The organism is Pedobacter sp., assembly GCF_037719805.1.
Classification (GTDB): Bacteria; Bacteroidota; Bacteroidia; order Sphingobacteriales; family Sphingobacteriaceae; genus Pedobacter.
The window spans coordinates 1-115,343 of record NZ_JBBJLZ010000001.1; the positions used below are offsets into that span (position 1 = coordinate 1).

The following is a 115,343-nucleotide window of genomic DNA, read 5'->3' on the forward strand; positions in this document are numbered from 1 at the left end:
CCGCCTGAGTGCGCAGTGAACTGCTTAAGTGCGCGGTGGGCAGTCTAAGTGCGCATCGAGCAGCTTGACTGCGCACTGAGGAAAGGTTGAATGAAAAAGTTGCCTTATTTTGAAATCATGGCTGTAGGTTCGTTTCAGCAATTAAAATCATGCTGACCTAAATATGTTAACATTTACCCCTTACTTCTTTCACTTATATCCAGCGCCAGGCATACATACTGGTTTATTACGGGTTTATCGGGCTATGTCCTACCTACCTGTAGGCTTCGTGCAAGCTATGTGTATACTACCGCGTGGCCCCTAGCGGATACATACGATTCACCTAAAAAGGAGGTGCATAAAACCCCCTATTATAAACCCCATATCAACCAGAATAAAAAATTTAAACAACATTTGCGATGGCAAAAATTAAACAAGGGCTGTTCGGCCCACTAACAGGAAAGCTAGGCTCCGTAGTTGGCTCCAGCTGGATGGGAATCCCCTATCTAAAAAAGGCTCAGAAATATGTTAAAAATCCCAAGCGCAGCCCGGCTCAAAAGGCAAACAACCAAAAGTTCGCCTATGTAAATGAATGGCTAGTTCCATTTCACGCCTACATAGTCATCGGGTTTGACACCCTGGCAATAGGTAAAACTGCTTTAGCTGCAGCACTATCCAGCGTCTATAACACCGTCTTTAGCGGGACAATGCCAGAACTTGCAATTGACTATTCTCAAATGCAGATTAGCAAAGGCAGTTTAAGAGGCTTAAGCAATGTAACACTAAGTTACGTGGAGCCCCACCTGATCGACATCCGTTGGGACGACAATTCCGGCCCATATACGCACTTCGACGACCAGGTAATGGCCGTGTTTTATAATGAGGAATTAAAAGTGACAGATGGTTTTATTGGAAATGTCAATAGAACGGATCGTGCATATCAATTTGCTTTGGATCCCCAATTAATCGGGAAACCACTTCATGCATATATCGCCACTACCTCCTTCAATCGGAAAAAAGCATCGGATACCATTTACTTAGGCTTATTACCACCACTATGAGAACGCACAGCACGATTACCTTAAGGACACTGGTATTACATGATATGAACCAGGAAAAGCACACCATGACTGTTGCTGAAATCAACAACTGGGTAAATATTATGCCAGATATTACCGCAGAGCAGTTAGAACACATTTCGTTTTTTGTCAATAGCATCTTTGGTAAAGAGATTGTGAAACGACAGTTCAAACAAATGCAATCGGAAAATACCATCTTGTTAGATGCAATCGACAAGTACCAAAACTTAGGTCCGGAACTGCTCAGGCTTAAGACTGTTGCGATCGTCTCAATAATGACGGTGTTGGACGAGTTAATGAATTGGAAAGCCTATTCAGATAAGGACATGAGACTGCCCGCTATCAGCGTTAGGAAACGTTTGCTTACAGTAGAGAATGAAGTAACCAGCTTGAATGCCCAGTTTATAAAACTGAAAGTCGCACCGGAACTTCAGAAGGCAATCCTGGAGTTTCCGAGAAGTTTGATCCGGCTAAAAACCTGGAGTAATGATTCTTCAGAGTATTTGAAAATCTACATGTCAGGAATCGCTACTACACTGGAACAATGCAGAGACAGGACGGACGATTGGCTAAGGGAATGGCTGATAAACATTAATCACAATTCAGAATCCTTTACAAACTACCTTAAAGCAAATATGCTTAAGAGACTATACGAAGTAGAAGATATTGATGAAAAACTATTATTCTTAAATCAACATCTTGGCTGGCTACGAAACCGGTCGGTCACAAAGAAGCTTCCTTTGTTTGATAAGAATAAGGCTACTATCTACGATGTCATGCACAGTTTTCTTACCTCAGAAATATCTTTTGTCCAAAGTATGATCCTCAAGGCGAGGCCTCCATATGTAAATTATAAAAATCAGGCAAAGAGCGGGTCTGCACCAGACCATTATAAGGTAGCGTTTAATCTAAGTGTGGAATCGCTCGCCTACCTAATAAAATTGATGGTCAACACCGGAGTGATTGAAGATGGAATACGTGAACAGCTGTTCAGATACATTTCTGGAAATTTTCAAACTCCAGGCACCGTAAACTCTGGTATCTCTGCCGAAAGCTTCAAAACAAAATATAAAAATGTAACCCAAACTACCGCCATAGCTGTTAAGGCTTCCCTAATGGCAATGATTAAATTAATTGATAAAGAATTTTAAATAAACGAACATGAAAACTCAAAGAGAAAAATTTAATATTGCTGTATTACACGTCTTAAGTTTTGCTTCCTTTCAATTAATGCAATCAGCTTTCGCATTGTCCGCCGAAACTGAGCCCTGGGTAACAAAAGGCCTTAAGGCGCCTGACTATCTTTTTGACACCGAAGAAACAGGCATTATATGTTTTGATTTACAAATGGAATATCTCGCCTATGTGGAGGATAAAAATGTCATCCGTTTAATTAGAAATATGGAGAGAGTACTTCACTGCAAACAAAGCTTTGAAAATATAAATGGGATTGATTTTTCAGAATCCATAACTGACGATGAGATCTACAACATGGCGCTCGAAGTTTATGTGGAAGATGATGACAGACTAACAAGTTATGAGGAGCGGGTTAACGAGAATTGCGATTTTCATTTTTGTCTATACTTTAACATTTGGAAGTGTGCAGAAATACTTCTCACTCAGTCGATCGAAATAAGTGAACAACAGGAAGAAAATTTTTTCTCTGAAATGTACGATTTCGTTGACGGAGATAAGAAGTCGGACAACAGTAATGTGCAACTGCTTTTCGATCTGATGGTTGACCTGGAAAAATATTAAAAACATACCCGGGTCTTAAGGATCCGGGCTTTACCTTATAATTTTACCTGTTACTGCGAAAGATTTTATAAAATCAAGCAATGGATGATGGTCATCCTAATAAACCAGCCTTTTAATTTCCAGTTGAAAAAAGAATTGCAGATCTGGAAACTCTTGTACATTGAAAGACTCGTACCCCATCCTCCGGCAATTGAAGTTCCTAATTTCAAGTGGCCCCTCTTTGATCGTGGTCACTTGATTACGTCTCGGATCATTTTTTAATACTGCTGTAATTTCAGTTACATCTTATTTTGATCCTTCCCTGACTCGAAGGAAACGGCCCCCCATTTGTTCATGAAAGATGCCCTCAACGTAAGCCAAAAACCCTGTTACCCCGTGATTTGCATTTATAATCGTGATTTAGCCAGAATGAGGTTCATTTCTTTGATTGTATGTACCGGTAAAATGGTTGAAGTAAATAAGACATATAGCATGGCTAAAAGATAGGAAGATATCATAAGGTTACACGATAACAAGTTCAGCACGCTGTACACGAATGTTACAATAACGAAATTAACCAAAAAGCACAGCACACCATCATTAAATCATCTTATGCCACTTATGAATACTCAGAAAGAAAAAATTAATGCCAGTGTCCTTCACCCTAGCTGCCGAAACAGAACCATGGGTTACGAAAGGCCTCAAGGCGCCGGGGTATATGTTTAAGACAGACGAACTAGAATTGGATGTGTTGACCTGGAAGTGGAGTTATTAAGCTATGTAGAAGATAAAAATGTAATGCCATTACAGAAACTTATGGAATGTGTGCAGCGGGTAGAAGAGGATTGCGAAGTCAAATATATTCTTTATCTAAATATATGGCGCTGTACCGAGCTGCTGATCACCCAGGTTTCTTCTATTACCGACGAACAAGAACTAATTTTCAACGACCAGTATTTCGGTTATGTTGAGGGAAGGATGAAATCCGACGACACGAACTTACAGCTGCTTTTTGACTTAATGGCCGATCTTGACCGGCTGTAATCAGGAAAGGGATGATTTACAAATACTCTTTAATTAATGATGCCCATAAAAAATACCCTTTACCTGACAAGTGTAAATCATCAAAATTAAGTTCTTTTTTTAAACCTCCGTTTTCAGCGAAAGCAGGATACAAGTTAATGAACGTGACTTTAGAATTATCATCTAAAGACTTATACATATTATTTAAGCGGACAACAGCAGTTGCACCGGTAGAATCAGAATGTAAGATCTTGTTATTTGTTGGAAATACACTTTGTAAATAAATAGCAGTTGAGGGAGAGGTCCTTCTAATTCTCTGGATGATCTTGATCATATTAGCAAATGTTTCATCGACACTCAGGCCCGATAAAATATCATTTACACCAATCATTAGAAATACTTTGGAAGGTTTAAGGATGGTGACTGAATCGATTCTACTAAGTACGCCAGCTGAATTATCACCCCAAACCCCTCTATTCCTGACCGCACAATTGTTTAAGTATTCATTTAATTCAAATGCTTCGGTATGGCTATCACCTAAAAAGTAGATAAGTCCCTCTTGCTTTGGTGCACCACTAAACACAGTTGTCCTGAAAGGTAATTTCAAAACGCCACCTTCAAACCAGTTGTTGTAGATTTTATAAGCAAATACCGATAGTAGAACAATATTTAATGAAATAGACAGGATAATTAAGATGCGTTTCATCTAACAAATGTACCTAATTACTTCGTGCTGGCCATGGTGTGGTCGTATCTGACTCAAATAAATTATCTAATGTTTTTACCTGTTACAGCAAAAGACTTTATAAAATCAAGCATTGGATGATGATCATCGTGATAAATCAAAGGTTGGATATCCAGTTGGAAAAAGAATTGTAGATCTGGAAACTCTTGTACATTAAAAGACTCGTAACCCATCCTCCAGCAATTGAAGTTCCTAATTTCAAGTGGCCCCTCTTTGATTGTGGTCACTTGATGATGTCTCGGGTCTTTTTTAATACTGTCATAAATTTCAGTCACATCTTTTTTTGATCCTTCCAGAACTTGCAGGAAGCGGCCCTCTGTATGATCATCAAAGATCCCCTCAACATAGACCAAGAAACCTGTTACCCCTTGATCCGCATTTCTAAATCGTGATTTAGCCAGAATCAGGTTCATTTCCTTTATGTGTATTGTACCGGTAGAGTGGCTGAAATAAATGAGATCATAAAACATGGTTGAAAGATAGTAAAAAATCATAAAGTCGAACGATAACGTATTTAGGCGGTGTACAAAAATATTACAAACACGAAACCTAACAAAAAACTAAGCATATGTCGCCTTAAGCCATTTCACACCACTTTACCTAAAAAACCGATTGAACAAGTAACGATCCAAAATCTTTATATGTTAAAACACCAAAAAATTAAGGCACCTTTACGTATTCTAATCCCTGACATGAATCCTTCAGAAGTCAATCTTACAAACTGTGATATCGAGCCAATTCGCACTCCTGGTCACATACAATCGCATGGTTTTATGCTGGTTGTTGATGAATTTGCTGTCATTCAGTCTTATAGTGAAAACATTTCAGAATTTATCCCAGGCCTGTCAACAGATCTTAAAGGTAAAAGTCTGAATCATATAGAACAGCTGTTGAGTTCGATCTACCAGCCAGACTTCATTTCGCAGTTAATCACGCCTAAGAAAACCAAGAAAGATTTTGAACGGATCAACCCGGTACCGATTACTATTGCCGGTGTAGCGTATTACCTGATCATCTCCATAAGTAACGACTATTACTTACTTGAATTTGAGCCTGCGTTATCGAACTTTGATCTGGATGTCCAAAGCATGATGGGCCGATCGATTGCAGAAATTCTTACCTATGCAGGGATAGAAGAGTTGCTTGATAACTCTGCTTCACAGGTTAGACAAATCATAGGTTTCGATCGGGTAATGATCTATAGATTCGCTAATGATGGCCATGGTGTAGTCGTTGCCGAAGCGCGGAACGAGAATCTCGAGTCATGGCTGGGCTTGCATTATCCTGCTTCCGACATTCCAAAACAGGCCCGGGAGTTATATAAAGCAAATCTAACTAGGCTGATTACTGATGTGGAATCTGTGCCAGTTAAAATAATCCAGCCTGAAGTCGGACAAGCCAATCTGGACCTTAGTTTTGCTCAATTACGGGCTGTATCGCCGATTCACATTCAATATTTAAAAAATATGGGCGTGGCATCGAGTTTTAGCATTTCCTTGAAATACAAAGATGAGCTCTGGGGCCTGATCGCTTGTCACAATTATACACCACGGTTTATCGATTACAAATCCCGTGAATACGCTAAATTAATCGGTCAGATCCTATCCTCCGCATTGGAGTTCCGCCAGAACGAGGAAACCATGCAGATGAAAGACACTTTTAAGATTAATCTGGAAAGGACCATTAAGCAGCTGTTAGAAAACGAAAATATCGAAACAGCATTAACATCCGGACCAACAACACTTCTGGATATTATCGAATCTACCGGTGCAGTATTAGTGCACGACAAAAAAATATACAAACTCGGTAAAACACCGAACGATAAACAACTGCTCGATCTTGTTCTTTGGACTACACGAAACGTAGAAGAAGTGATCTTTAAATCAGATCATTTTTCAGCGATTTATGCAGACGCACTTCCTTATAAAGACACTGCGAGCGGGATAATGATCGCAGTATTATCAAAAGAATTAGGTGACTATCTGATGTGGTTTCGGGAGGAACAGATTCAAACAGTAAATTGGGCGGGAGATCCAAATAAGCCGGTAATCGTTAATGCTAATGGTCTTTTTGATCTATCTCCAAGGAATTCATTTGAAGTTTGGTCGGAAACTGTTTCTGGTATAGCGAAGGACTGGAGCGTGGAAGAGGTTGAAGCAGTCATCAAACTAAAAGAGGAGATCAATTACAATTTAAATCATAAAGCAGGCGCTGTCCGGTTAATGAATGAAAGATTGAAACTAGCCTATGAGGAACTAGAGTCTTTTAGCTATACCATTTCGCATGACTTAAAAAATCCGCTGGCTTCCATTAAAGTGTATGCACAACTACTGATTAGAGACCAAACTATTTTGGAACGTGGTCAGCAAATGTTACAAAGGATTGCAGATCGCGCAGATCAAATGCACCTTATGATCAATGCAGTTTTAGACTATTCACGGATCGGACGAACTTCAATGAAGCTTCTCCCAATTGCAACAGACAAACTCATTGCAGACGTAATATCAGATTTGGAAACAGTTTATGAGCATAAAAACTTGCAAATTACCGTTGGTGATACGCCAGAGTTGGTCGGCGATCCGACAATGATGTTCCAGGTTTTTTCAAACCTCATCAGTAATGCAGTAAAGTATTCTCAGCAATCTGATCCTGCTCTCGTTCATATTGAAGGTAAAATAATTGGTCAAACCACCTGTTACACCATTAGTGATAACGGCCTTGGAATAAAAGAAGATAGCTTACCCAAAATATTTGAATTGTTCAATCGCATGGAAAATGTGCAACATATAGAAGGGTCCGGAGTAGGTTTAGCTATTGTAAAAAGAATAGTCGAAAAACATCAGGGTACCATAAGCGCTGAAAGTACTTTGGGTAAAGGGTCGGTATTTCAACTCGTCCTGAACAATTAAGCTAACTCCTATCAGCTCAAAATATAACATCATTAAAAAGCCCCTTAACTGCTCAGTTAAAGGGCTTTTAAGCTTAGTGCTGTGTTGAATTAAAACTCGTTAGTTGTGAGTACCGTTACTGAACCTGGACCTGCAACTTGCGCATTGTCTTCCGCAGTTACGAAGAACCTGGTTGGCTCACCAGTGATTACCGAGGTAAATGTAGCTGTTCTTGTACTTGTAAAATAGCCTTCACTACTTACTAAGCTTCCAAGGTTTCTAACACCATCCTTGGTTTGAATCCATACCACATAGATTTTCTTAGGAGGTGTTAATCGTTGAGGATCTACCAGATTCTTAACGCTAAGCGTCATCGCACGATTTTTATTGTCGTCCGTACTCAATTTTACCGATCCAGTTGCTGAAGGAATAACAGGTGAAATGTTGAAACGCAGAGTCTTCGCACAAGAGGAAAACACTACTGTAATTAATAGGATTGTTAGCAACCTATAAAGATTACCGTTTAGTTTTGAAATTTTCATATTTAGATTTAGATAGGCAATGTCTCAAACAAGAACAGTGCCGTATGGAGACCAGTTTTGAGGACTTTGTTACCCAGTTAAAAGAACACGTGTTTTACTTCAGAAAACAGGTAGTTGACAAGCTAAGCGGAAATTTACTGTTTTAAATTAGCGGCTAGTAGTCCGGCATACCGTTCCAGTAAATCAATGTATCGGCTTTGCCAATAGGCTTCGTCTTTCTCTACCGGCACCTCAATATTTGGCTCGAAAATGATTTCCTTGGCTATTGTTGGTTTTGGGGTGTTAGAGGTCAAGTCATAAACGATTACGCTGGAAACTCTTTCCATTATACTTTCATCTATAACTTCCTGCTTAAACCAATTGTAAAGCGTACGACGTGTTACGCCCAATGCACCTGCAAGTTCGCTAATATTAATGCCTTTTCTTCGAATTACTCTTTCAAGTAATTGTCCCATATGGATATTTTCCATTCGCCGTATATACGCATCACTTTACGCTATGGTTGTGACTGCCTTAATAATTAATTATTTAGGCTTGTATATCATTGATTGTGCCATTATCGTTGGCATATAGTATCGACTTTATTCTGTCGATGTAAATTTGCAAAGCTCAGCCCGTTTATTAAAGCGTGAAACCAATTTTGAATTGCATGTTATTGGCTTTAATCTTTTCTTTCCCAAAGGTACTACCAGCTCTTGGATCATACGCATCATAGTTGCTGTTCACTTTTCCTGAAAGGTAATCCAAGGACAGTCCTATTGCTTTTCGTCTCACAGTAATTCCAAAGCCTGTTGCCAGACCAAAGGCAATTCTATTTTTTATATTATCAGGATCATAATCCTCTTCAATGGCAGATTGCGCATAGTTTTGAAAGTAGAAGTATCTGCCCATCGGACTTAGCTCGCTTTCTGAATATTCAAAATCGAAAAAGCGAAGGGTTGGGACGACTTGTAGCCGCACATCGATCACCAGCTTTTCAATAAGATTAAAAGAGACATTAGGACCGAGCTTGGACGAAGTTAGGTCTAATGCTTAGGATTGCATAGCTTACATCATCGTAACTTACTTTGTAGGACATCACCTGATCAGGCGGAAGTCTGTTGAAAAATCTGTTACTTTTCTTTCAAAGCCAATGAAGTAAGCAAAATCTTCCGGATGTATCATATCCGGAAGATTGTCGACTCTAAAGTATGATTTATCATGACCCAGGATATCACACATTTAATCGCTTATATACTCGATGTTGGCAGCTACCCAGGTTTTTGCTATTTCTACACTCGCATTCTGCATGGGCGCTGTTTCGTCATTTTTTATGCTCTCATTTTAATTCTGTCAATGGCAGGCCTGAAGGTCAACGCCTTTATGCTTGTGCTCCAAATCGTTTTTATAAATGGCCAGCGGTGTGTCTTTCTGTTGATCACAATGCGGAAAGGCATAATAATCATTCTGTGTACCCAGGTCACCCAAAATTGGAGTTCACCATCATGGGTACGTTTTGTAAACATTTCATTCCGTAAACCATGATTATATTTCCAAAGGTGCTCATGCGTATCCTTAAAAACACTGCTCAAATGGTTAATTGGGGTCTCATGAACAGCGATGCTGTCTTCGACTACCATTCCAGCCATGCCGCTTTTTATAATGCGTTTTGAATATTCCACATCATCATTCCAAATAAAGAACTCCTTAATTGGCAAGCCTACCCTTTCAACTGCTTTTGCAGACAGCAACATGGATACGAAAGTGCCAAACTGAATAACCGGAAGTTCATCATTGGTTTTTACAGACAGGCCTGCAAGCTTATTTGCATCTTTCAACACATACGTGCGGTTCATTTCATGAATGCTGTCATCGACCCAAAGAACTTTACTCGATAGAAAGCCTATGGCCGAATGATCAATTTTTGGATCAAGAAGAGGCGCAAGCAGTCGTTCCAACGTGTCATTCTTAGGTATGGTATCATCATCCATCACCCAGATCCAGTCTGCACCATGATTATAGGCCTCTGCGATCCCGCGGGAGAATCCTCCGGCACCGCCCTCATTTCGCTGATGATAAGCGGTGAGTTCTTGTTCAGCAAGCCATTGTTCAGTTCCGTCTGTAGAACCGTTATTAATGACTATAATCTGATCCGGGCCACGCGTCTGGCTTTTAACCGCCTGAAGGCTCTTTTTTAAGAGCGTGAGTCGATTGTAGGTTACAATTATTGCAATTATTTTCATAGTATGTAGTTGTTGTATTAGCTCTTATGACCGGTAGGTATCTCGACGTAAAAAGTACTGCCACATCGTTCTTTACTTTTAAACCATACTTTTCCGTTATGTTCTTCAACCAGTCGCTTGACGATCCACATGCCAAGTCCAACCGACTTTTGTCCGTCGACCCCGGTTCTTCCGGCTTCTGTGTATTTATCGAATATAAATGGATGAAGCTTTTTGGGAATGCCAATGCCGTCATCCTTCACCGTTAACAAAAACGTGTTTTCCAGCAGTTCCAGATGAATGCAAATGTGACCCTGATCGTCAGTAAATTTCACCGCGTTTGAAACCAGGTTGCTCACAATTTGCAGATATTTCATATTGTCTATATCCGCATAGATCTTTTCCTGAGAATGGCTGAAAGTAATGTGTTTTTGAAGGTTATCCTGTGCCTCGATATACATGGCTATGGCTTGACGCAATTCCCATACGATATCTAATCTTTCCTTTTTAATTTCGGCTTCTTCGGAAACTACTGAGTCCCCATTCAATAATGTTTGAATGAGGTAGATGTTCTTCTGAGCAATCTCTTCAATCATTGAAGTAAGCTTAATGATCTGCGGATTATCAGGCAGCCTTCTTGCTATTATGGAAGCTAGCATCTTAATCGTGCCTACTGGTTCCCTCAGGTCATGAGACAAGATTTCAAGACTGGCACTTTTCCAGGCACGAACTTTTTCTATTGTCATCAGGCTTGCTCTTCTGTCGGTATCATCTTCTCCGTTACCTGAAAGGTAATGCACTGTGTCATCTGATAAGATCGGATAGATATTTAAGATAATCCAACGCTGTTGACCATCTTTACGAATGACTCTAAAGCTGACTGTAGATGGCTCCTTATCTTCGACAATATATTGTATCTTATTTCGCAGGTAGCTATGGTCTTCTTTATGAATGATTTTAAAAAGCAAACGTGGATTCTGTAAGACCTGCTCAGTATGCAGATCAGTAATGCTTTCAAAAGCCGGATTCAAGTGCTCCAGCTTTCTTTCATCCACATTATAGATAAAGTAAACCTCGTCTGAGAGATTTGTAGTCAGCGCAAGAATGTTAGCAATATTATCGTTCATTGAATCGGCTTTTGTTTGCCTCAGCCAAATAGATATATACAATTTACCAGCCTAAGCGCCGTGACTTTCCCAGCGTTCTATATCTGAGCGCAATTATTCAACCATTAGATATTTTAGGACGAGACAAATCGAAATAATTTTATTTATAAGTTAAGTAACGTTAAGTATTGGGGACATCTGAGAAATTTTTACTGCACACAATTGCTCATTTCGCGGTTATGGCCCTCATTATCTGCTATTTATGTGCACAAAAAGGTAACAACCGCCATTATTCAAAATCTTTAAAGGCAATAGTCACGTTTTTTGTACAAAGGCATCGATGGTGATGTAGCGAAATAACGTTTTTTATGAAAAGGGTACACAGTGCTGGAAGCAATGGTCTTAACTATAATTTGTATGAAGGAGAACTAGAGGACATTTCTCTTGATTCAAAGACAACAATTAATACCATTAATCAGTATTCTTATTGTATTGCAAAAAAAGATTTGGAATTTCAAGAGTCACTAAGGGACTCTGATGTGCTCTTACCCGACGGCGAAGGTGTAGTGTTTGCTGAACGCTTTTTGACCGGTAAAAAACTTCAAAAAATCTCGGGCACAGACGTTCATTTGCACCTTCTGAAGCGGCTAAATGATCGCAGCGGAAGATGCTTCTATCTAGGGTCCTCTACAAAAACTTTACAAAAAATTCAAGCGAAGATTAGTATAGAATATCCGCAGATAGAGGTGGGCTACTTTTCTCCTCCATTCAAGGTGGTATTCAGCGAGGAGGATAATAATGAGATGATCGAAGCCATAAACTCTTTCGCGCCAGACGCCTTATTTATTGGCTTAACGGCTCCAAAACAAGAAAAACTGTCGTACCAACTTAAATCAAGACTGAACGTAAAAATCATCTGCGCTATCGGTGCCGTGTTTGATTTCTATTCAGAAACGATTAAGCGTCCGAATAAAATTCTTATAAACTTAAAGTTGGAGTGGCTTGGTCGGCTAGTAACAAATCCAAGGAAAATGTGGAAACGCTACTTATACTATGGCCCCATTTACATCTATTTTATATTAAAGATAAAGTTCCATGGAGGTTCTTATAACCGCTTTCTCGATCGTTCTCAGCTTTACACAAGGAGAACACAAACTCCTTGAAATCAATGGATTAAGAAATCAAAATTGTAACAACCGTCAGTCTTAATTACCAGAAAATAAATTATCTGGTTAGTATTGACAAATAGTCATCAAATAAAACAAAAATTCAGTTAAAAGAAAAATATGGAAAAGTCAGTCATTATAGGAGTCTTCTGCTATAATAGGGTAAGTAAGCTGAAACGTTGTATTGAGGCATTAAAGAAAAATCCAGAGTGCTCTACTTTAGACATCATATTCTTTAGTGATGGTCATAAACATGAAGCGGATAAAGAAAACATTCAGGAGGTTCGCAATTACATAGATAATTTAACAGGATTTAAGTCTGTAATTAAACACTACAGAGAGAAAAATCTAAGTACAGGACCCAACTTCAGAACGGGATTAACCTTTCTAAGTGAAAATTATGAGCGCTTCATTATTGTAGAAGATGACTTAATCGTAAGTCCAAATTATATTAAATACTTGACTGATGCGCTAGAATTTTACAAATCAGACAAAACAGTATTCTGTGTTACCGCTTATGTATTCCCATTAAAGACGGAAAACTATCCTTATGACACCATCGTCTATAAGCGTTTTTGTTCTTATGGCTGGGCGGGCTGGGCTGATCGCTTTGGAGATGTTATATGGGATGAAGAGGAACTCCGACAATTGATGGAAACATCACCTGGATTTACTAAGCGTCTTAATGCTGAGGGACATGATCTTGGGCGTATGCTAGTAAAGCAGATCAAGGGCAAAATTTCTACCTGGGACATTCAGATGCAGACTCATGTATCTGAAAACCGTCTAAAAGTCATATATCCTACTCTTTCTAAAGTAAGCAATATCGGTTTTGACGAGGAATCAACCAATACATCTGGAATCAACTATTTGATCACACCAGTAGATAAGGGAATAAAAAGAGTATTCAACTTTTGCAAATCTGATTATGTCGTCCCGGCGCTTCAGGCTCAAATTAAGCAGCCTTACAGCTACAAGACATTGGTCATTCGGAAGCTACGAAATGAACTCATAAAACTCACTAACAGCGTTAAAAAAGTCGCCTCATGAAAGTTTTATTTATACATACCTATTATCAGCTCCCTGGTGGCGAGGATACTGTGTTACATAATGAGATGGAGCTTCTAAAAAGTTTGGGGCATACCGTTGAATTGTTAGCTTTTGACAATAAAAATAACAGTATTCTAAAGCTCCTCTTAATGCTTTTTAATCCGTTTTCATATTTTAAAACCAAAGCTAAGCTAAAAGAATTTGTTCCGGATGTTGTTCATATTCACAACCTTCATTTTGCAGCGTCTGCATCCGTAATTTATGCTGTTCGCAATGCAAAAATACCGATGGTAATGACCATCCACAATTATCGTTTGCTTTGTCCTTCGGCCAGTTTGTTTCATGACGGACACTTGTTTCTTGACTCTTTAGATAAAGGGTTTCCATGGTCTGCTGTTAAGAAAGGAGTTTATCAAAACTCAAAAGTTATTACTTTCTGGCTGGCGTTATCGACCTATATTCATACTAAAATTAAAACCTATGATCTGGTAGATAAATTCATTTTCCTCAATGCGCACAGCAGACAATTGTTTCTTGTATCCGCTTTTGGAATAAAGGAGGAAAAATGTATGATCAAACCTAATTACTTGATGGACGGTGGCTTTTCAACAAATCCTAAAGACCATACATACTTTTTATTTATTGGGCGATTAACCGAGGAAAAAGGAATCCTTACACTGCTTAAAGCATTCGAGAATAGTAATTTGTGGCTAAAAATAGCAGGTATTGGCCCATTACAGCACCTGGTAGAGGACTATGCCCAAAACAACTCTAATATTGAGTATTTAGGACAACAGACACGGGAAGAAATTGGGAATCTTCTTAATGAGGCAGAGGCATTAATTTTTCCTTCTATATGGTACGAGACGTTCGGAATGACTATTGTTGAAGCTTTTGCCAAAGCAGTACCCGTAATCACATCATACTTAGGAAATATGAAGGTAATTGTTTCCAACCAAGTAAACGGACTGCTTTTTGAACCCGGAAATGCGGTCGACTTGAGAAATAAAGTTCAGGATTTTACAGCTACGCCACCAAAAATTAAAAAGAGATTTCGTCAGAATGCACGAGCGAGTTATGAAAATAATTATACGTCTAACCTAAACTCAGTGAGACTTATGGACATATACAGTAGTTGTAAACCTAAACAACCAATGTTTACCAAGCCCATTACAACATATGAGCCCTCTACCCAAATACCCATCGAGCAATTGAATTAGTAAGACTGTCTAAGACGATCTTAACTTTTAAGTCTACGCCACAGTACTGGAAATAGTGTTTTTAGCCAAATCTTTGTGAAGACAACTGGTACATGTTTGGGGAAATGGGTCTTGATAAAACCCATGTATTCTTTATATGCCAAGCCCTTTGGACTTTTCAAGTGCTTGATCCGTTGCTTTAAGCCCGGTGGTTTCTGTCTTGCTGCAACGAGGTTATCGTCTGTACAATCTCCAAGTATCCCAGGCACTACAATCACTTTCATTCCTGCGCTTCCTGCCCGGAGGGTATAGTCAAAATCAGCGATGCTATGCGTAAAGTCTGACGATAAGATCCCAATCCGTTTCACCGTTTCCCTGGGCACCATCATAATGTTTGCATTAGCAAGATCGCATTCCAGGTACTCTGTTTCGCTGGATACGCTGAAATGAGTCACGCTGTTTCTGTTGTACAGCTTATGGCCCCCATAGGAAACTTTCTTTGTTTCGAGATCGATTGTGCTTCCTATCGTAATATCTGCAGCTCCCTCAGGATGAGTTTGATAGTATTTCAAAAGGCTAACTATGCAGTCATCCCGCAACACCGTGTCGTCATTTAAAAGCAGATAGTAGTCAGGATCGCTTTCCAGCGCCATACTCCAGGAATTCCGCATCCCTCCTGCCCAAAATAAACTGCCACTTCCTTTGAAAAGCTTAACATCTGGATACTGAGCCATCACTGCCTCGCGAGTCCCATCGCTCGAATTATCATCGGTCAGGAACACCTCTAGTCGTAGGCCTTCCGGAAGTACTTGTGCAGACAAGCGCTCCAAACAAGTCAGGGTTTTCTCTTTTCTATTGAAAGTAGCTAACAATACTGCGATTTCCATTCTCCTGATTATTTAAACATCTTTTTAACTCTCTTGCTCGCCGCCCTGTAGTAACTCCCGATGTAGTACTCGGCCAGTCGTAATTTGCTAATGTGCGGGATCCCCAGCGTAGTACCTATCATATCCTGGTACTCAAAGTCAGGTATACCAAGTCCCAGCTGCTTCTGTTTCACAATCAGGCTTTGGTAGAGGTCGGCCAGGCCCCAGGTTTTCTCCGAAGGCAGGTGCCATATGGCAACATTGGCATCCGTCGGCTCCACATTGCGGTAAAACACTGGATTGGTCCAGAATCTTTTGAGCAAGTCTTTACGACTGCTTGCCTTGAAATTATTCTGGTAGTAGATATAACTTAGGGTTTGCGCTTCTTCATTGAATTTTGGCAGACCGGCGTTGTGCCTACGCATCAATTCCGGCCATAGCAATTTAAAATCCCTGTAAATGATATTAATGTTCTTTACACTGGCCAGGAAGAATTCTCCCAGATGGTATCCCGGGATTTCCGGAACAATCTTACCAGATAGGTCCTGATAAAGCTCCTTCATATCCAGGCGACTCAGCCCATGGATCACCAAATCAGTTTTACAATCGTCTTCAAAGGAAATGAAGCCGTTGGGCTTAGCCAATTGAAACAACTCGTCCACTGAACGGCTGAAAATGCAATCCGAGTCCAGGATCAAGTACTGGTCGTCGCGGTTGAAATTGTTCTTAGTAATGTATTCCAGGATAGAAAATTCATAAAACTGATTCTGGAACAAATTAAAATATCCCTTTGGAGTCTTATAGTTGAAGTCCGTATATACAACCTCAACATCCAGCTCTTTCAAAGCGGCAGCAACGTCCAGGCCTTCCCATGTTGGAATTTGCCGGGTATTACTAAATAAGATGTGCTTTTGCGTTTTATTAAATCGTTTGCTGGTCGCGAAAAATAAGATAATGCATCTCCAATAGATCTCCTGGTGTTTTTTTCCGGAAGATTTCTCACCTGTTTGCGGATAAATACTTTCCTCGCCAACAGCATCAACACAAATCCAGGTACATATATAGTTTGTCATATTCTTACAGTTAATTCTCTGCTTTCTTCTTCTTCAATTTCTTCATAATCTGCATCTTCAATCTCCTCTATGATGTCTTCTTCCCGTTCTAAGTAATAAAGGCTGATACCTACCATACCCCAATAAATCAGCGGCAGAACGTAACTTAAAGAAAATAGAAGTCCAGACAGAGAAAATGCAATTAGGATAATGGCTTTAGGATTGAGGTTTCTTGAAAATGCTTTATAGCCTAGATAGAGTACATAAAAGTATTTTAGGATCAGGCCGAAGAAGCCATGATAAAACAACATCTCCATAAAGCCTTCGTGAAAATGCTGACCAGATTTTTCCGGCCACCAGTCTACCAAAGGATTTTTCATCTCAAAACCATCGAAGGTCCAGCCAAAGAATGGTCTCTCCATTGCCATTGGGAAATATACCCGACGTTGGTCGGCCCTGAATTTTCCAGTACCGTCTTCTTTGGCAGGATCCAGAATCTCACTAAAACGGTCTCCGAAGAACTCTAAAGCACCTGGGAAAACCTGTGAAACAATAAAGAGCAATAAAGCAGTGGCGATGATGGCGACTAAAAATGTTCTCAACGCCCGGGAGCCCGGGATTAAGTTGTTTCTGAAGCTCACGAGAAAATATACGCCTAAAGCGAATAATGCGCTTGCCCAAACCGATCTGTGCTGGTGCATGATAATCACAGTAAGACAAAATATAAAAGGTATCAATGCGCTTCGCTTACCTTTACTAATGAATTCATTTAAAAACCACAATAGAGGTACGATCATCATAAAGATGGAACGGGCGTGGATGATACGGCTATCACCAGAAAATGGCCCATAATCATCCATTTGAACAAGCTCCAGACTAAAGGAAAATCCCCGGCCGTAAATGAGCATAAATACGATGTAAAGGCTAATATAGAAATAGGCGATGAGTTCCAGTATATCAAAATCATACGTGCGACAAATCCACTTTACAAAGACGATATAGGCGACAGGGAAGAGGATTGTAAACAAGGTGAGCTGCTGAAATATGGAGCCGTAATTGATCATGGATTCAAAGACCATTCGAACCATAAATACGCCCATCAAGCCGAGATAAATTTGCTCGCTGCGCTTGAGCTTTTGAAAGTTGTAAATAATAACCGCGAAAAGTGCGATGCTGAGCAGCTTTTCGTACATCAATATAATGTTGGAAACAGGCAGTACAAGCCAGGAGAAAATGTTCTCCATCAGGAAAAAGGTAAAGAACAGCAAGAGCAATTCTTTGACCTCAAATTCGTAACTACCGAGCCTGATCGTATAATTCATTAGAACAATTGTTTAACTCTACGAATCACTTTTGGAACCAGATGCGTCATTTGCAGTGCATTCAGCAATTGGTGCATCATTACGGTTTTAATGTGATTCCGGCTGTTTTGGAACTTAATCGGGCGTTCCCCCTGCAGGTACATGCTTTGAAAGATTTCTTCTTTATCTGGTATGATGGATCGGTACAAGTCTGCTTTTTTGTTTACAAGATCGGTGTTGATATATCCCAGATGCTTTAACCTAAAGTCTGTATTCTTCTTCAGTCCTTTGATTCCTTTAACATTCGGCGAATCAATGATCAGGTTTTGGAAGTAACCTGAGGGATTTTCGCGCCACATGAGGCGGTCATGACCGGAGGTATAATTTAAACGGTAATAAGACCCGGCGAAATGTTCCCTATCCATGAAGTGAAAGCGTCTGAAGGCAAACTTGTTATAGATCTTCGAACTCATCAACCTATCGAAATCTTTCCGCTGTATTTCCGGCTCAAAGATTTCATCAATATCTACCCACAAACACCAGTCTGGATTGCGCAAACGCGTGCGGTTGTACAACATATTCTTGTCGCGACCTTCATTGTACCCTTCGGTACGCATGATGTCCACTACTTTAGGATGAGCCTTAAGAATCTCATATGTTCCATCGGTAGAGCCATTATCCAGCACAACGATTTCGTCTGCTAATTTTTCAAAGCATTCTAACCATTCTTTTGCGAAAAACATTCCATCCTTAACGCGTAACATGACTACAAACTTTGCCATAACTTAAAATTTAACTAAACTTTTTATTTGATTTCTAATCTCCTGATCCAGCAAATACACTAGTGTCAGGAACAATATGGTAAAACTGAGGCCGTTCAGGCCGATGCTGATGATCGGCATTCGTGAAGGCAGGACCATTGCAAATAAGTGACTTAACAACCAACCACCTGCAACCGCCAGAGGGATAATTGCGACCCATTTTTTTAACACTGCATTTATAAACGTCTGGTTCATATATCCCAACTGGTATAAGCGATACCCAAAAAATACAAAGTCTATACATAGACTGGCGGCCAGCATGACCACCAATACGCCGACAACACCGTAGGATTTGCTGGCAAAATAATAGAGCACACCGGCTATGATGCCTTTAAAGATGTTGATAAAGCTATTCATCTTGATATCGCCGAGGGCATATCCCATATTTGCCATGAAGTATCCGATCAGGCCGAAAAAGAAATTACCAAGAAGCAGGTACATGATCTGGTTTCCGGCAAACTTGTCAGCACCTGTCCAGGCAGCAATCAAATTGTGAAAATTGAACAGGAAACCGAGGCTAACGAAAATCGCCATGTAGTAATAATATTTGAACTGCGTATTTATGATGTTCTTGATCTCTGTCTTGTCTTCTTTTCCATTTTCATGAGAGATTAGGGGCATCAGCGCCACGGAGTGCCGACCGATTAAATCCTTAGCCATCGCAATAGGCCGCTTATTTACCTCAAAGATGGTAATTAGAGATGGATGAACGAATCTGGCTAAAAAGATCATGTCCATACTTGCAGAGAAGCCTCCAATGATCCTGGAAACGGAAGTAAAAGAAAAGATCTTAACAAATCCTTTCAGGTGGCTTTTGCTAAACCGGATTTCGAGGCTCTCCTTTGTCAGCATGTTTTGCAGTGCTACGTAATTATATAGGTTGATGAACAAGGCCCGGGCCAAGTTAGAAAACGCAATAGCCATCACACCAAAGTTCATATATAGCAAGACGACAACGGTAAACAGAAACATCAGGTTGCCTCCCACAGCACTGACTGCTACCGGAGCTGAGTTTTGCAGACCCTGGTTGATACCGGAGAGACTAAATGAAACCAGCTGCATCCCGGTAGCAATCACTGTAATCAGTAAAGCGCTTTGCAAGCCTTGATACTGTGAAACATCTTTGTTGACGATCGTACCTACGAGAAAGTAAAATATAACTCCGGCAAGTACTGATATGATAAGAATGAACATAGACATGATCAACCCTGAGCCGATGGTTAAACCGATCTCCGGCCCGTTATTTTGACCACGCAACTGCGCGATCTTTTGCTGCAGTACATCCCCTACTCCCGGATCCGCAAGGGTCATCCATGCCAGGATGCCACCTGTAGCCCACCATAATCCTAAGGTAGCTGCGTCAATCTTATGAATGTAGAGCGGAAAAGTAATAACTGCGTTAATAATATTGGTTATAACGTAACCGTATTGAAAAATAAAGTTCCACTTTAAAGTTTTGTTGTTCATTGATAAGGTTGGCTATTCAATTAACTTTTGATCATACGAACCTCCATAAACCATTCCTGTGCCATACCCATATCCGTAATTATTTTTCCCGTAGCCTCTTGTTGCCACAGCGTTGAATACTACTGCCGGATTTGGCAGGTTATTCAGTTTTATGTTTTCATCTATGCGCTCTACAAATACCTTCGGCGTGTAAGCATGACGGACTACAAAGAGTGTTGCATCACAAAACGGAGCCAGAATGTAGGCATCAGATACTGGTCCTACTGGTGGCACATCAATGATGATGACATCAAAATGGCCATCCAAATAATTTAACAGCTCTTCTGCTTTTCCGTTCAGGATTAATTCAGCTGGATCTGCCGGCAGATTACCAGTTAATAACAGTGATAAGTTCTCGTTAACCCCCGATGGTACAATTATTTCTGAAGCATCAGCTTTATCTTCCAGGTATTCGGAGATACCAATACTCTGTTTTAGGTTGAACTTACGGTGGAGCGTTGGATGGTTTAAGTCAAAATCCAACAGCGCGACTTTCTTACCTGTCATCGCTAAACTTACTGCCAGGTTTGAGGAAACAAAACTTTTGCCCTCTCCTGCGATCGCAGAAGTGACCATGATACGCTTGTTCTTTTTATTGACACCCAGATATTGAAGTGTCGTACGCAGACTACGGAACTGCTCTGCAATGAGGGTCCGTTGTTTGCTACCGATCACGATCTGACTCCCTGTAGTATTGGTACTGATCTCGGCGATCACCGGCAACTGCGTCAGGTCCTGGATCTCACTTTGGAACATGATGTTTCGTCTCATTCCTTCTTTGAAAGTGACGAAGCCTAAGCCTAATATCCCTGCGCCAAAAAGCGATGCCAGGTAGATCATTTTACGCTTCGGACTCACCGGAAACTCAGAGGAAGAAGCAGGACTTACAATTTTGCTATCAGATCCATTTGTGATGTATGATAAAGCGGTCTCTTCTTTCTTTTGCAAGAGGAAAGTATAGATTCCGTTTTTGATTTGCTGTTGTCTGTTAATGTCTACCAAATTACGCTCGGTTTCGGGCATGGACGACAGCGCTGAAGAGTAAGTGTTGGTTGTGCTTGACAAATTGTTGCGACTTGCGGATAAGCTGGCCCGTTGATTTCTTAGGTTTTGAAGAATCTGCGGCTTTATTTTCTCAATTTGATCTCTGTAAGATACCATGGCAGGGTTATTCTCTCCTGTAGTTTTACGAAGACTTTCTGAGCTCAGCTGTAATTCATAGATGTCTTTTACCATTTGAGACAATCCCGGATCATTGATCCCTGCTGTAGAAGGTACAATCCCGCCCGTAAGGTCACGTGATTTCACATAGTTCTCGACCTGGTTCAACACAGAAAGCTGCATATTGATCTCGCCTACTTTCTGATCATTCACACTTACATTTTCTAAATAAAGCTTGCCTTGTGTACCTACATCTATGGCTCCTTTGCTGGAACGGTATTTTTGTAAGCGGCTTTCGATTTCCAGTAGTTCTTGTTCTGTGGATTGCAAACGCTGGTTAATGAATTGCTGCGTATTGGCGGCGAGTCGATTCCTTTGATCGATCGCTTCCGAACTATATACATCCATCAGCGTATTCAATACATCTTCTCCGCGCTGTGGGTTTTCATCCATGATCGCCACATCAAGAATCGTCGATAACTTATTTGCTTCAGAAACTTTTATATTCTGAGCAATAGAATTTACAATCTTATCTGGTGAAATTAGCACGAAAGAATATTTGACATCTGGCTGAATTCTGGCTGCACCAGGACTGAAACGAAGCATCCCATAAGGAGTTTTAGTCCACTGGTTATACGGGTACTTAACATTATCAATGCTGATTGATGAGGCGTCTCCCGTGAATTTTATTTGGTCGGTAGACTTCAGGTTCATGGAATTTTGAACAGCGATCTTTACAGGCGCATCGTTATACAACAACTTTTTGGAAAGAAATCCTTCTTCGAACACCTGTGCATAAAGACCTAGATTGTTCACTACTTTGGTGATGATCGGTTTCGAAACCAAAACTTCCCGTTCATTGTCTACCGTCTGCTTCGTGCTCAATGTGGCGGCCATCGGCTCATCCGTCTTCATCTCATCTGACCCTTTGTGCTCATTTATTAAAATGCGGGCATTAGATTGATATAACGGTGCGGTGACTTGCAAGTAAAGCCATGCGCCAACGATTGAAACTACGAAGAGTGATAAGAAGAGCGGCCAGTATGGTAGCAGTCGGAACACAAGAAGTCCATTTGAGCCAGCCGGGGCTTTTGGAACTGCAGCTTTATTGATTATTTTCATAACTTACTTTGCTATTCGATCGATTATAATTGCTCCGAAAGACAGTGCACTCAATACAATTGGTATAATGGTAGAACTTCTGGTAGAGCTTGCGACTTTCGCTTTGTTTGCTTCGACATAAACAATGTCATTCGATTTTAAGTAGTAATACTCAGAGGAGAAGATTTCGCTGGAGTTCAGATTAAGTCTTTTGATCTTTTTTACTCCATCTTCTTCTCTTATGACCATTACATTATCTTTTCTTCCATAGATGGTGATATCGCCCGCTAATCCAAGTGCTTCTAAAAGCGAGATCTTTTCATTAGGAACGTTTACCACTGATGGCTTGGAGACTTCTCCAAGGACAGAGACCTTAAAGTTCAATTGTCTGACGATCACAATAGGATCTACTAATAATTTTCGATCCAAAAGCTCCTTAGTCAGTTTTACACGTAACTCGTTAGTGGTTAATCCAGTAATTTTCATGCTGCCCAATACGGGGAACTGAATGTTGCCTTCATCGTTAACCAGGTAGCCGGGGGACTGAAGATTAGCCCCCGTTACGCTGCTGGTACTTACAAAAGAATTGTTGGGTTTGTTAAAAACCTCTGTGCTTGCATTATTTAAACTGGTTACTGCTATGCTTAAGATATCATTTGGTTGGATAATATTTTTTGTGGAGAGGTTGTTTGCTTTGAGAACCGCATCTTTCTGGTCTATAAAATAAACCGATTTCCGGGAAGAGGTGCAGGATACGAACGCAAGCGTAGGTACGGCTATCATTACATAGATAAGAAATTTCTTCATATTAATATTTTGTTAGTTAATATTTAATCGTAAAACAGTTATTTATTCTTAATAGCTATACGAACATTTGCCAAAAATAGTTTTAATAGATGTATAAAAATCGTGCTATTGTTAAGTTGTGCAGTGGTGTGCAATTGCGTTAAAAAATGTTATTACACTAATTATCAAGTATTTGAGAATTAGAATTAGATCATGTCGTATCAATAATCGTGATAAATAAGCAACGAATCGTTACCAATCCTATAAATAGCGCCTGGATAAAACTAATAGTATAAGTTATGTCTTTATACGAAAATATGCCTCACACTTTTTCACACCTCTGCACATTTCAGTATACATATGTTTGAAAATGAAGAACAATCAGATTCTAGCTCAGAACTTTGGGATAATGCAAGTGTTGACTGATACATATTCTTTAACCAATTAAACATCAAGAAATGAAAAAGACATTTTTCACTATTCTGGCAGCATTAACCGTGTTTTTCACCGTAAAAGCCAGTAAAGATCATGAAAGCAGCACAAAAAACATTGTAGTTGCACGAGCCGATTTGGCAAAAAAACTGGAGTACGACTTCAACAAGCCTGCGGTTCGGGATAGCTATTACAAGAAGCTGGATCAACTTGCGGAAGCTGTAATTGCAGACGACTATGCTGTTTCTTTAAAAGGACATGCGGACGGCATAGGCGCTTACAAGTATAACTGGGTTTTGTCTGATAAGCGTGCAGTAAGCGTGAAAGACTATCTGATCACTAAAGGTGTGAAGAGCGAACGGATTGTAACCACCCCATTTGGAAGTACAGTACCAATTGCAACAAACAAGACAGCAGCTGGTCGTCAAAAAAATAGAAGAGTTGAAATTGAACTAAAAAAGATGGGTAACTAATGAAGAAAGCATACATTATCGTTGCTCACAAAAATCCAAAGCAGCTTCACCGGCTAATTACACGGCTATCCGACGGTAATTCCGAGTTTTTCGTGCATATAGGATTGAATACCAGCATTTCAGCTTTTTTTGAAATTCTGGATATTGGAGCACATGTCCGTTTTTTACCAAGGTTCAATTCAGCTTGGGGCGGTTATGGAACGATTGAACCCTACTTAAGCGGAATGCGGGCAGTAAGGGATTCTTCAACGGAATTCGACCGCATCATGTTGTTGAGCGGTCAGGATTATCCAATTAAAAGCAATAAGGAAATTGATGAATTTTTTAAGAACTCGCCTTACAGCGTTTTTCTGGATTATCACCCAATTCCAAACTATAAAAAATGGCCAGGACGAGACCGTGGTGGACTTTACAGAGTCGACAAATACTATCTTGGAATGGAATGGCACCAGAGACTGAGATCAAGATCATTGAATCTGGTCTCTGGCTATGTGCCTTTTATGCGAAGAAAAATACCTAATAATATGCAACCTTATACCGGGCAAACCTGGTTCAATCTGGATATGTACAGTTTGAATTATATCCTGGATTACCATGATGCTCATCCTGAATATTTCAAATTCCACAAGCATACGTATGTGGCAGATGAATTGTTTATTCAGATGATCGTTGGAAACAGTAAGGATGAACGCTTATTGAACAGCATTGATAAAAGTGAGAAGCGCTTTACGGTATGGGTAGACCCCACAAATGCACATCCGGTTATTTTGGACAAAAGCCATTTCCCTGCAATGAAAACATCTACCGATTTGTTTGCGAGAAAATTTGAAGAATCTAATACGGAAATACTAGATCTAATTGACCAGGAAATGTTATTTAAATAAGAACACATGATTAACGACGGCAAGTCTGGCGCACAGGCAATTTTAGAAAAGATTAAAAATATCCGGGTAGCGAAAGGCATTACTCAGGTTACGATATCACGCGAATTAAAAATTTCTCAGAACGCATATAGTAAGCTAGAACTGGGGCGAAGTAATCTTGATCTTTACCGTCTGCTTGACATTTCAAATGTCTTGGCGGTTGATCCGATCATATTTTTCCTCAACCAGCCAAAAGGATTAAGTTCACTTTTGGATTCGGGCAGGCAAGCATCGCGGGTCTGAGATTCCTACTGTTGAAAAATAGGCTGGATTGATATTGATTTAACTGTTTAAGTTTCCTATTTTGTGAGTCATAATAGGAAACCACAGAAATCAATGCTTTACTATACAGTCTATATTAGCGACGCTAGTAGTGCTCTCAGTCAGGAAAAGAACGACATACTGATGGAAGAACTTAAAAGGGGAGACATCGGTAAAGAACTTTCAGGCATGATCGCTTGTATTAAGGGGATTTCTGTACGAGGTCTTAAAGGAATGTGTATACAGGTCTTTGAAGGTCCGAAGTATGCTGTTAGAGAAGCGATTACTTTAATTGAGTTGGACAATAGTCGACAGAGCGAATGGATTTATACAGGAGAAACGGAGAAGAGAGACTTTAAAGGACTTAATACCGCCTTTGAATATCTGAACCTGGATACCTGTCCAGAGTTTGTTAGTATCTTCGATTTAAACGTATCCGCACTTAAGACTGATCCGTGTAAGGGTGCAAAGTTACTGATCGATTTTGCGAAGCAATTTCTCCGTGATTCGAAAGACAAGTACTAGGTGTGCCATTACGCATTCGATTTTGGAATAGTATTTGAGAAAAGTTATTCATATAATTTCGAAATATGGTACAGAATCGCGGAACAGAAGCAAAACACATGGGGGAGGCTTTAGAAATGATAATCCGGAGGAAAGGCTGGAATATATCTGAACTGGCTAAGAGCATTGGAGCTGACCGCCGGTCTTTCTACTACTGGTTTAAACAACCAGAAATTAAGGAATCACTGCTTCAAAGAATATCAGAAGTTGTGGATTATGACTTCTCAAAGGACTTTCCGTCCTTTTCAAAAGTATCACCTGAACTGATGCAATTTACTGAACTCGCTCATTCTCAGCCAAAAAGCTACTGGAAGGATAAATATGTGACGCTTTTGGAGCAATATTCAGAATTGCTTAGTAATACTGTGAATAGCCACCAACACAGTAATGTGGAGTATTGATAGTTAAAATTTATACTTCGTCCTATTTAAAATACAATGTCCATTTTAGTGTATAGGCCAACAGCACTGTATAGAATAGCTTGTCAGGTGTCTAAGCTTAAAAATAGTATTCTCGCCGGGAATATAAAGGCTGCCGATACTTGAGCCTTCCGCTGATAGCGTCAAGACAAATCTGGTTGGCGTCGTTATTCCCTTTATTTACTATTGTAGCCCTTGGCATAGATTCCGTGTTCTTTTTAAACACTTATTTCGATGGTCGTCAAGTTACCGACCTCCTTTCCATTAGTTATTTTCTAATTCTTTACTACAGTTCTGGAACTGACCTAAGAAAGCTTATGGTGGTCATGGTATTCCTTTCCTATTTGGGAGAAATCATTTTTTGCAAATTGCTTGAGATGTATACCTACCGAACATCTGCAATACCTTTGTATGTACCTTTTGGACATGCGATTGTTTATGGTTCTGGCTATATACTGGGGCATACTGCTTTTGCCCGCGTTAATGACGCCAGGCTTCGGGTAATTTTCGCTATCAGCTTTGCGGTGTTGTTTCTAACAGTAGGACTTCTTCTTAACGATCAATTCAGCCTGGTATTTGGAGCTTTGTTTTTTCTATTGTTGTGGCGGAAGCGATGGGAGAACATGTACTATTTTATTGCTATTTGCGTAATTATAATTGAGCTGATCGGGACTTACTTTAAATGTTGGGGCTGGACAAAGTTGGTCTTCGGCTATATTCCGACTATCAACCCGCCAATGGGGGCCGTATTTTTTTATGCTGGCGGCGATGTGTTACTGGCGAAAATTGTTTCTTTTACCAGCAAGAAAAGGAAAAGCTTGCATTAGATTAGAAGTTCAGATAATAATCTGATTTGCTAATCAATCAGTTAGGCTAATAAAGACGGTTATGAAAAAAAGTTAAGCCGAGAGTTGGTTTCCTAATATTATTAGACCGAGATTGGCCGAAAATAGATCAAAATGATTGTTAAAGAACAAATTTTGAGGTACTCGCCAATCTGGGTGTTAAGGTTCATTTATGCTGACATGCTTAAATTTGCGTATCTGCTTTCTGACGTACCAGATTGTGATATGGAGGCCGTCTCAGATCATATTTCTCATCTGGGCAAGTTTCAAGATAATCACGTCCAACAAATCGTTGCGCATTTGAATTATACCTCAACTTGCATTGCAGCTTATGTACAGTTCAATAACCTTGATATCGACAATCTGCAATTTGGGGACGAAGTTTACCACCAGGCAAGAGCTACATGGAACGTCATCACTGAGGAACGACGGGGCTTCCCCCAGGGCTACGAAAATGTTGTTATTGGTTATAGCGACAAAAATTATATGTACTGCATTTCCCTTTGGAACTGCGCTTATCAGATTATAATGAACGAAATGGACGTTTATAATGAAACGTTTGGTCAGTTTTTAGAATGTCTGGAAGAGTTAACCAATGGGAACATCACTTGTGGGGATGAAAGAACGCAGCCACTGTTTAAACTAATTTCTCAGATTGGAAATTTCAGGATCGGTTATGAAAAACGAGCGGAAGGGTAAAAATCTAGTTATGTTCAGAGTTTCGTGATGGTGAGTTCAGCCTTCGCCGGCATGACGGGGTGTTGTCGGCAAAGCGATACCCATTCCGAGGTCCCGGTCTTCACCGGGATGACGAGTAAATAAAGATAACGACACACACCTCCTAATTTTTAAACTTAACCCTAATAAACCTTGGCCTGTACAAATTCGGTTCTTTCTTAAGGTCTTCAAAAAAGTCAAAGGAGTTTACATTGTAGCTAATCAAAAGCTCTCCTTTGTTTGACAGACTTGGATGCGCTTTAGCATTATAGGTATAAAAGCCCTTTTGCGTTATCGCTTCTGAAGTATCCCATACCTTAATGGCTGGTCCAAAAGGTCCGAAGGGTGTTTTTCCTAAACGCATACAGACGTTTCTTCCTAATCCGCTTTGTTGAAAGACCAGAACATATCTTCCATCCGGGAGTTCAGAAACGCTTAGCTCATTAGACACCTGATCCGTTATTTCAGCTGATTCAGTGATAGTTGAATTCCATCCCTGGCCATCCCAATATCTCCACTCTGCATAATTTTCGAAATTCTTTGGTGCAACACGAGCAACAAGCAGCTTCTTCTCTTTACCCAATACACCATAAACGTAAACATAGCCATCTGGCTTTGCAGCTCCGGCCGCCTTGGTGTTAACGAATATACCCGCACCGAAAGATCCTTTTTCGCCATTGCCTTTGTCAATGAAGAATGGGGTATCCTTTTGTTCATATTTGTCAAAGGGTATCGAATCGGCCGACTTTATTTTTATCAAGGTGTTCCCTACTTCTTCAAAGCCAAACGCAGCATTGCTGGTCGTTTTAACCCGATAGCCAAAGATGAATAGTGCATTGTTAGCTTCCTGATTTATAAAACCATCACCCAGCCAATAGTAGTCGCCCGGTCCGGTTCTCGGAGTTTGAGGATTAAACACCGACTGTGGCTTGCCGTTCTTTGATTTCCAATGGAACATAAGCTTTCTAGATTCCGGCTTATTTCCCTTTAAGATTGCCATCGAGTTATGAATCATTTTCGAATCTGGCTGAAGCTTTCCGCTGTCAATTTCTCCTATCATCGTATCACTGAAGATGAGTAAAGTCTTTCTGGATTTTGAATGTGATGCTTCGATGCCATTCAAGGGAATACTGTAAATGCCATCACCTCCAAACCAGCCTGAAGACCTGTAAAAAAGATTGGTCCATCCAGGTTCAGCTGCCACACTAAAACGTATCTTTTCGAGATTTTGCGCACTTGACATTGAGCTTGTAAACGCGCTCATCAACAAAATCAGACCTATAAATTTCATAAGACTAAAGTTAACATTTTTCACGAACCGGGGAAATTCTGGCAGAGATATTAGTCAGTAAGACAAGCATTTAAGTGTGCAATTAAGATTGTGCAACGAATGTCCACCACTGTGAGAAAGTGTGTAAAGTTAAATATATATTATTGATTTTCAATGTTTTACAAGAGCCCTCTTTTCACTGCCATCTTTCACAGTGCGGAGCATCCAAGATATTGGGCCCGATTAGTGACTCGGCAATGGTACAATAATAATCATATGAACGTGAAAACTACTCTATTACTTGCAGCATTATGTGGCATGCTAATTCTACCAACGGCATCGGAGTCGTATGCCCAGCAACGGACTGGATATATCGCACCACAAGATACCGTTAAAACCAAACGTAAACCTAATGAAACGTTAAACCAGGTCTCTACTTCCAAGTCGATACGTCAGACGGATACGAGAATGCTGGGTGCAGCAACTTACGCGGCAGGACTACTTTCTGATAGCGCGAGTTATGACCTGAAAAAGGGGTTACCAATAACGCAACTATTTAAAGAGCAAGATCTCGCCTATTTTAGTAAGGCTGGTCTGGCAAATGTTGTTGCCTTATTTGAACAGGTAAACAAATTATTGCCTGGTGGAAAGAAACTTACTTTTCTAACCGATTCTACGCAAGAAACCAGTACAATTACTAATCCACTATCCCTTACCGATTTGCGAGTGAAGATTTCCTCCAATCCGGCAAGCATTGCATCGAACCGCCCGCAGTGGCAAGAAAATGTGTATCAGGCTTATATGGCTAGAGATTATGGAACACGTCTGGAAAACACGATAACAATCACTTCAGCAACACGCGAAATGCGCGAAGAGCCGAGCTTGGAATTAATAGCTGCTAATGGATCATCGATCACGTTAGCTCAGATCTTGCGTCAGGCTCAAGCTAATGGATCCGCGAATGCCGAGCGCAACGCAGTGGCTGCTTTTCGCAACTTAACGTTTCCAAATGGCCAGGTGTCGAAAGAAACTGCTAATGAAAATTATAAACGCGCTTTGTTTACTTTAATAAATTTACAGCAAGGCGATTTTAACAGGCATACAGAAACGACTGCGTTAATTAGCTCATTAAGCAATGATTTACAACAAGGAGCGAACAGTAAGGTGTTAGCGGCATTAAAAAGCAGTACTTTCTTTGATAGTAACGTCCCTGGAAACCTCGGTCCGGTATTGGTTACAGAAACTGATGTAGTAGATCCTCAGCGTATCGCTACTGAAGCACGTAATAAGGCAATGGAACTAATGACGCTAACTGCGCTTCATTATGGAGAACGTGATGCCGTAAAATTGTACAAACGACTTATAGCTGGAGAAGGAAGTACAGCGGCTTCTAGTACTAATGACTTTACAAAGAAAAGATTGGGCCAATTGACTTACCATGGTACAGAGAAAATTAAATCGCTAGGTTTCGGACCAGACAAAACTGCAAACATGACTTCGTCAGATCTTGTTTTGGTTGCAGTGGCTGCTCCGGCACTACCTGTCACAAATACTCCTTTTGCTTCTTTGTCTTTGTCTGAAGTAGGCAAAACAATTGTTTCTACCTACAATTCAGTGGTTACTGAAAGTACCAGGAGTATGTTTCAATTAAACCCAAGAGCTATCTTAGGTTCAAGATATACTACGTATCAAGCGAAGTATGATCCGATTGATTATGCCAGAGGAGCTGCTATCACACAAAATGGTGTAGAGTTTAGATTAGAGTCTGACCTTTACTTGGGTAAACTGGAAAAGATGCTTGATACGCAATTGAAGCCTTTTATCTATCCTCAATTTGGTATTATATTAGGAACTGGAGATAGAAAAGTCGGTTACGATGGAGACTTAACGTCAAACTTTGGGGCGATTCCAAGATTTAAACAAAATTATTTAACTTGGGGAGGTCACCTGGGACTAAACGTTGGTCCGGTGTTGGTTGGCGTTGATGGTACATTAATGTCAACGGAATCAGCAGATGATCCATATAAACGATTCTTTGATTTATCCCAGTCAATGACTTATTACAGATATAGTTTCCTTGCAAGGTTGGTTAACTTAAGTATCAGTAAGAAAGAAGTGCTTAATCCTACTTATATCACTTTTGATTTTGAGCTTGCCGGAGAGACGAACAACGAGGGAACAAGAAATAGAACAAGGTCTCAAGATCGTGAATCTCAGGTTCAGAGCAAGGAATGGGTAAGATCGTACGAACGCGCGAGACCAGGTGGTGTTTACGATCCGGAGATAGCCAATGAATTGCTATTAGAAGGGGATGTAAAAGCTTCTTATATTGCTGCGAATTATGCAGCACTTCACCTTGGTTTGGTAAAGTCAGGATTTCAATTTAAAGTTATGGCAGGTTTATATAACCGGGAGGCTTTTGGAGCCTATCAAGAGGGCAAAGGAGCGTGGCTTAGTGAATTGGCCAGAGACACCTTTCGTGGATATGGCTTTGGATCTGTTAGCTTAACCTATAATTTTGGATCAGGAGGCTCTTCAATCAAGTCAAGAAGAGTAGAACGCAACTCAGTGATCAATGGTGTATCGTCAGCTGATCCGGTTGAAGAATCAACGAGCAGGGAACGCGTTCATACAGGATTGAGAACGAGAGCGGTCTTTATGAACAGAAAATAATTAATCGTGCTGTTTGCCGAGCAACTCAGAATAGCGTTCGAGAAGATCGATGTACTTATCTTTCCAGTACTCATCATCCCGGGCTCTATTTTGAGAGGCGAGGTACTCAGGAGAATTCGAAGAAGAATGGATCTCCAAAGAGAAATCGTGATCAATGGCTCCAGAGATTTTTTCTAATATACCAGCTTTTAAATCAGCCTCTCCAAACCAGTTGTACATTGATCTTCTGTTGACACCGACCGTTTTAGCCAGTTCACTGATATTAAGACCTTTTTTTCTTATTACTCTTTCAAGTAACTGTCCCATGTGTACCTCCATCATATTTGGCAATCAAAATCGTTAATTAACAGAACCCCTGCTTCAATGATAGTCCTGCAAAAATAAGAAACAGTAAGTTGTCGCGGAAGCGAATCCTTATTGTCCGGCAAAGTCAAAGCGGCCTATCTTTAAAGCAGTTTTAATGCTTAAGCCACAATATATGAAGTAGTTATGATGAATACCATAGTCGGATAACGATCGCGTATAATGTAGAAAAATACAAGTAGTTGTCGCAAGAACAGCTGTATAAAAACGGAAGGCCCCGCAACTGCAGGGCCTTCCGTTTTATGTATAGTAGTTACGCTATTTTTCTGATAGTTTATCGGAAAGCATTTTCATATAGAAGCCTCCAACAACGCTCCTAGCCTTAAAGTTGTCGCGGATTCCCGTGTTTGAATCGTAAAAATCGTTTAGCGGAACTCTTGATTCCGTTTCTATCGCATGTCTATACACCGGTTGCACCAATGCTTCGAAGTCTTTCTGGTTGCTGGTGAAAGCTGCAGTCCATAGGATCCAGTCGTTTTTCGTATATGCTTTTCTGCTGTCTAAGGGCAGACCATACCTATTCTGTTTTGTTGCGTAATACTTGATCTCTGTATCATAGACCTTTTGTGGAAACAGGTTAAGCTTTAAAACCTTATCCCATACCAGGTTGTATTTTTGACTCCAGGTATTTTTGTCATCAAAGGTCAGTGCATAATGGTCACCGGCATCAGCCATCTCCATCCATTTGGGCACCATGGATTCGGCAATAGCTCTATACTTCTGAGCAACCTCATCATAGCCCAAGGTTTGACCAAGCTGTGCATAGCAAGCGATGCCAACGATGGCCTTGACTGACAAGTTCGCATTTCTAGCCAGGTGGCCGGCGAAGTCATCTGTACACAATTGTGTTTTAGGATCAAGGCCTTCTTTAGTCAAGTAATCTGCCCAGGTGGTCAATGTTTTCCAGTGCTTCTTAGCGTAGTTGGCATTTCCTTCCGCTTTTGCGATCGCTGCTGTTAATATGATCATATTGCCCGACTCTTCTACTGGCATCGGCTCTCCATAGGTTTGTCCATTTGCTAAAGGATAAGTACCTAAGTCATGTGCTGCCCATGGATGTGGATATTTTCCGCTTTCGCTGAAATAGAAAATACCATTCAGCATTCCTGCTAACAGCTGTGGATTATAGATCAGGTACAGTGGCGCCGAAGGATAGGTAACGTCAACGGTATTGATGAATCCACCACTATTGTTTTCTTTAGACAACCATAGGATCTCTCCTTGTGGACTTTTAACCAGCGTGTGTGCTGCAATACTCTGACGGTAGCCCAATACACATAGATCCGCATATGCTTTACCTCCGGACTTCATCGCATCGGCATAAAGACTGGTGTTGAAAGCCTCACATTTTGCAATCACCGACTTATAGTCGTTCGAAGCGTCCGTTAATTGTCCCTCAATGGTTTCCTTACCGGAGGTATTCCACCATGGTCTTAAGTTTTTATTGAAATACTGCACCGAGTAGATCTCGTCATAGGCAAGTTCCAGGTACTTTTCTACCGGGGTTTTACCAACGGCTCCAAAAGGGATGATGGTGTTCAGCGCTAAGGATTTACCAGCTTTAGCTGTGGAGCTACTATTTCCTTCCCTGAAAGCAGCCGTAGCGTCTTTCTGAGTGGTGATAAATTGGATAGCTCCAGCTGATTTAGGTGCAGCGACATAAAAATAGCCCCAGTCAATGCGCATATCATCACTAGCTTTTTTCAAGATTGGTTGCTCTACTGTTCCAGTTTTTAGTACAGACAATTTCGATGTACTGTATTTGCTGGCTGAAACCTCTTGCGAAGGTCTGTACACAGCGATATCTGAAGAGGCACTCAGGTATACCTTTACCTGGTGTGTTTTGCTGTCGTTCGCCTGAACTTTGTAGGTAACATAAGAAACCGGGCGAGCGAATAAACCCAAATCGTTCATTAGTAATGGCGAGGTGAAAGTTAGTTTAAGATCTACTTTTCCGCAGGTGAAGTTGTAGATGGTTTGGGTAGCGTTAAGATCAACGCTTTTTTGCTTCGCCATTTGAACTGCCGCAGCATTTTCCTTTTGTTTATCTACTAATCCGAAGTCCAGGTAGCGGCCTCCAGCTGTGTTGATCAGGTGCAGGGCAATCACGTTTTTACCTGCTTTCAATAGGTTTTTATCACCATTGCTTAGCGCGATGTAAGTGAAGTTATTGGTCCAGCCTTCTTTGGTATAGATCTTTTTTCCGTTCAAGAAAAGCTCAATGTTATCGTCATGGTTGATTTTAAGAAACAGTTCATTGATGCTCGCGAGGTTGGCAACATCAAACGACCGCCTGACCCAAATATCGTGGGATTTCCACGAGGTCTTTGCTGTTTTGGCATCGTCACCGATCGGTGCAGAACCGGTCTTCCAGTTCGATGCGCTATAATCTGAAGTTTTCCAATCACCTTGAGGTTCAGTTTCTGTATAGCTTACCTGGTAGCTTTTTTCATCAGAGGCTGCGACAACGGTTTTAAAGCTCGGCGTTTCTTTGCCTAAAAAGCGGTAAATGTTACCATCGACATTGATCATTCCCAAAAGAGAATGGTCTGTACCTGTCCAGTGTTCTGTAGAAGATTCGTTGAGCTTATCTGAGCTTGACCAGATGCTAAAATAGGTGTTGTGCGTAATGAGGGGGTACGATGGCGCTTTTCTGTCCTGTGCGTTCAGGGCTGCTGATAAAAAGAGCAGGGTTAGTAAGAAAAGCTGCTTTATCTGGTTAAGGCTGAGGTACCGGCCTTCACCGGCATGACGTAGGTTATCGGCATGACGGGGTGTTAAGACGTGGCAACAATTGATTTTCAGTGATTTCATTTGTGTGTTTATAGTTGATTGTTGAAGTATTGGCTCGCGAATGCCGCATACCATATCGCTAAAATAGCCATTTTTCTTAAAAGAGGTGCGGTTGAAAAGGCCGGAAAACAACTATTTTCAGTTTTTTTCTTCAGCGTTTAAAGGGTATACAGTAGCGATTTGTGCCATCAAAACGAGGGGTTTAGGGACCCCCTGGGACTGCCACAGGTTTGACCAAATGATTCTCTTTGGGGTATGCAAAATAAGAAAAGCTTATCCATTGCAAGAGACAAGGAGTCTCGAACACTACACATTTATAACCCTTAACAAAATGGGACTTATTAGACAAGGAATCCTTGGAGGCTTCCGTAACAAAACAGGTGCAGTAATTGGTTCTTACTGGCGCACATTAGATGTAATCAAAGGGCTACCCCGGATTAGCGGGAAGAAAGCCACACAAGCACAGCTGGACCAGCGGGCGAAATTTAAATTGGTGACGAGTTATTTGGCATGGTTCGGTGACCTGATCGAGGTTGGGTACAAAGCGCTTAGTAGCATTGACACGCCCATGAACGTGGCGGTTTCTTTTCACCTAAAGGAAGCCATCATTGGCGCCTCTCCGAACTTTGCGTTGAATTACACAAAGGTGATGTTCAGTCAAGGTAAATTAAGCTTGCCTTCCAGCACAACAGCTACGGCGACGACGGTTTCTGAAATTGACTTTACCTGGTCGAACACAGGTGCAGACACCCCTCGTAAGTTGGCAACAGATATGTTATCTGTCCTGGTTTTTCATCCAATTCTTTCGGAGTTCGTGACGTTGCATAATGTGGCACCGCGATCGGCAGGCGCTTACACCGTGAGCTTACCGGCCGAATACAGCGGAGAGGCAGTGCATTGCTACATCGCCTTTAATTCGACAGAAAGAAGGGACTTTGCATCCAACAGCAAGCACGTGGGACTGGTAACAGTGTTGTAACCCTCCTTTGAATTAAGCAGGTAGCTGTTGCCATGCAGCTGCCTGCTTTTATTTTAAACCCTAAAATTTAGAAAAATGAATACATTAAATGTCTTAAGCTCCCGGCTCAGATACTGGGAAATTATCAAAATTATTATACTGGTCTCCGCATTAGCTATCGGCTGGAAGACCATTCAAGGAAGCAATTGGAATACAGATATGACCATGGGCTATATTGATCCCTCAATCTGGCTCCTGATTCTGATTGGCATGATCTGCTTTTTAGTGATGATCGCGCTCTCGGCCTGGATCTTACTCAGAGTTTGGACCATTGTCGGTCTGCCTAATCCTCACAAAATCATTTCACAATTTAATTACCTCGAATCATGTCAAAAATTAAAGTTTTTGCTTGCTGCTTATGCGTTGCTATTGCTTGCAGCAGTTGGGTGCTTGGTGGCCATATGCTAGTTACAACAAAGGGAAAGGGCGCAAATATCCTTTCCTGTGTTAAAAGAGACGCAACTGGAAAGATCTTGCCCCGACCTAAACGGTTAATTCCAATTGCGCTTGCGGAACTCTGGGTACGGGAAGAAAGCAATAAGAATGATGGAAAGCGGGTTGAGGAATACCTTGCTGTTGTTGGCTTGAAAAAAGGCGAGCCTTACTGTGCAGCATTCGTAAGCTGGGTGTTTAAACAGGCGGGTCATGCATCGCCCAGAACGGGCTGGTCTCCTGCGCTATTCCCTACTACCCGATTGGTTAAGGCCGTGGCGCCTGGAAACGTATTTGGCATTTATTTTCCTGCATTGAAAAGAATTGCACATTGCGGATTGGTAGTGAGTAGCCGCGGCGACTGGATCACCACGGTGGAGGGAAACACGGATGCATCCGGAGGAAGAGAAGGTGGCGGCGTTTATCAGCGGTTAAGACACCAAAAGAGTATCAGACTGTTTTCTGACTGGCGATTAAAAAACGAGAGATGAGGACTATTGCATTGTTGGCTTGTATGTGTCTTATGAGTTGCTCCTTGTTAAAGAAAACGACAAAAACGGAATCGGTGGTGTTGGGTGAGTTTGAGAAAGTGGTTGATTCCAGAAGTTTGGTTTTAAAAACTGCCATAAGGGAAACGAACACGCTGACCTATAATCCTGATGGATCGATACTACAGTTTCAGCAAATACAGGAAGAAGCCGCACAATCGCAGGCGCTGCAAGTAAGAGATGCGGAACGCGAAACTTTGAAGAAAGAATTGGTAATCAAGGAAAGTGTTCCTTCGCAGGTTTGGGTCCTGGCTTTCATCGCGGCATTTGTTTTATCTAGCTTGCTGTGGTATGTTAAAATGAGGTTTAAGTAATTGGGATCAAGCTTGCAAGTCTATATATTTGTAACCCATGACAGTAAACGAATTTAAAAAATCTGGTTTAGACGGAATCATGCCGGAAGGACTGCCCTTGTATGTGCAGGCCTTGTGGCATGATGGTCGTGGCGATTGGAAAAGCGCGCACGATCTGATCGACCAGTTGGCTGACAGAGATTCTTCGAGGGTACATGCATATCTCCACCGGAAAGAAGGAGACCTCTGGAATGCGGATTACTGGTACCGCAGAGCTGCTAGTAAACGTCCGGATTACGCTCTTGAAAAGGAATGGGAAGCGCTGCTTCAACAGTTTTTGCAGTAATTTAAACGCTCTGGTGGAATATTCTTATTTTGCCGGCTTATAATCTTCAAAAATTGAAAAAATCTATTAGCTGCGATCTCCAAACCTGCTTTATGTGCCAATCGGCGTTAAAAGACTGGTTGCCTGCAATTGCCAGTCATAAGTTGAATTTTATAGCTAAGAAAGGTGAAGTCATCATTAAAGAAGGTGACCCAGTAACAGGTGTTTATTTTGTGAACAGCGGTAATGTTAAGGTTCATAAGAAATGGGGAGACAAGGAGCTCATCCTTCGTTTCGCCAATACCAGTAAGATATTTGGTCACCGTGGCATTGGGAACAGAACTTCCTTTTACCCAATTTCAGCCACCGCGCTAGAAGCTACTTCACTTTGTTTTGTACCGATAGACTTCTTCATTTCCACTATAAAAGTAAACCATGAGCTGGCTTTTAAGTTGCTCCTATTTTATGCTGATGAACTACAGGACTCCGAAAAAAAGATGAGAGAACTGGCACTAATGTCCGTCAAAAGCAGACTTGCTGTCTCTTTACTTAGCCTTTCGGAACAATTTGGAATAAACGATGAAGGTTGCGTTAACATAGATCTGAGCCGGCAAGACCTTGCTGCTTATGCGGGGGCCACTTATGAAACCGTATTCAGAACTATGAATGACATGGTAGCAGCGCATCTGATTACCCTGGACGGAAAGAAGATCCGAATTGACAGTACAGACGGGCTACAAAAGCTGGCGTCCGAATCTTCTGTTAACGCTTAGAATTTATAGCCCAAGCCTATGCCCGCATGCCATTGGCCATCTTTTGTCGCTGTTTTAGCATTGTATAAGAATGGAATTTGCATTGCCAGATGTTTGTAAACTGCGGTTGCTCCGAAACCAAGTGAAGGAATCAGCATCGCATTTTTAGGCCCATTGGCCGTTTTGTCTTCCTTAATTTTTAAGCTTGGCAACATCCCGATCATAAATATAAAGGGCTTATGCGTAAGTTTAATTGCAGGGCCGGTAAAGTTTATGGTGGCTCCGTCGTCGATATATCCAACAGCTACTATTCCTTCAAAAAGTGTGGTTTTAACCGTCGATGTCCCTTTTGCTGCCGTCGTATTCGTTTGTGCTTTGCTGGCAAAACAAAGCATAAAAAGGCCTAGTCCGCCGTAAATGGCAGTTTTAAATGTGGTGGTCATTTTGTCTTAGGTTTATATGGTATTAGATAATATTGGTTCTTTTGTTTTTCCGTAGGTATAATAAATTGCTGCTCCGGTGAATAGTAAACCTCCAACAATATTTCCTGCGGTTACAATCAACTGGTTGTATAACCACCAGTCTGCGATGGTAACTTTTGCTCCGAACATCATTCCGACAGGGATCACGAACATATTGACTACGGCATGCTCATAACCTAAGGCAAAGAAGATGAAGATTGGAATACCGCAAGCCATAATCTTACCTACAGTTGATTTCGAGGTCATCGCCATAACAACCCCCATACATACCATCCAATTACAGAGAATTGCTTTGATGAAAGCTGCAAACAAGCCGGCAGCGCCGTGTTGGGCATAACCGATCGTCTTCTTCTCTGCGGCTGTGGCCAGCATTTGTTCTATGGCGCCCAAGACCTTAACTGTACCCATCTCTGAAGATGCACTCCAGAATAAAAACGCGAACAAGACACTTCCTAATAGATTGCCTATGAAGACCCAAAAAAGATTTTTAATCATGGTTGACGCGGAAATCTTCTTCTCGAACCATGCAAGAGGTACAAGCGAAAAACTTCCAGTGACAAGCTCCAGTCCCAGCAAAACAATGATTACAAATCCCACTGGAAAAACGACTGCCCCCGCCATACTCATCTTAGTCTGAGAGGAGGCCAGGTAAGCAAGCGTGACTGAAATGCCGAGCAGGGCTCCAGACATCCCACCTCTGATCAAGAGATCTTTAATGCCTAAAGCGGCTTTAGTGGTTGCGGCAGTCATCATAGCAACTGCCACTTCTTTTGGTGATACGTAGTCCATTTTTATTGGTTTGAGTTTATTCCGATATATACATTACCATTTTCAACTTTGACAGGATAGACTTTTATGGCACATTCATCACCACTGAGACATTCACCAGTAGCGAGTGAAAAGGTCTTTTTGTGGAATGGACAAGCCACTTTCGGCTCATCTGATGTACTGCCTATCATGCCCCTACTCAATGCCATCTGCCTTTTGTGAGGACATTCATTTTGTGTTGCGTACCATTCGTCCCGCCTGGTGAAATAGAAGAGCGCAATCTGTTCTTCGCCATGTTTTACACATACACCACCATTTTCCACCGCATCCTCGATGCGACATGCGGTTATCCAGTTTAGGCTTTGATCCATTCTTCAGTCTTTTTTTGTCCTCTCATTTCTACGAATTTTATAGTTGGGTCTTTCTCTTCAGGCGCGTTTACAAAATGACTAAAGCGCTTGCGGATCGCTGGATTTTCGACTGCTTCTTTCCACTCGCACTTGTAAGTATCTACCAGTTTTTCAATGTCCGCTTCCCAGGTTTCCGCCATATGAAGGCTGTCGTTTATCACTACATTTCTTAAATAGTCTATTCCTCCTTCCATCTTGTTTAGCCAGGTTGCTGTTCGGGTTAGGGGGTCTGCAGTGCGGATATAAAACATCAAAAAGCGGTCTATATACTTTATGCAGGTATCACTATCGACATCTGAAGCTAATAACAGTGCATGTTGTGGCTTACTACCTCCGTTTCCACAGACGTACAGGTTCCATCCTTTTTCTGTGGCAATGATCCCAAAATCCTTACTTTGTGCTTCTGCACACTCGCGGATACATCCGCTTACTGCGGATTTGAATTTATGCGGAGCCCTGATTCCACGATAACGTTCTTCTATTCTTATTGCGAAACTGACACTATCATGCAGACCGAAACGGCACCACGTACTGCCCACACAACTTTTAACGGTCCTTAACCCTTTCCCGTAGGCATGGCCACTTTCAAAACCGGCAGCGATTAACTCTTCCCAGATAATCGGAAGGTCATTAAGGTGAGCGCCGAACATATCAATGCGTTGTCCACCCGTGATTTTAGTATAAAGTTTATATTTCTGTGCCACCTGCCCTATTACAATGAGCTTCTCCGGAGTAATTTCGCCTCCCGGAATTCGCGGAACGATTGAATAAGAGCCGCCTTTTTGAATGTTGGCAAGAAACCTATCGTTACTATCCTGAGCCGTATCGTTACCCTTTTTAAGGATCATGTCATTCCAAAGGCTCGCTAATAGTGAGGACACCAATGGTTTACAAACCTCGCAGCCGTCACCATGACCCAATTCGTTAAGCACCTGATCATAACTTTCCAATTTATGGATGTGAATCAGGTCATAAAGTTCTTGGCGGCTATAACTTAAGTGTTCACATATGACATTCCTGACGTATTTGCCTTTAGCTTTCAAGGTATGCAGCATGAGGTCTTTAACCATGGGAACACAACCACCGCAACCTGTCCCCGCCTTTGTACACTTTTTGACTGCATCGAGTGTTTCACATCCCTGCTGGTCAACCGCATTGCAGATGTCTGCTTTTGTTAATCCTTCGCAACTGCAGATTAATGCAGTATCTGGAAGTGAGGTAATTCCGGCGCCGGCGCTTTCGGTTCCCCCCCTGGTTCCAATGATCAGGTCTTCCGGATTAGGAGGCAAAATAATTTTGTTGGTAACGGTTTGCAGCAGCATATTATATGCTGCCGCATCGCCGATTAATACACCGCCAAGGAGATGTTGCCCGTCATTGGTTATGTTTATGCGTTTGTAAATACCTTTGTTCCGATCTTCAAAAATGATTGACCTACAATCAGGTTCGGTTATAAAATGGTCCCCGAAACTGGCAACATCTACGCCTATAAGTTTAAGTTTTGTGCTCATGTCGAACCCTTTGAAAGATTTCGAAGAACCACTTTCCTTGTTAATGTATGATTGATAAAGGTTTGATGCTACAACTTCAGCCATCTCATACCCTGGAGCTACGAGACCATAGATCATCTCATCGTATAAGGCACACTCTCCGATGGCGAAAATATTCGGATCATTCGTTTGCAATTGCTCATTTACTGTAACGCCTCCTCTGGCCCCTGTTGCTAATCCGCAGGCTTTGGCGAGTTCATCTCTTGGTTTTATTCCAGCAGAGATAACCAGCATGTCTACTTCAAGCTCAGTCTGGTCGCTAAATTCCAATGCAGTAATGTCATCTTCACCTGAAATAGCTGTTGTATTTTTGTTGAGGTGGATGTTTAAGCCTAGTGACTTCAACTTTTGCTGAAGGATTTCGCTGCCAGCTTTGTCTATCTGCCTGGGCATGAGCCTCGGTGCAAATTCAACTATGTTAGTTTCTTCAAGGCCAAGATCCATTAAAGCTTTTGCCGCTTCCAGCCCGAGTAAGCCTCCCCCAATAACCGCAGCTGTTCTGGCTTTAACAGACCATTCTTTTATAAGCTTCAAATCTTCGATAGTCCTGTAAACGAAAACGCCACCCTTAGCTATGCCTGGAATGTTCGGGATGAAAGGCGCAGAGCCGGTTGCAAAGATCAGCACGTCGTAGGGAACTAGGTGACCCGCTGCTGAGTGAACCAATTGCAGAGCCCGGTCTATCTCAATAACAGGATCATTCAGGCGAAGGCTAATCCCGTTATCATCATACCAATGACTGGAGCACATAGACAAATCGTCTACCGTCTTACCGTTATAGAATTCACTTAAATGAACCCGATCATAGGCCCTGAATGACTCTTCCCCGAAAACAGTAATACTAAAAAGGTCTGTTTTGGCTAAAAGCTTCTCGCAAAACTTATAACTGACCATTCCATTACCAATTACAACTACTTTTATTTGATTCTGACTGACTTTCATAGGTATTATTTCATTAAAAAGGAGTACGGTGCTTTATTTTATTCAACTATCAGATATTTATCATACATAAATATAATAACAATACAATAATATTGATTTAATGTGATATAAATCATATTAAATCAATATTTATTAAAAATATTAATCATATTTACATTATTAATTACTGGATAATCAGATTATGAAAGAAAATATCGAAGAAACTGGGTTATTTGTTATAGGTTCTGGACCTGGCGACCCTGAATTAATGACATTAAAGGGAATTAATGTAATAAAAAGAGCAGATGTTATACTTTATGACAATTTAAGCAGCAAAATTTTGTTGAATTATGCTCCGGAACACTGCATAATCTTATATGTTGGCAAAAAGCCTTATGAAAAGTACAACTCACAAGAAGAAATCCATGATCTGATTAAGTTTTATGCTACCGAAGGTAAAACGGTAGTCCGCCTCAAGGGTGGCGATCCCTATATATTTGGACGGGGCTTCGAAGAAGTCTTATTCGCCGAGGAACATGGAATTAAAGCCCATTATATACCAGGAATTAGTAGCATGCAGGGTGCAGGTATGAGTAACATTCCCCTAACCCATAGGGGCGTAAGCGAAAGCGTCTGGATGATCACAGGAACAAAGAAAGATGGAACGCTCTCTGCTGACCTACAATGCGCAATGAATAGTGGAGCAACGGTCGTCATCTACATGGGCATGAAAAAACTTAAAGAGATTTCGTCTGCATATTTAAGGAATGGGTTAGGCTTGATGCCCGCTGCAATTATACAGCATGCAACTTTGCCGCATGAAAGACAAGCCATTTGCCAGGTAAAAAATCTTGAAGAGGTAGCGTTATACGAGAACTTAAGCCATCCAGCCATTATAGTCATTGGAAACGTTGTTGGTTTGAAAAAGACGATCAAACAAGCCTTCTCTATCGCTTCCTAAAGGTATTTAACCCGGATGTTTTCATAATATAAAATATATTGCGCGAAATACTTATTTGACTGGAAATATATACTGAATTAACCTTTTGGCACTAAAAAGCGTTTGGCATGGTATGCACTTTGTGTAGGATTTAAGTATAAAACTTAAACTATCGCCATGAATAACCTATCCTTAGACTCCCAAATTTGCGCACACAAAAGTTCATTAGATCTTTTTGCCAGAAAATTTACAAACGACCTGGAAGATGCCAACGACCTGGTTCAAGATACGATGATCAAAGCGATCAGGTATGCAAGCATGTACAAAGAAGGCACTAATTTAAGAGGCTGGCTTTATACGATTATGAAAAACACTTTCATAAACAGCTACAAGAAGGTTTCAAGAAAAAACAGCATCATGGACACCAGCGAGGAGCTTTCCTCAGCACAATTAAAGAAGAGTGCTTCTAACAATCTGGGCGAAAATAAATTCATGATGGAAGACATCAACAAAGCAATGAAAGCATTGCAACCGGAATATGCGATCCCTTTCCTAAAATATTTTGAAGGATATAAATACCATGAAATTGCAGATGAATTACAGATTCCAATAGGAACTGTGAAAACAAGAATACATATGGCTAGACAAGTACTGAAAGGTAGTCTGAAAATGTATGCACAAGAATACAGAAAATCTGCATAAACGGTTAAAACGACTTTATAGTGAATAATTGGTTTTTTAAGCTGGTCCTCTGACCAGCTTTTTTTATGCCTTATAAGTCTTATTTATAATCTTTTCGTGAGTGTCGTCTATTTGCTTCACTAATACAAACATGCGTTCAGAGATTGCTACAGCCGGAAGCTAAATCAACCTTTTGGCCATGTGAATAAGGGTTTGCTGGGGTTTATAGTGTCATTTAAGATCCTAGTGATTTGGCAAGGAAGAGGCAATGACAGGCTATATGCCTCGTCCTGAACTCGTCATGCGGGCGAAAAAGGCAGGTATGAGGACTTTGGAATAACATATTCTATCCAGTCCGAGGTCCCGGTCTTCGCCGGGATGACGTGTTGCCACCATCGCGATTAGATCCGTCCGAGGTCCCGGTCTTCACCGGGATGACGTGTCACCGGCATGGCGATGACGAGCGCAAAAGCGCCCTGAAACAAGAAAAGGAGAACTTAATTAAGCGCTCCCCTTCAGATTGTTAGATAGATGTACCTCAAGAACACTGAAGCACTAATAATGTTCTATTTTATAAATTTAATTTTCATCAGCAGGCTTTTGCTGCTCATACATGTTGTGGGCAACTACGCTATCAGGTAATACATTACTCATTCCTACCTGAATTTTGTTTTTTATTCCAGAAATAACTTTGTCTTTTCCAGCCATTAACGCTTCATAACCGTCCTTAGCCACATCTGCGGGATCAGACAATGAACTTTTGTCCTGTAAGATTTTGCTTTCCTCCATGTCTGCCTTCGCAAAGAAGTCCGTATCTGTAGCTCCTGGTAACAAGGCTGTGATGGTAATGTCAAAATCTTTCAGCTCTTCTCTAATCGCTTCAGTAAATGACAAGACAAACGCTTTAGTTCCATGATAGACTGACTGCCATGGGCCTGGAACCTTACTTGCGATGGATGCAAGATTAAGTATTTTACCCGAGTTAACGGTAGTCATATCTTTCAAAAATAGTTTAGTAAGAATGACAAGAGAAGCTATATTCAAATCTATGATGTCCAGTTCTCTATCGATGTCAGTGTCCTTAAATTCGCCATAAACTCCTTGTCCTGCATCATTCACCAGCACGCTGACATCAAGGCCAAGCTGTTTCACTTCGGCATATAATGCAAAAGCTTCTTCGCGATTAAACAGGTCTTTGGCAATAGTGACTACATCAATTCCATCGATTCTAAGTTCTGCTGCTCTCGCATCAAGATCTTCTTTACTGCGGGAAACTAAAATTAAATTGTATTTGTCTGCGGCAAATAATTTCGCCAGTTCATAGCCAATACCGCTGGAAGCACCGGTAATTAAGGCATATTGATTTGAATTGTTCATATGAATTGTGTTATAAGTTGATGATTATTACTCGTTATTTCCAAGCGGAATTTTTTCTAAGTCTTTTCGGGGTGGTCCCGTAGTTACTTTACCGTTGATGTCGAAGCGACCTCCATGGCAGGGACAATCCCAGCTCTTCTCTGCATCATTAAAGGAGACGATGCAACCGGCATGGGTACATGTGGGGTTTAAAGCAGTCACTTTACCATCGGCATCCTTATATATGGCAACCTTTGAGCCTTTCAACTCTGCAATGATGCCTTTTTCGGGCGCCAGTTCTTTTAAGGAATCAAGGTCTTCTTCGGCTCCAAATCTGTCTGCAATAAATCGCCAGGCGACGTCCGCGTTCTCTTTCACAAATTCTGAAAAGCCAGCAATCGGCTTAATACGTGACGGGCTATACAAATCGGAATAGTTATTTTCTATACCGAGTATTTGATCGCTTATGATTTTCCCCGACAAGGTTCCGAACATCATTCCATTTCCGTTAAAGCCCGTACCTACATAAATACTGTCGTGACCCGTCAATTTACCGATATATGGAAGTCCGTCTACCGGTACGTAGTACTGAGATGACCATCTGTATGGAATAGACTCCACACGGTAGTATTTATGTGCGTAATCTTCTAATTTTTTAAATGCATTTTCTGGCTCATCATGTCCTGTTTTGTGGTCTTCCCCGCCTAGAATCAAATACTTTTGCCCCTTAATTTCGTGGGTTCTAAAATAATGATAAGGCTCCTGCATGTCGTAAGTGAGACCAGTTGGATAGGCGTCATGTTTCAATTTGATGCCCAATACGTAACTGCGGTAGGGCGCACAGCGAAAAGTGAAGGGCGTAATTCCGGGAGGGATATGTGTTGCCCATACCAGATTTACCGCTTTTACAGACTGACTTCCGATGTTTGCAATGTGGATTCCGTCCTCAGCTATTGTCTCTTCGACAAAACTTTTTTCTAAAATTACCCCACCTAGCTTTATAAACTCCGCAGCAAGAGCGTAGATATATTTCAGGGGGTGAAACTGACCCTGATCTACAAAATGAACTGCCATTTGAAATGGAACAGGCACTCCATTATCCTGATATTCAATCGCTTCCACCCCCGCTCTTCTGGTTGCTTCCAATATCTCAGTAAGCTGCTTAGTTTCTTTATCAGTTTCCGAAAAAAGATAAGCGCCTTTATATTCAAAATCACATTCTATGTGATACAGATCGATAAAATCTTTAATGATGGCAAAAGCATCCTTACCAGAGTCGGCCACTAGTTTTGCGGCTTCCTCATTGAAGTCCCTTTCAATTTCTGGATACGTCGCATCGAAGAAGGTATTCAAGTGAGCAGTGGTACCACCGGTTGTTCCATAGCCAATGGTTCCTCCTTCAACTACAATACATTGTTTGCCTGCTTTCTGAAGCAAAAGAGCGGTAGTAATTCCGGTTATCCCTCCTCCTACAATCATTACATCATAAGTAAGGGAGTAGTCAGCTGTTGAATGTGGTGTACCCGCAATATCGACCGCCTGCCATGGGCTTTCGGTGTAGCTGTCTCTTGGATTTATTTGCTCATTGTTTTCCATCTTTAGCACGCTAATGTTTTTAATTATCAGATGATTGAGCAACACCTGTTTTTTAAAAAAGGTTTCAATAAATTAAAATAGGCAGGGAACGAGTAGAGCAGTAATTTCTTAGTACTCAGCAAACAATTAATATATAAAGTGGGTTGTAGAGCAAGGACCTAAATTACTTAAACAAATATTATTATGGCAACTACAAGTAAAGCAAGCAGCGCGAAGAAACCAGCTGCAACAACTGAGAAAAAAACGGCTACAAAGGCATCTACTGCTGAAAAGCCTGCAAAACCGGCTACAAAATCTGCTGTATCTGAAGAAGAAACTGCACCTGTATCTACTAAGCCGACTGGAAAAACTGGCAAGATGGAAGATTCTGAATTCCATGAGTTTTTTGTGGATGAATTGAAAGATATTTACTGGGCTGAAAAACACCTTGTAAAAGCACTACCTAAATTTAAAAAAGCGGCAACAAGCCCAGAATTAGCTGCTGCATTTGACAAACATACTGCGGAAACTAAAACTCATATCGAGACCTTAGATAAGGTTTTTGAATTATTGGGAGAAAAAGCTCAAGCTAAGAAATGTGATGCAATGGAAGGATTGCTTTCTGAGGCAGAAGGTATAATTGAAGATACTGAAGCAGGTACATTAGTACGTGATGCTGGATTAATTTTAGCTGCTCAAAAAGTAGAGCATTATGAGATCGCAACGTACGGTACGCTTAGAGTATTTGCGGAGAACATGGGTCACACTGATGTAGTTGAACTATTGTCGCAAACGTTAGAACAAGAGAAAGCAACGGATCTTGCGCTTACTCAAATTGCTGAAGGTTTTGTAAATGAGCAAGCTGCTTCAGAATAAAAATAATAAATTTATAATATGAAAAAGCCTTAGACTGTGTGGTCTAAGGCTTTTTTTGTGGGTGTTAATCGGTTGGCCGTTACTACCGGCCATAAAGCTTGGTAAAGGCTAAAAGTTTCTCTTGAATCTTAGTGTCAAGATCATCGGGCTTGAGTCGCCACATCCAGTTTCCTTTTGTAGATGCCGGAGTATTCATTCTAGCCTTACTATCTTTATTCAATAGATCCTGAACAGGCACGATCACAATTTTAGCCGCTGAGGCGTAAGCAAGCCTGATCAATGTTTCAACCGCGTTATTTTTGTTGATCTTTTTATCTGTGTACTGCTCAAGCCTGGCTTTGGTTGCCGAATCTGCCTCTTCTTCATACCATCCCCTTGTCGTGTTGTTATCATGGGTTCCGGTATATGCAATGCAGTTGTCGCTGCTCATATTGTGGGGTGCATGGATTGAGTCGGCGATGTCTTCTCCGAAGGCAAACTGCAGAACTTTCATCCCAGGAAGGCCAAACTGGTCTCTCAGTGCAAATACTTCAGGAGTAATTTCTCCTAAATCTTCTGCGATAAGCGGAAGTTCACCGAAGTGTTCGACCAAAGCGTTAAAGAAGTCTGCTCCAGGTCCGTCTTTCCAGGTACCATTTTTTGCAGTTTCACTATCTGCTGGTACTTCCCAATAATCTGCGAAGGCTCGGAAATGGTCTAATCGGATCAAGTCGTAGAGCTCAATGTTCTTCGCGATTCGTCTGATCCACCATTGATATTGTTCCTCCTTCATAGACTCCCAATTATAAACCGGCATCCCCCATAGTTGCCCATCTTCATTGAAATAATCAGGTGGGACGCCGGCGATACCCAAAACATGCCCTTCCTTATCCACGTTAAAGAGATGAGGGTTTGCCCATACCTCAGCAGAATCGAGTGCCGCATAGAATGGCAGATCGCCTACGAGTTTAACGTTCAGCATGGAAGCGTACTCCCGGATCTGGGCCCATTGTTCTGTAAAAACAAACTGTTGCCATTTGATCGCTTCGAGTTCTAAAGTATATTTTTCCAGCGCCTGGTCTAACGCTGATTGATCCCGGGTTTTATGTTTGATATCCCAATCTGACCATTGTTTTCCGCTATTTACTGTTTTCAACACTTCGTAAAGCGCATAATCATTTAGCCAAAAAGACTCTTGTTCACAATACTTTTCAAAAGGTTTTTGAAGCCCGAGCTGACCGGCTGAGCGCTTAAAGTTTTTAAAGGCTATGCTTAACAGCTCCTGCTTTATGACCTCTACGCGCTCATAACTCACTTTTCTTTCCGTCTTACGCGCATGCTCTTCCAAATCGTTCTGGCTGATCAAACCCTGTGCAAATAGAAGTTCAGGACTTATCAACAGCACGTTTCCGGCCATGACAGATGTTGCACTGTATGGGGAGTACGCTTGTTCCTGCGTTAAGGGATTCATAGGTAGCACCTGCCAGTACTTTTGCCCAGAGGCAGCCAGGAAATCAAGAAAGGATTTCGCTGTTGGACCCAGGTCACCTATCCCATAAGTAGATGGTAAGGATGAAACGTGCATGAGCACACCTGCGGCACGCTTGCGTTCTACGTTTTTGAAATGAAGTGCAGCAAAAGGAAGCACTTTAAGTACCTTATCTAATTTAAGTTCAGTTGTGGTACTGTCTGATTTGTCCCTTAGCCAATCTTTATACTCACTTGGAATGGCTTTAGGCAGAACTACGTAAGTGTCCGACCAATCTATGTTTACTACCTCCTCTTCGTCAGCGTCCAACATTCCGCTGATATTGACCGGAAGCACGAATACTAACCAATCGTTTTGATAATGACGTACAAAAGCAATGGCATTGTCGGCATACTTGCCCTTGATCTGAAGAGGAAGATATTGTCCTTTTGAAAAGACTTCTGGGTATGACTGCCTCAATTGAAGTAATTGTTTCAAGAAATACAGCTTTATTTTCCCCGTGGAGGCGGTACTCCATAGTTCCGGCAACTCTACTACTTCCTTATTGGTCTCTATGAGAAATTTAAGTCTTACCTCATAATCTACCGGCCTTCTATTATCCGGATCCACCATACTCAGATCCCACAATTCTGTCCCCTGGTAAGTATCAGGAATCCCGGGGCTTGCATGTTTTAAAAGTAAAGCGGCTAAGGAATTGAGCTTTCCAAATGCGGCAATCTTTTTATGAAATGTACTAAAAACCTGCCAGAAAGGCCTTTCTTTATTTAATAACTCCGTAATGAAGTTCCTACAATTTGCTTCATATTGCTCATCCGGCTCTTCCCAGTTTGACCTCGCCTTAGATTCCCTTAGAGCTTTCTCCATATATTCTAAGAGCCTGTCGAGGTATTGTTCCTGCTCCGATTCTAATTCGGGATAGGTTGCGATTAAAGTCTGATAGATAAAATATTCATCATTGTTATCAGGTTGGGCGCTTTGCTTTAACTCCTCATTAAGCTCTTTCCAATGGGCAGCTTCTTTAGGCCATTTGTTTTTAAGATCAGTAAGCACGTTAAGTCTTGCCCTTGCGTCTTCTCCCCGCTTGGTATCATGTGTTGCAGAGGCATTCATTGCCAGCGGCCAGGCGGCTTGTCTTTCCAGAATGCGTTGGTGAAAGTCATCAGCGGTGATACCGAATACTTCCGAGGAATCTCCAACTTCGTTATTGCCAATGAACCGGTTGAATGTATACATTAAGGTATCTTCGACGCCTTTAGCCATTAACGGCCCGGTAAATTGCATCAGTCGGAGGTAGAAAGATCCATTGTCTTTAAAAAGTTGCTTTTTAAAATATTCTTTGCCAACTGTAAACTCAGGTTCATCAGGCATGCTATTGAAGATCTCCCCGATAGCGGCTTCCTCATCTTCCGCCAGCGGAAGTTTTGAGGAGTAAAAACGGTATACGGGACAACGAACAAGAAACTCGGCAATTATCCCTTTATACAATTCTGCATTTTGTTCTGGAATCTGGTCATCTGTACTTAGGCCTATAAAGGCTTGATACAGGTTTTCAAGCTCCCCTTGCATAAATCCACTTAGAAATTCGCGTTTCTTCCGCTGGATTTGAACGGCAATCGGGCTGTTAAACCTTCCAAGATTCTTATAAAACTTGTTAAATTTCTTCTCCGCTTTTTGATTAGTGAAGAGCTGATTCACGAGCCCTAGATAGTCATAGCCAGTAGTGCCTTCTATGGGCCAGCCTGGAGGTAACAATTCGCCCGGTTCTAGAATTTTTTCGACAATTAGGTAGGCTTCCTCACCACACAACGCTCTTAGCTGGTAGAGATACGCCGTGGGGTCAAACAAGCCGTCAATATGGTCAATTCTCAACCCTTGAAAGATGCCTTCATCCAGTAATTGCTTGCTGAACTGGTGATAATCGGCAAAGACTTTTGGATCCTGAATGTTCAAACAAATTAAGCTACTAACCGTAAAGAACCTGCGGTAGTTCATGCTTTTGAGCGTATCGCGGTAGTCGCAAAGCTTATAATACTGATGTTCCAAAATTTCTATTAATGGAAGACTTAAGTCGGTATCTTCTCTGAGCGGCCACATGGAATCGTGGTATTTCAGGAAATTACCTTCTTCTGTCGTTACTAGATTTAGTTCTCCTTTTTCTATGATAGCGTCCGGGTCATCTCCTAGAAAGGGAACCATTAGCGGCTCTTTTTCCAGGTCTTTAGATACAATATCGAAGTAAGGCCTGTACTCAGAATTCTCCCCGTATTTGAGCACATCCATTAGCCAGGTATTGCTATGATGGAAGCCCATATGATTGGGAACAATATCCTGAATCCAGGAAATTCCGATCTCCTTTAAGTCGCCGGCGATCTTGCGTAGTTGTTCAAGGGTACCGATTTCAGGATTGATTTTATGCGGATTAACTCCATCATAACCATGCATGCTTCCAGGTACAGCTTCAAAAATGGGTGAAGCGTATATTGTTTTAATGCCCAGCTGTTGTAGGTAAGGTATAATTGCCTCCAGATCGTTGAAGGTGAAATCAGCGTGAAACTGTATTCGATAGGTAGATATAGGGTTAAACATAGGTAGCTGAGTAGGCGATAAATGATTCTGGCTGTACGTTCAAAGTGGTAATTGAGCTGTTCGTTGCTGAATTATCCGCTAAAGATTCTGCTTCTGCAAATGAATTGAGCAGCATTTGGCTAAGATTTACTCCTTTTGGCAAAGCCAGGTTTTGCGAATTTTTAGAAAAGTTAAGTACACATATAACAAGATCTGCACTTCCTGTCAGGCCGCGCTCCAGAATAATGGAATGCTGTTCTTTAAACAAGTGGACGCGTGTCGCGTCCCGATCGCACATTTTTAAACAAAGGTTGCTTTTACGCAATTGAATAAGTGCTTTATAGAAATTGAAAAGTGTCAGGTGTTGTGATTGGTCTTTTAGATTCCAGTCCAGCTTAGATTCGTTGAACGTCTCTTCTGCCTGAGGGTCGGGCGCTTCGCCTTCGTTGTGCATTGATGCAAATTCTGCTTTCCGGCCTTTCCTCACTTGTTCTACTAACTCCGGATCGGTATGGCTTACGAAATACAAGAATGGGCTTTCAGCTCCCCATTCTTCACCCATGAAAAGCATAGGGAGGAATGGTGCAGAAAATACTGCGGCTACCATTACCTTTTGCAGATCAGGACTGTAAAGGACGGAACTCCTCTCTCCCAGCATCCTATTGCCAATCTGATCATGGTTCTGAGAGAAAACGATAAACTGCTTTCCAGGGTGTCCAGTAGCTTCTTTCCCAAACGTTCGGTTACGCTCTTCTGAAAATGTTCCTGTGTATACGTAAGCGTCTGAATAAGATTTGGCAAGGTCTTCAATACCGTTAAAATCTAAGTAATAACCTTTCCTTGGCTCACCGGCAGTCACCCTTAAAGCATGATGAAACTCATCTATCCACTGGGAGTCCATCCCTAATCCGTTGTTGTTTGCATCAGAGATGTATCTCGGATCGTTAAGATCTGATTCTGCAATGAGGTAGTGAAGGCGACCGGTTTGGGCACTGAGTTGTTCTGTCTTGCGACTGATCTCTTGTAAAATATGAACGGCGCTTAGGTCTTTAATGGCATGAACGGCATCAAGACGTAGCCCATCAATATGAAAATCCCTAAACCACATCAGCGCATTTTCAATAAAGAACTCCCTTACTCCATCGCAGCCATTGTCATCAAAGTTGATGGCACTTCCCCAAGGAGTGTGGTATTTATCAGTAAAAAATGGTCCGAACTTAGGAAGGTAGTTACCTTCCGGGCCCAGGTGGTTGTATACTACGTCAAGTATTACTGCAATTCCTTTGGTATGACAAGCCTCTACCAGCACTTTTAGTCCTTCTGGGCCACCATATGATTCCTGAACTGCATAGGGGAATACCCCATCGTAACCCCAATTCCGTTCCCCAGGAAAGCTGGCAATAGGCATTAGCTCGATAGCGTTTATACCTAAATCTACCAGGTATTCAAGGTGCTCGATCACTCCTTCAAATGTACCTTGTTCGGAAAATGTTCCGGTATGGAGTTCATAGATCACATACTCATTAAGGGGATAATTAATCCATTTGTCGTCTTGTGGAGCCACATAATGAAGCAAGTCTATCGCCTTTGAGGGACCATGAACACCTTGAGGTTGAGAAAGTGAAGCAGGATCAGGCAATTTTTCGCCATCAAGTATAACCCAGTATAAGTCGCCGGACTTAAGCTTGTCCGTTTTCAGCAACCAGTAGCCATGTTCCCCTTTTTCAAGGTCTAGGTCAGTTGAAGTAGCATCAATCCGAACTTGTAAAGAACTTGCTTTTGGCGCCCATATTTTAAGGAGTGCAAGACCTTCCCTGTTAAAGTTGACTCCTATGTTTCTGATATCAAGATGCATTAGTTATCCTCCTTAATTGCACTTAAAGCACTTAGGACCACAACTGAACGGCCAGCCACATAAATGTTTTCCGAAGGGAAGTACTGTTTGGTCTCTTCGGAATCAGAGCCTGCCGTGTTAATTATTTCGTGCCATTCTCCTCCATATTGAGCAGAAGGTAATTTATAATCAAGGCCCTCATGGTGGGCATTGAAAATGACATAAAAGTTGTCGTCGAAAATCTTTTTTCCATTCTTATCCCGACTCTTAATTCCTTGTCCGTTTAGGAAAACTGCAAGCGATTTCGCATAATCCTCCTCCCAGTTGTGACTCTCCATTTCTGTACCTTCTGGAAGGAACCACTCGATATCTGTTACTCCGGAACCTTTAATTGGTTGTCCCTGAAACCACCTTCGTCTACAGAAAGCAGGATGTGACTTTCTCAGGTCCAAAAGTTTCTTACTGAATTGAAGCAAGTCCTGATCTGCGTCTTTCCAGTTTAGCCAGGAGATCTTATTGTCCTGACAATATGCATTATTATTCCCACCTTGGGTCCTTCCCATTTCGTCACCTGCAACAAGCATTGGAACTCCCTGGGAAAGAAATAAAGTAGCCAGCATATTTTTCTTTTGCTGGTTTCTAAGTTTGTTGATGTGCTCATCATCAGTTTCACCTTCTACGCCGTAGTTAGAAGACCGGTTGTGGTCTTCTCCGTCGTTGTTATCTTCCCCGTTAGCCTCATTGTGTTTGTTGTTATAGCTAACCAGATCATGAAGCGTGAAGCCGTCATGTGCGGTGATAAAGTTTACACTGGCTGTTGGTGTGCGGTTGTCGCCCTGATACAGATCCGGACTACCTGTGAACCGGGATGCAAATTCTCCGAGCATACTGTTTTCACCTCTCCAGTAATCCCGTATGCTATCTCTATACTTACCATTCCATTCTGCCCATCCGTGAGGGAAGTTACCAACCTGATAGCCACCATCACCTATGTCCCATGGCTCGGCGATAAGCTTGACCTGTGAAATTACCGGGTCCTGTTGGATGATGCTGAAGAATGATCCGAGCATATTTACCTCATTTAGTCCACGTGCAAGCGTAGAAGCAAGGTCAAAGCGGAAACCATCAACACGCATTTCCAGTACCCAATACCTCAGGCTATCCATCATCAACCTGAGCACACTGGGGAAATGTGCATTTAATGTGTTGCCAGTCCCCGTGTAGTCCATGTAGAACCGTTTATCTTCGGTAAGCCTATAGTATTCGGCGTTGTCAATTCCTTTGAAACTTAACGTTGGCCCCATATGATTTCCTTCGGCGGTATGGTTATAAACTACGTCAAGGATAACTTCTATTCCTGCCCGATGTAGTTCCTTAACCATATTTTTAAACTCCCTCACTTGTCCGCCTAGCGCTCCTTTTGAAGAATACCTGGCATCGGGTGAGAAAAAGCCGATGGTATTATAACCCCAGTAATTGGTTAAGCCTCGTTCAGTAAGCGCATTGTCGTTAATGAACTGGTGAATGGGCATTAGTTCTATAGCCGTAATACCGAGCGACTTCAGGTGGTCTATGATTACCGGATGTGCAATAGCAGAATAGGTGCCTCTAATCTCTTCCGGGATTTCAGGATGAAGTTTTGTTAGCCCTTTAACATGAGCCTCGTAAATGATGCTTTGATGGTAGCTTGTGTTCGGTGCTTCTACCCCTTCCCAGTCGTAGGCGGGATTTATGACAACGCTTTTCGGGACGAAGGGTGCGCTGTCAAGCTCACTAAAGGACAGGTCATCCTCTCCGAACTTATATCCATATAGCGATTCATGCCAGTTAACAGTCCCGGATATTGCCTTGGCATATGGATCAATCAAAAGTTTATTTGAATTGAAACGGTGGCCTTCTGTTGGCTCGAAAGCGCCATGTACGCGATAACCGTAGCATTGACCTGGCTGAATTCCAGGGATGTAGACGTGCCAGATTTGATTGGTCCGTTCAAATAACCTAACAACGGTGTGTGCTCGTCCGCTATTTTCATCGAACAGGCAAAGCTCAACTGCGGTTGCATTATAGGCATATAATGAAAAATTAACGCCCTGTCCATCCCAAGTGGACCCTAATGGGCTTGGGGTGCCCGGATATAATTCTAAATCTGTCATAAAATAAAAAAGTTTGAGAACATGATATGTCTGCCCTTGCGTGTTGAACAGCGACCTCTTAAAATTGTTCTGAAACGATTTTAATTACCGTATTTAACTAAATTTTGTGGTTATGTACGTGAGGCTTTCGGTACGCTTGAGAAATTTTTACGCTGAGTTCCTTAATTAATTTCCAGTTGTAGGAGGTGCTGGCGATAAGAAATAGCAGGACAACTGCGTCGATAACTAGGTGAAATTTTTCGGTAGAGAGTGTATTTATGAACATATTTTAGATTTTGAAGCTGTAATCTCGCAGACCTAAACAAGAAAGAACAAGTAATTAAAAAGATATTTATTTTGTGCAATGGGGTTGTATCTAACGGTATTAGTATTAGAGGTTAGGCCCAGAAAGAATGCCATTTGGCAAACCTAAAATCTAAACAAATCCATATGAACACGAACCAATTAGTAGCAAACAGCTATCCGTTGACAGCATCAGGAATTAACGATGTCATGAAGGAACTTCAACAAATGCCTGAGTTTGAATTGCAGGCTGAGGCAGGTCAACTGGCAGCTGACTTTAAAGGCTGGATGGCAGCGCACTTTGAACTTGACGCCAAGCAGGTGCAGTTTTTAAATGCAATTGACGCAGCGACAACCACGCTTACCGCACAGGCGTGTAGCTTTGCTTTGGCAAACAGACTGCCGATCTATCTGGAAAAGGGAGTTAAAGCGATGATTGAAGAAGAAAAACCCCATATGAAGGTTATCAGGGCAATGAGTAACCTGAGCTCAAAATCAGGAAGTGATGGGAACTTTTCTGTTGGTGGATACGTAACTATCCAGATCAACTACGTTTCGCAGTAAAATGCACCGGTTGCGGTTTGTCGACTGCAACCGGTACTTCTGTAAAACTGGTTGGAATAAGCATTAAATTTATTATCACTTATTTTTTCGTAATTTCCGTCTGAATTACTTCTAGCCAAGTCAAACAGATATGAAATTGTACCCTCTACCAAAGGATGAAGAAGAACGTGTTGCCGCACTAAAAGATTACGAAATACTAGATTCGAAAACTGAGGCTAAATTTGACCGGATCACTGAACTGGCCTCAATTATTTGTGAAGTACCTATCTCTTTAATATCGCTTGTCGATGAGAAACGTCAGTGGTTCAAATCTAAATTAGGCCTTGATATCAGCGAAACTCCAAGAGCAATATCATTTTGTCAGCACGCCATCATGGAGGACAAGTACTTTGAAGTCGCTGATGCCACTAAAGACGAGCGCTTTCAAGATAACGAATTGGTATTGGCTGGTCCTAATATTCGCTTTTATGGTGGGTATCCCTTGATCGACCCCAATGGCTATGCACTAGGAACACTTTGTGTTTTAGACCGTACGAGCAACCAGTTGAATGCTAAGCAGCAACGGGCTTTAGAATTACTGGCTGCAGAAGCCACCGCATTGATTGTCGACGACCGTCAAAAGAAACAATTCGACAACTTTGAAAGGCTTTTTGACATATCGAATGATGTGATTTGTATTATTGACGCAGATGGTTTCTTCAAAAGGGTTAATCCTATGTTTGGGCGACTCTTAGGCTGGGACAAAGAAGACTTAAAAATGAAATCACTCTATGACCTTGTCCATCCGGAGGACTTAGAGCTATCAAAATCAAAAATTTCAGTGCTCGGAAGCGCTGGTAGTACGATCACTTTTACCCATAGAATCCGGACTAAGAATGGAGATTACCGCTTTTTGCAATGGGTTGCCACGCAGGAGCCAAACACACAACATGTTTATGGAATTGCCAGGGACGTTACGGAGGATCGTATAAATGAGCAGGAACTTGCGGATAAGGAAGAACGGCTTAGAATATTTTTTGAAAATTCACAGGGGTTGATGTGTACCCATGATCTGGATGGTAGATTTCTTTCCGTAAACTATGCCGGGGCTGCTTTGCTTGGTTACAGCTCTGAAGAGATACTCAAATTTAGTTTGTATGACATTACTCCTCAACAACGCCATCCTCATGTGACTGCTTATTTGAAGCAAATCCGGGATACAGGTGCGGCAGAAGGTCAGATGCTTACTTCTCATAAAGATGGTTCTCCAAGAATATGGATGTTTAAAAACGTACTGGAGATTGTCAAAGATGGGGATCCATATATAATTGGCAATGCTATCGATATTTCTAAAAGGCACCAGTTGGAACGCGATTTAGAACATACTAAGCAGTTTTTAGATGATGTTTTAAATGCTGCAAGTGAGGTGAGCATCATTGCTACGGACGAATATGGCTTGATCACTGTGTTTAACACAGGTGCAGAAAAGATGCTAGGCTACGAGGCTGAAGAAATGATTGGTAAAGAAAACCCTTCCAGAATTTATCGTTCTGAGGAGGTAGCCGAAAGAGGAAGGTTGTTAACCGAAGAATTTGGCAAAGAGATCTCTGGACTAAAGATATTGATCAAGAAAGCTGTCAAGTACGGTTCAGAACAAAGCGACTGGGATTATGTAAGAAAGAATGGGCAGGTTAGGCGAGCGTCTGTGGCGGTAACCCCAATCAAGAATAAAGCGGGTAAGGTAACTGGCTATCTTGGAATCGGCCTGGACATTACTTCAATGGACATGCAGCGTGAAGAACTGAAAATTGAAAAAGTGAGGGCCGAGGAGGCAAGTGTTGCCAAATCAGAGTTCCTTGCGAATATGAGTCATGAGATCCGAACCCCGTTAAATGGGGTGATCGGCTTTACAGATCTGGTGCTTAAAACTCATTTAAACGAAACGCAGCAACAATATTTAACTATAGTCAATCAATCTGCTAATGCATTGCTGGGCATTATCAATGATATTTTAGATTTCTCAAAGATTGAAGCAGGTAAGTTGGAGTTGTCTATCGAAAAGTGCGACCTCTATGAAATGAGTGCCCAGGCGACCGATATTATCACTTATCAAATACAAACGAAGGGTTTGGAGATGTTACTGAACATCCCTTATGACCTTCCGAGATTTATCTGGGCAGATTCGGTACGTCTGAAACAAATTATGATCAACTTGTTGAGTAATGCGTCTAAGTTCACTGAAAAAGGAGAGATAGAACTCAAGATAGAAGTTATTGATACAGCCGAAAGCTTAACACATATTAGGTTTAGTGTTAGAGATACCGGTATTGGGATCAAGCCAGATAAGCAGCAGAAGATATTTGAGGCTTTCTCGCAGGAAGACGGGACTACCACTAAGAAATACGGGGGAACAGGCCTGGGACTCACGATCTCAAACAAGTTGCTCAGTTTGATGGGCAGCAAGCTGGAGCTAGTAAGCACTCCGGGTAAAGGAAGCACATTCTATTTTGATGTTCGACTTAAGTCTGAACAAGGTGAGGCAATTGAATGGAAAGACATTGATCACATCAAAAGGGTGTTAATAGTTGATGACAATGAGAATAATAGGCTTATTCTAAACCAGATGTTGCGATTAAAGCAAATTAAGTGCGATGAGGCGAAGAATGGTTTTGAAGCCTTGCAGTACTTAGCCAAAGGTGTACGATATGATGCCATTATAATGGATTACCACATGCCTTACATGGATGGATTGGAAACGATTCGCAAGATCCGGGCTAACTTTGAAACTGAAGGGAATGAGCAGCAGATTATATTGCTTCACAGTTCATCTGACGACGAGGTGCTTGAAAAAGCTTGTAACGACCTAAATGTGGCTCATAGAATGGTGAAGCCTATTAAGACGGAAGACATTTACAATGTTCTAAGCAGAATATATAAGACAGAAGATCTGTTGGTCGTTACCTCCAAAGCCGTTGAAGAATCTAGTACTGCTGACCCGGTTAACATTCTCATAGCGGAGGACAATGCCATAAATATGCTTTTAGCAAAGACGCTCATTCGTCGTATTGCACCTAACGCTATTATTTACGAGGCATCCAACGGTTTAGAAGCGCTGGAGTACTGTCGCATGAAAAACAAGCCTGATCTTATTTTAATGGACATCCAAATGCCGGAGATGAACGGGTATGAGGCAGCAAAAAGTATAAGAAAACTAGATGTTACTGCTCCAATTATTGCTTTGACAGCAGGGAATGTTAAAAGTGAAAAAGAGAAATGCTTAGCTGCTGGCATGGACGATTTTTTACTGAAACCGATTGTGGAAAGCACACTGGCTTTGGCCTTTGAGAAATGGCTTCACTTCTATGACGTTAAGCAGGCTGCGCAGCTCCACTTTGACAAAGAGGAGGCGATGGCCAATATTGGAGAAGATGAGGAGCTGTTGAAACAAGTGCTCAAGCTGACCAGAAATGAACTGATCGACTCAGAACATGAGATAGAGCAAGCGGTTAAGGGGGGAGATTTGACCGCGCTGAACGCAATTGGGCATAAGTTATTTGGTACGGCGGTTACTTCTGGGTTGAAACAACTAGCAGTTGCTGCGAACGAGTTGGCGAGTCTAGAGCTTTTTCATCCGCAGGAAGTGGACGCTATTTGTGAAAAGATCAGTGCTGAAATCAAGGTCTGTTTAAAGCTCCTTTTTTAAAGTCTTTCAGAACATGCTTATTTAGAGTTGATATGGACTTTATGAATCTGAATCAGAGTGCACATGGCGACCGTGAATTTGGCTTTATGGTTTGGCCCGAAGCTTTTTTAAAGTCTGCCTGAAGCTTTGTTAGAGTTTGCCTGAAGCTACTTATTTAGAGTCTAGCGTCTGCAAATTTGCGGTCGATGAAAGATTTGATATCGAAAATTACTGCGCCCTCGTCTTTATAGGACTGGTAATCGATATTGAGAAATTCGTTGTGCGCTACGGCAACGATAACAGCTTTATAGCTTTTAAGGCTAAGTTTCTGCTCCAGTTTTATGCCATATTCCTTATAAACCTCCTCATGATTGGCCCAGGGGTCATAGATATCAAGGTCAAGACCGAATTGAGTTAATTCTCTGTGAATGTCGATTACTCTGGTATTTCTGATATCCGGACAATTCTCTTTGAATGCGAAACCAAGGATCAGGACCTTTTCTCCTTTTACCTTATCTCCTTTTGCAAGGATCAATTTGACCACTTTGTTAGCGATAAAGATGCCCATGTCTTCGTTCACTTTCCTTCCTGATAGGAGAACCTGGGGAACATAGCCTACTGCATTTGATTTATAAGCGAGGTAATAAGGATCGACCCCTATGCAGTGCCCCCCTACTAGTCCGGGTTTATATTTAAGAAAGTTCCATTTGGTACCTGCAGCCTCCAGGACGTCTGAGGTATCTATGTCCAGCCTATCGAATATTAGCGCCAGTTCATTTACAAAGGAGATGTTGACATCCCTCTGGGCGTTTTCAATAGCTTTAGATGCTTCTGCTACCTTAATACTTGGCGCAAGGTGAGTTCCTGCAGTGATAATCTCGCCATATAGTTCGTTAATAAACCCGGCAATTTCAGGTGTGGATCCAGAAGTGACCTTTTTGATCTTAGTTAGTGTGTTGACTTTATCCCCGGGGTTTATACGTTCTGGGGAGTATCCACAGTAGAAATCCTGGTTATACTTCAGTCCGGAAAGCTTTTCAAGTACTGGCACACAGATTTCTTCCGTGCAACCTGGGTATACTGTTGACTCGTAGATCACAATGTCGCCCTTTTTTAAAACAGTGGCCAGCATTTCGGTTGCTGTTATTAAAGGGATGAGGTCTGGGTTCTTGAAGGCGTTAACAGGTGTTGGAACGGTGACGATATAGATGTTGTTGTCAGCAAGAAGGGTACTATCGGCTGAGAGCGTGAGACCTGCGTTTTCTTTACCTGCGTTGTCACTATCTAAAACGTCTTTGAGTTGTAAGACTTCTTTGAGCATTTGAAGATCCGCCTCTTTGGTGCTATCAGTATTATCTAAAAGCTCGGATACCCGATTTTGGTTGATATCAAAACCAAACACAATATGCTTTTTTGCAAATTCGATGGCTAAGGGAAGTCCAACATAGCCCAAGCCTATAACAGCTATCTTTTGAGTTGATAATGACATGCGGGTAAAGTTAACCTAAAAATCCTGATACAGGTTTCTGAAGGTACTTCTTAGTCCGAAAGTGATGAGTTGAGTGTTCTTGGCTCCTGTATCTTCCCGGTTCTCTCTTCTGTAAACCCCTCCAACCTCTAACCTCAAATTGTATTTAGGGTTCAACAGGTAAGAGGTTTTGAGCTCAGCGAAGTATAGGTTGGTTTTTACGCCTTGGCCTACGAAGTTGCCGTAATCGTTAGGATGCGTATAGTTATCTAGAAATACGCTTTTACCATAATTTAAATTATCCTTATCAAGACCGTACCTTGCATAAGTACCTTGTCCCTGGAAGTCAAATCGTTTATAACTGTAGTTCAAAATACCCAAGAACTCTCTGAAGTTTGCACCCAGTGGATGAGCAAGGGGTTGATTCATGCCTGAATATCCAGAAATGCGCTGGTAGTGTGCGTAAGTATAAGGCCTGGCTGTATTGAATTCTGCAAGATAATTTAAGCTTTCCACCTTAAATAAGTCAGATCCTCTTACACCGATCTGGGCTGCCCACTTGTTTGCCCAATACCCATTTCCAGAAAATACTTCTTTGGCAGTAAACTCATCAAACATGAACTGACCATAGATAGTCGTCTTTTCCAGAAGCTCATATTTGGTGTTAAGACCAATCCGTAATTTATCCGGGGATTTAACATTGGAACCCTCTATAGGCCTTAAGAAGACAAATGGGTGTACGTAGTTAAAATCGAAACCTCTTTTTCCTTCAGGCTCGGCATCTGCCCAAGTTACTGCTTGAAAGAGACCTAAGGAAAGTCGATTGTTTACATTCCAGTCCAGGTATTGTATGGCGTTCCATTTCCCTCGATCACCTAATCTCCTGTCTGCAGTAAGCTTCGGAGCACCGGGATCTAACATGTAGGCAAAAATAGTTTGGTATTGAACATTACCTAGATTTGCTCTCAATCTTAAGAAAGAATAGTTAGCCGCAACATCTGATAACAACATTGACCGGTAACCATCTCCAATAAAGTTTTTATCGTAGCCTAGCGCAATATTTATGTATTTGCTAGGTGTGTATGAAAGTAAAGCAGTTACATAAGCCCAATCTTTTGTCTTGCCAGTAAATTTGCCAGACATTTCACTCGGAACCACCTGATTACTATCTATGAATTCAGTGATATAATTTGCAAACACTCCTTGGTTTTCAAAACCATTGGTATAAAAGGAGAATTTCTTTCCTATGGTACCGCCAACTTGGAAACCTCTGGTGTTCTTCCAGGTAGTTTTTGACTCCTCAAATTCTTTACCTATTTGAAAATCGGGTAAGAAGTCAGCATAAACGGTATACTCTGGAGTGCTCGTCTGGAACAGATGTTCTTCGGTAACTTTCCTTCTTAACCAGCTTCGTCTGTTAAGGCTATCTGTACCTAATCTCATTAGACTTTGATATCTGCTAGCAAGCGTACTATCGTCAGAATAGAAACCTTTAATTGCAGAGTGAAACCTAGTATTTCGATCGAAGACCTGTTTATTGAATTTCTGATAAAATGAATATGAATAAGGAATGATATTATTGGCAGTTGAATCCTGAGCCTTTGAAGCTGTGTATAACAGCTGAAATGCACAGATTAAGAAAGTAAGTTTTCTCATTTATGTTATATGATTTACAGTTTAGATTCGGTAGAATCTAATTCCTCAAACTTCGAGTTTTGGCTCTTGTACTCGCGAACCAACGTTTTCATTTTAGTAACAACCTGACGATCTTCATTGTTTTTAGCTGAAGCTATTAGCGAATAGACGGCAGTTTCCACCTCTGCAAAGACGTATTCCCTTACTTTTCCAATCATGATTTTCTCATGGTGAGTAGGCATGGTATTCTCGTTATCGTTCAATAACTCTTCGAATAGCTTTTCTCCTGGACGAAGCCCAGAGTATTCTACTTTAATATCTTGATTAGGAATTAATCCGGCAAGCCGGATCATTTTATGAGCCAAATCAATAATCTTAACAGATTTACCCATATCAAACACAAAGATCTCCCCACCATTACCCATACAGCCGGCTTCTAGGACTAAACGACAGGCCTCTGGAATAGTCATAAAATATCGGGTTATGTTTGGATGTGTAACTGTGATAGGTCCGCCTTTCTCAATCTGCTGCTTGAATCTTGGGATTACAGACCCATTAGAACCTAAAACATTTCCAAATCTTGTAGTAATAAAGCGAGTGATTGGCTTAACATCCAACTCATTTATATAGCTCAAGCCATTCTGGAAAATGTGGCTATCAGCACTTAAAGAATTGTTTAGTGATTGTACATAGATCTCAGCTATCCTTTTTGAAGCGCCCATAACGTTTGTCGGGTTGACCGCTTTATCTGTTGAGATCATCACAAATTTACTGGCTCCATGTTTAACTGCTTTATCAGCAATAGTTTTGGTTCCAAAGACGTTCGTTTTAATGGCCTCACAAGGATTGTCCTCCATCATAGGAACATGCTTATAGGCAGCAGCGTGGTATACGTAATGTGGTTTATAAGCTTCAAATAAACTTTCCATACGTTTTTCATCACGCACATCTCCGATGTAAGAGAGGAAATTTTTGTTTTTATGATTTTCCGTCAGTTCAAGATAAAGCTCATGAAGTGCCGTTTCCGACTGATCGTTTAAAATGATGAGACCGACTTCAAACTTCAATAATTGGCGAACAATTTCGCTCCCAATTGATCCAGCAGCTCCAGTTATTAGAATTCTTTTGTTTTTTAGTTCCCTACCAATTCCATCGATGTCAATATTGATAGATTTCCGGTTTAGCAAATCTTCAATGTTTATATTTTGGATTTGAGCAGTATTGAGCTGTCCGTTAACCCAGACGTCAGGTGGGGGTATGTTTAAAACTTTGATGTTATTCTCCAGGCAGACGTCTACAATTTGATTTTTTCTTTCTAATGGAATCGTATAGGAAGCAAAGATGATCTCATCCAATTCATGTTCCACGATAAGATTGATCAAGTCCTTTGCGCTAAGGATTCGAATGCCGTCTATACTTTTCCCAACCTTACGTTCATCATCGTCAACGTAGGCTACGATATTCTTGTTGACTTTATTGTCATGGTCAAAAGTCCTCTTAGTGGCAACACCTGCTTCACCCGCTCCATAAATCATGACACGAACCTTGTCTAACTTTAAGTTTTTGATGTAAAGAAAGAAGAATTTGACAAGAACTCTATAAGTGATAAGAAGTAAAAAACTTGCTAAGCCGTTTACGACTAACGTGCTGCTCGAAATATACTGAGGTGACTCAAAAGCGACAATTATCATATTGACAAAGAAAAATATGCCGTTACTAATTAGGACAGAAAATAGGATTCTAATACTGTCTTGAGCACTAGTATACCGAATAATACCAGAATAAGTTTTTACATTAAAAAATACAAAGCTGTTGATTAGAGTAAGAATCAGAATGTTTCGGCTAAATTCCACGTAATCCATAGTGGACAAGTCGAAATTATACCTAATTAAATAGGCAACAGAGAGCGACAACATACAGATCAAAAGATCTAGAATGAAAATAATCCAACGAGGAACTATGTTGACTTGTGTAAACAATTTTTAAATATATAATTCACAAATGTATACAAATTTCATGCTATTTGTATAAATAGCATGAAAGGATTAAAACTACATCTTAACGAATAAATTCAATTCATTAAACTGAAACATAGTATCCAAGCTTCGCTAAAAATTATTTCATTAATCGTGATGACCCCTCTACCGTAAACCTTAATGCTACGAAAGCTAATACAGAGATCATCAGAAAACATGCTCCTTCTATTAAGGAGATTTCTAAAAAGCGGAAAACCAAAACATTAATTAACAGTTGAGCAATGGAATAACAAATAGCGACATACACCTGTGGAATCTTTCTTTCATTGGAGAGATATTGATAGAAATGACTGCGGTGTGCTTCAAAAATATTTTCTCCACGAATTAGACGAAAAATGATTGTGGTAGATGCGTCAAGACCATAGACAAGCAATAATAAAACGTAAATTGGATTTCCCGACGAGACTACCAATTGGACAATAAAAAAAATTAATACGAAAGCTATACTAACACTACCAACGTCGCCTGCAAAGCACCTAGCCTTAGTTCTGAAGTTAAAAAACCCAAAAACTATAACTCCTAAAATTACAGTGATTATAAGATTACCGTCGGTATAATTTATTGCGTATTTATCAATATACCAAAGTGTAACAAGTGCAACAAGAGCATATCCCGCTGTAATTCCATTAATGCCATCCATAAAATTAATCGCATTTATTATACCTATCGCTATTATAACTGCAGAAATAACAAGATAAACATGAAGATACAATATACCAACTTGATGAAAAAGTAGTATTACGGAGATAAGATGGAAAAAGATTCGTATTTTATTACTAACAGGCTTAAGGTCATCTAAAAAGCTAATCAGACTTATAATAATTGCTCCAGCCAGAAAGTATGGATAGTGCAGGTCGAAAAAAAAGCCGTAAACCAATAGACTCATTATGAATATTATTCCTCCACCCCTAATTGTAATATTGGCGTGGGAGCTTCTGTTGTTAGGTTTATCAACTATATTGAAGTGATTTGCAACTTTAAAATAAAGCAGCTCCATAAAAAACAGGATGATTAATATTGAGATTGTGAAAAGGGCACTCATAGCACAGTATAGTTAACTAACATGTTTTTTTAAAAGAATTTGCAGTAAACTCAAGTCCCTCTCTGGAGGAAAAAGGTAAAGATTTCCCTAAGGCAGACGTTATTTTATGATTGCAAACCACATAGCTTTCTGTCAGTTTTGTTAAACGTTCAGTATTAAGGGGTAAGCGGAGTTTATCTCCAATCCTTGCTATCGACATGACGATTGAACGTGGGATCGCCCACAGCTTCGGTTGTTTTCCGTTAGATTCCGCTAAAATTGATACTACTTCGTTAGTGGATAATGCATCACTATCAGAAACGTTATAAACACCAGACACAATATCCTCCTGGCCGATCAATTCATTGATAACAAAGCAAAGATTTCCGATACTAAGAAACGACCTTTTATTTTCAAATCCTGCCAACGGATACGGAATGTTCTTTTTTACAAATTTATAAAGAAGGTTTAAGTTGCCCTTATTACCAGGCCCATGGATCATACACGGTCTGAGTATATAATATGACTTATCTACCGGAAGTGGTTGTGACTGGATGTACTCTTCTGCCATCAGTTTTGATCTCCCATAGTCAGTTCTTGGATTTGCCAGTAATTCCTCCGTCAATATGCCGTCAACTGAATCTGCAGCGGCCTTGACCGAACTCAAAAAAATAAACATTTTTACATCTGAGGCCAGGAATTCATCAAAAATTCTTTTCGTTAGTTCAAAATTAACATGGTGGTACTCCTCCGAATCAGAACTCCCCTTTAAATCATGGGCTTTGCCAGCAAGATGTACAATTGCTATACTGTCTTTGAAGGAATTAAACTCCCCTGCATTCAGCTGTTCGCGACTAATAGATAAAACGTCGCACTTCATGTTTTCTAAATAGCGAGTAAGATTTTGCCCTACAAACCCAGTTGATCCTGTTAAAGTTATTTTTAGTGTCAAAATTGTGCTAAAGTTTTCTTATTCATCGACTTCCGTTGTTTATCGAATAGCCAACCCCATTTGTTAAAATATTTGACTGCTGACGCAATAAAAATTGTGAAGAGTTTTAGGCTCTTATTTGCTCCTCCCTCATAATTATGATAAACCGAAACTTTTGGAAAGTAGAGTGTTTTATATTCTTTATGAATTCTTCTTGATAAATCGAAATCTTCAAAGTACATAAAAAACCTATCATCATAAGTACCCACCTTTTTCACAGCCTCCAAATTCAACAAGGTGAAACAACCAGACAGAATTGGCGTGTTATAAATTTTACTGTTAGAGACACTTCTTAATTCATACTTCGATAAAAATCCGCCGTAAAGGTTAATTTTAGTTCTAAGTTTCCGGCGAAATATCCAGAAAGGTGATGGTAAGAGTTTTGGCAAATACTGAACAGATCCATCAGTATTTAAGATCTGTGGCATAAGCATTCCTACATCACTATGTGATTCCATATACTCTATCATTGGTGTAATTACATCTTCATAAAAGTAAATGTCTGGATTAACGATAAAATGGTATTCAGCACCTGATGCTGTTGCTAGTTCTAGAGCAATATTATGTGCTGCTCCAAAACCAGGATTTGATGGGTTGTGAACATAGACTACCCTTTTATCATCCTTTATAGATTCGTAAAGATCATTCTTAGGAGAATTATCAATTACATATAAGGTCCAGCGAGTGCTTGTTTTGTATAATGACCTATAGACCTTTTCAAAATCGTCTACGGAAATATTATAGGTAACAATAGATATGCTTATTTTCGTCAATTGGTTGTTATTTAGGTTGCAAAAGAAGTTTAAATAAAGCGGACCAATCCTTTGCAAAGGGTTCCTCTATTTGAACGGACTTATGAGAAGTAAAAGTAGCTGTTTGTAATATAATATCCTTCATGTAATTCGCTAAACTTACCTCATCATCAGGCTTAAAAAATAAACCAAAATCATAGTTCCCTAAGGTCTCATGCGCATACTCCAGCTCGGCAAGTATTATTGGTTTATTAAATTGCTTAAATTCTGAAATCGGCAAGCCCCAACTCTCTAATGTTGACGGAAAAATTAAACAATCACATTCCGAATAATATGAATATACTTCCTCCCGAGATATTTTACCGATAAACTTAATTGCATTTAGATGTTGATAAGTGCGATGAATATCTTTTGCATATTTATTTTCACTGCCATCAATAGTAATAGTAACATTGAAATTTGAATACCCTTGTGATTGAAGCAGACTTACTGCCTTGCAAATCACTTGAATGTTTTTGAAAGGCCTAGGAAGAGTAGGATAAAAAAAATTTATAATTTGCTTTTTAACTTGACCTTCAGACTTAACAATACTTAGATTACTAATTTGCGGGGGCGCAACTATAATATTTAAGAAATCCAGACCAAACATTTTTTTAAATTTAGTTTTCATCCAATTCTGTTGCACGATCACATATCTATTTTTTCGTATGTTTATACTATACAAAAACTTATAAAATAAAGTAAAAAAGAACACAGGCGGTTGATAAACTAAATCGCTTAATACAATTTTTTTAAAAGGTGTGGCATTATGACAATAAACAGCGCGTACATTAGCATTGACATTTGATGAAATATCATTCAAGGACAGCCATAGGAATGGCATAATCTTATTGGAGAAAGACTTGTAATAAAAATATTCGTAATACAGTCTGTGAAAATAACTGTTACGAATATCAGGAATGACAATTAGTTCCACATTCCTAATATTTTTAAAATCTTTGGGATCATGTATTAAAGCTATAACTTTGTATTCATTACTTAAAGTTGCATCAGCATAGGATAAACAGTCCTGCATAATAGAAAGTGTGCCTCCGCTGAATAAATTTGCTCCGCTAATTACAATTGTCTTTTTTTTCATATAATGTTCCACTAATGTACTTTATAGATTTTCATAAGGTATCTTAATTTATCACTCCCAATTAAGGGCTCATGCTAATTAAATAAAACTTAGTAAGTATTTATTAGTAATATCTGTTATAATCTTTGTTTATAAATATGCCTTTATATGGTACAAACAAGTCGGTATATTGTGCAATAGATTGTTTAAAATAGAAAATAGCTAAAACAAATAGTACCATCCCAAGAATTAGTTTTTCTTTAGCTGTTTTAAATAATAACAACTGACAACTCAGCAGAATGGGCTCAAACATATTAAAATAAAGACTTCCCCTACTGACTAGAACCGTTAATGAAGATGAAAATAAAAAATATATAAATATTCCAAGCATATAAGAATTCAACATCAAATTATAGTGAGGGAGCTTCTTCTCCATACGATCTCTACTAAATAAAAATATTCCGACATAGATTAGTCTTTTAATTAAACCGGCAAAGCTAACGCCGTATTCCATCGCAAGTTCTTTTCCTCCTTCCAGGTAGAACAATATTTTGTCACTTATTCCGCCAATACCTCCTAATATATTGAAAGCTGAAGCAGGGATTGCTGTTTTACCTAATAGAAATGAAAAGATTACCAATCCTAGCATTAAGTACATGTTAACTCTTCTGTTCAGGAAATAGAGAAAAATACATATTATGGCAGTGGTATGAAAGATAGATGCTATTACCAAAAAAAATAGGTAGATCCATACTTGCTTCGATAAAATATATCTAGTAGAATAAAGAATCAGTGCGACAGCAATTAATTGTCGATGGGATCCCATAACACCCATACTAAACGAGTAAAATAATAGAATGGCTAATAACCCGTATGGAGAAAGTCGACGAAGACCTTTTAAGATAAAATAGTAATAGAGAATAGAATGAATAATTAAAAGCATTGTGTAACTCGAAGAAAAGAATTTAGATGCTAGACATAATAGACTATATCCATACTCCATCCCGGTATATAATGGCGAGGCAGATTCAAAATCACTCAAGCCTTGAAAGTGCTCATAATAAACCCCCCAGTCTGTTCCCGTTTCCCAGCGCAAGCCAACCTGTAGTACAAGAATTATATAAACGACCAAATAAAAAACATAGGTGACCTTCTCAGATACACTGTATATCTCAATGGCAGCAAGAAGGCATAATAAAATATAAGTAAGAATATATATATCCACTAAGTAATACTTTGGTAAAGCGTGCGAAACATATCTAAAATCAAATGGCTAGAGAAATTTTGATCATAATACTCTCTAAATTTTAGTCTAGGTAGATTCTTAAAACTTTTTAACTTATGTACTATTTCTTGCGTAGTGTTATTTGTTAAAAATGATTGATCAATAATTACCTCTGGAATTGCACATACATTTGATGCAATAACAGGCTTATTAAATAAATACCCTTCAATAATAGGCAGTCCAAAGCCTTCTCCAAATTCAGCAAGCACTAGCACTAGATCGCATTCATGATATAAGTCGATTAAGGTTTCATCTGTAACATAACCAAGAAAAGTAATATTTTTTATATCCTTCTCTACTACTTGAGTTCTATATTTAGTTAATAATGGACCTTTGCCAGCTACTATAAACTGAACGCCGCAATCAACAATTAGTGGTGCAACCTCAAGAAGTAGATCAAATCTTGCTCTAGCTTCAATACTTCTTACGCATAAGACTTTTAAAGCTTTATTATTAATTCCTAATATGTTTATAGGAAGTAAGTCTGCATATCTTGACTCAAAATGAGAAGTGTTGTAAATAATAATAGAATTCTTCCAGGCTACTGGATATAGACTTTTAGATTTTGTAAATTCTGATATAAAATGAACCATTCTAACCTTGCAATAGACAACTCTTTCAACCAGAGAGTATAAAAACAAAAATTTATGGTTTGATGTTTTTGCTTGATAATACATTCCATCATGTACAGTTAAAATATCTGTTTTAGCTAAGTAAACAAATGACAATAACGGGCTATGTGAATGTATTTTTATAAGCTTTTTCTTCTTAAGTTTAAACAAAAGAATGTTCAAATACAAAGGCCACAAAAACGTTTTTTTCACAGAAAAGCATATGAAGTTCTGATGTCTGTATATTGAATTATTCCCACCTAAATGTATATAATATCTGTTCTTAAATTCAAAAGCCGTTGATTGGAACTCAATAACATTCTCCACACCACGCTTATGTTCCAGAAAGGAGTTGTACCCGAGATAAGTAATGTTCATTTAAAAATTATGTCTAACATTTGCTGGACACGTATATCGTATGTATGATGTTTCAAAAAATGCTGCCTTTGAGTTTCAGCCATTTCTATTCGTAGCTCAGGCTTCTTTAAATAATACTTTATATGATCGATACCCTCACTCATATTATTAAAAGTGAATTTTTTTGAATCAATTATCGAATACTCATCTACGGTCGACTTATAGTCACAGATTTGAAATCCTCCGCAACCAGCAATTTCGAAAAACTTACAGTTGACTGAATTTATCTCTGCAAAATGAAAATTATTGAACACTAATTTTGATCCAACTAACACCTCACTTTTTCTTGTGCCAGTAATCCATTCGTCTCTAAAATATTTCTTAAGCTCTGGATCAGGATTTTGATTACTACCAAACATAGTTATATTCAAGCCTGCATTAATCAGTTGCTTAACCATATTAGCTCTATAAGGATATATACTTCCGAAAACTAAAACATCAATATTTATTTCATTCTCCAAAGAAAGTTTCTCTCTAAGTGGTTTCATATGGATTCTTTGATTAAATGCTTCAGGCAGATAGTAGGCGTTTAAGCCAGCCTTCTGAGTCATAAAATTTGAGATAAATGGATCTTTGGTGAAGTAAACGTCGTAGCCCGAATAAAATATCTGTTGCTTTTCAAAGGTAGTTAATTGATCAGGATTAAGCTGAACGGTAGGAACACCTGGCAATGCAGATTTTATTTTTTTTATTGCAGAGCTTGGAATAAAGCGGTAAGTGCAAATTACAAGATCAGGCTTTGACTCAATGACAATAGTGGATAATTTCCCAAAGAGTATTTCGACATATTTTGGAACAAATTTTGAAAACCAATAATTATACAAATATTTTATATGAATAATATCGGACATGTCTACCTGAGTCACTTCATGACCTAGGGTTTTAAGTGCATCCGCGGTGTGGTACTCTAAAGAGTCAAAGTCTTTACTCCCGATTATCGATATTCTCATCGTAAATTAATTTTATTAAAACTCGATCCCAAATAAATCAAAAAATCTTTAAAACTATAAGCGGATTTAAATAGTAATAAAAAGCTCGTCAGAAAGCTTAAGACTCTAAAAGAAAAATATTCAATTGTTGGTCGATTTTTTTTAAAAAATCGGAAGGCGCTTTCTCGAACTATCAACATTTTCTTTATGCTGTGATTTAATGACCTGCCTTCTAAGTGAATAATTTTCGGTTCAGGTATAACTTTTCGGGAATACCCAAGTGTATCTATTCTCAATTGTAAGTCGGATTCTTCGTAGTACATGAAATATTTTGGATCAAATGCTCCTACATTTGAAAACACCTTTGCGGGAATAAACATATCAGCACCTAAAACATAATCTACATCAAAAGGTGAATGCAAATTAATAGAAGTATCATGTTTAGAATTTAACAAAGTGAAATATGATTTAAAATGATTTTTAAGGTTAGGGAATGCTCCTCCATAACCATTTATATTTAGCTTTTCATCCATTAATAAAGCCCCTAAGCAGCCAATCTTCTCGCCCTTATTTTTAATCATAAAGTCATGGAAGAACCTTATAGCATTATTTAGCAATATAGTATCAGAGTTTAAGAAAAACAAATATTCTCCAACACTATGTTCAAATCCCACATTATTAGCTCCGCCGAAGCCAATATTTTTTGGGAGTTCTATGAATTTTACATCTGTATAACGGTCGTTAAAAAAATCTTGAGAACCATCTGTGGATGCATTGTCGACAACGATTATTTCATAAATCAATTTCGAAGTCTGGCTAATTATTGACGCTATACAATTCGAGATTAATTCCTTTGTGTTATAATTAACAATTATAATTGATACATCCATATAAATTAATTTCTTCTAAAAAAACTGTCAATCTCTAATGAAAATTTTCTGGCACCATTGGAATTAAGATGATTATCATTTTTGAAATCTAAAAGACTGTAATGTCCATCATCCGAATAGTCAAAGTAAGGAACGTTAAAATCCCTTTGAATTGTTTTAACTATTTGACTGACTTCAAGTTTCGCATTTCTAGGAATCTTCTCCAAATAGGTATGATAAAGCGGTGGAGTTATTAAAACCACTTTTATACCTCTACTTTGACATAGGGCGATGGATTTCGTCAAAATATCTTTATTTTTAAGTAGAAGCTTTGGCTTATCAAATTCGTGGGCCATAATAAAAGTACTATCAATTATTAAAGAATCATTATGCAACTTTTGAAACCGATCGTTGAAATCATTAGTTATATATCCATACTTATTAATCTCATATTTTCCCGTCCATGGGTTTATATAATCTATAAAAATTGAAGAAAAGAACTTAAAATTAGACATCAAATAAGAATGGTTTTCAATTGAAGGAGAACTAACCTTGTAATACATACTGTACAGATTCGCATAGATATGCCCATTCCAATCATCACTATGAAATTCACTGTAGAAACTATGGTCTGAAATCTCTAAGAACACTATCTTAAGTGCAGGCATTTGACTAACATATTTTCGTAGAAACTCATAATTAATTTCAATTGGTTGGCCTGCAAAAGCAAGATTTGCAGCATTAGGTTTCAAAAACTCGGGATTAACAGCATTCTGCATATGGGATGTTCCCAAAAATAACCATTCAATCTTTTCCCTATTTTGCTCGAAATACTTCTTTTTAATACTAAAAGTAGTCCAATGACTACAGTAGAATTCGACGAGCATGAAGAAAACTGTTAATGGAAGAAGAAATAGAAAAACTTTTTTAAGAAAAAAAATCATAACTAAAATTGAAAGTAAATGAACTGCTGCTCTTTTCCAGCGAAATAAAAGACACAATATATGAGGCCATAATAAAAAGCATATCTAAAAGGCCATTGCCATCTATGGAGAGACTTTTCAATTGCAAACTTGTCTTCTCTTCCAATCCATTCCACTACAAAAAATAAAAATATCAATATTAATAATTTACTTGGTAGAATCGATGGAATGGAGAACAATGATGGGTTAAATATTCCAGATATGTACTCAAAAGCAGTCCCAATATTAGGTGCCCTAAAAAATATCCATGCAAATGTGGACAATAAAAATGTAAAGACCATTGACCTAAATTCCCGGAAATTAGGAAATAACTTGCCATGAGCCACGGTATCTAAATTTCTTCTATTTGTCTTAAATATAATTGATGGCATAATAAATAACGCATTTAAGAATCCCCACATGAGAAAAGTCCAATTAGCTCCATGCCAAAATCCACTGACTATAAATATAATGAAGGTGTTTCTTATTTTAACAAGCATCCCTCCTTTGCTACCACCCAGTGGAATGTATAGATAGTCACGAAACCAAGTAGATAATGATATGTGCCAGCGTCTCCAAAATTCAGCAATATCTCTCGAAAAATATGGAAAAGAAAAATTTCTTAGTAATTCTATTCCAAATAGTTTTGCTACACCTAAAGCGATATCAGAATAACCAGAAAAATCACCATAAATTTGCAACGCAAATAGAAAAGCCCCCAGTGCAAGAGTGCTTCCTGAATATTCGCCACCGTTAAAAATGGTGTTTACAAACACGGCACACTGATCAGCAATCACTACTTTTTTAAACAAGCCCCAAAGTATTTGTCTCAGACCGTCCACCGCCTTTTCGTAGCTAAACGTTCTTTTTGTTTTTATTTGAGGCAACAAATGAGTTGCTCGTTCTATTGGCCCAGCCACCAGTAGTGGAAAAAAGCTTACAAATAAGGAATAGTCAATTAAATTCTTCTCAGCTTCTATCCTACATTTATAAATATCTACCACATATGATATGCCATGAAAAGTATAGAATGATATCCCTACTGGTAAAATAACATTCAGTAAGTGAGGATCTGCTTTATAACCAAAATTGGCTAACATCCCTGAAAATGACGAGGCAAAGAAATTATAGTATTTAAATATACCCAAAAATCCCAAATTGATAATAATACTTAACCAAAACCAAATCTGTTTAGTAGTCTTCTTTTTAGATGCAAACATTTTTAGCCCTGTCCAATAGTCTAGAAATGTCGAGAATGCAAGCAAAAACACGAACCGCCAATCCCAACAGGCATAAAAGAAATAGCTTGCGACCAGAAGCATTAAGTTTTGAAGTCTTAGATTTCGATTTGTAAAAAACCAATATAACGCAAAAACCACTGGAAGAAAAAGCGCAAAACTGAGTGTATTAAAGAGCATATAAAACTTAAATGTTAGGGTTTTTGACCGTGAATGTACGTCTTGTTCAATTTCATTAATAAATTGTATACATTTTTGCTTGAGGTTCCAAATAATAACGGTATCCAAAAAAGTAACTTCAGTTTTAGTGTTCCACGTGTTAACAAAAGTAAGCTCTTTTCTAGTCTATTAAATCTATTCGGATTATCGTCATTTATCGCAAAAAACGTAACATAGGCATTATTATAATATTGTTTAGCTATTTGAGCTTCAGCTCCACAATTCCTTTTAACAAGTTCGTCACACAAATTTTTAAATGTATCCAAACTTTTTTCAACATTACCTTTTGTAGTACTGTGAACTCCACCATAATGAACCCTATAGCATGCCATCGAATCTTTAATAAATCTAAATTTACCGTGAGTAGCATTTAGAACATGAAGTGGCCAGTCTCCAGGATAGCTCCTTAGCATCCAATCCGGATAACTATATGAATTGCGAAATAAAACGGAAACGGTATGTATGAAATTGCCTTTAAGAATATCAAAAATTGTAGTTACTAGCGGGGTAAGTTCATTTATATCAGGTAGGAATGGTTCGATTCCATCCTGATAAATTACATCAACACTGTGAAAACAGGCTGAGTATTCAGGGTTGTCATGCATAAAGTCAACCTGCTTTTGAAGCTTTAATCTATCTGTCCAATAGTCATCTCCTTCACATAATGCAATATATGAACCTTTTGCGTACTTAATCGCATCCATAAAGTTAGGCATCATTCCAATATTCTTGTGTCGCTTTAGATAAGTGATGCATGATCCGTTAGGATGTTCTTTAATAATTTGACTTACTATGTTTTGAGTGTTATCTGGTGAATTATCGTCAGCAACTATAAGTTCCATATCAAAGCTGCATTCTTGCTCTAAAACGGACTCAATTGCTTGCTTTAAAAAAGTCTCATGACCATATGTAATCATGATAGTAGAAACAATAACTTTACTCATTCTAATTTAAAATCATTGTATAGAATAACCTCCATCTATAACTAGATTCTGCCCTGTTATCCATTTCGAAGAATCGGACACTAAAAAACAAATTAAGGGAACGACATCGCATACATTCCCAATACCCAACGGATGCATTTTTACAATTTCATCAACGCCAGTTTCGCTAAGCTGAGCAAATAATTTGTCCGTCATAGGAGTTTTTATAACTCCAGGAGAAATAGCGTTAACTCTGATTCTTCTTTTAGCGAGTTCTAGAGCTGAGGCCCTAACAATACCGAGAATAGATGATTTTGTGGCACAGTATCCAATCTTACCTGGCTGACCAAGTATACCCATCACGGAAGATAAAAGTACTATACTACCAAAGTCATTGCTAAATTTCTTTTTTGAGACCAATCTTATAAGCTCTATTGTAGAAAACACATTTAAATCGAATATAGCTTGAACTTTATCGGGCGTGTGCAATGATAAGGGTAGCGTCTCTTCCATACCAGCACAATGTACTAAACTATCAAACTTACCAAAGGCTTTGAATGAGTCAGTAATCATTTGCTCTATCTCATTAATAAATCTTAGGTCAAACTTTTTAAAAATGAATGAGCTAGGATACTTTTGGATTAAGTTAGATACCCTCTCAAGATTGCGGCCAATGCCTATGACCTTTGATCCGCTTGTTAACAATTCTTCAGCCAGGGCATAACCTATACCTGAAGTAACGCCAGTCACAATTACTACTTTACAATCCATTATAATTAATCAAACTTTTCAGATCCTATAAGATCAATAAGTGAATCCATTGTCGTAATGGACTTCAAATCTGAAGCTGTAAGTATAACATCAAAATTAGTCGCAACGAAGCTCAGCAGAACCATAGCTCCCATCGAATCCCATTCGTTAGTCTTTGTCAGCTCCGTATCCAAAAACAAAGTTTCCTCGAATTCTAGCTCTTCCTGCAATTGGTGAAGAAAATGTTCTTTTTTCATATTTATAAATTTGTTTTTTTTGATAAAACGCCTGCGCACCATGATAATCCAACCCCAAATCCAACAACTAAGATCTTCTCTTCTTTTTCACTATTGACTTTATTTGAATATTCTTTTAAAGCTATTGGAATTGTATTTGAGACTGTATTCCCCGTCTCTGCTAAGTTTATGTAAAATCTGTCAGATGATATTTCAAGCCTTTTCCTAAGTGTATTAAGCATAAATGCATTTGCTTGATGAAATATAAATTGATCTACTTCATCGATTTTAAGCCCGTTACGCTCCAAAGTTTTATATACTAGATTCGGAACAACACTATTTGTGAAATTCAATACTTCAGGTCCATTCATATATAGGTGATTATCTGAATAAATATTGTCCGTACCATATTCAATGTCCAGTGCTTGATTGTCATATGGAAATTTAGCGGCTCCATTTTTAACTATTAATTTGTCCCAGCCAGACCCATCTGTTCCAAAGCAAAAAGTCCCTATACTATCTGATGAGTCACTTGTAATTAAACTTGCTGAAGCTGCATCTCCAAAGATCGATCTGTTTGTTCTATCTTTCGGATGCAAGTATTTAGAATATGTTTCAGCAGTGACAAGAAGTATTGAAAGTGCTTGCCCTGTGTTTATAATAGACTTTGCCAGGCTCAGGCCGTATGTGTACCCTGAACATCCTAGATTATAGTCAAAAGCTCCGATGTCCCTCCTTAAGCCTAGCCGGTCTTGTAGAATACATGCTGTAGTTGGAAGGAAATATTCGGGACTTTGTGTGCAGTATATTATGTAATCAACTTGTTGACGATCAATAGATGAAAAAAGCTTTTCACAAGCTTTAACTGCTAAGTCTAATGCAGTTTCACTATTGTCAACAACATATCTGGATTTAATACCAATTTTCTTTTCAAAGCTAGAGAAATTATAACCAGGGAATTCTGTTGAAAGATCATCATTTGTTAATTTAATCTTCGCATTGACATACTCAATTGCTTGTATTTTTGATCCCATATTGTTTTTAGGCTGTTTCATATGTGATTGGATCCAGTTCCTTTATAATTTTAGCAGGTGAGCCAAGTGCAAGACAATTATCAGGTATATTTTTTGACACAAGTGAACCTGCTCCTATGATAACATTCTTTCCAATAACTTTCCCGGGAAGCACAGTTGTATTTGTGCCAATAAATGAATAATCCCCGATGATACAGCTACCTGAAACATTTACATCAGGACAAAGCTCGACAAAATTCCCAATTTTCACATCATGACCAACTGTACAAGAAAGATTGATTAAGACACCTTTTCCAATAGTAACATCATTAGTAATTACTGTGTTAGTCATAATATTTGCTCCATTGCCTATTAAAGTTCCATAATGGCCGATTCTCGAAAAAGGACTTATGGAGGACGTTAAAATCCCGCCAATTTTTTCAAATTTTTGACATAAACTAAAACGCAGATGAGGATTACCTACACCTAGTGTGAATTCAAACCCAAACTGCTTAAAAAACCTAGAAGCCTCATCTTCAGCTTTTAAAATTTGATAATTGCCAAATAGAGTATTTGGACCATTTGAAGTTAAGTCATCGTAAAACGCAATAACCTCGAGTTGGTTTAATTGGTGGAACACTTCCAATACTTCTTTAGCGAACCCACTAGCACCTACTATTAACATACTAATTGTTTTGAGCTCTCATTAATAATCTACAAATTAAATCAACCTCTTCCATAGATAGATCATGATACAAAGGAAGGCAAATTACGCGACCTGCAATATTTTCTGTTAGTGGCATATTAACCTTTTTTACATATGGTAAAACATTAGAAAGTGCAGGGTAAAAGTAACGTCTAACAAAAATCTCGTGACCCTTCAACAAATTAATGCACCTTTTAAGTAAATCTTCACTTTCTAAAATAATTGGATAATAAGAATAATTTTGACTAGCATCTGCATGCCACAGCTGTTTCACAGCTATAAAACGTTTGAGCTTTTCATCATAACGTTCACAAATATGCTTTCTTTTCACATGAATATCCGAAATATGTTTTAGATTCACCAAGCCCATTGCTGCATGAAATTCGGAATTTTTGCCATTTATTCCTAACTCTTTGAAGGCTTCGGGACCATCAAATCCAAAATTACGAATGTATGCCATCTTTTTTAGTAAATCACTTGACTTCGTAACTAATAGTCCGCCTTCAATTGAATGATATAGCTTCGTTGCATGAAGGCTACATGTTGAAATATCTCCGTATTTGAAAACAGACTCCCCAAAAAGGTCGACCCCAAACGCATGGGCCCCATCATATATGACTTTGAGATTGTGCTTTCTAGCTATTTGCTCTATTGCTATTACGTCACAGGGGTTACCATAAACATGTGTTGCCAATATAGCACAAGTATTGGGTGTAATGGCACTTTCGATTTTGCTAGCATCAATATTGAGTGACTTTGGGTCAATGTCTACAAAAACAGGAATAGATCCTTCCCAGACTATACTACTAGTTGTAGCAACAAAGGAAAAAGGAGTTGTTATTATTTCCCCTTTAAGATTTAATGCTTTCAAAGCAATTTGTAGAGCAATAGTACCATTAGAGACAAACAGAAGATGATCTAACTTTAAATAATCTTTCAATCTTAATTCTAAATCACTATTTAATGGACCCATATTAGTTAACCATTGGCGTTGCCAAATTCCATCTAGGTAGTTGCAATATTCTTCCTGAGGAGGAAGAAAAGGTTTTGTGACAGGAATCATCTTTTGTAAATTATATTTGTAATGTCATTGATACTTTGGAACTTAAAAAACCAAGCTATAGTCAGATAAGCTAATATCCCTCCTATACCTCCAAATGTCAACTGTATCAAACTTGAATAATTAATAGAAAAATATAAGATAAGACTTATAGTAATACCCATAAAGAGAGAAAACAAGAGAATAGGGAAAAGATCTTTTAACTGACTTAGCATATTATATTTCAACATTCGCCCTGCGTAATGAGTGTTAATTAACAATGCAATAGTCGAAAATAATACCTGACCCCATAATAATGCAAAAAAACCGTAGTAAAAAGAGATCAACAAAATCGCACCTTGCAGTAACTTTTTTATTATTTCGAGCTTCAGAAATAGGTCACTTCTCCCTTTCACCTGAAGTACCAAAAGGTTATAAAGATGAATAGGATACAAAATACCAGTAAAACATATGACTTGAAATATAGGCACCACAGGAAGCCACTTTTCAGTAAATAATAGTATTATTAACGGTCGGCCTGCCACGGCCATAAATACAATTATTGGTGAGATAATAAACAAAACCATCAACATAATCTTTTTGTAAGCAGCTCTGAATTGGTCAATGTCATTTTGCATCTTTGAAAATAGTGGGAAAACAACTTTGTTTAATGCACCTGAAACGTTACCGACAGGTAACATTAGAAGTGTATTTGCCCTTGTGTAATAACCCACGGTTGCCGAACTGTAATATCGTCCAATGACAAGTTGATAAATATTGCTGAATATTATATCAAGAACCGCAGAAAAAGTAAGCTTGTAACCATAATTAAAATGATAATAAAATTTTTTACGGTCAAATGTAAGGCGAGGATACCAATCTGACCTTAACCACAAAAACAAACTTGTCACAATTGCATTAGCTAAAGCTGAATATACTAAGCTCCAAACTCCAAATCCCTTCAAAGCTGATACTAACCCAACAATACTGCTAATAACGAGCGCTGGAAATGCTATCAATGTTTGTTTTTTGAATTTCATTTCTCGAGTCAAAATTGTATTTTGAACCGCGCCAAAAGCTGAAATTATAAAAGTTAGTCCGTAAAGTCTAGCTATGGCAATTAGCTTTGTTTGATGGAAAAAATCAGCTATGCTAGGCGCTAAAAGGTATAGTGAAAAGTAAATGATCAAGCTAGATCCAAGGTTAAAATAAAAAACAGTGGAATAGTCTTCATGATCCAAACTTTTGCTCCTAATTAGAGAACTAGTTAAACCGCCTTCAAACAAAGCACTTCCTACACCTATGAATATACTTAACATACCAATCAAACCAAACTCTTCTGGTATAAGTATCCTCGCTAAACATACTGATACCAAAAAAGAAATGAGTTGAGTAGAAAATTGTTGAGAATAACTCCAAATCATTCCAGAGATGGCTTGTTGTTTTAAGTTCATTTTATAATTCCTTTAAACCTGAATGATTTGGACATTAATCCTATTTGATTTTAATCTAAAATATTTTTCAACAATAGTTTCATTGTTAAAAAGAATATGATCAGAAAACCACCTATGAAGGATCCTAGTAAGAGACATTTTAACTTACCAACTTTCTCGACCTGCAAGGGAAATATTGGTCCATCAATTATTTGAATCAATGGAGTTTCTTTTCTTAGTGCAATTTTTGAAATTTCAAGATTTTTTATGAGCTCACCTAAAATCAATTTATTGGTTTCGGCTAAAAACTGAGATTTCTGAACTGGTGCCACTCGTTGAATCTGCCGTGTAGGATTAAGATTAGGTGTTGCATCAACGACAGTCGCTGATGTATAAATAGCACCAAAAAGTTCTGATCGCACTGAATCTACTTTTTGTTGTAAAATAGAAACATTTGCCAACGATTTCTTAGTTTTGGTTTGAATATAGAAATCACTTACATTTTTTACAACTTGCTCATTAAACGCCTTTGCAAACAATTCATTTTCGGATCTAACCTCAGCATATATTACACCTAATTTTTTATCCGGCTTCGACACCTTTAAATAATTATTACTTATATCTTTAATTATATTATTGAGTACACTATCCTTGACACGGGGAAATTTAGCTGCTTGTAGATTCTTTCCCTCGAAACTGATATTTTTAAGAACAGGATTATTTTTCCAGGCATCTCTCAACTTGTTAAATTCTATGAAGTAGTCCACCAAAACAGTACTTCGACCATTAACATTGATAGGGGAAAGTAATGTCTTCTCTATAATTGTTCGAGATCTATAGAGCTCAAGAATATTATCACCCTGAAATATTCCTCCCCCCCCTGAGCCAAGGTCAATCCCAGCAATAGATGCTATGCCAGCAAGCGAACCTAAGTTGCCTCCACCTGCTTTTTCATCCTCTAAGACAAATGTGGTGATCGCTGTAAATATTGGCTTCTTGGTGAAAGCATAAGACAAACCGATAATAGCACCAATTAGCATTGCAAAAAAAATCGAGAGCCATCTTTGTCGCAAATACAAAAACAGTATGAACGCTTTTGATATAAATTCTTTTAGGGAGAGTTCGCCCTCCAAAGGAACATGTTGGTTGTTATTCTTCTTAGATTCCATAATGCTTTAGATGCAGTACTATCTTAACAGACTAACAACAATCGCAGCTAGCGATGCTACTGCCGTTCCTATTCCAATCCATCCCTGTATTGTTAATGGCTCTCTTAGCGCCTTTTTAGGCACTAGAATCTCTGCTCCCGGCATAACTTTTGGATAATTATTGAAGAACAAAAATCTACTTGCTGCTTGTACCGAGCCGTTCGCATATCTTATATGTGTACCCTTTTTATAAGCATCAAAAGTAAATCCCCCAGCACCATTTACATATTGCTTGAAAGTTCTTCCAGGAGAAAAGACGATGCTATTTGGGCTCAACACTTCACCTGTAACCTTCACAGTTTGCAACTGTTTAGGTACCCTCAAAATGTCGCCTTCTTCAACCAATAAATCATAACGGCTTCCTGGTCTCTTTAAAATCCTACTCAGATCAATCCCAACCAAATCAGATGAAATCACCTTCTGACTAAGCGCTGTATTCGTTGTATCTTTATCAGCACCTTCTTGCAACCGTCTCAGATTCAGTAATTTTCTTTCCTCTTCTTCCCTGTTATCAATAGCGTTCTTATCATCTAAGTTAGCTGCCGTTGGCCCAGGTCTTTTTAGAGATGCACCTTCTGTATAAGCCGAAGGTGTCAAGCCGCCAGCTCTCTTCACCAAATCAGATAACCGCTCATTTTTAGAAGTGATAGTATAAACGCCTGGATAAAGCACTTCGCCTTCAACCTTCACCTGGCGCTGGATTTCATATCCTGTTGAATTTCTCACGGAGACGATATCAAATGGCTCAAGCTTGAACGTATCACCTTCTAACTTCAGATTTTGATCAACATTTACTATAAACAAATCTGCAGTCCTTGCCGTTTTAGATAAAGCATCACTGTTTCTGATTCTTCTGGAAATCTCAATTCTATTTGGCGTAGCGCCTTCCTTAAAGCCACCTGCCATCTGTATCAATGCTTCCAAACTTATATTTTCTGCGTAATCAAACGTGCCGGGCCGACGAACCTCGCCTTGAATACTTACTTTATACTCATCTCTCAAGTCAAATAATGAGGAAATGGTAACTCTGTCTTCACGCTGCAAAGCAATGTCAGCTTCCGTACCAGCAAGAATTTTTGCCACATCAAAGGAGATCAACGAAGCCGTATTGTCAGCGTTTAACCTATTGATATACCCTCTATTTAGGAATGCATCCTCAGTCAGTCCCTCTGCTTTAGAGATCAGGCCTTTAAGTGTTAAGCCCTTATCTAATTCAAACTCACCGCCTCTAAACACAGCGCCTGATATTGAAACCCTGTTCGCAAACCTATCTAAGATCTGCTCTACAACGTATTTATCGCCATTTAATGGCCCATAAGTACTAAAGTTTTCCGCAGAAACATCTGTTATACTTCTTTCCCTATTCGTATTCTGTAAAACCTTGATTTGTGCCGTATATGCCTGGTTACTAAAGCCACCAGCGAAGCGAATCACATCATCCAGGTTCTCACCAGCCACAACTTCAAACAAGGCTGGTCTCTTAACCTCACCAGCTATTTCGACCCTGCTTTGATAGACCGGAATGTTAATTACATCTTGATCCTGCAGACGAATGTTCCCTCTTTGAATTCCATTTAATAGTAAATCATAAACATCAACAGTGGATACAACCTTGTTATTTCTGATTACCTGTATCTTCCTAAATGATCCATTGGTGTTCGGTCCCCCTGAGGCATCCAAAGCATTGAAAACACTTGACAAAGAAGATAAAGTATAAGATCCTGGCTTTATCACCTCTCCGAGAATAGTTACTTTAATGCTTCTTATATTACCCAAATTAACAGCAATACTCGTACGTCCATTTCGCACAGAAGGATAAGTGGACGCTAAACTACTACGAATCTTCGCGGTAGCTTGTTCGATCGATAAGCCACCTACCGACACCGGACCAACATATTGTAAACGGATAGTCCCATCTGGACTAACCTTTAAATCATAATTAACATCATTATCGCCACTTAGATCAATCAGTAATTGATCATCTGGTCCAATAATGTAGCCTCGGGGGGTCGCCATCCTTAAGTTTGGCTCAAATGAAAGGTTGCTCTTAGAGAAAAGCTCTGACCCGAATACCTTCGGCCTTAAATCAGCAAGAACATCAACCTTAATAGTGGAGTCTCTTTGTATATTTCCAGCAGCTGAAGTCCTGCCATTAGACTGCATCGCGTTATCCTTTGAGTCATTAGGGGTTCCAGATCCTGCTCTGATCTTAGCAACCCTAGTTCTTAATTTCGCTACTTCCTCAGGTTTCATTCCCTGAGCAGCTGCCATCTGCTCTAGTTGAGCATCGTTATAACCGACCGACTCTGCACGTTGCATCATCTCCCGAATCTTCGCATCCGAAAGTTCATCAACTCTGACATCCGCATAGTTTGCCTGTGAAAACACAAGCTGGCCAGATATCATTATAATAAAAAATAGAAAGCCCGTAAATGCTCTTTTAATTTTCATACAAGGGTTTAGAGGCGTAAAGTTATTCAAAATAATTGAGTGTTTTAAAACCACTGAGTTTAAGATGTTCATCTTTTTTCATCAAGTTTAAATCAGCTGTGACCATGTCCTGAACTAACGCAGCTAAATCGTATTTTGGTGTCCAGCCTAATTTTGTGTTAGCCTTAGTCGGATCTCCTAAAAGCAATTCAACTTCAGTAGGACGGAAATACTTCTCATCTACCTGAACCACTACAGTCCCTGCTTTTAAATACTCATCATTTAGTCCCAGGCTCAAAACAAGCTCCTGATCAACATCTATAATCACTCCGCGTTCATATTGATCCTTTCCGCTGAATTCAACTTCAATGCCTAGCAATGCAAAACTCATCTTAACAAAATCACGCACTGTAGTCGTAACACCGGTGGCAATCACAAAATCCTCAGGTACTTCCTGTTGCAAGATTAACCACATTGCTTCGATGTAATCTTTAGCATGGCCCCAATCTCTCTGAGCAGAAAGGTTCCCCAAATATAAACAGCTTTGTAAACCCAGCGCTATTTTGCAAGCGGCACGAGTGATCTTACGCGTAACAAATGTTTCTCCTCTTAACGGACTTTCATGGTTGAATAAAATACCATTACAAGCAAACATCCCATAGGCCTCCCGATAATTTACCGTTATCCAATAAGCGTACATTTTAGCAGCAGCATAAGGAGAGCGGGGATAGAAAGGGGTGGTTTCGCTTTGTGGAACAGCCTGGACTAAACCGTAAAGTTCAGAGGTAGAGGCCTGATAAATTCTGGTTTTCTTTTCTAAACCTAATATTCTTAAAGCTTCTAATAATCTTAAGGTGCCAATACCATCAGCATTTGCAGTGTATTCTGGCATTTCAAAGCTTACCTGCACATGGCTCATCGCCGCAAGATTATAGATCTCATCTGGCTGAGTCTCCTGGATAATTCGAATTAAGTTGGTGGAATCAGTTAAGTCGCCGAAATGGAGCTTGAAATTAACTCCGTTTTCATGCTGGTCCTGATATAAATGATCAATTCGATCAGTATTAAAGAGTGAGGAGCGTCTTTTCAAACCGTGAACGAAATAACCTTTCTCTAAAAGGAACTCAGCTAAGTACGCCCCGTCCTGCCCGGTAACACCAGTTATTAATGCAACTTTCATTTAGTCTGATAAAACTTTAAGGGCGCAAACATACAAATTTTTTAAAATTAATTGAAGGAGAACGGCAGGAGCTAGTTACTTCCCAAATGGATCTGCAAGCCCACTGAAACCGGATTAAATAGAAATTCTGACTTATAAGTCTTATTTAAAGTACGTGTATTGTTAGCGTCCTGTGTCACTGACTCTTGTCGTTCATAAGAGTAAAAGTAATCAAGATTTGCCTCGGCGAAAAAAGAAAACTGTTTAACTACATTAACCTTAAATCCTAAAAATGGCGCTACGACTAACCCCGCTTTTGTTGCTTCGATGTCCAGTACAGGTCCGTCTATTGCAGAGAATGAAGCTGAAGCTCTAAGCTCATTATTATTCTGCATCACCCCATTAAATCTATTAGAGCGATAGCCCAGATCCACCCCGAAGTAGGGTTGGATTCTTGAATAATTAAAATTTTTCTCAAAACCGACTTTTAAAGAGTAATCGACGAGCTTTCCATCCGCAGCTTCACAGGTTTCACAATTGTTATAAAAGCTTCTGGATTTATTGTAGTAAGTTCCGTTGATCCGATAACTGATCTGATTGTCGTTAAATTTAAACATGACGCCATTGTATGGAGCTTCTGTCAATTTGTAAGAGTCCGATTCATTAAGAATTTTAGGCATTTGCATGAGCGTAAAACCTCTTGCTGCTATGGAATAATTGTAATCTCCACTCATTTGAGCAAAGGCAGAACACGATACAGCACAAAAAAACAGGACAAGTAAAGATCTCTTCATTAGTTACGTCGGTAAAGGTTAATTTGAAGGCGTTATCCTCTTCAAATATAAATATTTAAGTTCAATATCTGCTCTTCTCTTTACTTCCAACCCATACATAGCGATTCGCAGTGCATTTAGGACACCAGTAAATTCTAATCGGCAAAAAACCGAGTAAATGTTTGAGAATGAATCCTCTAGGTACCTGGTAGTGGAAATCGGTATTACATTTTTGGCACTTGTAATCTTGATAGCTCATTGACCTTTTCGACGTTTGGTTCTATTTTGTAGAAGTATAAGAATTAAAAGCCCCTATTCTCTACGGTTGTATCTACGGCAAATAATACGCCATAGATGAACACAAACTGCTATAATCGGAAATAAACGCTTAAGGGTTTATAAATGAGCTCATTAAACTTTAACCGCACTACCACTCTTTAGTTTACCTTCTTTCATTTCGCGCAAGGTTCCCCCTATCTCGTCACTCGCCTTTTAGAATACTTTGCCATGATATATGTATTAACTCCCGTACAATTCATTCAAGCCTGAGATTGTTTTGAAAAGCGCAAAATAATCCTGCCCCCTAACTCCGCTACATTTCATAGATTTGTCATGCGCTATGACCTAAATCCTTTGACATGACCTATCCTGAAAAACTAGAACAGATTAGACGGCAGATGAAAGCTGACAACGTCTCGGCCTATATCATTCCTTCGGCAGATCCACATATCAGTGAATACCTCCCTCACCATTATAAATGCATTCCTTTTCTGTCTGGTTTTACCGGTTCAGCAGGAACGTTAGTGATTACTGATGATTTTGCCGGATTATGGACTGACTTCAGATATTTCGAACAGGCTACATCGCAATTGGAAACCAGCGGTTTTGCCTTGGTAAAACAAAAAGTACAGCATGCTCCCGAATATATCCAGTGGCTTACTGAACAGTTGCCTGCAGGGTCGACCATAGCAAGCAATGAGAAGTTAGTTTCTTTGTTACTGGGAGAACTTTATACACAGCAATTTTCGGTTAAGGGAATAAACCTGACTGATAAAGATTATATCGGTCCCATCTGGACTGACCGCCCCGCTCTGCCAAAGGAGAAGGCTTTCCTAATAGCAGACGAATACGCCGGACAATCGGTCACAGAAAAGCTTAGTTTAGTGAGAGAAGTTCTCGAGACATCTGTTGCGACTACTCATCTGGTTTCTTCCTTAGATGACCTGGCCTGGCTATTCAACATCCGCGGTAATGATGTCAGTTATAATCCCGTTGTCCTGGGTTTCGCTATAATTGATCAGGACCATGCTAAGCTATTCATCGATGAAGAAAAGCTTAGTATAACAGAAAAGGAACAATTGCTGCATAGTGGTGTGGAGGTAATAAACTATTCAGAAATTGAAGATGCTCTTGCAAGCATCCATAGGAACAGCATTATGCTGATCGACCCAAAAAGAACCTGTTTTGCTTATTCCAAAATCCTTCCCGTGTCTGCAAGGATACTTAAGGAAACAAATCCTTCAACCAATTTAAAGGCCGTCAAGAATGAAACGGAATTAGGGAACACAAGAGCGGCCATGCTCAAAGATGGTGTTGCCATCACACGCTTTCTTAAATGGCTTTCGGAAAACATTGGGAAGATCCAGATTACTGAACTTTCCGCAGCAGCACAGCTTAGACAATACAGGGCTGAACAAGCGGGTTTCATTGGAGACAGTTTTACTACTATAAGTGCTTATAAGGCTCATGGAGCATTACCACATTACGGGGCATCAGCGGAAAGCAATGCTGAAGTCCATGCGGATGGCTTGTTTTTAGTTGATTCCGGTGGCCAGTATTTTTACGGAACGACAGATATTACGAGAACGATCCCAATGGGAGCAAACACGGACGAAGAATCAACTGATTATACCTTGGTTTTGAAAGGAATGATCGACGGTTGCAAGGTTCGTTTCCCTAAAGGTACCTGTGGCTACCAAATCGACGCGATCACTAGAAAGCCTCTATGGGATTATGCGTTGAATTACGGTCACGGAACCGGTCATGGTGTAGGGTATTTGTTAAACGTTCATGAAGGCCCACAAGTGTTCAATCCAACTGCTACCCCTGTTACCATCGAGCTTGGTATGATCACTTCTGTAGAACCGGGGTTATACCGACCAGGAAAGCATGGCATCCGAATAGAAAATCTGGTAAATACCATTGCCGATGTGGCTAATGAGTTCAACGAATTCTATGCCTTTGAATGCTTAACCCTAGCTCCTATCAATACCAAAATAGTAAAGAAAGACCTTTTCGACTATAGCCAGATCTCATGGCTTAATGCATACAACCAATTGGTGTTTAATAAATTGAGTCCGCTGCTTTCGATTGATGAGCAGGACTGGCTGAAGGTGGAAACGGCGGCTATCTGATCGCCCTGTCTAAGTGTACATAGCCTCCATCAATATAAACAAATTGACCTGTAGTATGACTAGACACCTCGGATAACAAGAAAACCACTGCATTTGCAATTTCTTCTGCAGTGGTCATTCTCTTCCCAAGGGGAATTTTAGCAGTGATGTCTGCCAGCTTTTCTTCAGAGTTGGGAATGGAGTTGATCCATGTCTGATATAATGGAGTGAAGCATTCTGCAACTATGACAGCATTCACACGAATTCCATGAGGTAACAATTCGACTGCCCATTCTCTGGTCAAGGCATTTCTTGCTCCATTTGAAGCTGCATAGGCTGAGGTTCCGCCCTGTCCTGTATCTGCTACCTTAGACCCTATATTTACAATGGAGCCTTTAGAACGGATCAATTCAGGAAGCGCTTTCTGAGCCATTAAATAATAATGGATCACATTTTTATGCAAACTAGACACAAATCCTTCATAGCTTCCATTTTGCAGCCCAATGCTGTCATTCACTCCGGCATTGTTAACCAGGCCATCGATTCTTCCAAATTTAGCAACGACGGCTTCTATTGCCTTCGCAGAAGCGGCTGGCTCAGATAGTTCTGCAACCACCTGAAATGCTTGACCACCTTGCGCAATAATATGATCTACGACCTTCAAATTGTCGGCCTCATTTCTTCCAACCACTACTGGTATTGCACCTTCTCTCGCCAAAACGTTGACAATCCCTTCTCCAATACCTTTAGCTCCACCAGTAACGATGATCACCTTATCTTTTAATTGCAAATCCATAGACTGCTTTTTTTAAGTTGTAAAATTCTATTGCATTGCCTCCCCAAAACAGCGATTGCTCGTTGGTTGTTAGTTTGGAGACATAGTTTTCGGTTAGGGATACCACGTTTGCGTAATCTGCCGCCAGAAGACATACCGGCCAATCCGAACCAAACATTAATCGCTTTATTCCAAAGGTCTCAAACACGACATCCAGGTATGGCTCGAAATCTTTGGGCTTCCAACTGGTCCAATGTGCTTCTGTAACCATTCCCGAAACCTTGCAAAACAGATTCTCATAGTTTTGAAGGGCTTTGATCCCCGCCGACCATTCTTCAATGTTACCTTCTTTAATATTAGGTTTTGCGATATGATCAATAACAAACTTCTGATCTGGAAACCTCGCTACCAGTTCTGGAACAAACATCAGCTGATCCGGATAGATCAGAATGTCATAACTAAAACCATGTTTTGCTAGCGCTTTTATACCATCCAAAAAGGCGGGCTTTAACATCAGCGCGCGGTCCTTTTCTCCCTGAAGAATGTGCCTGAAGCCTTTTAGCTTGTCATGGCAACTTAATTCCTGGAGCTGTTCATTAATTTCTGCCCCCTGCAAATCTACCCAGCCCACAACTCCCTTTACAAAGTCATGGTTGTGGGCGTTATTCAATTGAAAAACGTTTTCTTCCCTACTTTGATTCGCCTGAACAACTACACAACCATCAATCTTGGACTCCTTTAGTAATGGAGCAAGATCTTTGGGCATGAAATCACGACGAAGAACGGCCATCTCCGGAGTAATCCAGTCGGTCATTTCTTCCTTATACGTCCAGAAATGTTGATGTGAATCAATCTTTAACATAGTTCTTCACGTGCTGCTTCGAGGTGCCAAGACCGTCGATACCTAATTCAACCACATCACCATCTTTCAAGTAAATCGGTGGTTTAAATCCAAGGCCTACACCTGCAGGAGTACCTGTAGAGATTACATCACCTGGCAATAAGGTCATAAACTGACTCACGTAGGCGATCACAAAAGGAACATTGAATATGAAGTTAGAGGTGTTCCCGTCCTGCATTATTTTACCATTTAAGGTTAGCCACAGGCGCAAGTTATCAACATCTGCAATTTCATCCTTAGTGGCTAAGAATGGGCCGAGCGGCGCAAAGGTATCACAACCTTTCCCCTTATCCCAGGTACCGTTGCGCTCCATTTGAAATTCACGTTCAGAAACGTCATTATGCAAAACGTATCCTGCTACATAGTCCAGGGCTTCCGCTTCTTCAATATAGCTGGCTTTTTTACCGATCACTACTGCTAATTCTACTTCCCAATCCGTTTTTACTGAATTTTTAGGGATGATGATGTTGTCAAACGGCCCTGTTAAGGCGGTCGTAGATTTCATAAAGATGACTGGCTCTGGTGGCAATGATGCACCTGTTTCTTTTGCATGATCTGCATAGTTTAACCCAATGCAAACTATTTTAGAAGGCCTAGCAACCGGAGATCCTAACCTGGTATCCTTTGGTACTTCCGGTAATTTGGCTTCATTCGCTTTTATGAAGTCTTCAAGCCTGTTTAAACCATCATTTTGAAAGAACAGTTCATTATAGTCTTCGCTAAATGCCGAAGTATCATACCAAAGATCATTGATGATTACACCTGTTTTTTCCTGATCAGCGGATCCCCATCTTATTAATTTCATTGCTTTTAGTTATTTAATTTAACAAATCCTCCGTCTACCGGATAGTCATTACCTGTAATAAAGCTAGCTTCATCGGAGCATAGATACAGCGCCATCGTAGCTACCTCATCCGGTTCGCCCATGCGACCAACCGGCTGACTCTTCGAAAGCTTTTCAAAGATCTCTGTCTCTTGTCCCGCATAGTTCTTTGCAATAAATCCATCTACAAAAGGAGTATGTACCCTTGCCGGCGAAATACTATTACAACGAATATGATCATGAATGTAATCTCTTGCTACTGATAGTGTCATTGCTGCGATGGCACCTTTGCTCATGGAATAAGCAAAGCGGTCAGTTATACCAACCAAAGCGGCTATAGAAGCCATGTTAAGAATCACACCACCACCATTCTCTTTCATCAACGGTATCGCGGCAAACAGGCAGTTGTAGGCCCCTTTGACGTTGACATCAAAAACCTTGGTAAAATCTGCCTCACTAGTCGTATCCGCTTTACCAACGTGGGCAATGCCCGCGTTATTCACTAAAATATCGATCTTGTCAATACCATTAAAAACGCTTAACACTTGCTGCTGACTAGTCACGTCACATGTATGTGCGCTACCCGTTCCTTCTGCATTCACAATTTCTTGCAATGTTCCGTCTGCTGCTGCGGCGTTCACTTCCAGGATATGCACGTTAGCGCCCTGCTTTGCAAAAAGTACAGCTATTGCTCTGCCTATGCCACTTCCTGCGCCGGTTATTACGGCCGACTTCCCTTTTAAACTGAACATATATTTAAATTATAATGAAACTCCTCTTTTCCATGGTATGAAATCATCCTGATTTAACTGAACTGCTTTAGGGATAACTTCTCCGCTAGCAGCAAGTATGCAATATTCCAGAATCTCTGCACCCATTTGCTCAATCGTTTTTTCTCCTCTGATGATCGCTCCTGTATCAATATCGATAATGTCGCTCATTCTGGTGGCCAAAGCGGTGTTGGTGGCAATCTTAATGACCGGACAAACCGGGTTTCCTGTTGGTGTCCCCAATCCTGTAGTAAATAATATCAAGGTAGCACCGCTTGCAGCCTTTCCTGTCGTAGCTTCCACATCATTACCAGGCGTGCATACCAGGTTCAAACCTGCTTTGGTAACCGGCTCCGTATAATCCAGCACATCTACCACTGGTGAAGTGCCTGCCTTCTTAGCTGCACCCGTACTTTTTATGGCATCGGTAATGAGGCCATCCTTAATGTTTCCAGGTGATGGGTTCATATGAAAGCCGGAGCCTACCGCATGAGCCTGGGCATCATAATCCCGCATCAAACGAATAAACTTCTCCGCCGTCTGCTGATCTGTACACCGGTCAATGATATTTTGTTCTGCTCCACATAACTCTGGAAATTCTGCCAAAAGGACTTTTGCGCCTAGTGCGACTAAGAGATCTGAGGTATAACCAACTGCTGGATTCGCAGAGATGCCACTAAAGCCATCACTACCACCACATTTGACACCAACGCATAATTGGCTCAGTGGGGCAGGTCTTCGCTCGATTTTGTTAATTTCAGTCAGCTCTACAAACGTCTTAAGGATCGCATCTTTGATGAGCTGATCTTCACTTTGGCTCTGTTGCTGCTCAAACACCAATACCGGCTTTTTAAATAATGGGTTTCTTGCGAAAATATCGTTTAAAAGGCTTTCTGTTTGAAGATGCTGACAACCGAGACTCAACACAGTGATGCCGGCAACGTTAGGGTGATCGGCATAAGCAGCAAGCAAATTACTTAACACAGAAGCGTCTTGTCTTGTTCCACCGCAGCCACCCTGATGATTTAAGAACTTAATGCCATCCACATTCTTAAATACCCTATTTCTAGGTCTTCCTGCAAAAGCAACCTCCTCAATTTCAAATGTAGCAAGGTCTTGTCCACTGGTACTTGCCTCCAGGAGTTGTTCTGTAAATTGCTTGTATTTATCAGTTACGTTGTAGCCAAGCGTATTGTGCAAGGCCTCTTTGATCACATCAAGGTTTCTGTTTTCGCAGAACACAGTCGGTACAAAAAGCCAGTAATTGGCCGTACCTACTCTTCCATCAGCCCGATGATACCCATTGAACGTCCTATCTTTCAAAGCAGAAATATCCGGTTGATGCCATTTGTAATCCACATCCCGATATGCATAGTCCTGCGAGGCATGCTGTACATTTTCTACAGTCATCAATCCTCCCTGAAGGATTGGCAAGGTAGCTTTACCCACCAGTACGCCATACATGAACACCTCGTCACCGATAGCCATTCCCTGGATAAAGAATTTGTGCTTGGCATGAATGTCGTCTTGCAATACGATCATGTGGCCGTTAAAAATGACCTCATCTTCCTTAAAAAGATCCTGAAGCGCAACCAATACATTGTCTGCGGGATGGATCTGTAGGAAATGCTTATTGTTGTTCTCTATCATCAGGCGGTTAATTCAAATATTTTGTTCATAATCACCCATTTCTCACCAGGCTTTGCTCCTGGTACAGACTGTTGGTACTTCCACATGAGTTGTTCCCATTCCTGTACTTTTTCATTTTCCTGATCCATAACATCTTTCTTTTCAAAAGAAAAGGCATCGTTTACTTCCATGATCATAAATAGCCTGGTACCAAAGCGGTAGATCTCCATCAGATCTATGCCTGCCGAAGTAATACTTTTCTGAATCTCAGGCCACACTGCAGCATGCATATGTTCATATTCTTTTATTAGAGCGGGATCATCAACAAGATCAAGCGCTAAGCAATATCTTTTCATCAATGCTAATTTAAGGTTTTTCTAATGATTCTATGACCCCGGAGGCCGAACATAAACACGACAGCGAAGCAAATCAAAGGAACAACATATCCTACCTGAATACTTGACTCATCCGCAATATATCCCATGATTGGTGGCAAAATTGCACCTCCACCAATAGACATGATGATTAAGCTGCTGCCAAACTTCGTGTCGGAACCCAGTTCTTTAATTCCTAAAGAAAATATAGTAGGGAACATAATAGACATGAAAAAAGCAATACCAATGATCGTGTATACGGCAAGCATTCCTGATGCACTTATCGCAACAAGGCAAAGTGCCATACTTACCATGGCATAGATTGCCAATAAATTCGATGCCTTAAAAAACTTCATCAGGAAGGTGCCTACGAAACGGCCAACCATAAAGGCAAGACCAACTCCAAAGCCAGCATACCATGCTGCGGTCTGGCTATCAATGCCTGCGGCCTCCGTTGCATAAAGTATAAAAAAGCTAAATACACAAACCTGTGCTCCTACATAAAAAAACTGCGCAACAATGGCCCAGTTAAGGTGGCTATGGTCGAAAATCCGGGCAACTGAATCGCCGGATAGCTTCTTTTCTGAGGTGTCTTCCTCCTCTACGATCTCAGGTAGTTTTATAAAAGCAAAAATGATAGCAATCACCAGAATGATTGAGCCCAGTACCAGATAAGGTGTCTTTACAGAAGACGCTTCTGAAGCCAGCGCTAATTGCTGTGCAGGCGCCGACATGGTCGCCAATTGCTTGTCTGAAATTCCTTCCAACAGGATAATTTTGCCTCCAATAATTGGCGCAAGTGTTGCTGCCAAACCATTAAAGGACTGGGCGAAATTTAATCGGAACGTTGACGTTTCTTTAGGCCCCAGTAAGGATGCGTAAGGATTTGCCGCAGTTTCTAAGATGGTAAGTCCGCAGGCAATGATAAATAACGCCCCTAAGAAAAATTCATAAAGCTGTGTATTGGCAGCCGGGATGAACAAAAAAGACCCGATAGCAAATACAGCCAGCCCGATGAGGATTCCAGCCTTATAGCCGTACTTTTTCATAATCACACCCGCAGGTAAGGCCATAACAAAGTAAGCAATGAATACTGCGGAGTCGACTAATGAGGCCTGAAGGGTAGTGAGCCTAAATGAGCGCTTCAAATGCGGTATGAGAATCGGATCCAGATTATGTACAAAACCCCACATGAAAAACAGGGAGGTGATCATTATAAAAGGAAACAAATAATTATTTTTAGTCATGGCTATTTGGCTTTTGTGGTTAACTCCATCCATGCATTGAAAAGGCCCATGGTAGTATGGGGAGAATAAGGTTTGTGCAACTGCCAGCTAACCGGATAATATTTCCCTTTTTGCGTTTCCAGCGCGCCCAGCGTTTTCTTGAAATAAACTTGCTTTATATTGTTATCAATGCCTAGAACCGTCGTTTTTTGGAAACCATTGTAATATTTAATGACCAGCTTGTTGTTTCCTTTTTTAAGCGGTAAGAGGATGACATCCTTAAGCGACTTCTCTTTAAACGGATTATTATGCTCCGCCAATACCGCACCATTCAAGGAAATAGTTACTGCATCACCACTTGTTACGCCAATGAGGTAAGGCTGTTCCTTGCCGGATGTAATTTCTTGGAGGAGGTAAGTAGCAGAATTTTGGTCTGCAGTCAATTCGTACGACTCATTGTTCTTCCAATCTGCTTTCTTTTCCCAAATAGGCGACTTGGCATTTGGCCAGGGCTTGTCTAGAGAGATTTCCAATAGACTTCCATGGACACCGCCAGGACCCGAGTAAAAGAATCCTGATTGGTAGATGGGCCCGAAAGTGATAGTCGAAGGATCATTATTTAAGTTCTCTTCATCCCCTCCTGTCAGGTTAACTACAGTTGTTTTACCACCGATCTCCACATCAAGCGCTTTACCTTTTTCTTCCGATGTGTAGAAGATTGTTGGCGAAATCACACCCGTTTGCAGTGGGTTGATGTCCCACGATTCTTTCACCGTACTTTGATACCTGTTGCTATAATCTATCCCTGAATTGCTATAATGCTTAAAAGAATTATGGCCGCTCAGCTTTAGCACCGAATTATCCTTGGCTATAATGTTAGCAGGTGGTACCTGAAAGCCGTTTACGAACTCCAGTACGATCACTTTGAATTCTTTTGAAACGTCTAGGCCCGTTGGAACGGCAACATTGACACCGGCTGCTGTTTGGGTGAACTTAGCTTTTTTATTTTCTCCAAGCACATAAGCCGATTTAATCTTTCCGGTTAGTCCAGGTAAAATGATCTGCCCGTTATCAGGGGCGTGTAGCATGTGCAGGTAAATTTTGTTGGGACGACTGGTTAAGCTTCCCCATTTAAATGCAATGTGAAAGGGATCTGGATTAGTTCCATAGATGGCTTCTTGATTTTTTTGAAGCCATTGACCGATCGTAAGTAGAACGTCCTTCTCAAATTCTACTACTGAGCCATTACCTTTTGGTCCAATGTTAAGCAAGAAGTTACCTCCCCTGCTTGCAACCTGGATTAGGCTGGTTAACTTCTCTTTGACCTTATCCTCTTCTTTACCTCTTTTCTGAAAAGAACGGTAGCCCCAAGTTTCATCAAAAAACGATGCTGGGGATTGCCATGGCACACCAATCACATAATCTGGCTCCTGGTTATCGCCCATCACTGTGAAGTCTCCCATATCATTTCCTATGCGACTACCGATCATGCAATTTGGCTGAAGCTTATGCACTACATCTGCAAGCTCTTTACTTTCTTTGGCACTTTGAGAACCCATGTCGAACCATAGTTCTGAAATGGGACCATAGTTACTTAATAGCTCAGTAATTTGTTTCTTATTGTACTCGACATGTTCAGGAGTAATGTAGTCTGAATTGCTACCAGAGATCGGTGAAGCTTGTGGATAATGCCAATCTATCAAGGAAAAATATATACCAAATCTTAGTCCGCCACGTTTACAGGCCTCGGACAGTTCTTTAATAATATCACGCTTATAGGGGCTGGCGTCAACTACGTTGAAGTCGGTTGTGTTCGTCTTGAACATACAAAAGCCGTCGTGATGCTTTGATGTAATTACTATTGACCTCATACCAGCCTTTTTAGCCAAGGTCACTATAGAATCAGGGTTCCAATTTTCTGGATTGAATCTTTTGGCTATCGCTGCGTACTCGTCCGTATAGATTCCGGCATGCGCCTGAATTTGTTCACTTACATTCCTTGTTGCTGGCTTGCCATTCCACACTCCTCCCAGCACTGAATAGACGCCAAAATGGATGAACATCGAATACTTCTGATCTTGCCAATCTTTTAGCGCTTTGGCATCATGTTGGCCGAATGCTATGGAATTGATAAATACCAGTGCTAAAAGCAGAATGCATCTTAGATTCATAAATGGGCCTAAATTTGGTGTATCTCAAAGGAAGGCGAATTCGGGCAGTCAATATTTCTGTAAATTGCCAAAACAATAAGCAATTTTGGCAATGCGTGCGCTAGATTACTGACGAACGCTTTCCTCAAGTTCAGCATACCATTCGGCGCCATACTTCCTGATGAGTGGTCCTTTTAAGAACTGATAAACTGGTACTTTTAGTTCCCTTCCAAAAGTGCAGGCATCATGACAAATGTGCCACCTATCATAATTAAGCACTTCAAATTCAGGATACTGAGTAACTCTTATCGGATACAGGTGGCAGGAGATGGGCTTTTGCCAATCCACCAATCCCTGCTCATAACCTTTTTCAATTCCACACTTGGTGATCCCATTTTCAAAAGTCACATAAGCGCATTCTTTATTCCCATCTACACATGGGGTAGTTAAGTCTCCATCAGCGTCCAGCACTGACGTGCCTTGTTCCTCAATAGCTTTGATCCCTTTAGGTTCCAGCAGATGTTTGATCTTCGGGTAGATCTCTTTCAAAATAGCCGTCTCCGCAACATCAAGAGGAGCGCCTGCATCACCTTCCACACAACAGATGCCTTTGCATTTATTAAGATTACATACAAAACTCTCTGTAATCAGGTCTTCATGTAACAGTGTATTTTGTATTTCTATCATTTCTATTTTACTACTGCTATCGGATACTTCAATCCTTCAGCTGATTTTATTTCCATAACTACAGAGCCAACCAATATCTCTACTTCAGCCTTTACAGGAACACGGTTACCGTCGTCAGTGATCCAAAGGTAGAGGCGACTGTCTTTTCGGAATATCCTTCCTGGTTTAATAGAAGGACTGAATTTGAGGCATCGTATCTTGCCTAATTTGGTTTTTATGACTTCTTTACCAACATACTGGATCTGTAACTGATTCACTTCATCTCCCAAAAAGTAGTTAAGCTTTACAAAGTCACCAGCTTTCATTTTAGATATATCCAGACTTCTGGCAAAGTAGTACGAGGAAACCAAATCAAACGTTTGCTTTGTCGGTGTATTAAAAATTCCCTTATTTGCTACAACCTTTTTTGCATCCTGGTTGAAGCGCGCCTTATCTTGCCTGCGGTAGCTACCCTCGCGGATATTCTCCTGATAGAAATATGGCTTAAGGTCCTTTTTATCAATATAGGAATCATAATGATCCCGGATCTTGTAGAAAACATCGAAGGTTCCAGAAGTGACACCGTCTACACTCAGTCGGTATGTGGGTTGTCCATCAAACTTTAAATCCCCTTCGAGAACTTTCAACGTACCTTCCGCAGCGGTTACAAAACCGTATTTGAGTTTATATTGCAACACCTCGCCAGGTTGGAATACAGGTTCCTTCACAAACGGCAGCTCTTGAGCATAAGAGTGGAAGCTTGCAAATGCGATAGAAATCAACAACAAAAACTTTCTCATACTCTTATTAAACAAATAACACTCCAAACTAATCTTTCCGCTTATAGATTGGTACTGTGGAACATGGCTCACCATACATGATGCTTTTCACAACTGGCGTAAGCAAATTTGTAATTTCTACATAGGCAGCTACTGGAACCTCAATATCCGCGCAACCTTTAATAACAACGCGCTCATTTGCAAACGAATTGACGTCAATTTTAGCTAATGCACGAACAAACAGCGTAGCTTCAAGTGTTTCCAGACTTCCAAAAACGATTTCATTTGCGTAGGGCCTCATTTTGTTAGCCAGCAGCATATAAGCCCAGGTTGGGACAATAGCATCAGCACTGCATACAATAGCGATGTTTTTGCCCAAGTAAACAGACCAGTCATGTGTTTTAATAAACTCTCTGAAGTCCTTCTCACGCAGCATAAGTCCATGAAAAAGATTATCCTTAATATCATATACGATACGTTCACCGGGATGAAAGTAGTTTTCAAGATTAAGTGTCATCAACCCACTTGATGCAACTTTATTAACGAAGTTCTCTTGGATTTCCATGGTCTTAAATAAAAAAAGCCGGAGCAAACTGCTACCGGCTACAAAATTACGTAAAATAAGACTAATAGAATTTCACCCTATTGTCTTTTATATCGCTTTTATCTTGAAGGGCCTGGAATGCAGATCCCAAAGAGCGTTGTGTAGTTAATTGCATCATCGCTTCTTTTTGCTTATAGGTATTTGCTAAAGGCGCAGGATTGACAAATCCATCAGTCACAAACGCATAAACACCAGCTTCACCGACAACAGTTTTTGATAGCTTACCCGGCTGTGAACCAAATACTGTTCCAACGAACTTATTCTCCTGAGCCGCTCCTGGAATTACTGGATTGGCTAGAACCATATTTTGTATCGGCATAACAGGTTTACCAATCTTTTGAGCTACCTGATTTAAATTACCAGCGCCAGCTAAAGCTTTGTCCATTTTCTCTTTAAGCATTTTCCCTTTCACTGCAATGCGAACCATTGGCTCAATTTCTTTTTTGACAGCTTCTAATGGTAATGTGCCTTTTGGTCTAACATCTGTTAGGCGGGCAACGACAAACGCATTATCCATTTGATAAACCTGATCCAAAACTTCGCCTTTATCAGCATCATAAGAATCACGAATCATCTGACGTGGGTTATCTAAGCCAGGAGCATAGCCTTGGGAAGGACCAATCTTATCTGCAACACCTACCGTGTACCCACTTTTCTGAGCAACCGCACTGAAGTTACCTTCTTTAACCTGATTTAGAAAGATACTTGCTTTCTTGTAAGCAGCGTCTTTAGTCTTGCTACTCGACATTAGGTTTTTTTCTATGTACGCAAGTTTCGCAACTTTAGAGTTTCCAATCTGCTTTTCGATTTTCAGTAAATGAACACCAAACTGACTGGTTACTACTTTCAAATCTCCAACGGCACCATTAAATGCAGCATTCTCAAACTCTGGAACCATCTGACCGCGGGTAAACGTACCAACGTCACCACCTTTATCTTTTGAACCATCTACACTATACTGCAAGGCTAAAGAAGCGATACTAGCTCCGTTTTGAATAACCGTCTTCAAGGAGTCAGCCATTTTTATAGCTTTATCAAGACCTCCCAGTTGAGCTGGGTTCAATAGGATATGACTGGCTTTAACAGAATCCGGAGAGAACTTAGCTGCTACTACTTTAACAAGTTTGTAAGAGTTTCCTGAAAAGACAGGACCGTAAAAAGAGCCTGCTGGGAGGTTAAATACAGCAGAATCAACTGCAGGATCCAATTTCCCTTTTGAAATGAATGTGTAAGGGATCTTAACATCTGAATTTATAGCAGAGAAAAGGGAATCGTTTGCTGCAGATTTAAAGTCAGCGGCCAATTTCTCTACCTGACTTTTTACTGCTAACGTGTCTTCTTTAGTAGGATTAACACTGAAGGACACATATTCCAATGAACGAGTCTCAGTAGGATTGTTAAAACGAGTCTTATTATTGTCGTAATATTCAGAGTAATCTCCATCTGTAAGTTTGACACTTGCATCAGGTATTGAAGCATAGTCTAAGCTCACATATTTAAAGTTAGCGATCCTATTTCTGTTTAAGTACTCATCATTGGCTTCCAACGAGGTAACATAAACTGAATTATTGATGAGCTTACTATATTTTTGTTGTAGCGCTTGTTTCTCAATCTCAGCTTCAAGAGCTAAAATTTGCGGCCTAACTTTAGGGTCTTTCAAACCTTGCTTAAAAGTATTTAACACCTGAGCACGGTCAACCTGACCAGTTTGTGGATTACCAAAGTACTGAACAATAAGCGGGCTTGGATTTGCACCCTGGATCAGATCTGACATCTCATCGGAAGAAACTGCGATACCTAATTTTGTATATTCTTTTCCTAGAAGCACGTTTGCAACTTCGCCCTGCCAAACATTGTCGACAGCCATTGCCTGCATTTGCGAATTCCCAGAACCACCATATTGCTGTTTAAACTGAGCAAGACTTTGTTCAACTTTCGGACTGAATTCGTCTATCCTGATATCTTCACCATCAATCGTTCCCACAACTCTTTCAGAGGCAGCCCAAAAAGGCTTACCAGCGCTAATCGCATCACCAACCAAAAAAGCAACAATTGCAAAACCGATGGCTCCGATTATAATAAAGCCTGCACGATTGCGCAAAAATGTCATTAACCCCATAATATTCTTATTTATAAATCTTTTTAAGAGGGCGCAAGATACAACTTTTGAGAAATAAAGAAAACATATTAAACAAGATAATTACTGCCCGTAATTATCAGGAACATAGACTTCTCCCGATCCGTTTTCCCAGGTAACTGTTGAAAAATCTTCTGTTGCCGTAAAGTTTATCGCTGATAAAACGGTGCCATCTGGCTTGGTGATTACGCCTTTAGGAGAAGTGAACAACTTCTTCATCTGGTCCCATATTAGTTCTTCCGTATTGTAAGTAAGTTTTTCATTAACAACAACCACATTTTTTTGAAAGGTTGCCGTCTTTTCAAGGTCTTTCATGATGGCATAGTCCGAAGTAATGGAGCCGTTGATATTTGCGAAACGATCGAGGAAATTGATTTTTACGCCTTTTGGCATCTCCTGAAAGCCTGCGCCACTTGCAGGAACTACTTTTACAAGCACAGGAGCAAAACCCTGAGCCTTGACCTTCGCGGAATCACTGTAGGTGATATCAACGCCCCTGGTTGTATCAGAACTCATACTGATCTGACCCTTAAGTTTTGCTGCAGTCTTCAGATCATCTTCTCCGCAAGAGGAAAGAGACATCTGCAGTATGCACAGTATAATAAGCGAAAATATTATACTCCGACCTTTCATTAGTCCAGCCTGTATCTTCTAAACCAGCTATCGTTCAATGTGAAGCCAAGGTGCAGCTTAAGATAGTTTTCCTGCACATTGCCATTGTTGATAGTCCCCATTTTACCGAGTTCAGCAGTGATGTTCATTTTATAGAATGAAGTTCTCGAAACGTTTGGTGCTAATGGCAAACCAAGACCTAAGGATACACCCATTTTTTTTACGTCATCGCCGCTAGCAAGCCTGATATAGGTCTTATCGTAGCTAACCCCAAAGCGATAATCTACTCTTTTGAAGTAATTGCCAATAGAAGTGATGTCTGGCGTAATCTGTCCACCCAGGGAAGCTCCCCAGCTGTCCTGCAAGTTTTGCTGATTTGGAGTAGCGTCTTCAAGACTATAATTAGACCATTTGCCTGTTCTGAAGTCAGCTCCGATCATCCAGACATTGTCTTTTTGAATAGACACTCCGAAATTGTGTATCAAAGGTAACTTCAGCTTAGCGGAACGGTTCTCCGTAAAGGCAACAGTATCAAATGCAGCTTCATCTTCACCTAAGGGACTTTTAAGGTATTGTGTAACCACGAAAGTTCTTTTTGAGTTTATGGTTGAAGAAGATGAACCTGAGTAACCTAAGGTAATTCTACTTTTTGTAGTCAGTGGAATTTCATACTGTGCACCATATGAGAAACTCACTCCTCCAATACTATTTTTATTTTGAACCCTTGAATTGATCGTTGGAAAAGCGTTCATTTCTGTAGATACTGTTTCCAATAAATTTCCAAAAAGATACTCCACATTTCCACCAATCCTGAAGTGATCTCCAATTTGTTGTCCCAAGCCGATATATGCTTTAGTAAGCCCTCCTTCTCCTGAATGCGGATAATTTACGGAATTCGTGTCAATAGTTTCCGTACTTGTAAAGTTATAGCCAAGTTCTGTGTAAGGAAGCAACCCGAAACTAAGTCCCGTTTTGTTCTTTAGAATCGGAAAAGCAATTGCGATGTGACTAAGCGTTGAGTTAAAGCTTTTCTCATTGGCACCACCCTGCTTCAATTGTGTGAAACCACCTGTTACAGCAATATCAACCGTCGTGAAGTTAATTCCAGCAAACGTTGCAGGGTTCTGAATGTTGATAGTATTGTCTATCCCAGGCTTAAACACTCCTGTAGAAATTCCGCCCATTGCTCTGAATTGAGGAAGCAGAGATCCCCTGAAATTTCCCAACCCATATCCTGAATACGGTGATTGAGTAGTAACCTGGGCATTAACAGAAATACTGGTAAGCAGTAACAATACCGCTGCTATATAATTAATCTTTTTGTACATATTCAAATGCAATGACTTCATTTAATCCTTTTAATACTAAGTAGGGATCTTGTATAATTTGAGGCGCAAAGATGCTGTTTTTTAATTGTTCTGACAAAAAACTCGCATCGCCGCCGGTTATTAATACTTTTAACCCTTTATTTATTTTATTTTGGAGAGAGATATTCCCTTCTACTTCATTCACAACCCCTTGTAATACACCATTTCTTATTGCTGTGCTGGTATCAACACCTTCGGGAATGCCGGTTTCATTGGCATCCCAATCTAATAATGGCAATCGTTTGGTATAGTGATTCAGCGCAGAAAACCGCATACCCACGCCAGGACTTATACTTCCTCCATAATACAGAGAGCCCGCATTGAGCAAATCATAAGTAATACATGTTCCGGCGTCAATGATGTAACAAGCCGCTCCCCCGTATTGATGATTCGCAGCAACAACCTTTGCCCAACGATCCAGGCCAAGAGTTTGTGGAGTTTTATAATGATTTTTTACTCCGAGTTCCAGGGTGGTAGAGAAAGGGTAAAACCTGGTTTCTCTTCTCAACAATTCAACCGCCTCGGCCTGCTCTTCTCCTACAGTTGAAATGGTTGATGCAGTCACCTGGTATTTCGAGATCAGATCGCTGATAAGCGCGACACTCATTTGCCTTGTATACTGATAATGAATCAACTCTCTGCCTCTGAAAATAGCCAGTTTATGATTTGTATTACCAATATCTATCACGAGGTTATGCATTTAAAACGGCTAAGTTCATGATCACAAAGCTATTAATCTTTAAATGGTTTCGAGGTCGCCAATTGTTAAAAAGAGTTAAACCAACAAGAAATACTGGATGGCAAAGACAAGTGAGAGAAAAAGGCTCTCATAAAACCAGCGCTTTCGAGCGTTTGAGAAATAATAGGCAAGCAATACAGATCCAGGAGGCACACACATCAGGAAATGGTAGATCCTAAAATCAGATTTGGTATAAAAACTTAAAATGCTAATGATGAACATAAAAAAAAGCATTTGGAAGGCCTTTCTAGTGCTAATAAAGCTTCTAAAAAAGTTTTCCCATAGCTGGAGGGACGCCAATACAATCATTAAAGTGACCGGTACCAACACGAGGTAGTCATTGTAGTTGATCTTGAAAGCCGAAGGAAATTTGTTGCCAAGTGGTAGCCAGATCTTATAGAACAGAGAAAGACTATCATTCCAATAATAATATACGCCTACAAAGAAAAAGATAGTCAGGAAGCCAACTAAACCAGAGATCCACTCTCTCCAGCTAAACGACCTATACAATAAGAGTGTAAGCCAGAGCATGACGCCCATAACAATGAATGGGAAATAAACTAAAGTGCCAATGGCTATGATCATTCCCGCGTCAAACATGATCATTACTGCGTTAGGCGATTTCCCGACCTTCAGGAACTTATCCATAATCCAGATTAAAAGGAAATTGCAGATTAATGCTGGACTTAAAATCAGAAATGGCATAAAAAGGCTTGCGGAAGTAACATACAACAGCGCAGGGAGGTATCCCGGTTTACTTAACAAGTTATGATTATTAATAACCCTGTTAAATAAGATTGCCTGAATGAACACAACTAAACCTGCAAGAAGAACATTGCCAGTGGCAGAAAGGCTATTAACTGGAATTGTGAGAAGGAATTTGGCATAAGATTCCAGTAGCTCGAATTGAAGATCTGCAGGGAGATCCACAAATATAGCCAGTCGCATAAAAAATGTAAACACAAATAACAGCAGCAGGTTTAGCGGATTTAAGCTTCTAAATTGATTGATCATGCCCTTTTATGAAAGGCAAAGTAAAGCAAATTATCTGGCAAACTTATTTACTACACGATCAATGACAGCGGCTGTTTCATCGGGGAAGTGGAACTGGTGTTCCTGTGGATTATTCACCCAATTCTTAATAATTGGCTCCCATTGTCTGTTACTCGCCCAGATCACAGGAAGACCGAATTGCTTCAAAGCAAAGGCATTGCATTGCTGCTCATATTGAAACTTCATTGGTGCAACTAGTAATTTCTTTCCCATATGCAATGCTTCGGCAGGCCCTTCAAATCCTCCACCAGTAAAAAGACCCTCGCAGGAAGCAAGACTCTCGTTAAACAATTGATTATTGATCCGGCAAACTTTTACATTGTCGGCTTCATAATCTGCAAGACAATGCTTTGAAAATACCTGCCACCTTACGTTTGAAATTCTATTAAGAATTGGCACCAGGTGTTTGTCGTCAATTGCAGGTAAGTATACCGTATAATGGCCTAGATTAGTTAGCGTCATGTCTCTGATCTCTCGGCGGATAACAGGGGTATGGATAAAATCATCATACTTGTCAAAATGGAAACCCACATAGTGACTTGCCGGAGCATAGTATTTCATGACCAGTTGTGCCCAGTCGATACTCTTCGGTTTTGGCACTTTGGCCGACTGAAAAGAGGCCTGATGGCTTAAGCCAACGCTTTCTAGTCTCTGCGTTTTACAAGCCCAGGCCGTGACAGGCTCAAAGTCATTCAAAATTAAATTGTAGGACTTCAGCGGAGTACTCCTCATATCCTTGACAAACCGGGGCAGGTTCATTGACTTCCAGGTCTCATAATGATCGACACCTCCTTTTTTCCCAAATACGAAGCTGAATCCATGGAGCTGGTAGCGTACATCTTGCGTAAGCTTAACATCCGCCTGGGTGCCGCTAATTAAAAGATCGACATCACCATATTGTTGCAGCAATGGAACAATTTCCCGGGCACGACTAATGTGACCATTTCCAGTGCCTTGTATGGCATACAAAATCTTCATGCGGATCGAATATCTGTAAATTTTGTGCTTTACACAATTTCTAATTTAATTTTCTGAAGCAGCGTAATAATATCCAGCTTGCTGTGAAGATCATCACCATCTGACAATTGACCTTCTTCTGCCTCATCCTGCTCGAAATCCTGTGCATCATATTTAAAGATCTTCCAAGCCTTATTCTGATATTCGAGCGCTGTTAAGTTTTCTACCCAATCACCACTATTTAAGTAAGATACCGAGCCTGCTTCAGTGATTACCTCGCGCATCTCCGGCTGGTGAATATGGCCACATACGACAAAGTCATAACCATTTTCAACAGCTAGTTCTGCCGCAGTGTGCTCAAACTTATTGATAAACTTAACCGCATCCTTAAACCTTGCTTTTATTTTTTTAGAGAAGCTCATCTTCTCTCTGCCGAAGATGGACAAACACCAATTGACTACGCTATTAATTAAAATCAACGTATCATAACCAACGGCACCTAGCTTAGCCAGCCATTTTGAATGTTGCATCGTGACATCGAAAATGTCACCATGGAAGAACCAGGCCCTTTTCCCATCCAGCTCCAGAATAAGTTTGTTTTGAAGGTGAAAGGCGCCCATATGCAAGTCCGCAAACTTCCTTAAAAGTTCGTCGTGGTTACCTGTAAGATAATAAACTGGCACTCCTTCAACAACAAACTTCATCAACTTGCGGATTACCTTCATATGTGTTTCAGGCCAATACCGTTTACTGAACTGCCAGATGTCAATGATATCCCCATTTAAAACCACCATTTTGGGCTTAACGCTTTTGAGATACTTAAGCAGCTCCCGGGCATGGCAGCCATAAGTTCCCAAATGCACGTCTGATATGACCACTATTTCTACATCTCGTTTAGACATCATCCTCCTCAACTTTCAAGTCGAATGGTCCAAAGAATAAAACAAGAAGTCCTACCAGACATATTACGAAAAACAGTTCAATCATTTGATACAGTTTATTTACAAAACTGCAAAGCAAAGATTAACAAGAAGTTAAAGACGTGTTATCAATTAAACAGCAAGCCTTAACTTTCTTTCAGAGTAAAAAGCAAAGCCCAATGCAGCTAATAGTAAAATCGACCCTACCAGTGAGATCTTCTCCCCTAAATAATATGAAGTTGGTTCAAACTTGAATTCCACTTTGTGGTTTCCCGCCTCTAACTGCGCGGCCCGAAGCACATAATCTGCTCTGAAATAAGGTTTCTGCACCCCATCCACATACATATTCCAACCTTTATCATAATAAATTTCAGAGAAAACCGCAATCACATCCCGTGGCGCACTGTAGGAATATTCCAGGTGATCCGGATGATAACCATCCAGCTTAATGAAAGCAGTAGGATCTGCGCCAACATTTTTGCTACTGATCATAGGCTTATACCTTTCGTCGACTATCGCTTCGTTTTTCGGATCAAAACTGCTGATTGCCTTCATCTCTTCATCGGCATCTTTAACGAATTGAACGCTTTGGACAATCCAGGCATTACCTGCCGCCGTGCTGTTACGGTTCATGCTATAAGAACCAGTTTGAGGGTTTTGCGTAATGATATACCTCGTATTTAGCATATCCAAAACGTCTTGATTTACACTCTTGGTTAACTGGTTATCTATAAGTTCCTGATAACGCTTTAGTTTCGCAGCATGATATCCCCCGATCGTTTTATGAAATTGAGAAGTGCTGGCATCCTGGAAAGTGCTGATGCTTAAATCCATCACCCTGAAATTTGGATCTTTATCTGACAATATCAAATTGTCAACATCTCTTTCCTGAAAGTGATTATCTAAGTCGCTTTTGCTCGCGAAGTTGGTATTATTAAGGTATCTCCTATCCACCTGCCACATGTCAACAAGCACGGCAAGAGCCAAGAGAATCACCGCTAATTGTACATTGATCTTTTTGGTGATCAGTGCCCAGACGAGTCCATAGCCAATGGCGATAAATAATACAGTTCTTAAAGCATCAGCACGGGCAAGATCTGCACGATCTGACACAAGAGCTCCTAAGATACTTTGCGCCACACCAGAATTATTTTGCAGCATCTGTGTTAAGGCTTGAAGCATCTGCTGATGATTTTCAGTTTGAAAGCTGAATAATGCAGTCGGCATAATGGCAACGAGCAAAGCGAAACCTCCGGTAATACCAGCGGCGATAGTCAGTTTCTTTATAAGCTCCTTTTGTTCAATAACTCCATCTTGTGTCTCTTTCACAGCAAGAATGGCAAGAAGTGGAACCATCAATCCAACCATAGCCAAAATGGATTCAACAGCTCTAAACTTATTGTACATCGGGAAATAAGCAAAGAAGAAGTCAGATACTAATGGGAAGTTTTTCCCAAAAGACAACAACATAAATAGGATGGTCGTACCAAGAATCCACCATTTCAGGCGACTTCTAACTACAATTAAGCCGAATACAAACAAGAAGCACACAATTGCTCCAAAATAATACGGCCCTGATGTTCCAGGTTTTTCGCCCCAATACTGTTGTAAGCCTATTTGCTGAGCCAACTGTGAAATGGCTCCTGTTGGATCAGCACCGGTAATGCTTTGTAGGGCTTTATAGGTATTGCTTTCAGGTTTTACCAACGCCTCGATGCTTGTGGCTCCACCGTATAGGTTAGGAATTAGAAATGTAAAACTTTCTCCAACGCCTTGACTCCAGCCATAGGCATATTCTTTAGATAGGCCATCTTTAGCCTCCGCTGCATCTGTAGTAAGATTCGATGCTCCCCTATTTGACTCTTTTCCATATTCATAGGTCGTCCAAAGCTTCCCTGCGTTGACCATGAAGGACAACAACATAGCGACAGCCAGAAAGGCGACTGCTTTACCGAATTGCTGTGTTCTTTTTTCCTTAACAGCGTGATAAACTTCAATTCCTATGAAGATCAATAAGGCGATCATCAAATAATAGGTCATCTGGATATGATTGGCTCTTATTTCAAGGGCGAGGAACAGGGCGGTAATACTTGCACCAACCCATAGCTTGCCTCTTAAGGTGAGAATCACTCCCGCAATAATAGGTGCACAGAAGGCGATGGCAAAGGCCTTATTACTGTGACCCGCAGCAATTATAATAAAGTTGTAAGAACTAAATGCAAAAGCGATAGCCCCGGCAGCGGCTAGCCATGGATTAATTTTAAGAACACAAAATAATAAATAAGCTCCTAAAAGGTAAAGGAAAACGACTCCCACCGGATCTGGAAATACAGCTGTGATCATGTTGATCACATAAGTAGCTCCGTTATATGGATGTTGAACCCAGATCTGATAAGCAGGCATTCCGCCAAACATTTGGTTAGTCCACAGTGGTCCTGTACCGTCTTTTTCTTTATACTCAATAATTTCTTTAGCAGTTGCTTTTGCTTGCAGAACGTCACTTTGTGCGGGTGCTTTTCCCTGTAAAACGGGACTGAAATATATAAAGCAGATGACGATGAAGAATCCAATAATGGCCAGGTGAGTGCCATTCGCTTTTAACCAATTGTTCATTAAGGTTTGTTTAAGAGTAAATAGGCTCAAACTTAGATAAAAATGGTTTAATAAAAAAGCTGTAATTTAGGCGTTTGTATGGACGGTAAAAACAGAAAAGATATTTATCCAGGGCTTGAAGTTGAGGTGATCTTGAAGAAAGATCAGCGTAGTGGTAAACTTACTCAGGGGATCGTAGCCAACTTGCTAACATCGGCCCCTTACCACTCAAGAGGTATAAAAGTAAGGTTGGAAGATGGCCAGGTTGGTCGCGTAGCTAATGTAATCGAACTGCAATAAAAGGACAGTATTTGTAATAATAAAAATCCTGAGCCGTCTATCTTTGTATTAAATGTAAAGTCATCATTATGGCACTATTAAAATTTATAATAATTACTATTCTTGTTATTTATCTTATCAGACTGCTATTGCGTTTGATTTTCCCGATGGTAATAAAGAATCTTTTTAGCAAGGTGCAGGCACAGGCTTCACAGCAGCAGCAGCAGCAAAACCAACAGGCAAATGAGCGGCGCGAAGGAGATATTTCTATTGAATATATGCCTCCGCAGCAAAAGCAGGGTAATACAGACAAACTAGGCGACTTTGTAGACTACGAAGAAGTTAAATAGTTCTATTTAAACCGCTCTTCGAATACTTTTTCCATAGCAAACATCTCATCCCTCAACCTGGCTGCCAAGAGAAAGTCCATATCTTTCGCTGCTTTAGCCATATCTTTCCGCGTCTTGTCAATTGACTTTTGCATCTCAGGCTTAGTCATATATTGAACGATCGGGTCTGCTGCCATGCTCACTTCATCAACTTCGATATAAGGTTTAGCACGTTTGTTTTCTCCCGAAGAGAAGTCGAGAACAGAGGTCTGTTCTATAATAGCTTCCCTGCTCTTTCCTATCGTTTTCGGGGTTATCCCATGTTCAAGATTATAGCTGATCTGCTTTTCTCTTCTTCTGTTGGTCTCCTCTATCGTTTTTGCCATTGAATCGGTCACGCTATCCGCGTACATAATCACTCTACCCCTGTCGTTCCGGGCCGCACGTCCAATGGTCTGAATTAACGAACGCTCAGACCTCAAAAATCCTTCTTTATCAGCATCAAGAATGGCAACAAGAGACACTTCCGGTAGGTCAAGTCCCTCTCGGAGAAGGTTAATACCAATTAGAACATCAAACTCGCCTAATCGCAAACCTCGTAATATTTCAACCCGCTCGAGTGTCTTCACTTCCGAATGGATGTAACGGCATTTGATGTTCAGCCTATCCATATACTTGGTTAGCTCTTCGGCCATTCGCTTGGTGAGCGTGGTAACCAGCACCCGGTCACCCAGCTTAATTGTCTTGTCTATTTCATCGAGCAGGTCATCCACCTGGTTAATTGCAGGCTTTATTTCAATGATAGGATCCAACAAACCTGTAGGTCTGATTACCTGCTCAATCACAATCCCTTCAGACTTTTGTAACTCGTAATCGGCCGGAGTAGCACTTACATAAATGGTTTGAGGAGCCAGTCGTTCAAACTCTTCGAAATTTAAAGGGCGGTTATCCAGTGCCGATGGCAATCTGAAACCGTATTCTACAAGAGACATTTTACGGGACCTATCTCCACCATACATTGCCCTGATTTGTGGAACGGTTACATGGCTTTCATCAATGACCATTAAATAATCATCCGGGAAATAATCTAATAGACAGAAAGGCCTCATTCCAGGTTGCCTTCCATCAAAAAACCTGGAATAGTTCTCGATTCCAGAACAGTAGCCCAGTTCCTTCATCATCTCTATATCGAAGTTGACACGTTCTTCCAGTCTTTTAGCCTCCAGCAACTGCCTGTCACCTATCAACTGATTCTTCCTCAGCTCCAGTTCCTCCTGAATACCCCAGATAGAAGAGCTAAACCTCTCTTTAGGGGTGACAAATAAATTGGCGGGATAGATAGCCATGTCTTCCAGCTTTTCTAATGTTTTGCCGGTAACCGGATCAATCACACTCAGCTCCTCTACATCATCTCCAAAGAATGAAACTCGGTAGGCGCTGTCCAGATAGGCTGGAAATATATCTACGGTGTCACCTTTAACCCGGAACGTACCACGTTTGAAGTCGTTGGTTGTTCTGGCATAAAGTATTTCCACCAGGCTGTGTAAAAAGGAGTTTCTGGAAATGCGCGTTCCAACGGCAAAGCGAAATACAGATCGGGAAAAATCTTCTGGGTTTCCCATACCATAGATGCAGGAGATGGAAGAAACTACAATAACATCCCTGCGACCAGACATTAACGCAGAGGTGGTACGAAGTCGGAGTTTTTCAATTTCTTCATTGATGCTTAAATCTTTTTCTATATAAGTATTCGTACTGGGCATGAATGCCTCAGGCTGGTAATAGTCATAGTAAGAGACGAAATAATTCACTGCATTGTCCGGAAAAAACTGCTTGAATTCTCCATAAAGCTGGGCTGCAAGCGTTTTATTATGACTGAGGATCAATGTTGGCTTCTGCGTTTGCTCAATAACGTTTGCTACAGTGAATGTTTTTCCTGAACCCGTTACACCCAGTAATGTCTGATAATGTTCTTCCCCATTTACACCTTCTACCAGCTGTTTTATAGCATTCGGCTGATCTCCGGAAGGTTTATAGTCTGAAACAATTTTAAATTTCATAGGTATCAAATTTAGGCAAAAAACAACATTATATTACATAAGGTATGCCAGTAAAACTTATATTTAGGTATGATTTTCGACCTGAGCAAAACCCCTTCCATAGCCAACACTTTTGTCGCCGAACTCCGGGATGAGACGATACAAAGAGATCCCATGCGCTTTCGTAGAAATCTCTAAAGACTTGGCGAGTTTTTCGCTTTTGAGATTAGCAAGTCTCTCCGCTATACAGAAACAGAAACGCAGACACCTCTTGGAATAGTAAACACTTCTAAGTTAGCCCAACAACCTGTGCTGGCAACAGTCTTAAGAGCAGGACTACCCCTGCATCAAGGGCTGCTGAATGTCTTTGACCAGGCAGACTCTGCCTTTATCGGTGCCTATCGGGCAAACCATAAGAGCGGTCGTTTTGAAATTAAGTTGGAGTATGTTTCTTCTCCTGACTTGAGCAACAAAACTGTTATCATGGCCGATCCGATGTTAGCTACTGGCCTGAGCATGGTGATGTGCTGCAAAGAGCTCATCAACACTTACCAAATCGAAGAGCTACATATCGTTTCCGCGATCGCTAGTGCCGAAGGAGTCAGGCACGTCAGGGCCAATTTCCCTAAGGCGAAACTTTGGCTCGGCGCTATAGATGAAGAAATGACTAGTAAGGCTTATATTGTGCCCGGTTTAGGTGACGCGGGTGACCTGGCCTATGGAATTAAATTATGATTAAACACATCTTTTTCGATCTCGACCATACCATCTGGGATTTTGACAGAAATGCACAAGAAACACTGAATGAGCTTTATATCCAGCATGAACTTGATGGATTAGGCTGTGGAACGGTCGACGAATTTATCAATCGATACACCGAAAACAACCATGAATTGTGGAGACAATACCACCTGGGGAACATTACCAAGGAAACATTAAGATCAGAAAGGTTTAACAGAACGTTCTTGCAGCTGGGTATTGATCCTGAAAAGGTGCCCGACCAGTTCGAAGATGATTATGTACGCATTACCCCAACTAAAAAGAACTTATTTGCCGGTACCGAAAAAGTCTTGGCCTACCTTCAACAAAAGTATACGCTCCACATTATTTCCAACGGTTTCAAGGAATCTACCTTAATGAAGATGTCGGTGTGTGAATTGAATCCTTATTTCTGCAATGTCATCATCTCTGAAGACGTAGGTGTAAACAAACCTGACAAACGGATTTTTGAATACGCACTTGAGAAAGCAAGCGCGAGCAAAGAAGAATCGATCATGATTGGCGACAGCCTGGAGGCGGACGTTCGTGGTGCCCTGGACTTTGGGATAAAAGCCATTTACTTTAACCCCTTGAAAGCAGTGAAACCTGATGATGTGGATTGGGAGATTCATCAACTGGAAGATTTATTACATCACTTTTAGCGCTGGTAACAACCGATATGGGAATTAAACACGACTACAACTGGGTTCTAAGAATCGTCAAAGAATACAAGCGGAAACTGGAGGAGATTGAT

104 protein-coding genes and 1 pseudogene (1 of these 105 running past the window's edge) are annotated in these 115,343 nt (G+C 40.2%); 34 read left to right on the forward strand and 71 right to left on the reverse strand.

The window, feature by feature from the left end; genetic code table 11:
* Positions 1-398 precede the first annotated feature (398 nt).
* The 4 genes from WKF66_RS00005 (at position 399) to WKF66_RS00020 (ending at position 3,839) form a co-directional block, all read left to right on the forward strand.
* On the forward strand, positions 399-1,040 hold the full coding sequence (locus tag WKF66_RS00005; RefSeq protein ID WP_489672344.1) for a DUF6266 family protein: 642 nt from the start codon (positions 399-401) through the stop codon (positions 1,038-1,040).
* Positions 1,037-2,209 (forward strand): hypothetical protein, encoded by a 1,173-nt coding sequence (locus WKF66_RS00010; protein ID WP_489672345.1) that lies wholly within the window; start codon positions 1,037-1,039, stop codon positions 2,207-2,209. The genes WKF66_RS00005 and WKF66_RS00010 overlap by 4 nt, the downstream gene beginning before the upstream one ends.
* Before the next feature lie 10 nt (positions 2,210-2,219).
* Positions 2,220-2,816 carry a hypothetical protein gene (locus WKF66_RS00015; RefSeq protein ID WP_489672346.1) on the forward strand — a complete coding sequence of 199 codons (597 nt, stop codon included), beginning with the start codon at positions 2,220-2,222 and terminating at the stop codon, positions 2,814-2,816.
* A 777-nt stretch (positions 2,817-3,593) separates the two neighbouring features.
* A complete protein-coding gene (locus WKF66_RS00020) occupies positions 3,594-3,839 on the forward strand; it encodes a hypothetical protein (protein ID WP_489672347.1) in 246 nt (81 codons plus the stop codon).
* A gap of 16 nt (positions 3,840-3,855) precedes the next feature.
* Here the strand turns inward: WKF66_RS00020 and WKF66_RS00025 are convergent, their stop codons facing one another.
* Entirely contained in the window at positions 3,856-4,524 is a 669-nt protein-coding gene (locus WKF66_RS00025) for a GDSL-type esterase/lipase family protein (RefSeq protein ID WP_489672348.1), read from the reverse strand.
* Positions 4,525-4,586: 62 nt separating this feature from the next.
* Positions 4,587-5,057 carry a BLUF domain-containing protein gene (locus WKF66_RS00030; RefSeq protein ID WP_489672349.1) on the reverse strand — a complete coding sequence of 157 codons (471 nt, stop codon included), beginning with the start codon at positions 5,055-5,057 and terminating at the stop codon, positions 4,587-4,589.
* Between the two features lie 147 nt (positions 5,058-5,204).
* On the opposite strand from WKF66_RS00030, the gene WKF66_RS00035 reads away from it, so the two are divergent.
* A complete protein-coding gene (locus tag WKF66_RS00035) occupies positions 5,205-7,472 on the forward strand; it encodes an ATP-binding protein (RefSeq protein ID WP_489672350.1) in 2,268 nt (755 codons plus the stop codon).
* An 89-nt stretch (positions 7,473-7,561) separates the two neighbouring features.
* Here the strand turns inward: WKF66_RS00035 and WKF66_RS00040 are convergent, their stop codons facing one another.
* The 6 genes from WKF66_RS00040 to WKF66_RS00065 all read right to left on the reverse strand — a co-directional run bounded on the left by WKF66_RS00040 (position 7,562) and on the right by WKF66_RS00065 (position 11,321).
* Positions 7,562-7,993, reverse strand: a complete 432-nt coding sequence (locus WKF66_RS00040) for a hypothetical protein (protein ID WP_489672351.1) — start codon at positions 7,991-7,993, stop codon at positions 7,562-7,564.
* A gap of 134 nt (positions 7,994-8,127) precedes the next feature.
* Entirely contained in the window at positions 8,128-8,463 is a 336-nt protein-coding gene (locus tag WKF66_RS00045; RefSeq protein ID WP_489672352.1) for a helix-turn-helix domain-containing protein, read from the reverse strand.
* 151 nt (positions 8,464-8,614) lie between these two features.
* Positions 8,615-8,953 carry a hypothetical protein gene (locus tag WKF66_RS00050; RefSeq protein WP_489672353.1) on the reverse strand — a complete coding sequence of 113 codons (339 nt, stop codon included), beginning with the start codon at positions 8,951-8,953 and terminating at the stop codon, positions 8,615-8,617.
* A 117-nt stretch (positions 8,954-9,070) separates the two neighbouring features.
* Positions 9,071-9,214, reverse strand: coding sequence for a hypothetical protein (locus tag WKF66_RS00055; protein WP_489672354.1), 144 nt, complete (start codon positions 9,212-9,214; stop codon positions 9,071-9,073).
* Between the two features lie 89 nt (positions 9,215-9,303).
* Positions 9,304-10,215: a glycosyltransferase family 2 protein gene (locus WKF66_RS00060; protein ID WP_489672355.1), complete on the reverse strand. Its 912-nt coding sequence runs from the start codon at positions 10,213-10,215 to the stop codon at positions 9,304-9,306.
* A 17-nt stretch (positions 10,216-10,232) separates the two neighbouring features.
* Entirely contained in the window at positions 10,233-11,321 is a 1,089-nt protein-coding gene (locus WKF66_RS00065) for a PAS domain-containing sensor histidine kinase (protein ID WP_489672356.1), read from the reverse strand.
* Positions 11,322-11,668: 347 nt separating this feature from the next.
* Between WKF66_RS00065 and WKF66_RS00070 the strand changes: the two genes are divergently transcribed.
* The 3 genes from WKF66_RS00070 (at position 11,669) to WKF66_RS00080 (ending at position 14,736) form a co-directional block, all read left to right on the forward strand.
* Positions 11,669-12,463 (forward strand): WecB/TagA/CpsF family glycosyltransferase, encoded by a 795-nt coding sequence (locus WKF66_RS00070; protein WP_489672357.1) that lies wholly within the window; start codon positions 11,669-11,671, stop codon positions 12,461-12,463.
* 123 nt (positions 12,464-12,586) lie between these two features.
* Positions 12,587-13,516 (forward strand): glycosyltransferase, encoded by a 930-nt coding sequence (locus tag WKF66_RS00075; RefSeq protein ID WP_489672358.1) that lies wholly within the window; start codon positions 12,587-12,589, stop codon positions 13,514-13,516.
* Positions 13,513-14,736, forward strand: a complete 1,224-nt coding sequence (locus tag WKF66_RS00080) for a glycosyltransferase (RefSeq protein WP_489672359.1) — start codon at positions 13,513-13,515, stop codon at positions 14,734-14,736. The genes WKF66_RS00075 and WKF66_RS00080 overlap by 4 nt, the downstream gene beginning before the upstream one ends.
* Before the next feature lie 20 nt (positions 14,737-14,756).
* On the opposite strand, the gene WKF66_RS00085 is transcribed toward WKF66_RS00080, so the two are convergent.
* From WKF66_RS00085 to WKF66_RS00115, 7 genes are read right to left on the reverse strand one after another with little or no spacing between them, the layout of a single operon-like run.
* Positions 14,757-15,602: a glycosyltransferase family 2 protein gene (locus WKF66_RS00085; protein WP_489672360.1), complete on the reverse strand. Its 846-nt coding sequence runs from the start codon at positions 15,600-15,602 to the stop codon at positions 14,757-14,759.
* 8 nt (positions 15,603-15,610) lie between these two features.
* Positions 15,611-16,654: a hypothetical protein gene (locus tag WKF66_RS00090; RefSeq protein ID WP_489672361.1), complete on the reverse strand. Its 1,044-nt coding sequence runs from the start codon at positions 16,652-16,654 to the stop codon at positions 15,611-15,613.
* On the reverse strand, positions 16,651-17,955 hold the full coding sequence (locus tag WKF66_RS00095) for an O-antigen ligase family protein (RefSeq protein ID WP_489672362.1): 1,305 nt from the start codon (positions 17,953-17,955) through the stop codon (positions 16,651-16,653). Before WKF66_RS00095 ends, WKF66_RS00090 begins: the two co-directional genes overlap by 4 nt.
* On the reverse strand, positions 17,955-18,716 hold the full coding sequence (locus WKF66_RS00100) for a glycosyltransferase (protein WP_489672363.1): 762 nt from the start codon (positions 18,714-18,716) through the stop codon (positions 17,955-17,957). The genes WKF66_RS00095 and WKF66_RS00100 overlap by 1 nt, the downstream gene beginning before the upstream one ends.
* Before the next feature lie 3 nt (positions 18,717-18,719).
* A complete protein-coding gene (locus WKF66_RS00105; protein ID WP_489672364.1) occupies positions 18,720-20,222 on the reverse strand; it encodes an MATE family efflux transporter in 1,503 nt (500 codons plus the stop codon).
* 12 nt (positions 20,223-20,234) lie between these two features.
* Positions 20,235-22,544 carry a GumC family protein gene (locus WKF66_RS00110; protein WP_489672365.1) on the reverse strand — a complete coding sequence of 770 codons (2,310 nt, stop codon included), beginning with the start codon at positions 22,542-22,544 and terminating at the stop codon, positions 20,235-20,237.
* A 3-nt stretch (positions 22,545-22,547) separates the two neighbouring features.
* Positions 22,548-23,330: a polysaccharide biosynthesis/export family protein gene (locus tag WKF66_RS00115; protein ID WP_489672366.1), complete on the reverse strand. Its 783-nt coding sequence runs from the start codon at positions 23,328-23,330 to the stop codon at positions 22,548-22,550.
* Between the two features lie 437 nt (positions 23,331-23,767).
* On the opposite strand from WKF66_RS00115, the gene WKF66_RS00120 reads away from it, so the two are divergent.
* The 7 genes from WKF66_RS00120 to WKF66_RS00150 all read left to right on the forward strand — a co-directional run bounded on the left by WKF66_RS00120 (position 23,768) and on the right by WKF66_RS00150 (position 27,925).
* Positions 23,768-24,214 (forward strand): OmpA family protein, encoded by a 447-nt coding sequence (locus WKF66_RS00120; RefSeq protein WP_489672367.1) that lies wholly within the window; start codon positions 23,768-23,770, stop codon positions 24,212-24,214.
* Positions 24,214-25,098, forward strand: a complete 885-nt coding sequence (locus WKF66_RS00125; protein ID WP_489672368.1) for a beta-1,6-N-acetylglucosaminyltransferase — start codon at positions 24,214-24,216, stop codon at positions 25,096-25,098. Before WKF66_RS00120 ends, WKF66_RS00125 begins: the two co-directional genes overlap by 1 nt.
* Positions 25,099-25,104: 6 nt before the next feature.
* Complete coding sequence (locus WKF66_RS00130; RefSeq protein WP_489672369.1) at positions 25,105-25,380, forward strand: helix-turn-helix domain-containing protein; 276 nt, start codon at positions 25,105-25,107, stop codon at positions 25,378-25,380.
* 93 nt (positions 25,381-25,473) lie between these two features.
* The gene (locus tag WKF66_RS00135; RefSeq protein ID WP_489672370.1) at positions 25,474-25,923 is read left to right on the forward strand and encodes a BLUF domain-containing protein; all 450 of its coding nucleotides are present in this window, start codon (positions 25,474-25,476) and stop codon (positions 25,921-25,923) included.
* Positions 25,924-25,988: 65 nt separating this feature from the next.
* Positions 25,989-26,363, forward strand: a complete 375-nt coding sequence (locus WKF66_RS00140) for a hypothetical protein (protein WP_489672371.1) — start codon at positions 25,989-25,991, stop codon at positions 26,361-26,363.
* A 176-nt stretch (positions 26,364-26,539) separates the two neighbouring features.
* On the forward strand, positions 26,540-27,208 hold the full coding sequence (locus tag WKF66_RS00145; protein WP_489672372.1) for a hypothetical protein: 669 nt from the start codon (positions 26,540-26,542) through the stop codon (positions 27,206-27,208).
* Positions 27,209-27,340: 132 nt separating this feature from the next.
* On the forward strand, positions 27,341-27,925 hold the full coding sequence (locus tag WKF66_RS00150) for a hypothetical protein (protein ID WP_489672373.1): 585 nt from the start codon (positions 27,341-27,343) through the stop codon (positions 27,923-27,925).
* A gap of 142 nt (positions 27,926-28,067) precedes the next feature.
* On the opposite strand, the gene WKF66_RS00155 is transcribed toward WKF66_RS00150, so the two are convergent.
* Positions 28,068-29,234, reverse strand: coding sequence for a DUF5005 domain-containing protein (locus WKF66_RS00155; protein ID WP_489672374.1), 1,167 nt, complete (start codon positions 29,232-29,234; stop codon positions 28,068-28,070).
* 261 nt (positions 29,235-29,495) lie between these two features.
* Between WKF66_RS00155 and WKF66_RS00160 the strand changes: the two genes are divergently transcribed.
* Positions 29,496-31,886, forward strand: a complete 2,391-nt coding sequence (locus tag WKF66_RS00160) for a hypothetical protein (RefSeq protein ID WP_489672375.1) — start codon at positions 29,496-29,498, stop codon at positions 31,884-31,886.
* On the opposite strand, the gene WKF66_RS00165 is transcribed toward WKF66_RS00160, so the two are convergent.
* Positions 31,887-32,192, reverse strand: a complete 306-nt coding sequence (locus WKF66_RS00165) for a helix-turn-helix domain-containing protein (RefSeq protein WP_489672376.1) — start codon at positions 32,190-32,192, stop codon at positions 31,887-31,889.
* Between the two features lie 315 nt (positions 32,193-32,507).
* Positions 32,508-34,964, reverse strand: coding sequence for a glutaminase family protein (locus tag WKF66_RS00170; protein ID WP_489673320.1), 2,457 nt, complete (start codon positions 34,962-34,964; stop codon positions 32,508-32,510).
* A gap of 409 nt (positions 34,965-35,373) precedes the next feature.
* Between WKF66_RS00170 and WKF66_RS00175 the strand changes: the two genes are divergently transcribed.
* The 6 genes from WKF66_RS00175 (at position 35,374) to WKF66_RS00200 (ending at position 38,431) form a co-directional block, all read left to right on the forward strand.
* Positions 35,374-36,021 carry a DUF6266 family protein gene (locus WKF66_RS00175; RefSeq protein WP_489672377.1) on the forward strand — a complete coding sequence of 216 codons (648 nt, stop codon included), beginning with the start codon at positions 35,374-35,376 and terminating at the stop codon, positions 36,019-36,021.
* A gap of 75 nt (positions 36,022-36,096) precedes the next feature.
* The gene (locus WKF66_RS00180) at positions 36,097-36,468 is read left to right on the forward strand and encodes a hypothetical protein (RefSeq protein ID WP_489672378.1); all 372 of its coding nucleotides are present in this window, start codon (positions 36,097-36,099) and stop codon (positions 36,466-36,468) included.
* On the forward strand, positions 36,462-36,983 hold the full coding sequence (locus WKF66_RS00185) for a C40 family peptidase (protein WP_489672379.1): 522 nt from the start codon (positions 36,462-36,464) through the stop codon (positions 36,981-36,983). The genes WKF66_RS00180 and WKF66_RS00185 overlap by 7 nt, the downstream gene beginning before the upstream one ends.
* Positions 36,980-37,354, forward strand: coding sequence for a hypothetical protein (locus tag WKF66_RS00190; protein WP_489672380.1), 375 nt, complete (start codon positions 36,980-36,982; stop codon positions 37,352-37,354). Before WKF66_RS00185 ends, WKF66_RS00190 begins: the two co-directional genes overlap by 4 nt.
* A gap of 37 nt (positions 37,355-37,391) precedes the next feature.
* On the forward strand, positions 37,392-37,679 hold the full coding sequence (locus tag WKF66_RS00195; protein ID WP_489672381.1) for a hypothetical protein: 288 nt from the start codon (positions 37,392-37,394) through the stop codon (positions 37,677-37,679).
* A 92-nt stretch (positions 37,680-37,771) separates the two neighbouring features.
* Entirely contained in the window at positions 37,772-38,431 is a 660-nt protein-coding gene (locus WKF66_RS00200; RefSeq protein ID WP_489672382.1) for a Crp/Fnr family transcriptional regulator, read from the forward strand.
* Here WKF66_RS00200 and WKF66_RS00205 read toward each other — a convergent pair.
* From WKF66_RS00205 to nirB, 4 genes are read right to left on the reverse strand one after another with little or no spacing between them, the layout of a single operon-like run.
* Positions 38,428-38,853: a hypothetical protein gene (locus WKF66_RS00205; RefSeq protein ID WP_489672383.1), complete on the reverse strand. Its 426-nt coding sequence runs from the start codon at positions 38,851-38,853 to the stop codon at positions 38,428-38,430. The genes WKF66_RS00200 and WKF66_RS00205 overlap by 4 nt on opposite strands.
* A gap of 12 nt (positions 38,854-38,865) precedes the next feature.
* Positions 38,866-39,681, reverse strand: a complete 816-nt coding sequence (locus WKF66_RS00210) for a formate/nitrite transporter family protein (protein ID WP_489672384.1) — start codon at positions 39,679-39,681, stop codon at positions 38,866-38,868.
* A gap of 2 nt (positions 39,682-39,683) precedes the next feature.
* Positions 39,684-40,031, reverse strand: a complete 348-nt coding sequence (gene nirD, locus WKF66_RS00215; protein WP_489672385.1) for a nitrite reductase small subunit NirD — start codon at positions 40,029-40,031, stop codon at positions 39,684-39,686.
* Positions 40,016-42,562 (reverse strand): nitrite reductase large subunit NirB, encoded by a 2,547-nt coding sequence (gene nirB / locus WKF66_RS00220; protein WP_489672386.1) that lies wholly within the window; start codon positions 42,560-42,562, stop codon positions 40,016-40,018. The genes nirD and nirB overlap by 16 nt, the downstream gene beginning before the upstream one ends.
* Before the next feature lie 181 nt (positions 42,563-42,743).
* On the opposite strand from nirB, the gene cobA reads away from it, so the two are divergent.
* Both cobA and WKF66_RS00230 read left to right on the forward strand, forming a co-directional pair.
* Positions 42,744-43,502, forward strand: coding sequence for a uroporphyrinogen-III C-methyltransferase (gene cobA, locus WKF66_RS00225; protein WP_489672387.1), 759 nt, complete (start codon positions 42,744-42,746; stop codon positions 43,500-43,502).
* A gap of 156 nt (positions 43,503-43,658) precedes the next feature.
* Positions 43,659-44,183: a sigma-70 family RNA polymerase sigma factor gene (locus tag WKF66_RS00230; RefSeq protein ID WP_489672388.1), complete on the forward strand. Its 525-nt coding sequence runs from the start codon at positions 43,659-43,661 to the stop codon at positions 44,181-44,183.
* 558 nt (positions 44,184-44,741) lie between these two features.
* Here the strand turns inward: WKF66_RS00230 and WKF66_RS00235 are convergent.
* Together WKF66_RS00235 and WKF66_RS00240 are read right to left on the reverse strand one after the other, a co-directional pair.
* Positions 44,742-45,539, reverse strand: coding sequence for an SDR family NAD(P)-dependent oxidoreductase (locus WKF66_RS00235; RefSeq protein ID WP_489672389.1), 798 nt, complete (start codon positions 45,537-45,539; stop codon positions 44,742-44,744).
* Between the two features lie 27 nt (positions 45,540-45,566).
* Positions 45,567-47,114: an FAD-dependent oxidoreductase gene (locus WKF66_RS00240; protein WP_489672390.1), complete on the reverse strand. Its 1,548-nt coding sequence runs from the start codon at positions 47,112-47,114 to the stop codon at positions 45,567-45,569.
* Positions 47,115-47,471: 357 nt separating this feature from the next.
* On the opposite strand from WKF66_RS00240, the gene WKF66_RS00245 reads away from it, so the two are divergent.
* Positions 47,472-47,969: a YciE/YciF ferroxidase family protein gene (locus tag WKF66_RS00245; RefSeq protein WP_489673321.1), complete on the forward strand. Its 498-nt coding sequence runs from the start codon at positions 47,472-47,474 to the stop codon at positions 47,967-47,969.
* An 82-nt stretch (positions 47,970-48,051) separates the two neighbouring features.
* Here WKF66_RS00245 and treY read toward each other — a convergent pair whose 3' ends face one another.
* Genes treY through glgX form a run of 3 tightly spaced genes read right to left on the reverse strand, consistent with a single transcriptional unit; the run spans position 48,052 to position 55,989 of the window.
* On the reverse strand, positions 48,052-52,023 hold the full coding sequence (gene treY, locus WKF66_RS00250) for a malto-oligosyltrehalose synthase (protein WP_489672391.1): 3,972 nt from the start codon (positions 52,021-52,023) through the stop codon (positions 48,052-48,054).
* Positions 52,016-53,857: a malto-oligosyltrehalose trehalohydrolase gene (gene treZ, locus WKF66_RS00255; protein WP_489672392.1), complete on the reverse strand. Its 1,842-nt coding sequence runs from the start codon at positions 53,855-53,857 to the stop codon at positions 52,016-52,018. The genes treY and treZ overlap by 8 nt, the downstream gene beginning before the upstream one ends.
* Positions 53,857-55,989, reverse strand: coding sequence for a glycogen debranching protein GlgX (glgX, locus tag WKF66_RS00260; protein WP_489672393.1), 2,133 nt, complete (start codon positions 55,987-55,989; stop codon positions 53,857-53,859). Before glgX ends, treZ begins: the two co-directional genes overlap by 1 nt.
* Before the next feature lie 429 nt (positions 55,990-56,418).
* On the opposite strand from glgX, the gene WKF66_RS00265 reads away from it, so the two are divergent.
* The 3 genes from WKF66_RS00265 (at position 56,419) to WKF66_RS00275 (ending at position 60,639) form a co-directional block, all read left to right on the forward strand.
* Positions 56,419-56,835 carry a hypothetical protein gene (locus tag WKF66_RS00265; RefSeq protein WP_489672394.1) on the forward strand — a complete coding sequence of 139 codons (417 nt, stop codon included), beginning with the start codon at positions 56,419-56,421 and terminating at the stop codon, positions 56,833-56,835.
* Between the two features lie 130 nt (positions 56,836-56,965).
* Positions 56,966-60,517 carry a PAS domain S-box protein gene (locus tag WKF66_RS00270; RefSeq protein ID WP_489672395.1) on the forward strand — a complete coding sequence of 1,184 codons (3,552 nt, stop codon included), beginning with the start codon at positions 56,966-56,968 and terminating at the stop codon, positions 60,515-60,517.
* Positions 60,496-60,639 carry a hypothetical protein gene (locus tag WKF66_RS00275; protein WP_489673322.1) on the forward strand — a complete coding sequence of 48 codons (144 nt, stop codon included), beginning with the start codon at positions 60,496-60,498 and terminating at the stop codon, positions 60,637-60,639. Before WKF66_RS00270 ends, WKF66_RS00275 begins: the two co-directional genes overlap by 22 nt.
* A gap of 32 nt (positions 60,640-60,671) precedes the next feature.
* On the opposite strand, the gene WKF66_RS00280 is transcribed toward WKF66_RS00275, so the two are convergent.
* The 24 genes from WKF66_RS00280 to WKF66_RS00395 all read right to left on the reverse strand — a co-directional run bounded on the left by WKF66_RS00280 (position 60,672) and on the right by WKF66_RS00395 (position 87,737).
* Positions 60,672-61,985 (reverse strand): nucleotide sugar dehydrogenase, encoded by a 1,314-nt coding sequence (locus tag WKF66_RS00280; RefSeq protein WP_489672396.1) that lies wholly within the window; start codon positions 61,983-61,985, stop codon positions 60,672-60,674.
* Positions 61,986-62,000: 15 nt separating this feature from the next.
* Positions 62,001-63,620, reverse strand: a complete 1,620-nt coding sequence (locus tag WKF66_RS00285) for a gliding motility protein RemB (RefSeq protein ID WP_489672397.1) — start codon at positions 63,618-63,620, stop codon at positions 62,001-62,003.
* A 14-nt stretch (positions 63,621-63,634) separates the two neighbouring features.
* Positions 63,635-65,578 (reverse strand): polysaccharide biosynthesis protein, encoded by a 1,944-nt coding sequence (locus WKF66_RS00290; protein WP_489672398.1) that lies wholly within the window; start codon positions 65,576-65,578, stop codon positions 63,635-63,637.
* 136 nt (positions 65,579-65,714) lie between these two features.
* The gene (locus WKF66_RS00295; RefSeq protein ID WP_489672399.1) at positions 65,715-66,677 is read right to left on the reverse strand and encodes an MraY family glycosyltransferase; all 963 of its coding nucleotides are present in this window, start codon (positions 66,675-66,677) and stop codon (positions 65,715-65,717) included.
* Positions 66,678-66,693: 16 nt separating this feature from the next.
* Positions 66,694-67,608 (reverse strand): NAD-dependent epimerase/dehydratase family protein, encoded by a 915-nt coding sequence (locus tag WKF66_RS00300; protein ID WP_489672400.1) that lies wholly within the window; start codon positions 67,606-67,608, stop codon positions 66,694-66,696.
* The gene (locus WKF66_RS00305) at positions 67,605-68,420 is read right to left on the reverse strand and encodes a glycosyltransferase (protein WP_489672401.1); all 816 of its coding nucleotides are present in this window, start codon (positions 68,418-68,420) and stop codon (positions 67,605-67,607) included. The genes WKF66_RS00300 and WKF66_RS00305 overlap by 4 nt, the downstream gene beginning before the upstream one ends.
* A gap of 7 nt (positions 68,421-68,427) precedes the next feature.
* Positions 68,428-69,537 (reverse strand): glycosyltransferase, encoded by a 1,110-nt coding sequence (locus WKF66_RS00310; protein ID WP_489672402.1) that lies wholly within the window; start codon positions 69,535-69,537, stop codon positions 68,428-68,430.
* 103 nt (positions 69,538-69,640) lie between these two features.
* Positions 69,641-70,741, reverse strand: coding sequence for an EpsG family protein (locus tag WKF66_RS00315; RefSeq protein WP_489672403.1), 1,101 nt, complete (start codon positions 70,739-70,741; stop codon positions 69,641-69,643).
* The gene (locus WKF66_RS00320) at positions 70,741-71,583 is read right to left on the reverse strand and encodes a glycosyltransferase family 4 protein (RefSeq protein WP_489672404.1); all 843 of its coding nucleotides are present in this window, start codon (positions 71,581-71,583) and stop codon (positions 70,741-70,743) included. Before WKF66_RS00320 ends, WKF66_RS00315 begins: the two co-directional genes overlap by 1 nt.
* 203 nt (positions 71,584-71,786) lie before the next feature.
* On the reverse strand, positions 71,787-72,779 hold the full coding sequence (locus tag WKF66_RS00325) for a CgeB family protein (RefSeq protein ID WP_489672405.1): 993 nt from the start codon (positions 72,777-72,779) through the stop codon (positions 71,787-71,789).
* Entirely contained in the window at positions 72,776-73,648 is an 873-nt protein-coding gene (locus WKF66_RS00330) for a glycosyltransferase family 2 protein (RefSeq protein WP_489672406.1), read from the reverse strand. Before WKF66_RS00330 ends, WKF66_RS00325 begins: the two co-directional genes overlap by 4 nt.
* A gap of 5 nt (positions 73,649-73,653) precedes the next feature.
* Positions 73,654-74,514, reverse strand: coding sequence for an SGNH/GDSL hydrolase family protein (locus WKF66_RS00335; protein ID WP_489672407.1), 861 nt, complete (start codon positions 74,512-74,514; stop codon positions 73,654-73,656).
* A 59-nt stretch (positions 74,515-74,573) separates the two neighbouring features.
* Positions 74,574-75,809: an MBOAT family O-acyltransferase gene (locus WKF66_RS00340; protein ID WP_489672408.1), complete on the reverse strand. Its 1,236-nt coding sequence runs from the start codon at positions 75,807-75,809 to the stop codon at positions 74,574-74,576.
* 212 nt (positions 75,810-76,021) lie between these two features.
* Positions 76,022-76,990: a glycosyltransferase family 2 protein gene (locus WKF66_RS00345; protein WP_489672409.1), complete on the reverse strand. Its 969-nt coding sequence runs from the start codon at positions 76,988-76,990 to the stop codon at positions 76,022-76,024.
* A 12-nt stretch (positions 76,991-77,002) separates the two neighbouring features.
* Positions 77,003-77,740 (reverse strand): SDR family NAD(P)-dependent oxidoreductase, encoded by a 738-nt coding sequence (locus WKF66_RS00350; protein ID WP_489672410.1) that lies wholly within the window; start codon positions 77,738-77,740, stop codon positions 77,003-77,005.
* Between the two features lie 5 nt (positions 77,741-77,745).
* Positions 77,746-77,976: a hypothetical protein gene (locus WKF66_RS00355; protein WP_489672411.1), complete on the reverse strand. Its 231-nt coding sequence runs from the start codon at positions 77,974-77,976 to the stop codon at positions 77,746-77,748.
* A gap of 2 nt (positions 77,977-77,978) precedes the next feature.
* Positions 77,979-79,010 carry a 3-oxoacyl-ACP synthase III family protein gene (locus WKF66_RS00360; RefSeq protein WP_489672412.1) on the reverse strand — a complete coding sequence of 344 codons (1,032 nt, stop codon included), beginning with the start codon at positions 79,008-79,010 and terminating at the stop codon, positions 77,979-77,981.
* Positions 78,997-79,653 carry an acetyltransferase gene (locus WKF66_RS00365; RefSeq protein ID WP_489672413.1) on the reverse strand — a complete coding sequence of 219 codons (657 nt, stop codon included), beginning with the start codon at positions 79,651-79,653 and terminating at the stop codon, positions 78,997-78,999. The genes WKF66_RS00360 and WKF66_RS00365 overlap by 14 nt, the downstream gene beginning before the upstream one ends.
* 1 nt (position 79,654) lies before the next feature.
* Entirely contained in the window at positions 79,655-80,737 is a 1,083-nt protein-coding gene (locus WKF66_RS00370) for a DegT/DnrJ/EryC1/StrS family aminotransferase (RefSeq protein ID WP_489672414.1), read from the reverse strand.
* Entirely contained in the window at positions 80,734-82,167 is a 1,434-nt protein-coding gene (locus WKF66_RS00375; RefSeq protein ID WP_489672415.1) for a lipopolysaccharide biosynthesis protein, read from the reverse strand. The genes WKF66_RS00370 and WKF66_RS00375 overlap by 4 nt, the downstream gene beginning before the upstream one ends.
* A 50-nt stretch (positions 82,168-82,217) precedes the next feature.
* Positions 82,218-83,315 (reverse strand): lipopolysaccharide biosynthesis protein, encoded by a 1,098-nt coding sequence (locus WKF66_RS00380; RefSeq protein WP_489672416.1) that lies wholly within the window; start codon positions 83,313-83,315, stop codon positions 82,218-82,220.
* A gap of 18 nt (positions 83,316-83,333) precedes the next feature.
* The gene (locus WKF66_RS00385; protein WP_489672417.1) at positions 83,334-85,805 is read right to left on the reverse strand and encodes an SLBB domain-containing protein; all 2,472 of its coding nucleotides are present in this window, start codon (positions 85,803-85,805) and stop codon (positions 83,334-83,336) included.
* A 22-nt stretch (positions 85,806-85,827) separates the two neighbouring features.
* Positions 85,828-86,964 (reverse strand): GDP-mannose 4,6-dehydratase, encoded by a 1,137-nt coding sequence (gmd, locus tag WKF66_RS00390; protein WP_489672418.1) that lies wholly within the window; start codon positions 86,962-86,964, stop codon positions 85,828-85,830.
* Between the two features lie 71 nt (positions 86,965-87,035).
* Positions 87,036-87,737 (reverse strand): hypothetical protein, encoded by a 702-nt coding sequence (locus WKF66_RS00395; protein WP_489672419.1) that lies wholly within the window; start codon positions 87,735-87,737, stop codon positions 87,036-87,038.
* A 617-nt stretch (positions 87,738-88,354) separates the two neighbouring features.
* Between WKF66_RS00395 and WKF66_RS00400 the strand changes: the two genes are divergently transcribed.
* On the forward strand, positions 88,355-90,130 hold the full coding sequence (locus WKF66_RS00400; RefSeq protein ID WP_489672420.1) for an aminopeptidase P family protein: 1,776 nt from the start codon (positions 88,355-88,357) through the stop codon (positions 90,128-90,130).
* Here the strand turns inward: WKF66_RS00400 and WKF66_RS00405 are convergent.
* From WKF66_RS00405 to WKF66_RS00495, 19 genes are all read right to left on the reverse strand, one after another.
* Complete coding sequence (locus WKF66_RS00405) at positions 90,123-90,905, reverse strand: L-fucose dehydrogenase (protein WP_489672421.1); 783 nt, start codon at positions 90,903-90,905, stop codon at positions 90,123-90,125. The genes WKF66_RS00400 and WKF66_RS00405 overlap by 8 nt on opposite strands.
* Positions 90,883-91,746, reverse strand: a complete 864-nt coding sequence (locus tag WKF66_RS00410; RefSeq protein WP_489672422.1) for an amidohydrolase family protein — start codon at positions 91,744-91,746, stop codon at positions 90,883-90,885. Before WKF66_RS00410 ends, WKF66_RS00405 begins: the two co-directional genes overlap by 23 nt.
* Positions 91,733-92,590, reverse strand: coding sequence for a fumarylacetoacetate hydrolase family protein (locus WKF66_RS00415; protein ID WP_489672423.1), 858 nt, complete (start codon positions 92,588-92,590; stop codon positions 91,733-91,735). The genes WKF66_RS00410 and WKF66_RS00415 overlap by 14 nt, the downstream gene beginning before the upstream one ends.
* 5 nt (positions 92,591-92,595) lie before the next feature.
* The gene (locus WKF66_RS00420; RefSeq protein ID WP_489672424.1) at positions 92,596-93,360 is read right to left on the reverse strand and encodes an SDR family NAD(P)-dependent oxidoreductase; all 765 of its coding nucleotides are present in this window, start codon (positions 93,358-93,360) and stop codon (positions 92,596-92,598) included.
* A gap of 9 nt (positions 93,361-93,369) precedes the next feature.
* The gene (locus WKF66_RS00425) at positions 93,370-95,028 is read right to left on the reverse strand and encodes a UxaA family hydrolase (protein WP_489672425.1); all 1,659 of its coding nucleotides are present in this window, start codon (positions 95,026-95,028) and stop codon (positions 93,370-93,372) included.
* A complete protein-coding gene (locus WKF66_RS00430; protein WP_489672426.1) occupies positions 95,028-95,363 on the reverse strand; it encodes an L-rhamnose mutarotase in 336 nt (111 codons plus the stop codon). Before WKF66_RS00430 ends, WKF66_RS00425 begins: the two co-directional genes overlap by 1 nt.
* A gap of 5 nt (positions 95,364-95,368) precedes the next feature.
* Positions 95,369-96,628 carry an L-fucose:H+ symporter permease gene (gene fucP, locus WKF66_RS00435; protein WP_489672427.1) on the reverse strand — a complete coding sequence of 420 codons (1,260 nt, stop codon included), beginning with the start codon at positions 96,626-96,628 and terminating at the stop codon, positions 95,369-95,371.
* A 2-nt stretch (positions 96,629-96,630) separates the two neighbouring features.
* Positions 96,631-98,778, reverse strand: coding sequence for an alpha-L-fucosidase (locus WKF66_RS00440; protein WP_489672428.1), 2,148 nt, complete (start codon positions 98,776-98,778; stop codon positions 96,631-96,633).
* Between the two features lie 105 nt (positions 98,779-98,883).
* Positions 98,884-99,444 (reverse strand): DUF3109 family protein, encoded by a 561-nt coding sequence (locus tag WKF66_RS00445; protein ID WP_489672429.1) that lies wholly within the window; start codon positions 99,442-99,444, stop codon positions 98,884-98,886.
* Between the two features lie 2 nt (positions 99,445-99,446).
* On the reverse strand, positions 99,447-100,223 hold the full coding sequence (locus WKF66_RS00450; RefSeq protein WP_489672430.1) for a DUF3108 domain-containing protein: 777 nt from the start codon (positions 100,221-100,223) through the stop codon (positions 99,447-99,449).
* Positions 100,224-100,251: 28 nt separating this feature from the next.
* On the reverse strand, positions 100,252-100,767 hold the full coding sequence (locus WKF66_RS00455; protein WP_489672431.1) for a DUF2480 family protein: 516 nt from the start codon (positions 100,765-100,767) through the stop codon (positions 100,252-100,254).
* 61 nt (positions 100,768-100,828) lie between these two features.
* Positions 100,829-102,925: a peptidylprolyl isomerase gene (locus WKF66_RS00460; protein WP_489672432.1), complete on the reverse strand. Its 2,097-nt coding sequence runs from the start codon at positions 102,923-102,925 to the stop codon at positions 100,829-100,831.
* Between the two features lie 81 nt (positions 102,926-103,006).
* Positions 103,007-103,525 (reverse strand): hypothetical protein, encoded by a 519-nt coding sequence (locus WKF66_RS00465; protein WP_489672433.1) that lies wholly within the window; start codon positions 103,523-103,525, stop codon positions 103,007-103,009.
* A 50-nt stretch (positions 103,526-103,575) separates the two neighbouring features.
* Positions 103,576-104,904, reverse strand: a complete 1,329-nt coding sequence (gene bamG / locus WKF66_RS00470; protein ID WP_489672434.1) for a BamG family beta-barrel-assembly machinery protein — start codon at positions 104,902-104,904, stop codon at positions 103,576-103,578.
* A complete protein-coding gene (locus WKF66_RS00475; protein ID WP_489672435.1) occupies positions 104,867-105,622 on the reverse strand; it encodes a type III pantothenate kinase in 756 nt (251 codons plus the stop codon). The genes bamG and WKF66_RS00475 overlap by 38 nt, the downstream gene beginning before the upstream one ends.
* Positions 105,623-105,697: 75 nt before the next feature.
* Complete coding sequence (locus WKF66_RS00480) at positions 105,698-106,675, reverse strand: DUF6427 family protein (RefSeq protein WP_489672436.1); 978 nt, start codon at positions 106,673-106,675, stop codon at positions 105,698-105,700.
* A gap of 30 nt (positions 106,676-106,705) precedes the next feature.
* On the reverse strand, positions 106,706-107,692 hold the full coding sequence (locus WKF66_RS00485) for a glycosyltransferase family protein (RefSeq protein WP_489672437.1): 987 nt from the start codon (positions 107,690-107,692) through the stop codon (positions 106,706-106,708).
* 29 nt (positions 107,693-107,721) lie between these two features.
* Complete coding sequence (locus WKF66_RS00490; protein ID WP_489673323.1) at positions 107,722-108,573, reverse strand: UDP-2,3-diacylglucosamine diphosphatase; 852 nt, start codon at positions 108,571-108,573, stop codon at positions 107,722-107,724.
* Positions 108,574-108,723: 150 nt separating this feature from the next.
* Complete coding sequence (locus WKF66_RS00495) at positions 108,724-111,204, reverse strand: hypothetical protein (RefSeq protein WP_489672438.1); 2,481 nt, start codon at positions 111,202-111,204, stop codon at positions 108,724-108,726.
* A 78-nt stretch (positions 111,205-111,282) separates the two neighbouring features.
* Between WKF66_RS00495 and WKF66_RS00500 the strand changes: the two genes are divergently transcribed.
* Together WKF66_RS00500 and WKF66_RS00505 are read left to right on the forward strand one after the other, a co-directional pair.
* Positions 111,283-111,483, forward strand: coding sequence for a YwbE family protein (locus WKF66_RS00500; RefSeq protein WP_489672439.1), 201 nt, complete (start codon positions 111,283-111,285; stop codon positions 111,481-111,483).
* Between the two features lie 68 nt (positions 111,484-111,551).
* The gene (locus WKF66_RS00505; RefSeq protein WP_489672440.1) at positions 111,552-111,812 is read left to right on the forward strand and encodes a DUF4834 family protein; all 261 of its coding nucleotides are present in this window, start codon (positions 111,552-111,554) and stop codon (positions 111,810-111,812) included.
* A gap of 2 nt (positions 111,813-111,814) precedes the next feature.
* Here the strand turns inward: WKF66_RS00505 and uvrB are convergent, their stop codons facing one another.
* Complete coding sequence (uvrB, locus tag WKF66_RS00510; protein ID WP_489672441.1) at positions 111,815-113,851, reverse strand: excinuclease ABC subunit UvrB; 2,037 nt, start codon at positions 113,849-113,851, stop codon at positions 111,815-111,817.
* Positions 113,852-113,920: 69 nt separating this feature from the next.
* Between uvrB and upp the strand changes: the two are divergent.
* From upp to WKF66_RS00525, 3 genes and pseudogenes are all read left to right on the forward strand, one after another.
* Positions 113,921-114,565 (forward strand): annotated as a pseudogene (gene upp, locus WKF66_RS00515) (uracil phosphoribosyltransferase).
* A complete protein-coding gene (locus WKF66_RS00520; RefSeq protein ID WP_489672442.1) occupies positions 114,562-115,251 on the forward strand; it encodes a YjjG family noncanonical pyrimidine nucleotidase in 690 nt (229 codons plus the stop codon). Before upp ends, WKF66_RS00520 begins: the two are co-directional and overlap by 4 nt.
* A gap of 17 nt (positions 115,252-115,268) precedes the next feature.
* Positions 115,269-115,343, forward strand: partial view of a DinB family protein gene (locus WKF66_RS00525; protein WP_489672443.1) — the beginning only. 438 nt of this gene lie beyond the right edge of the window; only the first 75 of its 513 coding nucleotides appear in the window; its start codon is at positions 115,269-115,271; the stop codon falls past the right edge of the window.

Bases quoted from the DNA above. Each gene is read 5' to 3' on its own strand.
- WKF66_RS00005 (WP_489672344.1), top strand. From the start codon at position 399: ATGGCAAAAATTAAACAAGGGCTGTTCGGCCCACTAACAGGAAAGCTA.
- WKF66_RS00010 (WP_489672345.1), top strand. From the start codon at position 1,037: ATGAGAACGCACAGCACGATTACCTTAAGGACACTGGTATTACATGAT.
- WKF66_RS00015 (WP_489672346.1), top strand. From the start codon at position 2,220: ATGAAAACTCAAAGAGAAAAATTTAATATTGCTGTATTACACGTCTTA.
- WKF66_RS00020 (WP_489672347.1), top strand. From the start codon at position 3,594: ATGCCATTACAGAAACTTATGGAATGTGTGCAGCGGGTAGAAGAGGAT.
- WKF66_RS00025 (WP_489672348.1), bottom strand. From the start codon at position 4,524: ATGAAACGCATCTTAATTATCCTGTCTATTTCATTAAATATTGTTCTA.
- WKF66_RS00030 (WP_489672349.1), bottom strand. From the start codon at position 5,057: ATGATTTTTTACTATCTTTCAACCATGTTTTATGATCTCATTTATTTC.
- WKF66_RS00035 (WP_489672350.1), top strand. From the start codon at position 5,205: ATGTTAAAACACCAAAAAATTAAGGCACCTTTACGTATTCTAATCCCT.
- WKF66_RS00040 (WP_489672351.1), bottom strand. From the start codon at position 7,993: ATGAAAATTTCAAAACTAAACGGTAATCTTTATAGGTTGCTAACAATC.
- WKF66_RS00045 (WP_489672352.1), bottom strand. From the start codon at position 8,463: ATGGAAAATATCCATATGGGACAATTACTTGAAAGAGTAATTCGAAGA.
- WKF66_RS00055 (WP_489672354.1), bottom strand. From the start codon at position 9,214: ATGTGTGATATCCTGGGTCATGATAAATCATACTTTAGAGTCGACAAT.
- WKF66_RS00060 (WP_489672355.1), bottom strand. From the start codon at position 10,215: ATGAAAATAATTGCAATAATTGTAACCTACAATCGACTCACGCTCTTA.
- WKF66_RS00065 (WP_489672356.1), bottom strand. From the start codon at position 11,321: ATGAACGATAATATTGCTAACATTCTTGCGCTGACTACAAATCTCTCA.
- WKF66_RS00070 (WP_489672357.1), top strand. From the start codon at position 11,669: ATGAAAAGGGTACACAGTGCTGGAAGCAATGGTCTTAACTATAATTTG.
- WKF66_RS00075 (WP_489672358.1), top strand. From the start codon at position 12,587: ATGGAAAAGTCAGTCATTATAGGAGTCTTCTGCTATAATAGGGTAAGT.
- WKF66_RS00080 (WP_489672359.1), top strand. From the start codon at position 13,513: ATGAAAGTTTTATTTATACATACCTATTATCAGCTCCCTGGTGGCGAG.
- WKF66_RS00085 (WP_489672360.1), bottom strand. From the start codon at position 15,602: ATGGAAATCGCAGTATTGTTAGCTACTTTCAATAGAAAAGAGAAAACC.
- WKF66_RS00090 (WP_489672361.1), bottom strand. From the start codon at position 16,654: ATGACAAACTATATATGTACCTGGATTTGTGTTGATGCTGTTGGCGAG.
- WKF66_RS00095 (WP_489672362.1), bottom strand. From the start codon at position 17,955: ATGAATTATACGATCAGGCTCGGTAGTTACGAATTTGAGGTCAAAGAA.
- WKF66_RS00100 (WP_489672363.1), bottom strand. From the start codon at position 18,716: ATGGCAAAGTTTGTAGTCATGTTACGCGTTAAGGATGGAATGTTTTTC.
- WKF66_RS00105 (WP_489672364.1), bottom strand. From the start codon at position 20,222: ATGAACAACAAAACTTTAAAGTGGAACTTTATTTTTCAATACGGTTAC.
- WKF66_RS00110 (WP_489672365.1), bottom strand. From the start codon at position 22,544: ATGAAAATAATCAATAAAGCTGCAGTTCCAAAAGCCCCGGCTGGCTCA.
- WKF66_RS00115 (WP_489672366.1), bottom strand. From the start codon at position 23,330: ATGAAGAAATTTCTTATCTATGTAATGATAGCCGTACCTACGCTTGCG.
- WKF66_RS00120 (WP_489672367.1), top strand. From the start codon at position 23,768: ATGAAAAAGACATTTTTCACTATTCTGGCAGCATTAACCGTGTTTTTC.
- WKF66_RS00125 (WP_489672368.1), top strand. From the start codon at position 24,214: ATGAAGAAAGCATACATTATCGTTGCTCACAAAAATCCAAAGCAGCTT.
- WKF66_RS00130 (WP_489672369.1), top strand. From the start codon at position 25,105: ATGATTAACGACGGCAAGTCTGGCGCACAGGCAATTTTAGAAAAGATT.
- WKF66_RS00135 (WP_489672370.1), top strand. From the start codon at position 25,474: ATGCTTTACTATACAGTCTATATTAGCGACGCTAGTAGTGCTCTCAGT.
- WKF66_RS00140 (WP_489672371.1), top strand. From the start codon at position 25,989: ATGGTACAGAATCGCGGAACAGAAGCAAAACACATGGGGGAGGCTTTA.
- WKF66_RS00150 (WP_489672373.1), top strand. From the start codon at position 27,341: ATGATTGTTAAAGAACAAATTTTGAGGTACTCGCCAATCTGGGTGTTA.
- WKF66_RS00155 (WP_489672374.1), bottom strand. From the start codon at position 29,234: ATGAAATTTATAGGTCTGATTTTGTTGATGAGCGCGTTTACAAGCTCA.
- WKF66_RS00165 (WP_489672376.1), bottom strand. From the start codon at position 32,192: ATGGGACAGTTACTTGAAAGAGTAATAAGAAAAAAAGGTCTTAATATC.
- WKF66_RS00175 (WP_489672377.1), top strand. From the start codon at position 35,374: ATGGGACTTATTAGACAAGGAATCCTTGGAGGCTTCCGTAACAAAACA.
- WKF66_RS00180 (WP_489672378.1), top strand. From the start codon at position 36,097: ATGAATACATTAAATGTCTTAAGCTCCCGGCTCAGATACTGGGAAATT.
- WKF66_RS00185 (WP_489672379.1), top strand. From the start codon at position 36,462: ATGCTAGTTACAACAAAGGGAAAGGGCGCAAATATCCTTTCCTGTGTT.
- WKF66_RS00190 (WP_489672380.1), top strand. From the start codon at position 36,980: ATGAGGACTATTGCATTGTTGGCTTGTATGTGTCTTATGAGTTGCTCC.
- WKF66_RS00195 (WP_489672381.1), top strand. From the start codon at position 37,392: ATGACAGTAAACGAATTTAAAAAATCTGGTTTAGACGGAATCATGCCG.
- WKF66_RS00200 (WP_489672382.1), top strand. From the start codon at position 37,772: ATGTGCCAATCGGCGTTAAAAGACTGGTTGCCTGCAATTGCCAGTCAT.
- WKF66_RS00205 (WP_489672383.1), bottom strand. From the start codon at position 38,853: ATGACCACCACATTTAAAACTGCCATTTACGGCGGACTAGGCCTTTTT.
- WKF66_RS00210 (WP_489672384.1), bottom strand. From the start codon at position 39,681: ATGGACTACGTATCACCAAAAGAAGTGGCAGTTGCTATGATGACTGCC.
- nirD (WP_489672385.1), bottom strand. From the start codon at position 40,031: ATGGATCAAAGCCTAAACTGGATAACCGCATGTCGCATCGAGGATGCG.
- nirB (WP_489672386.1), bottom strand. From the start codon at position 42,562: ATGAAAGTCAGTCAGAATCAAATAAAAGTAGTTGTAATTGGTAATGGA.
- cobA (WP_489672387.1), top strand. From the start codon at position 42,744: ATGAAAGAAAATATCGAAGAAACTGGGTTATTTGTTATAGGTTCTGGA.
- WKF66_RS00230 (WP_489672388.1), top strand. From the start codon at position 43,659: ATGAATAACCTATCCTTAGACTCCCAAATTTGCGCACACAAAAGTTCA.
- WKF66_RS00235 (WP_489672389.1), bottom strand. From the start codon at position 45,539: ATGAACAATTCAAATCAATATGCCTTAATTACCGGTGCTTCCAGCGGT.
- WKF66_RS00240 (WP_489672390.1), bottom strand. From the start codon at position 47,114: ATGGAAAACAATGAGCAAATAAATCCAAGAGACAGCTACACCGAAAGC.
- WKF66_RS00245 (WP_489673321.1), top strand. From the start codon at position 47,472: ATGGAAGATTCTGAATTCCATGAGTTTTTTGTGGATGAATTGAAAGAT.
- treY (WP_489672391.1), bottom strand. From the start codon at position 52,023: ATGTTTAACCCTATATCTACCTATCGAATACAGTTTCACGCTGATTTC.
- treZ (WP_489672392.1), bottom strand. From the start codon at position 53,857: ATGCATCTTGATATCAGAAACATAGGAGTCAACTTTAACAGGGAAGGT.
- glgX (WP_489672393.1), bottom strand. From the start codon at position 55,989: ATGACAGATTTAGAATTATATCCGGGCACCCCAAGCCCATTAGGGTCC.
- WKF66_RS00265 (WP_489672394.1), top strand. From the start codon at position 56,419: ATGAACACGAACCAATTAGTAGCAAACAGCTATCCGTTGACAGCATCA.
- WKF66_RS00270 (WP_489672395.1), top strand. From the start codon at position 56,966: ATGAAATTGTACCCTCTACCAAAGGATGAAGAAGAACGTGTTGCCGCA.
- WKF66_RS00280 (WP_489672396.1), bottom strand. From the start codon at position 61,985: ATGTCATTATCAACTCAAAAGATAGCTGTTATAGGCTTGGGCTATGTT.
- WKF66_RS00285 (WP_489672397.1), bottom strand. From the start codon at position 63,620: ATGAGAAAACTTACTTTCTTAATCTGTGCATTTCAGCTGTTATACACA.
- WKF66_RS00295 (WP_489672399.1), bottom strand. From the start codon at position 66,677: ATGAGTGCCCTTTTCACAATCTCAATATTAATCATCCTGTTTTTTATG.
- WKF66_RS00310 (WP_489672402.1), bottom strand. From the start codon at position 69,537: ATGAAAAAAAAGACAATTGTAATTAGCGGAGCAAATTTATTCAGCGGA.
- WKF66_RS00325 (WP_489672405.1), bottom strand. From the start codon at position 72,779: ATGAGAATATCGATAATCGGGAGTAAAGACTTTGACTCTTTAGAGTAC.
- WKF66_RS00330 (WP_489672406.1), bottom strand. From the start codon at position 73,648: ATGGATGTATCAATTATAATTGTTAATTATAACACAAAGGAATTAATC.
- WKF66_RS00335 (WP_489672407.1), bottom strand. From the start codon at position 74,514: ATGCTCGTCGAATTCTACTGTAGTCATTGGACTACTTTTAGTATTAAA.
- WKF66_RS00340 (WP_489672408.1), bottom strand. From the start codon at position 75,809: ATGTTTGCATCTAAAAAGAAGACTACTAAACAGATTTGGTTTTGGTTA.
- WKF66_RS00345 (WP_489672409.1), bottom strand. From the start codon at position 76,990: ATGAGTAAAGTTATTGTTTCTACTATCATGATTACATATGGTCATGAG.
- WKF66_RS00350 (WP_489672410.1), bottom strand. From the start codon at position 77,740: ATGGATTGTAAAGTAGTAATTGTGACTGGCGTTACTTCAGGTATAGGT.
- WKF66_RS00355 (WP_489672411.1), bottom strand. From the start codon at position 77,976: ATGAAAAAAGAACATTTTCTTCACCAATTGCAGGAAGAGCTAGAATTC.
- WKF66_RS00360 (WP_489672412.1), bottom strand. From the start codon at position 79,010: ATGAAACAGCCTAAAAACAATATGGGATCAAAAATACAAGCAATTGAG.
- WKF66_RS00365 (WP_489672413.1), bottom strand. From the start codon at position 79,653: ATGTTAATAGTAGGTGCTAGTGGGTTCGCTAAAGAAGTATTGGAAGTG.
- WKF66_RS00370 (WP_489672414.1), bottom strand. From the start codon at position 80,737: ATGATTCCTGTCACAAAACCTTTTCTTCCTCCTCAGGAAGAATATTGC.
- WKF66_RS00375 (WP_489672415.1), bottom strand. From the start codon at position 82,167: ATGAACTTAAAACAACAAGCCATCTCTGGAATGATTTGGAGTTATTCT.
- WKF66_RS00380 (WP_489672416.1), bottom strand. From the start codon at position 83,315: ATGGAATCTAAGAAGAATAACAACCAACATGTTCCTTTGGAGGGCGAA.
- WKF66_RS00385 (WP_489672417.1), bottom strand. From the start codon at position 85,805: ATGAAAATTAAAAGAGCATTTACGGGCTTTCTATTTTTTATTATAATG.
- gmd (WP_489672418.1), bottom strand. From the start codon at position 86,964: ATGAAAGTTGCATTAATAACTGGTGTTACCGGGCAGGACGGGGCGTAC.
- WKF66_RS00395 (WP_489672419.1), bottom strand. From the start codon at position 87,737: ATGAAGAGATCTTTACTTGTCCTGTTTTTTTGTGCTGTATCGTGTTCT.
- WKF66_RS00400 (WP_489672420.1), top strand. From the start codon at position 88,355: ATGACCTATCCTGAAAAACTAGAACAGATTAGACGGCAGATGAAAGCT.
- WKF66_RS00405 (WP_489672421.1), bottom strand. From the start codon at position 90,905: ATGGATTTGCAATTAAAAGATAAGGTGATCATCGTTACTGGTGGAGCT.
- WKF66_RS00410 (WP_489672422.1), bottom strand. From the start codon at position 91,746: ATGTTAAAGATTGATTCACATCAACATTTCTGGACGTATAAGGAAGAA.
- WKF66_RS00415 (WP_489672423.1), bottom strand. From the start codon at position 92,590: ATGAAATTAATAAGATGGGGATCCGCTGATCAGGAAAAAACAGGTGTA.
- WKF66_RS00420 (WP_489672424.1), bottom strand. From the start codon at position 93,360: ATGTTCAGTTTAAAAGGGAAGTCGGCCGTAATAACCGGCGCAGGAAGT.
- WKF66_RS00425 (WP_489672425.1), bottom strand. From the start codon at position 95,028: ATGATAGAGAACAACAATAAGCATTTCCTACAGATCCATCCCGCAGAC.
- WKF66_RS00430 (WP_489672426.1), bottom strand. From the start codon at position 95,363: ATGAAAAGATATTGCTTAGCGCTTGATCTTGTTGATGATCCCGCTCTA.
- fucP (WP_489672427.1), bottom strand. From the start codon at position 96,628: ATGACTAAAAATAATTATTTGTTTCCTTTTATAATGATCACCTCCCTG.
- WKF66_RS00440 (WP_489672428.1), bottom strand. From the start codon at position 98,778: ATGAATCTAAGATGCATTCTGCTTTTAGCACTGGTATTTATCAATTCC.
- WKF66_RS00445 (WP_489672429.1), bottom strand. From the start codon at position 99,444: ATGATAGAAATACAAAATACACTGTTACATGAAGACCTGATTACAGAG.
- WKF66_RS00450 (WP_489672430.1), bottom strand. From the start codon at position 100,223: ATGAGAAAGTTTTTGTTGTTGATTTCTATCGCATTTGCAAGCTTCCAC.
- WKF66_RS00455 (WP_489672431.1), bottom strand. From the start codon at position 100,767: ATGGAAATCCAAGAGAACTTCGTTAATAAAGTTGCATCAAGTGGGTTG.
- WKF66_RS00460 (WP_489672432.1), bottom strand. From the start codon at position 102,925: ATGGGGTTAATGACATTTTTGCGCAATCGTGCAGGCTTTATTATAATC.
- WKF66_RS00465 (WP_489672433.1), bottom strand. From the start codon at position 103,525: ATGTCTCTTTCCTCTTGCGGAGAAGATGATCTGAAGACTGCAGCAAAA.
- bamG (WP_489672434.1), bottom strand. From the start codon at position 104,904: ATGAAGTCATTGCATTTGAATATGTACAAAAAGATTAATTATATAGCA.
- WKF66_RS00475 (WP_489672435.1), bottom strand. From the start codon at position 105,622: ATGCATAACCTCGTGATAGATATTGGTAATACAAATCATAAACTGGCT.
- WKF66_RS00480 (WP_489672436.1), bottom strand. From the start codon at position 106,675: ATGATCAATCAATTTAGAAGCTTAAATCCGCTAAACCTGCTGCTGTTA.
- WKF66_RS00485 (WP_489672437.1), bottom strand. From the start codon at position 107,692: ATGAAGATTTTGTATGCCATACAAGGCACTGGAAATGGTCACATTAGT.
- WKF66_RS00490 (WP_489673323.1), bottom strand. From the start codon at position 108,573: ATGTCTAAACGAGATGTAGAAATAGTGGTCATATCAGACGTGCATTTG.
- WKF66_RS00495 (WP_489672438.1), bottom strand. From the start codon at position 111,204: ATGAACAATTGGTTAAAAGCGAATGGCACTCACCTGGCCATTATTGGA.
- WKF66_RS00500 (WP_489672439.1), top strand. From the start codon at position 111,283: ATGGACGGTAAAAACAGAAAAGATATTTATCCAGGGCTTGAAGTTGAG.
- WKF66_RS00505 (WP_489672440.1), top strand. From the start codon at position 111,552: ATGGCACTATTAAAATTTATAATAATTACTATTCTTGTTATTTATCTT.
- uvrB (WP_489672441.1), bottom strand. From the start codon at position 113,851: ATGAAATTTAAAATTGTTTCAGACTATAAACCTTCCGGAGATCAGCCG.
- WKF66_RS00520 (WP_489672442.1), top strand. From the start codon at position 114,562: ATGATTAAACACATCTTTTTCGATCTCGACCATACCATCTGGGATTTT.